Here is an 81,422-nt window from a genome sequence, read left to right as displayed (position 1 = left end):
GCGGCGGCGGCCGCGGCGCGGACGGCGCCCAGGGAGGCGGGGTCCACGGCGCCGGCCAGGGGCGGGGGCGCGCTGCGCCGGGCGAGGAGGTCGCCGGTGGCGGGGGCGGGCCGCACCGGCGGCGGCGTCCACCAGTTCTCCCCCGGATCCCCCTCCGGGCCGGTCCTCTCGTGCGGGGCGGCGGTCAGGGCGCGCAGGACGGCCCCGGCGCTCCCGTCCCCGCTGTCGCCTCCCGCCCTCCACCGGTGCCGTCCGTTTCCGGCGCCGTCCGCCCAGCGCGTCAGGTGCCGCGCCCCCGGCGGAACCTGACGCGGCGTCAGGGCAACGGCCGTCACGGGGTGCTCGTCCCCCTCCCCCGCCGGGTGGTCCAGTCCGGCCGCGGCGGCGAGCAGCGGGCCGGACGCGTCCGGGCAGACGGCCGGGCGCACGGCCGTCCCGGTCTCCCCGAGGGCGCGGGCCGCCAGGGTGAGCGCCGCCGCCGCGTGCCCGGCGTCCAGCAGCAGCAGCGGCCAGGCGCGGTGGCCGTAGTGGGCGGACGTGCGCCGGGGCGTGACGGTCAGGACGGCGACCGCGCCCGGCGGCGCGCCGGCGGGGGCCGGGCCGCGGGCGTGGACGCGGTGGGTCAGGGGGTCGTAGGCGTAGCGGCCGGGCGGCAGCGGGCAGCCGGGGCCGACGAGGAGGTGCGCGGCCACCGGGTGGCGGCCGCCCGCCGAGGGGTGGGGCCGCGCTCCGCCGCTCCGCCCGGTGGCCGCCAGGGAAAGCCGCAGCACCGGCTCCAGGGGGAGTTCGCCGGGGCCGGCCGCGGGGACGGGCAGGGCCGGTCCGGGCCGGGCGGGGACGGGCGGGCCGGGGTCGCGGTCCGGTCCGGGTTCCTCGGGCGAGCGGGCCCGCGCCAGGGCGGCGGCCACCACCGCGTGCGCCCGTGCCGCCCGTGCCGCGGGGGCCGCCGGGCCGGTCCGGGGTGCCGGGGTCACCGGGCCGGTCGGGGTCACCGGGCCGGTCGGGGTCGCCGGGTCGGTCGGGGTCGTCATGGGGTCGTGCCTCACATGTGCGGCGGCGGGGCGAGGGTGAAGTCGTCCGGCGCGCCGGGGGCCTCGGTGCGCCAGCCGCGGGCGAGCGGGGCCTCGGCGAAGCGGGGGCAGCCGTAGTAGGCGAAGGCGGCGGGCGCGTTGGGGACGAGTCCGGAGACCAGGACGCGTGCCACCCGCAGTTCCGTCTCGGCGACGTCCTCGGTGGTCAGGTCGAAGGCGACGACGCGCCGGCCGTCGGCGCGCAGCCGGGCGTCCAGCGCCGCGCGGCTGCCGGGGGCCACCTCGCCGATGCCCCCGGTGCCGTGCGCGGGGTGGGTGAAGCGCCGTGCCAGCGGAGCCGTGCGGTCGTCCAGCCACACCTGGACGTGCGCGCCCAGGTCGCGCACGGCCGCGAAGTGCTCGCCGCAGTCGTCGAGGTAGCGGCGGTCGGCTCGGTGGTCCAGGTACAGGCCGCGGGCGAGCAGTCCGGCCTCGACCGCCCGGAACACCCAGCCGTCGGCGTCGGTGAGGCCGAGGGTGAACACCCAGGTGTGGACGGCCTCCAGGACGGCCTTGCGGGCGGCCTCGGCCGGGTCGAAGCGGCAGGCGAACCCGGCGGCGCGGATGCCGCGCCGCGGGTCGTGGACGAGCGCGGCCATGCAGGGCGCGTACTCCGAGGGCATCTCCACGATCCACGTCTCCAGGCCGGATCCGGCGAGGTCGGCGGTGAGGCCGGGGACGCTGTCGGGGTCGATGCCGCGCGCGGGTCCGCCCAGGTGCCACCACAGCTCCAGCGCGTCGCGTTCGACGACCTCCAGCAGCGCGCGTTCGACGGCGTCGTCCAGTCCCCGCCCGGTGGCGATCCCGGCGTAGTTGAGGTGGTGGGTGCGGGGCAGCGACCGCAGGTCGCCCTGGCGCCAGTTGAGGTGGGTGAGCGACACCGGCGCCCAGCACTCCCGTGTGCCGTCGGCGGTGGTCTCCTCGCCGCGCGTCCACAGGGCGGGGGTGTCCCCGGTGAGGGGGCGGTAGGGGAAGCGGGGGCGGTCGTACTGCCAGGGGGCGTACCGGGGCACGTCGCCGGGCCCGTAGAGCCGCAGCCCCTTCTCCGCCAGTTCCCGCGCGGTGGCGCGGAGGGGCGCGTCCGGGTGGCCGGGCGGGGGCACGCGGTTGCCGCAGTAGCGCTCGACGGCCTCGGCGACGGCGGCGGTCCGCGCTCCGCCGGGGTCGCCGAAGGTGGTGCCGAGCGCGACCCGGTCGGCGGGCCAGGCGCCCAGCCGCCGGGCGTCGGAGACCTCGGCGGTGACGGCGGTGTAGCGGGGCGGGGCGCCGTCGGGGTGGTCGACGGGCGCCACGGCGCGGACGATCCCGCACACGGGGTCGACGAGGGAGTCGAGCGGCAGGGCCGTCGCGGGGCTCATCGGCAGGTCTCCTGGAGGGGGTCGAGGGAGTCGGCGAAGGTGCGGGGCGCGATCGCCGGCAGCAACAGGGCGCTGCCGTCCGGCCGCACCGACCGGCGGGAGGGGCGCGTCCGGGTGGCGGTGACGGGGTCCTCGCCGGTGTGCGGGTTGCGGGCGTGGGCGGGGAAGTGGTGTCCGGCGATCTCCAGCCGCAGCCGGGTGCCGGCGGGCAGCCGGCGGGCCAGCGGGCCGAGGCGGACGCGGATCTCCTCCTCCCGGCCGGGGGCGCCGCCGCGGCGTTCGACGCCCACCGCGAGGAGTTCGCCCGCGCCGCCGGGGGTGAGGGCGACCAGCCGGGCGGCCCAGTCGGCGGACGGGGTGTCGGCGGTGGCGCGCAGCCGCACCCCGGCCTCGCCGAGCAGGTCCAGCGGGCGGGGCAGGGGCGGTGAGACCAGCAGGCAGCGGTCGGGGACGCCGGTGGTGGGGACGGCCAGGTCGTCGGAGCGCACCGGCCGCAGGGGGTCTGCGGTGAACTCCCCTCCGCGCGGCATCCGCAGTCCGGCGCGGTCGCCGAAGCGGTACGGGGCGGGGTGCCGGGCGGAGGCGTCCGGCGGCAGCCACAGCGCGCTGCCGCCCAGGGCCACGGCGCCCGACCGGCCGGGGGCGAGGCGTCCGGTCAGTGCGGCCCGTGCCCAGCGCGTGTACAGCTCCCCCAGGTCCAGCCGGTGTTCGGGGCGGGCGCCGGGGCCGGGGCCGGCGGTCAGGGCGTGGCCCCACGGTCCCATCAGCAGCCGGGCCGGCGCGGCCCAGCGGCGCCACAGGTCCAGGGTGTCGGCGGCGAAGGGGTCGTGGGCGCCGCCGACGGCGAGCAGCGGGACCCGGGCGGTTTCGGCGGGGAGGGGGGTGCGGCGGGCCCGCCACACCCCGGGCCAGGACGGCAGGTCGCGTCCCAGCCGCCGGGGCAGGTCCGTCAGGGGGAGGTGGCCGAGCAGGCCGGGGTCGCGGTCGAGGGCCTGTTCGAGGGCCTTGTCGTCGCTGTCGCGGCGGTCGCCGTGGGCGGCCCACCAGCCGGCGCGGGACAGCAGCCGTTCGCAGCCCGACGGTTCGCGGGCGGTCTCGGCGAGGCCGAGGGCGGGTACGGCGGCGATCACCGCGTCGGCCCGGGCGGCGGGGTCGGGGTGGAGGGCGAGCACCAGGGCGCAGTGCGCGGCGTAGGAGGCGCCGGAGGCGACCAGCCGGCCGTCGCACCAGGGCTGTTCGCGTATCCGGCGCGCGGTGGCCGCGCCGTCGTCCGCCTCCCGGTCGTAGGGCCGCCACCGTCCGGCCGAGCCGTGCCGTCCGCGGACGTCCTGGGCCACCGCGGCGAATCCGCGGCGGGCCCAGCCGCGGAGTTCGGCGTGGTGGCGTTCGCGGCCGTAGGGGGTGCGGATCAGGACGGCGGGGAACGGGCCCGCGCCGTCCGGCAGGCACAGGTCGCCGGCGAGCGCGGCGCCGTCGGGGGCGGTGCACGGGAAGGGGCGTATGAGGGGGGTCATGCCGCGCTCCGGGGACGCGGCAGGGGTGCCGGCGGCGTCGGCAGGGGCGCGACGTCGGGCACCGGGAGGACGGGGTGCTCGGTGACGGTGAGGCCGTTCAGGTCCACGCGGCGCAGCCGCCGCCGGGCGGGCGGGGAGCCGGGGGCCGGGTCCGGGAAGCCGCCGCGGGCCCAGGCGGCGAGGTCGCCGGCGAGGAGGGCGGCGGTCAGCGCGGCGGAGGCGGGGGTGGTGAGGCGGTCGTCGCCGGTGATCCGCTCGCCGTCCCAGTAGGCGGCCAGTTCGCGGTGGGCGGGGGTGGCGGCCAGCCGCCGCAGCCGCACGTGGGCGGAGGTGACGTCGCCGGCGGTGACGGCGGGCGGTTCGATCCACACCTGGCGGCCCTCGCGGTGGCAGCGCAGCCAGGCGGTGCCGAGGGCGGGCAGCCGGTCGGCGTCGTCCCACAGGCCGGGGGGCACCGGGCCGTCCAGGCACCACACGACGGCGGCGGGCCGCCCGGCGCCGGGTCCGCCGCCCCGGACGAGGGCGGCGACCTCCTCCGGCGCGGCCGTGCGGGGCGCCGCCCCGGCGGTGCGCAGGCACTCGGCCAGCGGCGCGGTGAGGACGGCGTCCCCCAGCAGCCAGACCGTGCGCAGCGGGGCGGGCCATCCGGTCCGGGGGCGGTCCCCGCCGGGGCCGGTGCGGGTGTATCCGGCGGAGGCGAACGCGGCGAGCAGCCGGCCGAGGCCGGGCGGGACGTCCTCGGCGCCGTCGGGGTCGCCGTGGCCGCCGGCGTTCCCGGCGCCGGAGAGCCGGTCCAGCAGGAGCCGCTCGGGCACGCCGCCGGTGGCCACCCTCAGGAACTCCCCGTCCGCCGTGCGGACGGCCGGTCCCCGGCCGGGGACGGCGACGACGGCGACACCGGGCGCGAGCCGGGGGTGGGTCACGGTTCCTCCTGGGTGGGTGGTTCGGGTTCGGGGGCGGGCCCGCCCGGCCGGCTGGGAAGGAGGAGCCGGGCGGGCCCTGGGGTCTTACTCCTCGCCGTCGTCGAAGGGGTTCTCGACGAGGGCGTTGGAGTGGGTGGCCGAGGCGTGGGCGAGCTGGCCCGGGTCGGCGATCGGGGTGAAGACCTTCTCCTGCTCCAGGTGCTCCATGGCGGATTCCTCCTGATGGGTCGTCGGGATGACGCGACACCCGTTCGAGTGCCGCACGCACACACTAATGAAAATGATTGTCAGACTCAAGAGGGATCGGGTGGTCCGGGTAGCACACCGGCCAGCCGCCCTCGGGGTCCCGGCCCACCCGGCCCGCCACCCCCAGGACACCGGCGAGCAGCTCCGGGGTGACGACCTCGGCGGGCGGCCCGTCGGCGGCCACCCGCCCGTCGCGCAGGGCCACCAGCCGCTCGGCGAACCGGGCGGCATGGGCGAGGTCGTGGAGCACCATCACCACCGTCAGGCCGCGCTCGGCGCGCAACCGCACGACCGTCCCCAGCACCTCCAGCTGGTGCCGCAGGTCCAGGTAGGTGGTGGGCTCGTCCAGCAGCAGGACGCGGGTGTCCTGGGCCAGCGCCATCGCCAGGCGCACGCGCTGCCGCTCGCCGCCGGAGAGGGAGTCCACCGGGCGGTCGGCCCAGTCGGCGACCCCCGTGTCCGCCAGCGCCCGGCGGCAGACCTCGTCGTCGCCCTCGCGGAGCATCCCCAGCGGGCCGCGGGCGGCGTACCGCCCCTGCCGCACGAGCTGACGCACCGTCATCCCGGGGACGGCGGGCGCGGACTGGTGGAGCAGCGCCACCCGGCGGGCCGCCGCCCGGCGCGAGAGCCGGGCCAGGTCGTCCCCGCCGAGCAGCACCCGCCCGGCGGACGGCCGGAGCAGGCCCGCGGCCAGCCGCAGCAGCGTGGACTTGCCGCAGCCGTTGAGCCCGACCAGGGCCACCAGTTCGCCCGCGCCGATCCGCAGGTCGACGCCGCGCAGCACCGGCCGCCCCGGATAGCCGAAGCGGACGCCCTCGATCGTGATGTCCGTCCCCCCGCCGGGGGCGGACGGCTCCGGGAGGCGCTCCGCGGGACGGAGCACGGGTTCGGTCATGTCGCTTCCTTCAGGAGTCGTGTCCGGGCGAGCGGCGCACCACGAGCAGCAGCAGGGCCGCGCCCGCGCAGGTGGTCAGCGCGCCGACGGGCAGGGCGAGGCGGTCGGCGCCGAGGGCCTGCGCGAGCAGCGGGGAGAGCGTCTGGGCGGCGGCGTCGGCCCCGCAGACGACCGCCGCGCCGGTGAGCGCGGCGCACGGCAGCGTGATCCGCAGGTCGGCTCCGGTCAGGGCGAGCGCCAGGTGCGGCACCAGCAGGCCGACGAAGCCGAGCGCGCCGACGGCCGCCACGGCTCCGGCGGTCAGCGCCACCGCGCACACCAGGGCCGCCGCGCGGGCCCGTCCCGGGGCGAGTCCGGCCGCCGCGGCCTGCTCGTCGCCGCAGCGCAGCAGCGTCAGCGGCCCGGCCAGGAACCACGCGGCCGCCGCCCAGGCCAGGGCCCAGGGCCACAGCAGGTGCCAGTGCTGCCAGACCCGCCCCTCGGTGGTGCCCACCAGCCACTGCACGACGCTGCCCAGCTCCCCCGGCGCGACCAGCAGCACCATCGCGGTGAGCCCGGACAGGACGGCCGAGACCAGCACCCCGTGGACGGCGGTCGCGGCGGGGTCGCCCCGCTCGCGTCCGGCCAGCAGCCACAGCAGCCCCGCCCCGGCGAAGCCGCCGGCGCAGGCGGCGGCCACCACGGCCGCGGGGGACTCCCAGCCCGCCAGGCCCAGCCCGGTCGCGGTGACGGCGCCGAGGACGGCGCCCGGGGTGACGCCGGTGACCTCCGGCCCGGCCAGGGGGTTGCGCAGCGCCGACTGGAGGACGAGTCCGGCCACGCCCAGGCAGGCCCCGGCGGCCAGCGCCACCAGCAGCCGGGGCAGGCGGAGCCGGAGCACCACGTGGCGGGCGGTGGGGTCGCCGCCGCCCAGCAGCACCTCCCACACCTGGGCGGGCGTCAGGGAGCGGCCGGCGATCAGACCGGCGCAGGCCGCGGCGGCCACGAGCGCCAGCAGCAGCGCCAGACGCCGCCCCGGCCGCACGGCCGTGCCGGACGCGGGCGCGCTCACCGTGCCGCCTCCGTCCCGGTCCGCGGCCCCGGCGCGCCCGCCGGGGTCTCCGCCGGCGCGTCCGTCCGCCGCCGCCCGGTGCGCAGCAGGGCCACGCCCGCCGGGACGCCCAGCAGCGCCGTCCAGGCGCCCGCCGGGGTCTCGACCGGGGCCAGGGCCAGCCGTGCCGGAAGGTCGGCGCAGACGACGGCCGCCGCGCCCCAGGCCGCGGACTGCGGGAGCCACCGCACGGCGTCGGCGTCCGGCAGCAGCCGCCGGGCCAGGTGCGGGGCGAGGAACCCGACCCAGGCGACCGGGCCGCACACCGCCACCACCGGGGCGATCAGCACCACGGCGACGCCCAGCGCGGCCAGCCGGGCCCGCCGCGCCCGCACCCCCAGGGCGAGGGCGTCGTCGTCTCCGAGGCGCAGGACGGCGAGCACGGGCGCGCACAGCACCAGCGCGGGGACCGCGATCAGCAGCCACGGCCACAGGCCGGCCACGTCGTCCCAGGTGCGGGCCGACAGACTGCCCAGCAGGTAGCGGTAGATGAGCTGGAGGTCGAGCTGGTCGGCGAGCACCATCAGCACCAGCAGCGCGGCCTGGAGGGCGGCGGCGACCGCGGCCCCGGTGAGCAGGACGGCCGAGGGGCCGCGCCCGAACCCGGCCGCCAGCAGGGTCAGCGCGCCGCCGAGCGCCGCGCCCGCCAGGGCGAGTACCGGCTGGAGGAGCGCCGGCACGGTCAGGCTCAGCACCAGTGGCGCGGCCACGCCCAGGGCGGCCCCGGAGGAGACGCCGAGCATCTCGGGGACGGCCAGGGGGTTGCGCAGCGCCTCCTGGAGGACGAGTCCGGCCGCGCCCAGGCAGGCCCCGGCGAGCAGGCCCAGCACCAGCCGGGGCAGCCGCAGTTCGGTGACGACCACGCCCGCGAGGCCCGCCTCGCCGCCGTCCCCGCCCGTCAGCGCGGCGGGCAGGTCCCACGGCGCCAGGGGCGGGGTGCCCAGGCACAGGGCGCACACGGAGGCCGCCGCCAGCAGCAGGACGAGGACGGCCCACCGGCGGGTCGGCCGGCGGGTCCGCTGACGGGCCGCGCTCACCGCAGCGCGGCCGTGGCCTCGTCGAGGACGAGGCCGAGCGAGCGGGTGCCGCGTCCCTTGGCCCAGACCTCGGAGTCGACCTCGTGCACGTCGCCGTTCTCGACGGCGGGGATCTTCGACCACAGGGGGTTGCCGGCGAGCTTCTCGGAGAGCTTTCCGTCGCTGTCGCCGAAGGAGAGGGTCTCGACGAAGAGCACGTCGACGTCGCGGGCGAGGATCTCCTCCAGGCTGTAGCCGCCCTCCACGCCTCGGGACTCCCACGGGTAGTGGGAGATCTTCGGGAAGAGCCCGGCGGCCACGTCGGTGCCGGGGGTGGCGACGCCGAAGTTCTCGTCGCTGCCGTAGATGATCAGCGCGGTCTTGTCGCTCCGCTTCTTCTCGGCCTTCGCCAGGGCGGCGCGGAAGCGCTTCTCGGCGGCCTCGCCCTGCTCGGTGCGGCCGGTGAGGGCGGCCAGGGCGCGCAGGTAGCCGACGCTGTCCTCCCAGGTCTCGGGCTGGACGGGCCAGAAGACGGTGGCGTCCTTCAGGGCGGGGGCGAGCTTGCCGTGGGTGTCGCCCAGGCCGATCACCAGGTCCGGTTCGTGGGAGAGGATCGCCTCGGTCTCGGGGGCGAGGAAGCCGCCGGGTATGACGGGGATCTTCTCCGCCTTCTCGGGTCCGAGGAAGTCCGGGTGGGCGAGCAGCGCGGAGTTGGTGGCGACGGGCGTCATGCCGAGCTCGGTCAGCATGTCGTCGCACAGGGCCACCAGGCAGACGACGCGGCGGGGTTCGGCGTCGGTGGCGACGGCGGCCCCGTCGGGGCCGGTGACCTTCCGCGCGGGCTCGATGGGTTCGACCGCGAGCTTCGTTCCCGGCCCGGCGCCGGCGCTCTTTCCGGCGGAGGCCGTCCCGTCCCCCGTGCCGCAGCCGGCGAGCAGGGCTCCCAGCAGGGCCAGCGCGGCGGCGGCCCGGAGGCGGCGGGTGGTGTGTGTCGGCGGACGTCTCATCGGCGACTCCCGGTTCTCTCGATTCCCGTACGGCGGACGGGTGTCGGGGCGTGCGCGGACCCCCGGGACACCCGGCACCGGATTCTCACACGATAATCGTTATCAAAACCAATTCGCCGCCGTTCCGGAGGTTCCCCGCCCATGACCACCCCGTCCACGACCGCCCCGCCCGTGCTGGTGGCCGCCGACCACGTCGCCGGTGCCGTCCACCTGCTGGCCCTGCCCGGGGGCAGACCGCTCGCGCACCTGACCGGTCGTCACATGTCCGAGCACGCGGGATTCCTGGCCCTGCCCGGCGACCGGGTGGCGTTCGTGGACGACCGGGCGGGCGAGCTGGTGGTGCTCGCCCCGTTCGAGGCGGCGCGCGGCGGGGACCCGGTCGCCGCCGCGGTCCCGGTGGCCGTCCCCGCCGAGCACCTCGCCGCCGACCCGGCCGGACGGCACCTGGTGGTCACCACCGGCCTGGGGCACGCGGAGGAGCCGTGGAGCGACCTGCTGACCGCCGTGGACCTGGCCGCGCCGGGCGGGCCGCGCGCCACCCCGGTGCGCACCCGGGTGGGCGAGCCGGGCGCGGCCGTCCTGGGAGGCGGCGGCCCGGCGGACGGCCCCCTGGCCGTCGTGCGGCACCGCGAGCCCGGCTCGTGGGACGTCCACCGCCACGCCGACCTGCTCGCGGCCGGGCCCGGCCGCCCCGCCGTCGAGCCGCGCGAGCGCCTGGCGCTGCCCGGGGACGGGCACGGCGACGCCCACGACCCGGTCACCGGGCGGCTGTTCGCCGCCACCGGCTCCGGGGTGCACCGGGCGCGCCGGTCGGGCGGCCGGCTGGTGGCCGAGCCGCCGCTGCCGTGGGCGGCGGACGGCCGCGACGGCGGGCGCGGCTACTTCCTGCGGATCGATCCGCGCCGGCGGCTGCTGTGGTCCTGCCTGCGCGGCGGCCCGGCGGACCCCGCCGACTGGCCCGACTGGACCAACGACGCCTGGTGGCACCACCTGGACACCGGCCGCACCGGCCGGGTGGAGCTGGGCAGGGGGCTGGTGTTCCGGATGGCGGTCGCCGGGCGCCGCGTGGCCTTCGCCCGCTGCCACCCCGACGGCGACGAACTGGTGCTCCTGGCCGCCGGCCCCGCCGGGACGGGGCGTCCGCGGATCGCGGCCCGGGTGCCGCTGCCGCCGATGGAGGGCGCGCCGCGGCGCGGCGGGACGCCCTGGGACGGGGTGCAGCGGCGGGCTCTCGCCGCCTCCCCCGGGGCGCCGTGGGTGGCCGTCTCCCGGGGCGGCCACGGCGAGGTCCACCTGTTCCACGCGGAAAGCCGCGCCGAGCGGGCGCGCCTGACCCTTCCCACCCCGCTGGACGAGGGCGGCCGTCTGGCGCTGCTCGCGCCGGGCGACGGCGCGCACGGCGATCCGGCCGGGCGGTGACGCGCCGACCGGGCCTCCCCCGCATGATCTCGGCGGCCCGTTTATCACACCAACGGCGTCTCAAGATTGTGAAACCGTTCACACTTTGCCCCCGGCGGCGCTACCGTTCGTGCTGAGGTTCGCTCACATCCGGCTCGACGGCGCGCTTGGGGAGGGCAATGTGGCGGAGACCGCCATGTCACGTTCGGTACGGCTGGAGGGCTCGGACGGTGAGGCGGGCGGCGACCCCCTCGGTCTGGCGGTGTGGCGGCTGAGATCGCGCGGGTGCTGGGAGGACGCGGCGGCGCTGCTGGAGCCGCACGTCGGGAGGGAGGACACCTCGGCCGCGCTGCGGCGGGCGGCGCTGCTCGTCGAGCGCTGCATGTTCACCGGGGGCGGCTGGGAGCGCGCCGAGGAGGCGCTGCGCACCGCGGAGGCGCTGGCGGGCACGGACGGGGAACGGGGCGCGGCCGCCTGCGAGCGCGGGCACCTGGCCTACGCCTCCACGGTGCTGGGCGTCCGCGACCGGGCCGACGAGGCCCGCGCCGCGCTGGGCCGGGCCGCCGCGCTGCTGCCGCCCGCCTCCCCCCGGCGGGCGCTGCTGGACTTCCGGCGCGGGCTGATGACCGAGCACTTCGGCGATAACCCCCAGTCGGCGCGGGCGGCGTACCACCGCGCGCACGCGGCGGCGGTCTCCAACGGCGACCTGCTGCTGTGCTCCTTCACCTGGCGGCACCTGGCCGGACTCGCCCTGCGCGGGGGCGACACGGCCGAGGCCCGGCACGGTTTCGCCGAGTCGCTGCGGCTCCGGGAGGAGCTGGGCTACCTGGTGGGCATGGCCCCGGCGCTGGTCTCCCTGGCCGAGGTCCAGCCGGGGCCGGAGGCGGAGCGGCTGCGGGCCGAGGCGCGGCGGCTCTTCCGCCTGCTGGGCGGAGTGCCGGCCTGGCTGGCCGACCGGCTGGAACCGCCCGGGCCCGCGGCCTGACCGGCCGGGAACCGGCTGGGCCGCCTGCGTCCGCCCGGGTCCGCCGCCCGCCCGGGACGCCCGGGAGGCGGCGGGCTCCGGCGGAGACGGCGTGAAGCCTCCGGTGTGACGCGCGCCACTCCGGCCGCAGGAGGCGTGATCACTCCGGGGTCGACTACGGTAAGGTAAGCCTTACCTGTTAACGACCTGGATCCGGTGGTACCCGCATGGCCATGTGCACTCTCGCCCCGGCGCCCAAGACGTCCGCCGCGTCGCCCTTCGCCGCCGCCTACTCCCGGCTGGCCGAGGTCCTGCCGAGCCTGCGGGTCACCGAGACCGGCCGCGGGAACCGGCCGCCGCGCGGCGGGGGCTGGGTGGGGGCCGCGGAGCTGGCCGAGGGCGGTGCCGCCCTGGACGCCTTCCTGGCCTGGGACGACGAGCAGGTGCGGCGCGACTACGGGGAGCGGGCCCGCCCCGACGTGGTCGCCAGCTTCGGGCTGCACCGCTACGCGTGGTCCGCCTGCCTGCTGGTCACCGTCCCCTGGTTCCTCCACCGCCGGGTGCCGCGGGTCCCGGTGGACGCGGTGTCCTACGACCGCGCGTCGGGCCGGATGTCCGTGCGGATCGACGAGTTCTCCTGCCTGCCCGGCGACCCGGCCCGCCGGCTGCCCGGCGCCCGCGTCCTGCCGGACGAGGAGGCGCTGCGCGCGGCCGTGCGCGAGTCCGTCGCCGAGCACCTGGGCCCGGTCCTGGACGCCTTCCGGCCGCGCATGCGCCGCGGGCCGCGCGCGCTGTGGGGCATGGCGACGGACGAGATCACCGAGGGCCTGTGGTACGTCGGCCACCTGCTGGGCGAGGAACGGCGCGCGATGGCCGAGGCGGAGCTGCTGCTGCCGGGCTCCGTCGCCCCCTACCCGCAGGGCGCGGGCTTCCGGGAGCTGTCCGGGCCGGACGGCGAGACGTTCCCCACCCGGGACCGGGCGAGCTGCTGCCTGTTCTACACGCTGCGCCCGCAGGACACCTGCGTCACCTGCCCGCGCACGTGCGATGCCGACCGCGTCAAGCGACTGAGCGGGTCGGCCGCCGCCTGACCGTTCCCGACCGCTTCCATAACCTGTCGGTTTCGATCTCCTGACCGAATATCGTCAGTGGGTTCGGCTCGCTACACTCCTGTTCGCGCGTTCTGGCCACCGATGGCGGTTTCTTGGGCTCAACGGCCTGCCACACAATCTGTTTTCCGCCAGGATGCTGCGCGTCAACGAAGCCAATGCGAGCACGGCGGGGCCGGTCCACACGGCATGCCGCCAGGCAAGGGACACCCCCGGATGATGACGGACATATCGATGAACTGGGTGCTGCCGGGCGCCGTACTGCTCCTCGGCGCCCTGGTGGCGGTCTTCCTGATGGGCCGTGGCAACGGCCGCCACCGCAACGAGGACGAGAACGCCGACTCCTGGGAGCGCATGGAGGAGCGCCGCCGCCGCAAGGAGAGCGTCTACGCCGTCGCCTCCTACGTCCTCCTCTTCTGCTGCGCGGGAGTCGCCGCCGCCCTCTCCTTCCGCGGTCTGGTCGGCTTCGGCCGGGAGAACCTGGGGCTCTCCGGCGGCTGGGAGTACCTGGTGCCCTTCGGACTGGACGGCGCGGCGATGTTCTCCGCCGTCATCGCGGTCCGCGAGGCAAGCAACGGCGACGCCTCCCTCGGCTCCCGGCTGCTGGTGTGGCTGTTCGCGGGCGCCGCGGCGTGGTTCAACTGGGTCCACGCCCCGCGCGGCGACGAGCACGCCGGCGCCCCGCAGTTCTTCGCGGGCATGTCGATCGCCTCGGCGATCCTCTTCGACCGCGCCCTGAAGCAGACCCGCCGCTCCGCCCTGCGCGAGCAGGGACTGGTGCCGCGTCCGCTGCCGCAGATCCGCGTCGTGCGGTGGCTGCGGGCTCCCCGCGAGACCTACGCCGCCTGGTCGCTGATGCTGCTGGAGGGCGTGCGGACGCTGGACGAGGCGGTCGACGAGGTCCGCGAGGAGCGGCGCCGCAAGGAGCAGGAGCGGGCCCGCGCCCGTGAGCAGAAGAAGCTGGAGCGGGCCCGGCTGCGGGCGATCAGCCGCGGCCGGCTGCCGCACCCCGGCGACGACGGGCACCAGGTGGAGCTGGAGCGCGACGCGGGCGGCGCGCAGCCGGGCCGGCCGCGCGCCGCGCTCGGGGCCGCGGACGAGTCCGGTGGCGGCACCGGCGCGGACGGGCTGCGCAAGGTCGACCCGCCCCGTCCGGGCGGCTCGTTCGACGCGGACGACAGTCTGACCAGTCCGCGGCTGGACTCGCTGGAGGCCAAACTCGCGGCGATCGAGAAGCAGTTCGGCTGACACGAGCCCGCCCGCCGCACTCCGGCCGGCCGCCCCCGCCCCGGTCCGCGCCCCGCGGACCGGGGCGGAGTGCGTCCGGGGGCGGGACGCGTCCGGACCCGCCGCGGCGGGTCCGGGCCGGCGCGAGGGTCCGGGTCGGCGCGAGGGTCCGGGCCGGTGCGGCCGCGGGTCAGTGCTCCCAGACCGCGGCGGCCGTGCGGTCCCCGGAGTGGCCCTCGGCCCTCAGCTGCGCGTCGGCCAGGAAAGCGGCCAGCCCGGGGGGCTCCTGGCCGGCCCAGCGCTCGGCCAGCCGGTCGGCGAAGGCCCGCTCGTCCCGCATCGGCCCGGCTAGGCCCGCGCTGCACAGCAGCAGGGTGTCCCCGGGGCGGGCGAGGGACGTCCGGAAGCGGAACGGCCCGGGCATCGCGGGAGCGGGCCCGGGGTCGGGGACGAGGCCGCCGTCCCCCGGCTCCCCGGGGCGGGCCGCGTCCCCCGGGCCCGTCCCCTCCTCGCCGGAGCCGCTTCCTCCGCGTCCGCCGGGCTCGATGTCCTGCCACATCCCGTCCCGCAGCCGGAACAGTCCGCCGCCGCCCACCCCGAAGAACACCCGGATCCGGCACTCGGGATCGGCGGACAGCAGCAGGCAGCGCAGGTCGGCGGTGTACTCCCCGGCCTCCAGGCCCAGTTCGGCCGCGCGGGCGCGCAGCCGTCCGTAGCCCCGGCCGGTCAGCCGGTGCAGCCCCGACTTCAGGTCGCCCCGGCGGGCCGCGCGGATGTCCTCGGCCAGCCGGGCGTGGCTGTGCCCGACGGCCGACCCCACCCACCGGCATATCTCCCGCGCCGCCCGGTGGGCCTCGATGGAGGTGCGGGGGCCGGTGGCGACGGCGACCAGCAGCAGCGCGTCCTCGCCGCTGCCGAAACGGGCGGTGAGCAGGGCGTCGCGGCGCGGCTCGCCCCGGTAGCGGGACGCGTCGCCGCGCAGGGAGGCGGCGCGCAGGGTGAAGGACCCGTACCGCGCCCCCTCCAGCACGGTGTCGGGCGTCAGGCCGTCCAGTCCGCCGGGGTCGGCGGCGGGCAGGGCGGTGGGCTCGGGCTCGTAGGCGGGGGGACGGTCGCCCACGAAGTCCGGGACGGGAGCGGGCGCGGCGGGGGCGGGCGAGGCGGCCCCGGGAGGCCCGGAAGTCCCGGCGTCCTGCGGCGGCCGGGAGTTATCGGGTGTTCCGGGGTTCTCGGGTGTTCCGGGACGCGCGGATTCCCCGGGGGCTTCGGGGGTTCCGGGCTCGTCGGGAGTCCCGCCGGGCCCGGCCGCCTCACCCGGCTCCGGGGTCCGGGACCGGGCCACACCGACCGTGCCGGCGGCGGAGTCGAAGCGCTCGTCGACGCTGTCGCCCGCCGGCGCGCGGCCGGTGTCCGGCGCGTCCTCGTCGTAGAGCCGGCCCCACCAGTCGGACCGCTCCGCGTTCTCCCCCTGTCGGCTCATGCCCCCGATTGTCCATGCCGGCGGCGGGCGGGTCACCCGGCCAAGTCCCGCGTGTCGGTGGCGCGTCGGGGCGGGGGACCGGAGGAGCCCCCGGACCGGAGCACCCCTTCGAGGGCGAGCAGCCGCCGCTTGCGGTCCAGCCCGCCCGCGTACCCGGTCAGCGAGCCGTTCGCGCCGATGACGCGGTGACAGGGCCGCACCACCAGCAGGGGGTTGGAACCGACCGCTCCGCCGACGGCCCGCACCGACCGCGGTTCCAGGCCGGCCATGGCCGTCAGCTCCCCGTAGGTGACGGTGGCTCCGTAGGGGATGCTCTCCAGGGCAGCCCAGACCCGCTCGCGGAACTCCGAGCCGCGGGCGGCCAGGGTGAGCCCGAACTCCTTCAGCTCCCCGGCGAAGTAGGCGTCGAACTGCCGGACCGCGTCGGCGAAGGCGGCGTCGTCGCGCCGCCAGTCGGGCAGCACCCGGGCACCGCCCTTCTGGCCGGGCACGGTGACCGAGGCCAGCACGCCGGGTTCGGGTCCGGCGATCAGCAGTTCGCCCAGCGGGCTGGGGTGGACGGTGTAGAGGGTGCTCATCGTGTCTCCGTGGTCGCGGTGTTCCGGGGGATCGCGGACACCGGGTTCGGGGGTGCCGGGAACGAGGAGGCCCGGGGGCGCCGGGCCTCCTCGTTCCACAGGTGGTGGAGGGCGTAGGAGCGCCAGGGACGCCAGTTCCCGGTGTGCTCGGCCGTCGCCCCGATCCGCGCCAGTCCGCGGCGGACGCCCTCGTCGCTGGGGAGGAGGACGTCCGGATCGCACAGGGCGCGCATCCGTATGAGGGCGGCCGTCCGCGGGCCGACGCCGCGCAGCGCGAGCAGGGTCCGCTCGGCCTCGTCCCGGTCGGCGCCGGGGTCGAGGACGACGGCGCCGTCGGCGAGGGCCGCGGCGACCGAGCGGACCGCCTCGCGCCGGCTGCCGGACATGCCCGGTTCGGTCAGGGGGGCGTCCGCCAGGACGCCGGGGTCGGGGAAGAGGTGGGTGAGGGAGCCGTCGGGCGCGGGCAGCGGCTTGCCGTACGCCGCGACGAGGGCGCCCGTCAGGGCGCGGGCCGCGTCCGCGGCGAGCCGCCGGCCGAGCACGGCGCGCACCGCCAGTTCGTGCGGGTCGGCCGCGCCCGGCGAGCGCAGCCCGGGCAGCCGCCGCACCAGGGGGCCCAGCAGCGGGTCGGCGCCCAGGCGCTCGGCGACGGCGTAGGGGTCGGCGTCGAGGTCGAACAGCCGCCGCACCCGCTGGACGGCGGTGGTCAGGTCCCGCAGGTCGGTCAGGTGGAGGCGGCACGGCAGCCAGCCCCCGCCGCCCGCTTCCCCGACCTCCGCTATCCCGTGCCCGTACGGCAGGGCCAGGGTGCGGCGATAGGTGCGGGCCCCCGGCTCGCCGGTGACCTCCTCGACACCGGGGACGGCCCCCCGCTGGAGGAAGTCGAACACCGCCCCGGTGGCGTACGGCCCCCGGTGGGCGAGCCGCAGCGCCACTCCCCCGCCCTCGGCGGCCGGGCGGCCGCGGCCGGCCGCGCGCAGTTCGCGCGGTGTGCGGGCGTGGATCTCGCGGATGGTGTCGTTGAACTGCCGCACGCTGGCGAAGCCGGACGCGAAGGCGATCTCGGTGACCGGCAGGGCCGTCGTCTGGAGCAGCACCCGCGCGGTGTGCGCCCGCTGCACGCGGGCCAGGGCCACGGGCCCGGCGCCGAGTTCGGCGGTGAGCTGGCGGCGGACCTGGCGGACGCTGTAGCCCAGGCGGCGGGCCAGTCCTTCGACGCCCTCGCGGTCCACGACCCCGTCGGCGATCATCCGCATCGCGCGGCCGGTGAGGTCGGCCCGCACGTTCCACTCCGCCGAGCCGGGCACGGCGTCCGGGCGGCAGCGGCGGCAGGCCCGCAGCCCGGCCCGCTGGGCGGCGGCGGCCGAGGGGAAGAAGCGGACGTTCTCCCGTTTGGGGGTCACCGCCGGGCAGCTGGGACGGCAGTAGATGCCGGTGGTGAGCACACCGGTGAAGAACACGCCGTCGAACCGCCCGTCCCGGCTGCGGACCGCTTCGTACCTGCTGTCGTCGTCCATCACGCGATCCAGTGTGCGCCGCCGGACGCCTCGTCACTGGCGGAAATCGGACACGGCACCGGCCCCCGCGCCGGGCGCGGGGGACGGGCCGGACGGCCGCCGTACGCCGCCGGATCGGCTGGACGCTGGTCGAGGCCGGCCTGTGCCTGGTCCACTCCGGCCGCGGCGCGGCGGCTCCGTGACCGCGGGCCCGTCGCGCGGGATGGGCGTCAGCGCCCCGGAAGCCGCTGGAGCAGCCCCCAGGTGAACTCCGCGATCACCTCGTGGCGTCCGCCCTCCCGGTCCGGGGCGGTGAAGGCCAGCCGCCAGCGGGAGGGGGCCGAGCCCTCCATCGGCCGGGCGGGCGCGAAGGCGCGGGCGACCTCGTCCACCGTGCAGCTCCACGGCCGCAGGTCCTCGACCGTGCGCAGGTCGGGGCCGGCCGCGCCGGGGGCGCGGACCAGCCACTCGTTCCACACCGCCCCGCCCGGCGCGGTCAGCACCTCCAGGCGCAGGTCGGGCCAGAGCGGCACCGGCCAGCGCAGCGCCCGGCAGTCCAGGTCCCCCACGCGGCGCGGCTCCACCGCCTCGGGCTCGCCGAGCACCGACCGGTAGCGGGCCACCGCGCCCCGGCCGTACGGGGAGCGGCCGCCCGCCGACTGCCACGCCTGCCAGCGGCGGTTGGCCTCGCGCATCTCGGTCCGGCCGGCGTCCAGCTCGCGCAGCGCGTCCAGGACGAGACCGGGCTGGAAGTCGGCCATCCGGCGCAGCAGGACGAGCTGGAACTGCCGGGGGCCGAAGGGTTCGGCGGGGGTGTCGGGCCTCACCGGCCCCACGGTAGCCGCCCCGGCCGGTTCCGGCCGGGGCGGCGGCGGACGGTCACCGCCGGGGGCCGCGCTTGCGTTCCACCATGTGGCGGCCGAGAGCCTGCTTCAGCTTCCAGTCGCGCCGCAGCTCGGCGCGGAGCCGGGCGTCGGTGCGGGCCGCGAGGTACTGGTTCTCCCTCAGCAGCTTGCGGTAGCTGTCCAGACGGCGTTCGGGCAGGTCGCCGTCCTCGACGGCGGCGAGGACGGCGCAGCCCGGCTCGGTGGTGTGCGCGCAGTCGTGGAAGCGGCAGTCGCGCGCCAGTTCCTCGACGTCCGCGAAGGTCCGGCCGAGGCCGTCCTCGGCGTCCCACAGCCCGACGCCGCGCAGTCCCGGGGTGTCGATGAGGACACCGCCGCCGGGCAGGGGGAACAGTTCGCGGGCGGTCGTGGTGTGCCGGCCCTTGCCGTCGCGCTCGCGGGTCTCCGCCACGGCCGAGACCTCCCGCCCGGCCAGCGCGTTGACCAGGGTGGACTTGCCCGCGCCGGACTGTCCGAGCAGGACGGCGGTGCCGTCGGCGAGCACGGCGGCCAGCACGTCCAGCCCCTCCCCCGTGACCGCGCTGACCGGCAGCACCGTCACACCCGGCGCCACCGCCCCGGCGTCGGCGACGGCGTGGTCGGCGTCCGGGGCCAGGTCGGCCTTGGTGAGGACGACCAGCGGCCGGGCGCCGCTCTCCCAGGCGAGGGCGAGGAACCTCTCCAGCCTGCCGAGGTCCAGGGGAACGGCGAGCGAGACGGCGATCACCGCGTGGTCGACGTTGGCCGCCAGCACCTGGCCCTCGGAGCGCTTGGAGGAGGTGGAGCGTACGAAGGCGGTGCGCCGGGGCAGTACGGCGCGCACCTCGGGGAGCCCGCCGGGGCCGGGGCCGAGGGCGGCCCAGTCGCCGGTGCACAGGGCGTGCGTCGGGTCCGGGCCGGCGACGGGCGCGGTGTCGGCCCGGACGGTGCCGTCGGCGGTGACCGCCTCGCACCGGGCGCGGTCCACGCGGACCACGCGGGCGGGGGTCAGGCCCTGCCGCAGGTGGGGGGCGAAGGCCTCGGCGGTGTGCTCGTCCCAGCCGTAGCGGGCGAGCGGATGCGCGAAAGCGCGGGTGGCGTCGGAAACGCTCACGGTGGATGACCCTTCGGGGAAGGGCGGTCCCGGCGCGCGGGTGCGCGGGGCTGCCTGCGTCGGCAGCGGTGGTCAGCCGGGGACCGCGGAGGTGGAACGGACTGGCCGGTGCTCGTGGGCGGAGCCCACGGCGGCGACGGTGACGGCGACTGCCATGTCCCTCACCTCCCGTTCCTTCCTCGTCCGGCCCTTGTCCGCGCCGGTGCGGCGACCGGTGCGGGCCTGTGCGCGGAGCCGGGGTTCGTGCCCCGTCTCCGCCTTCCCGGTGTTCTCCGCCGCCGACCCTAGGGCGGCGCCCTCCCCCTCGCCACTCTTTTTCCGGACCGTCCACGCCTCCGGCCGTCCGCGGCGGCTCCTTTGCGTGGCCCGCCGGGGAGACACAAGAGGCCGAATAGGTGAAAATTGGGGTGGAAGGGAGTAAATCTCTAAGGAGGTGGCTCCAGATGGCCACACCCACGTCACGCATCGAAGAACACCCCGACTTGGTGGAGATGCGTGCGCGCTACGCTCAGGCGGCGGCGACCCCCACCGCCCGGGGGCTGGAGGCCCTGACCGTGCTGTCCGGCCTGTACCTGGCCATCTCACCGTGGATCGTGGGCTTCGACGGGTTCACCAGGCTGGCCGTCAACAACCTCGTCTGCGGTATGACGCTCGCGCTGCTGGGCCTGGCCTTCGCCACGGCCTACGAGCGCACCTACGGCATGAGCTGGGTCCCGGCCGCCATCGGCGCGTGGCTGATCGTCTCCCCCTGGGTCGTGGCGGGGGAGGTGGACACCACCCGCACCGTCGTCAACAACGTGATCGTCGGTGCCCTGGCCATCCTTCTCAGCCTGGCGCTGCTGGCCATCGGCCGGCGCGGCGGGCACAGGACCGCCCAGGGCGGCGGTGGCCGCAGGAGGAGGTGACCGGAAGTCCGGGCGGCCCTCCGGCCCGGGGCGCGCGCCGCGCCCCGGGCCGCGCCGCGCCCCGGGCCGGACGCGTCCCGGGTCAGCGGCGGCGGGAGCGCAGCCGGGAGCGCACGTCGGCCGGCGGCAGGAACTTCGTCCAGCGTTCGGGGAACTCCGCGGGCGGCTCGCCCGTCCCCCCGTCCCCCTCGTCGTCCCCGTCCTCCCCGTCGTCCGGGCCGTCCCCGCCGTCGCCGCCCTCGGCGTCCCGCATCGCACGCCGCGCGGCCGCGGCGGCGACGACCTCGGCGGCGGCCTGCTCCCGGGCGCGCTCGGTGGCGCGGCGGGCGGCGGCGGTGGAGACCGACGGCCACACGTGGTCGATGGCGGCGTTGACGGCCGCCCCGACCAGGACGGCGAACGCCGAGATGCCGATCCACAGCAGGACGGCCACGGGCGCGGCCAGCGACCCGTACAGCGTCGGCCCCTCCACCGTGCGGGTGAGGTAGAGGCGCAGCAGGAAGCTGCCCAGGATCCACATCAGCAGGGCGACCAGCGAGCCGGGGACGTCCTCCACCCACGGCGAGCGGACGGGCACCGAGACGTGGTACAGGGTGGTGAGGAAGGCGATGGAGACCAGCACCACCACGGGCCAGTAGAAGACCGGCACCGCCGGCTCCAGCGCGGGGACCCACGTCACCAGCGCGTCCGGGCCGACGATCAGCAGCGGCAGGGCGACCGCGCCCAGGGGCAGCGCGACCAGGTAGAGCCCGAAGGCCAGCAGCCGGGTGGCGACGATGCCGCGGTGTCCGTCGAGCCCGTACATGACGGTGATGGTGTCGATGAAGACGTTCACCGCGCGCGACCCCGACCACAGCGCGAGCGCGAAGCCGACGGAGATCACGTCCGGCCGCCCGCCCTCGATCACGTCGTCGATCAGCGGCGCCGCGATGTCGCTGACGCCTTTCTCGGACAGGACGGCGCCCGAGGCCTCCAGGAAGTTGGCGCGGACGCTGTCGATGGTGTCGGTGCCGATCCAGGCGTCGAAGTAGCCGAGCAGGCCGATCAGGCCCAGCATCAGCGGGGGCAGCGACAGCAGGGTGAAGAAGGCGGCCTCCGCGGCCAGCCCCAGGACCCGGTACTCCACGCAGGAGTTGACCGTGTCCTTCAGCAGCAGCCAGGCGAGCCTCCGTTTGGGGACGTTGCGGTACAGGGCGCGGGCCCTGCGCAGGGTGCCCGGGGACTGCTTCGGAGGTGACGGGGCTGGTTCCACGTCCCTAACGTATCCGGCATGCCTCGCACGACTCACACCCCGGGCGGCGGACCCGCGCCCCTGACCGGCCACGACGTCTTCTCCTCCGACCGGGCCCTGGCCGAGGGCGTCGCCCGCCACGCCGCCGGGGAGCGGGCCGGGGAGCTCCGCGCCGGGCTGGCCGCGCTGGGGCGCGCCGCCGGGTCGGCGGAGGTGCTGGAGTGGGGCGCGCGGGCGGCCGCGCGTCCGCCGGAGCCCTGGGACGGCGGGGCGGGAGCGGACCCGTCCTGGCACCGGCTGCTGGACCGGGCCGCGGCGGCCGGGCTGACGGGCGCCCCGCCGGGGCCCGCCGCGCGGCTGCGGCGGACGGCGGCCCTGCTGGTGTGGGCGCAGGTCGGGACCGGGCAGTGCCCGGCCCTGTCGGCGGCGCACGCGGCCGCCGCGGGGGTGCGCGCCGACCCGGACCGGAACGCCGACCCGGAGCACGCCGCCGTCCGGGAGCCGGCGGCCGGGTACGGCGGCGGCCCCCGGCTGCCGGCCGGGACGGTGGTGCCGGAGGGGCCGGACGGAGTCCGCGCCGAGCCCGGGTCCGGCGGGCCGGAGGGCGCCGGGTACGTCCTCGCCGGGCGCGGACGGCTCCGCCCGGCGGCCCCGGCGGACGTCCTCCTGGTCCGGGCCGGGACGGCGGGCGGGGAGTCCTGGTTCCTGATGCCGTGGACGCTGCCGGACGGCGCCCGCAACGGCCTGCGCGTACGGCGGCCGGCCGACGGGGCCGGCGGCCCGGACCCGTCGGCCGCGGTGGTGGAGTTCGACGGCACGGCCCGGGCCTGGCGGATCGCCGCGGAGACGACCGGGGCGCTGCGGGCGGACCGTGTGGCCTGCTCGGCGGCGGTGCTGCGGCAGGCGGTGGTCCGGGCCGTCCACCACGCCGCGCACCACGGGGGGCCGCCCGGCGGAGAGGCCCTGACGCGGAACGTGCTGGCCGATCTGGCGGTGGAGTCGGAGGCGGCGACCGCGCTCGCGCTGCGGCTGGCCGCCGCGCACGACGCCGGCGCCGACCGGGATCGCGCCCTGCTGCGGACGGCGGTGCCGGCGGCCGCGTACTGGCTGGCCGGGCGGTGCGCGCCGGCGGCGGCCGAGGCGTGGGACCTGCTGGGCGGCGACGGCTGCGCCGGGGGGCCGGGGATCCCCCCGCTGCCGCGCGAGGCGCCGGACCCGGCCGGGGAGAGCGGCGGTGCCCTGGCCCTGGAGGTGCTGCGGGTGGTGCGCGGGGACCCGGAGGCGCTGACGGCCTTCCTCACCGAGATCGGGCGGGCCCGGGGCGCCGACCACCGGCTGGACGGCGCGATCCGCGAGCTGCTGGGGGAACTGGCCGAGCTGGAGGGGATCGAGGCGCGGGCCCGGCGGCTGGCCGAGCGGATGGTGCTGGTGCTCCAGGGGGCGCTGCTGGTGCGGCACGCGCCTCCGGAGGTCGCCGACGCCTTCTGCGCGTCCCGGCTGGGCGGCGAGCGGGGCACGGCCTTCGGCACCCTGCCGCCCGCCCTGGACCTGGCCGCGATCGTGGAGCGGGCCCGTCCGGCGGCCGGGTGAGGCGCGGGCCCGCGCGGGACTCACACCGCGTACAGGCCGTGCGCGGTGAAGATCCCGCGGGCCGCGGCCACCTGCTCCGGTGTGGGCGCGGGGGCGCCGGCCAGGGGGAAGACGCGGCCGACGGCCTCCCGCTTGGCGGTGCCCAGCTTGTGGAGCGGCAGGACGTCGACGCGGGAGACGTTGCCGAGCAAGGCCGTGAAGGCGGCGGCGCCCTCGACGTCGGCGGGGGCGTCGGTGAGTCCGGGGACCAGGACGAACCGCGCCCACACCTCCTTGCCGAGGCCGGCCGGGCGGCCGGCCGCGCCGGCGGGGTGCGGCCGAGCGCGTCGGGGGTGACGGTGTCGGTGAGTGAGCTGCCGTCCTCGGCGTCGTCGTAGTCCGGGATCACCTCCGGGCGGGGGCCTCGGTGACTCCATCGCACGCTCCCGCAGCCCTCCGGCGCAGTCGCCGAAGGGGTCCCCGTCCGCGGGCCGTCGGTCCCGTCCGCCGCGGGGTCGGGGGCCGGAGGTCCCGGCGCCGCTCAGTCGTCGCGGGGCCCGTTCGTCCGGTGCGCCCACGGCGGGTCGGCGCCCCGGACCGCGCACGTCGCGGCGGCGACGTCGGCCCCGGTGGCGAGGGCGTCGCGCAGGAGGCCGGGGGTCAGTCCGTCCAGGCGTCCGCCGAGGGCCCCGCCGGTGTGGAGGGCGTGCAGGAGCCCGGCCATGAAGGCGTCGCCCGCGCCGACGGTGTCGACCACGGCGGTGGGCCGCGCGGGCACCCGCAGCCGCACCCTGCCCTCCGCCGCGTCGAGGGAGGCAAGGGCCCCCTCGCCGCCGAGGGTGACCACCACCAGGCTGACCCCGTGTCCGTGGAAGGCGTCGGCGGCCTCCTCGGGTCCGGTGCCCGGCAGGAGGTGGCCGAGGTCGTCGTCGGACAGGCGCAGGATGTCGGCCGCCGCGCACCAGCGCGCCAGCCGCGCCCGGTAGACGGCCGGGTCCACCAGCGGCGGACGGACGTTGGGGTCGATCGAGACGGTGGCCCGCTCCCGCATCCGTTCCAGGAGCCGCTCCACCGCCTCGCCGCCCGGGGGCCGCACCAGGGCCAGCGATCCGGTGTGGAGGCAGGAGGCGGGGCCCGCCGCGGCCGTCGCCAGTTCCGCGTCCGTCCACTGCCAGTCGGCGGTGCCCTCGGCGTGGAAGGAGTACTCGGCGCGACCCTCGGCGTCGAGGTCGGCGACGGCCAGGGTGCTGGGTTCACGCGCCTCGACCGCCGCTGCGAGGTCCACTCCGGAGGCGGTCAGGTGCGCGCGGAAGAGACGGCCGAAGACGTCTCCCGACAGCCTGCCGAGGAAACGGGTGGGGGTGCCGAGCCGGGCGAGGGCCACGGCGGTGTTGGCGGGGCCGCCGCCGGGCAGGACCTCCAGGCCGAGCGAGGGGACGGACCGCTCCGGGGCGCCGGCGGGCGGCGGGGCGGTGAAGGCGTCGGCGACGCACTCGCCGAGGACGGCGACGGGGGCGGCGGGCCCGGCGGGTCCGGGGCCGTCGGGCGGGGAACTGCTGGTCGGGGACATGGGGGCCATTGTCGCGGGGTTCGCCGTGGGGTGCGTCACGTGCCGGGCGGGCGGGAGGGCGGTCCGCCGTGCAGGTGTGTTTCACTTCCCGCATGAGCGGCACCGTCACCGTCACCACGTGGTCCCTGGAGCAGACCTCGCCCGGGGACCTGTCGCCGGCCCGTGTCCCGGACGCCGGTTCCGGTCTGCGGATCGAGCGGGCGGAGGTCCCCAGCCCGGAGTTCAGCCGCTTCCTCTACACCGCCGTCGGCGGGGACGTCACCTGGACGGACCGGCTGGGCTGGACGTACGCGCGGTGGCGGGAGTTCCTGGAGCGGCCCGGCGTGGAGACGTGGGTGGCGTACGACCGCGGCACCCCGGCCGGGTACGTCGAACTGGAGCCGCAGCCAGAGGGCGTGGTGGAGATCGTCTACTTCGGTCTGGTCCCGGCCTTCCGCGGCCGGGGGATCGGCGGGCACCTGCTGTCGTACGGGACCGCGCGCGCCTGGGACCTGGCGGAGCGCTGGCCGGGCCGGGAGCCCACCCGGCGGGTGTGGCTGCACACCTGCAGCAAGGACGGGCCGTACGCGCTGGCCAACTACGAGAAGCGGGGCTTCCGCGTGTTCGACGTCGCGGTCGGACAGGAACCGTTCGTTCCCGCGCCGGGGCCGTGGCCGGGGGCGCGCGCCGCGGTGTGACCGGGAACACACATCCCACGAAGCGAGACAACCTTGTCCGCACTGCGGACATCGGTGGACTGGCCCCAGAAGCGCATGCCACGCTTCTGCCATGTCTCGAGCTGGAATTGCCTTGGTGAGTCGGCGGCACGTCGACCTCGGCCGCATGTCCAGCGCCATCTGTCCGGCGGGCTGACAGTCCCAGCACCGCCGCGCCCCGCCGCCCCGCCACCGCGGGCGGGCGAACCCTCCGTCTCACGTCCGTACCCGGATCCGCGCACGTCCGCGCGGTTCGCACGGGTCCGGGCCGCTCCCGTGCAGCCGAGTCCAGCCGAAGGACAAGAACACCGTCATGGCCGACACCGCCAAGCCAGCCAGCGCCGCCCCGTCCCGCCGCAAGGCCGGCCGCCACCGCGGCGAGGGACAGTGGGCCGCCGGGCACTTCACTCCGCTCAACGGCAACGAGCAGTTCAAGAAGGACGATGACGGTCTCAATGTGCGGACACGCATTGAGACGATCTACTCCCGCACCGGCTTCGCCTCCATCGACCCCAACGACCTGCGCGGGCGGATGCGCTGGTGGGGCCTGTACACCCAGCGCCGCCCCGGCATCGACGGCGGCAGGACGGCCGTCCTGGAGCCGGAGGAGCTGGAGGACGAGTACTTCATGATGCGCGTCCGCGTCGACGGCGGACGGCTGACCACCGAGCAGCTGCGCGTCATAGGCGAGATCTCCCAGGAGTTCGCCCGCGGCACCGCCGACATCACGGACCGGCAGAACATCCAGTACCACTGGATCCGGATCGAGGACGTCCCGGAGATCTGGCGCCGCCTGGAGGCCGTGGGCCTGTCCACGACCGAGGCGTGCGGCGACACCCCGCGCGCCTTCCTCGGCTCGCCGGTGGCCGGGATCGCCGCCGACGAGATCATCGACGGCACCGCCGCGCTGGAGGAGACCAAGCGCCGCGTCGTCGGCAACCCGGCCTACTCGAACCTGCCGCGCAAGTTCAAGACGGCGATCTCCGGCTCCCCGCTGCTGGACGTGGCCCACGAGATCAACGACGTGTCCTTCGTGGGCGTCCGCCACCCCGAGCTGGGCCCCGGCTTCGACGTGTGGGTGGGCGGCGGCCTGTCCACCAACCCCAAGTTCGGCGTCAGGCTGGGCGCCTGGGTGCCCGAGGAGGACGTGCCCGACGTCCACGAGGGCATCGTGTCGATCTTCCGCGACTACGGCTACCGCCGGCTGCGCAACCGCGCCCGGCTGAAGTTCCTCGTCGCCGACTGGGGCCCGGAGAAGTTCCGCCGGGTGCTGGAGGACGAGTACCTGAAGCGCAAGCTGGCCGACGGCCCCGCGCCCGAGTTCCCCACCCAGCGCTGGCGCGACCACATCGGCGTCCACGCCCAGAAGGACGGCCGCTTCTACGTCGGCTTCGCCCCGCGGGTCGGCCGCGTCGACGGCGCCACCCTCACCAAGATCGCGGACCTGGCGGAGGCCCACGGCTCGGGTCGCGTGCGGACCACCCCCGAGCAGAAGATGATCATCCTCGACGTGGCCGAGGACCGGGTGGACTCCCTGGTGGAGGGCCTGGAGGCGCTGGACCTGACCACGAGGCCGTCCGTCTTCCGGCGCGGCACCATGGCCTGCACCGGCATCGAGTTCTGCAAGCTGGCCATCGTCGAGACCAAGGGCCGCGCGTCCTCGCTCATCGACGAACTGGAGCGCCGCCTGCCGGACTTCGGCGAGCCGGTCACCATCAACCTCAACGGCTGCCCCAACTCCTGCGCCCGCATCCAGACCGCGGACATCGGGCTCAAGGGCCAGCTCGTCACCGACGCCGACGGCAACCAGGTCGAGGGCTACCAGGTGCACCTGGGCGGCTCCCTGGGCCTGGACCCGGCCTTCGGCCGCAAGGTCCGCGGCCTGAAGGTCACCGCCGCCGAGCTGCCCGACTACATCGAGCGCCTCCTCACCCGCTACCACCAGGAGCGGCAGGACGGCGAGCGCTTCGCCCAGTGGGCGGCGCGCGCCGACGAGGGGGCCCTGAAGTGAGCGAGCGCGCCGCGCCGTTCTACTGCCCGTACTGCGGCGACGAGGATCTGCGGCCGTCCGGCAGCGGCCACGGCGCGTGGGAGTGCGCGTCCTGCAACCGGGCCTTCAGGCTCTCGTTCCTCGGACTGCTGGCCAAGGGGCTGAGCCGGTCCGACTCCGACGGAGGGGAGACCTCACGATGACCGCCGTGGACCACCGGGATGCCCCCCGCCCCGGCGCCGGGGAACTGCGTCGGCTCGCCGAGGAGGCGGGCCGCGAGCTGGAGGACGCCTCCGCCCTGGAGATCCTGCGCTGGGCCGCCGAGACCTTCGGGCCGCGGTTCTGCGTGACCTCCTCCATGGAGGACGCCGTCGTCGCGCACCTCGCCTCGCGCGTGATGCCCGGCGTCGACGTGGTCTTCCTGGACACCGGCTACCACTTCCCGGAGACCATCGGCACCCGGGACGCGGTGGCCGCGGTGATGGACGTCAACGTCATCACGCTCACCCCCCGCCAGAGCGTCGCCGAGCAGGACGCCGAGTACGGTCCGCGGCTCCACGACCGCGACCCGGACCTGTGCTGCGCGCTGCGCAAGGTCAAGCCGCTGGAGGAGGGCCTGCGGGCGTACGACGCCTGGGCCACGGGCCTGCGCCGCGACGAGTCCCCGACCCGGGCGAACACGCCGGTCGTCGGCTGGGACGAGCGGCGGGGCAAGGTCAAGGTCTCGCCCATCGCCCGCTGGACGCAGGAGGACGTGGACGCCTACGTCGCCGAGCACGGCGTGCTGACCAACCCGCTGCTGACGGACGGTTACGCGTCCATCGGCTGCGCCCCCTGCACCCGGCGGGTGCTGGCGGGCGAGGACGCCAGGGCCGGCCGCTGGGCCGGGCGCGGCAAGACCGAGTGCGGGCTGCACGGCTGATGACGAACCCCGAGACCGGACATCCGACAGGTGAGGAGCGGCAGATGAGCGGGGCCACCGCCCCCGGCGCGGACACGGGAGCCACGGTCTGGCTCACCGGCCTGCCCAGCGCGGGCAAGACCACGATCGCCCACGAGCTGGCCGGCCGGCTGCGCGCCGAGGGGCACCGCGTGGAGGTGCTGGACGGCGACGAGATCCGGGAGTTCCTCTCCGCCGGCCTGGGCTTCTCCCGGGAGGACCGCCACACCAACGTGCAGCGGATCGGCTTCGTCGCCGAACTGCTCGCCTCCAACGGCGTGAAGGTCCTGGTCCCGGTGATCGCGCCGTACGCCGACAGCCGCGAGGCGGTCCGCAAGCGCCATCAGGCGGAGGGCACGGCGTACCTGGAGGTGCACGTGGCCACGCCGGTCGAGGTGTGCTCCGAGCGCGATGTGAAGGGGCTGTACGCCCGGCAGGCCGCCGGGGAGATCTCCGGGCTGACCGGCGTGGACGACCCGTACGAGGCCCCGGCCGACCCGGACCTGCGGATCGAGGCCCACACCGAGACGGTCCGGGAGTCCGCGGACCGTCTCCACACGCTGCTCTCCGCAAGGGGCCTGGCGTGAGCGGGGTCCGCGGGAGCGCACGCACAAGCGACACACAGACCACCGCACACAGGCGCGAAAGGGGCATAGCATGACGGCCGTTGCCGAGGTCGCCGGAAGCACCGACACCGCCGGCCCGTACGCACTGACCCACCTGGACGTGCTGGAGTCCGAGGCGGTGCACATCTTCCGCGAGGTGGCGGGCGAGTTCGAGCGGCCGGTGATCCTGTTCTCCGGCGGCAAGGACTCCATCGTCATGCTGCACCTGGCGCTGAAGGCGTTCGCCCCCGCCCCGGTGCCCTTCGCGCTGCTGCACGTGGACACCGGCCACAACTTCCCCGAGGTCATCGCCTACCGCGACCGGGTCGTGGCCGAGCACCGGCTGCGGCTGCACGTGGCGTCCGTGCAGGAGTTCATCGACCGCGGCGAGCTGCGCGAGCGCCCCGACGGCACCCGCAACCCCCTGCAGACGGTGCCGCTGCTCCACGCGATCGAGTCCAACCGGTTCGACGCGGTCTTCGGCGGCGGACGCCGGGACGAGGAGAAGGCCCGCGCCAAGGAGCGGGTGTTCTCCCTGCGGGACGAGTTCGGCGGCTGGGACCCGCGCCGCCAGCGCCCGGAGCTGTGGCAGCTCTACAACGGCCGCCACGCGCCCGGCGAGCACGTCCGCGTCTTCCCGCTGTCGAACTGGACCGAGCTGGACGTGTGGCAGTACATCGCCCGCGAGAAGATCGAGCTCCCCTCCATCTACTACGCCCACGAGCGGGAGGTGTTCCACCGCAACGGCATGTGGCTGGCGCCCGGCGAGTGGGGCGGCCCGAAGGAGGGCGAGACGGTGGAGCGGCGGATGGTGCGCTACCGCACCGTCGGCGACATGTCCTGCACCGGCGCGGTCGACTCCGACGCCACCACCATCGAGCAGGTGATCGCCGAGATCGCCGCCTCCCGGCTGACCGAGCGCGGCGCCACCCGGGCCGACGACAAGCTGTCGGAGGCCGCCATGGAGGACCGCAAGCGCGAAGGGTACTTCTGATTCCGATGACCACCGGCACCACTGACACCGCCGCCGCCGGCGCGGCCGCCGAGCGGCTGGCGGACACCTCCCTGCTGCGGTTCGCCACCGCCGGAAGCGTGGACGACGGCAAGTCCACCCTGGTCGGACGCCTGCTGCACGACTCCAAGTCCGTCCTGGCCGACCAGTTGGAGGCCGTCGAGCACGCCTCCCGCAGCCGCGGCGCCGACGGCCCCGACCTGGCGCTGCTCACCGACGGGCTGCGCGCCGAGCGCGAGCAGGGCATCACCATCGACGTGGCGTACCGCTACTTCGCCACGCCCCGCAGACGGTTCATCCTGGCCGACACCCCCGGCCACGTGCAGTACACCCGCAACATGGTCACCGGCGCCTCCACCGCCGAGCTGGCCATCATCCTGGTGGACGCCCGCAACGGCGTGGTCGAGCAGACCCGCCGCCACGCCGCGGTGGCCGCCCTGCTGCGGGTGCCGCACGTGGTGCTGGCGGTCAACAAGATGGACCTGGTGGGCTACGAGGAGTCCGTCTTCTCCGCCATCGCCGGCGAGTTCGCCTCCTACGCCGCCTCGCTGGGGGTGCCGGAGGTCACCGCCATCCCCATCTCGGCGCTGGCCGGCGACAACGTGGTGGAGCCCAGCGCCCGCATGGACTGGTACAGCGGCCCGACCGTCCTGGAGCACCTGGAGACGGTCCCGGTCAGCCACGACCTGGCGGCCTGCCCGGCCCGCTTCCCCGTCCAGTACGTCATCCGCCCGCAGACGCCCGAGCACCCCGACTACCGGGGCTACGCCGGGCAGATCGCCTCCGGCGTGCTGAGCGTCGGCCAGAGCGTGACCGTGCTGCCCTCGGGCCGCACCTCCACCATCACCGGCATCGACCTGCTCGGCCAGTCCGTGCGGACCGCCTGGGCGCCGCAGTCGGTCACCGTCCAGCTCGCCGACGACCTCGACATCTCCCGCGGCGACCTGATCGCCCCCGCCGACGTCGCCCCGGACACCACCCAGGACGTCGCCGCCACGGTCTGCCACCTCAACGACAGTCCGCTGAGGGTGGGTCAGCGGGTGCTGCTGAAGCACACCACCCGCACCGTCAAGGCCATCGTGAAGGAGATCCCCTCCCGGCTGGCCCTGGACGACCTCTCCCTCCACCCCGAGCCCGGGGAGCTGGCCGCCAACGACATCGGACGGGTGCGGCTGCGCACCGCCGAGCCGCTGCCGCTGGACGCCTACGCCCTCTCCCGCCGCACCGGATCGTTCCTGCTGATCGACCCCGCCGACGGCGCCACCCTCACCGCCGGCATGGCCGGCGACGCGTTCGCCGAGGCCGCCCGGGCCACCAGGGACGCCGCCGGCGCCGCGGAGGACGACGGATGGGACTTCTGACCGCGGCGGGCGGCGGGCCGGCGGGGTGCCGCCGGTGACGCCCGTCCCGCCGCCGCGCGTCCGGAGCACCCGGCACGTCCCGCACCTCCCCGCCGCGCACGCCGGCGCCCCCCAGCCGTAGCCGCCCCACCGGGTGGCGAACCACGAGAGGACTCCGCTGTGTCCACCGAACTCGCCACCCCCGCCCCGGCGTCCTCCGTCACCGGCGCCGGTGACGGGCAGGACCACCCGTACGCGGTGCGGCTCGAGCACGTCTCGAAGTCCTTCGGCTCGCCCGGCGCCCGTCAGCAGGTGCTGGACGACATCGGGCTGACGGTCGCCCCCGGGGAGTTCGTCTGCCTGCTGGGCGCGTCCGGCTGCGGGAAGTCCACGCTGCTCAACCTGGTCGCCGGGCTCGACCGGCCGACCTCCGGCGAGGTGCGGGTGCCGCACGGGCGCCCGGCGCTGATGTTCCAGGACCACGCGCTCTTCCCGTGGCTGAGCGCCGGCCGCAACATCGAGCTGGCCCTCAAGCTCGCCGGGGTGCCCCGCGCGGAGCGGCGCGGGCGCGCCGAGGAGCTGCTGCGGCTGGTCCACCTGCCGGACGCCTACGGCAAGCGCGTCCACCAGCTCTCCGGCGGGATGCGGCAGCGCGTCGCGCTGGCGCGCTCGCTGGCGCAGGGCAGCCGGGTGCTGCTGATGGACGAGCCCTTCGCCGCGCTGGACGCCATCACCCGCGATCTGCTCCACGACGAGCTCGCCCGCGTCTGGAGGGAGCGGAAGCTGACCGTCCTGTTCGTCACGCACAACGTGCGCGAGGCGGTACGGCTCGGCCAGCGGGTCGTCCTGCTGTCCTCCCGGCCGGGGCGCGTGGCGCGCGAGTGGCGGGTGGACATCCCCCACCCCCGCCGCATCGAGGACCACGAGGTCACCTCCCTCGCCCGGGAGATCACCGGCCATCTGCACGAGGAGATCGTCCGCCATGCCCGCCACTGACACCGAGGACTCCCGCCGGGCCCCCGGGCCGGAGCCCCGGCGGGAGGGGGGCGTGGCCGACGGCTCCGACGAGGTGGCGTCCGGCCTGGACGCCCTGGAGTCCCCGGTCTCCTCCACCGGGGCCGCCTCCCGCCGGGTACTGGCCAAGCTCGCGCCCCCGCTGGCGGCCCTCGTCCTGGTGCTGGCGCTGTGGCAGATCGCGTACGTGCTGGGCTGGTCGGCGACCCTGCCGTCCCCCGCCGCCGTCTGGGGCGAGCTGGCCGCCGCCTGGTCGGACGGCACCCTCCTGCCCTCTCTCGGCCACAGCCTGCTGCGCTGCCTGGCCGGTTTCACCGCCTCCGCCGCCATCGGCGTCCCCCTGGGACTGGTGCTGACCAGGCTGGCGCCGCTCCGCGCGGTGCTGGGCCCGGTCCTGTCCGCCGTGCAGTCCCTGCCGGCCGCCGCGCTGGTGCCGGTCGCGGTGATCGGGCTGGGCAACTCCGAGAGCGCGGTGTACACCGTGGTGCTGCTCGGCGCCGTCCCCTCGATCGCCATGGGGGTCGCCGCCGCCGTCGACCAGGTGCCGCCACTGCTGCTGCGGGCGGGCCGGTCGATGGGCGCGGGCGGGCTGCGCGGCGCCCTGCACGTCCTGGTGCCCGCCGCCCTGCCCGGCTTCGTGGCGGCGCTGCGGCAGGGCTGGACGTTCGGCTGGCGCGCCCTGATGACGGCCGAGCTGATCACGGCCACTCCCCTGCCCGGCATCGGCCGGATGCTGGACGCGGGCCGGCAGAGCGGCGCGATGAGCCTGGTGCTGGCCTCGGTGGTGCTGATCCTGGCCGTCGGCGTGGCCGTCGAATCGCTGCTGTTCTCCCCGGTGGAGCGCCGCGTCCTGCGCAGCCGCGGACTGGCCGCGGACGGAAGGTGAACCCGGAAGTGGACGAAACCGTGCGGACCCTCCCCCTCGGCTCCGGCCGTCCCGCCCTGCTCGTCGTCGCCCACGGCAGCCGCGACCCGCGCCACGCGGCGACCGTGGCGGCCCTGTGCGGGCGGCTGCGGGCGCTCCGTCCCGAGGTGCGGGTCGAGGTCGGGCACCTGGACTTCAACGCGCCGTCCGTCCCCCAGGCGCTCACCCGGCTCCACGCCGAGGGGGTGCGCCGGGTGGTGGCCCTGCCGCTGCTGCTCACCCGCGCCTTCCACGCCAAGGCCGACATCCCGGCGGTGCTGGCCGAGACCGTCGCCCGGCTGCCGCGGCTGTCGGTCCACCAGGCCGCGGTGCTGGGCCCGGACCGGCTGCTGACCGCCGCCCTGGAGCGGCGGCTGTACGAGGCCGGGCTGCGGCCCGGCGACGAACGCTCGACCGGGGTCGTACTGGCCTCGGCGGGCTCCAGTGACCCGGAGGCGATCGCGGTGATCGCAGATATCGCGCGGGAGTGGCGGCGCACCGCCGGTTGGTGCGCCGTGCGACCCGCGTTCGCCTCCGCATCCCTTCCCCGCACCGCGGACGCCGTCCGCGGGCTGCGCGCGGAGGGCGTCCGGCGGGTGGCCGTCGCCCCGTACGTCATCGCGCCCGGCTTCCTGCCCGACCGCATCGCCGCGGGAGCCCGCGAGGCCGGCGCGGACCTGCTGGCCCCGGTGCTGGGCGACGCCCCGGAGCTGGCCCGGCTGCTGGCGCGCCGCTACGACGAGGCGCTGGCCCAGTGGTCGGCGGCAGGGCGCGCCCCCGTCAGCGCGTAGCCGTCTCCGGCGGCCCGGTGGCCGTGCGCCGGTCGCGGCCCGTCGCCGCGCGGCGGCGCCGCGTACCGTCCCGGCTCCTCCTGCCGCCCCGTCCCGCCGGCGATCCGGCGGTGGGGTGCGGCAGGGGGTGCGGGGCGCTCAGGGCAGTTCCGCCTCGATCAGGTCGGCGGCGCGGCGGGTGCCGCCCTCGGCCGCCATCTCCTCGCGGATCGCGCGCAGCCGCTCGGCGACGGCGGGGTCGTCCACCAGTTCCAGGACGGCGGCGCGCAGCGCGGCGGCGTCGGCCTTCTCCTTGGGCAGGTGGCGGGCCACGCCCAGGTTCTGGAGCGTCTCGGCGTTGCCGAACTGGTCCGCCGCCTGGGGCACGGCCACCATCGGCACCCCGCAGGCCAGTCCCTCCTGGCTGCCTCCGGCGCCGGCGTGGGTGACGAACGCGTCGGCCTGCTTGAGGATCGCGAGCTGCGGCACCCAGGAGTGGACCTCGATGTTCGCCGGCAGGCCGTGTCCGCGGGGGTCGAGTTCGGCCGGGTCGACGTGCTTGCCGATCTGGAGGACGACGTGCCAGCCGGGCAGGTCGCCGAAGGCCGCGACGCACTCCCGGTAGAAGGCCGGCTCCTTGGTGAAGGACGATCCGAGGGAGACCAGCAGCACCTTCTCCGCCCCGGCGGGCCGGTGCCATTCCCCCTGGTGGGCGCGGTCGCCCTGGCATGCGCCGACGAAGGTGTAGACGTCCTCGTCCACCCGGTCGGCGTGGGGCTGGAGCGCGCGGGGGATCAGCACCAGGCAGCGGTCGGGCCGCCCGGTGAAGCGGTCGGGGTCGAGGGGGACGCCGTGGTCGGCCAGCCAGCGCTCGAAGCGCTCGTAGTAGGCGATCCCGCGCGGGCTGCGCTTCAGCTCGGCGAACATCGGCCCGGCCACTTCTTCCTCGTAGCCCTGCCAGGCGACCATGGCCGGGGAGAGCTGGACGTGGGGCACGCCCCAGCGGTGGGCCAGGACGCGGGCGGGGTAGGCGGCGATGTCGGCCAGGACGAGGTCGGGTTCGTTCCCCTCGAACGCCTTCGCGAGCTGGGGCAGCGCCTGGATCGCGTCGTCCAGGAACGGCTCGATGTTGTCGATCAGCTCCGTGCCCCAGGCGTCCGGGTCGTCGTCGGTCGGCAGGGTGGAGGTGTAGGTCCTCGGCTCGGCGCCGGTGTCCGCCACCACCTCGGCGAAGGCTTCGGGGATGGCGTAATCGACCCGGTGTCCGCGCCGCACGAGCTCGCGGATCACCTCCAGCGAGGGGTGCACATGGCCGGCCGCGGCGATGCTGAACATGGCGATGCGGGCGGGGCGGGGAGTGGTCATGACCCGACTCTAGGCCGGGCGGTGCGCCGCCCGCACCGCGTTTCCGGGGCCGCCGGTCAGGAGACCGGGCGGGAGTCCGTCCACATCGACTCGAACTCCTCGCGGTAGAGGTGGAACAGCCCGTGCTCGCCGCCCTCCCCCGCGGGGCCGCCGTGGGCGCCGCCGTGGAGGATGTCCCGGCCGCCCCCGCGCAGCACGTAGACCGGGGTCTCCATGCCGCGGACCCGGCGCAGGTACGACTGGACCACCGCGATGCCGTCCGGGCCGTCGCCGTCGACGAGGTAGGCGGTGAAGCGGGGGGTCTCGTCGAAGACGTGGATCTCGAACGCCCCGGCGTCGCGCACCCGGGAGCGGACCCGGCGCATGTGGAGGATGTTCATCTCCACCGAGCGGCTCAACTCGCCCTTCTTCAGCCCCAGTTCCCTCTCCCGACGCCGCACTGTGCTGCTGGCCGGGTTGAGGAAGAGCAGCCGCACCCGGCAGCCGGAGTCGGCCAGCCGCACCAGGCGGCGCCCCGAGTAGTTCTGGACCAGGAGGTTGAGGCCTATGCCGATGGCGTCCAGGCGGCGCGCTCCGCCGAACAGGTCCTCGGCGGGGAGCTGCCGCTGGAGGCGCACCCGGTCCGGGTGGACGCCGACGACGTCGGCGAAGCGGTCGCCGACCAGCTCCTCCACCGCGTCCACCGGCAGCCGGTGGGCCGAGGGGACCTCCCGGCCCGCGCCCAGCAGGTCCAGCAGCCGGGCCGAGATCCGCTCGGCCTGGGCGAGGACGGCCGGGGACAGCGCGCGGTTGCGCGCCACCGCGTTGCGGGCCACCTCCAGCTCGTCCAGGGCCAGTTCCAGTTCGCGCCGCGTGTCGAAGTACGGCTCGAAGCAGGGCCAGTGCTGGACCATCAGCTCGCGCAGCTGGGGCAGCGTCAGGAAGGACAGCAGGTTGTCGTCGGCCGGGTCGAGGAGGTAGCCCTTGCGGCGGCTGACCTCGCGGACGGCCACCGCCCGCTGGACCCACTCCTGTCCGGCCGGGCCGGCCGCCGCCACGACCCACTCCTCGCCGTGCACCGGCTCGTAGACCGGCCGCAGCACCGCCGCGACCACCGCGCGCAGCCGCTGCTCCACGAGGTTGAGCCAGATGTACGCCCGCCCCGCGCGCTGTGCGCGCCGGCGCACCTCGGCCCAGTCCGCGGCGTCCCAGCGGAGGTCGGCGCCGATCTCCATGGGACGCGCCAGGGACACCGTGCCGGGCGGCACCCCGGGCGGATCGGCGGCACCGCCCTCGCCCCCGTCACCTGGGGGGAGCTCAAGCCCTCCCGAGCTCAACCTGTGCACCGCCTTCCGGACCCGCTGTTCGATCAAGGAGCCTACTGCGCCCCCCGGAGGGACCGCAGCAGTATCCCCCCACCGAGTTCCTTTGTTCGTACGCTCGACCGGGGGAAGATAAATGTTGCGCGCGCCGGGCACGCCGGTACTGCGCGAGGATGCAGCGACGGACGGGTGCAAGAGACCGCGACAGGACGCGACAGGAAGAGTCGACATGCAGGTCTGGCCGGGACGGGCCTATCCCCTGGGGGCCACGTACGACGGCGCGGGGACGAACTTCGCCGTGTTCTCCGAGGCGGCGGAGCGCGTCGAGCTGTGTCTGCTGCACGACGACGGGTCGGAGACCGCCGTCGAGCTGCGGGAGTCCGACGCGTTCGTGCGGCACGCCTACCTGCCGGGCGTGATGCCCGGCCAGCGGTACGGCTTCCGCGTGCACGGGCCGTACGAGCCGGAGAAGGGCCACCGCTGCAACAGCGCCAAGCTGCTGCTGGACCCCTACGCCAGGGCGATGAGCGGGACGATCGACTGGGACGAGGCGGTCTACGGCTACCACTTCGGCGCCCCCGAACGGCGCAACGACCTGGACTCGGCCCCCCACACGATGGCGTCCGTCGTGGTGAACCCGTACTTCGACTGGGGCGACGACCGGCCGCCGCGCACCGACTACCACAAGACGGTGATCTACGAGGCCCATGTGAAGGGCCTGACCATGCTCCACCCGGAGCTGCCAGAGGACCTGCGCGGCACCTACGCGGCGCTCGGCCACCCGGCGATCATCGAGCACCTCACCAGGCTCGGCGTCACCGCGCTGGAACTGATGCCGGTGCACCAGTTCGTCACCGACCACCGGCTGGCCGACGCCGGGCTGGCAAATTACTGGGGCTACAACACCATCGGGTTCTTCGCCCCGCACAACGCGTACGCCTCCTGGGGCGACCGGGGCCAGCAGGTGCTGGAGTTCAAGCAGGCGGTCAAGGCGCTCCACCAGGCCGGGATCGAGGTGATCCTCGACGTGGTCTACAACCACACCGCCGAGGGCAACCATCTGGGGCCCACGCTGTCCTTCCGGGGTCTGGACAACGCCTCCTACTACCGGCTGGCGGACGACCCCCGCTACTACATGGACACCACCGGCACCGGCAACTCGCTGCTGATGCGCTCCCCGCACGTCCTCCAGCTCATCATGGACTCGCTGCGCTACTGGGTCACCGAGATGCACGTGGACGGCTTCCGCTTCGACCTGGCGGCCACCCTGGCGCGGCAGTTCCACGAGGTGGACCGGCTGTCGTCGTTCTTCGACCTGGTGCAGCAGGACCCGGTGGTCAGCCAGGTGAAGCTGATCGCCGAGCCGTGGGACGTCGGCGAGGGCGGCTACCAGGTGGGGAACTTCCCCCCGCTGTGGACCGAGTGGAACGGCCGCTACCGGGACACCGTGCGGGACCTGTGGCGGGGCGAGCCGCGCACCCTGGCGGAGTTCGCCTCCCGGCTGACGGGCTCCTCCGACCTGTACCAGGACGACGGGCGGCGTCCGCTCGCCTCGATCAACTTCGTCACCTGTCACGACGGCTTCACCCTCCACGACCTGGTGTCGTACAACGAGAAGCACAACGAGGCCAACGGCGAGGACAACCGGGACGGCGAGAGCCACAACCGCTCCTGGAACTGCGGGGTGGAGGGCGGCACCGACGACGAGGACGTGCTCGCCCTGCGCGGCCGGCAGATGCGCAACTTCATCGCCACGCTGCTGCTCTCCCAGGGCGTGCCGATGCTCAGCCACGGCGACGAGTTCGCCCGCACCCAGAAGGGCAACAACAACGCCTACTGCCAGGACAGCGAACTGTCGTGGGTGCACTGGCCCGAGCCGGGCGAGAAGCATCCCCTGTTCGAGTTCGTGCAGGCCATGGTGGGGCTGCGGCGCGACCACCCGGCGTTCCGGCGGCGGCGCTTCTTCCACGGGCGGCCGGTGGAGGGCACCCACGACGAGCTGTCGGACATCGCCTGGTTCACGCCCGAGGGCCAGGAGATGACCCAGCGGGACTGGCAGGAGGCCCAGGCCAGGGCGCTGACGGTGTTCCTCAACGGCAACGCGATCTCCGAGCCCGGCGAGCGCGGCGAGCGGATCACCGACGACTCCTTCCTGCTGATGTTCAACGCGCAGGACACCCCCCGCGCGTTCACGGTGCCGGTCGGCCACGGCAGCCAGTGGCAGGTGGTCGTGGACACCGCGCGGGAGGACGGGGTGCCGCCGGGCACCGGCCCGATGGTGAAGGCGGGGGCCCGGATCACGCTGGTCGACCGCAGCCTGACCGTCCTCCAGCGCCCGGCCTGACCGTCCTCCGGCGCCCGGCCCGGCCCTCCTTTGGCGCACGCCTGGACGCCCTCCGGCCCCCGCCGTCCGCTCTTCTCCCGCCCACCCGCCCGCCGTCCGTCCGGCGGGCGGGCGGTCACCCGCGCGGCCCCCGGTAGGTTCGCGCGCCGCGGGCCGGGAACATGCCGTACATGGCCTCCCCACCGTCCCCGCCGGCCGGGCGGTCCCCCCGGCCCGTTCCGACCGCCACCTACCGGCTCCAGCTCCAGCCGGAGTTCCCGTTCGCCGCCGCCGCGGCGGCGGTGCCCCACATCGCCTCGCTCGGGGTGTCGCACCTGCACCTGTCCCCGGTGCTGGAGGCGGTGCCCGGCTCCGCCCACGGCTACGACGTGACCGGGCACGCCCGGGTGCGCGAGGAGCTGGGCGGCGAGGAGGGCCTGCGGGCGCTGGCGCGCACCGCCCGGGAGCACGGCCTGGGCGTCGTGCTGGACATCGTCCCCAACCACATGGGCGTCCCCGCCCCCGAACGGCTCAACGAGCCGCTGTGGGAGGTGCTGCGCGAGGGCCCCGCGTCCCCTTTCGCCCGCTGGTTCGACATCGACTGGGAGGCCGGCGGCGGCCGTGTGCTGCTGCCGGTGCTCGGCGGGCGGCTGGGCGACGAGATGGCGGCGATGTCGGTGCGGAACGGCGTCCTGGCGTACCACGACCACCGCTTCCCGCTGCGCGAGGGCACCGAGCACCTGCCGCTGCCCGAGCTGCTGGACGCCCAGCACTACCGGCTCGCCTGGTGGCGGCTGGCCCGCACCGAGCTGAACTACCGGCGGTTCTTCACCATCTCCGACCTGATCGGCGTCCGCGTGGAGGACCCGGAGGTGTTCGCCGCGACCCACGCGTGCGTGCTGCGGCTGGTGCGCGAGGGCGTCGTGGACGGGCTGCGGGTCGACCACCCGGACGGGCTGGCCGATCCCGGGGGCTACCTGATGCGGCTCCACGAGGAGACCGGCGGGGCCTGGACGGTGGTGGAGAAGATCCTCGCCCGCGACGAGCGGCTGCCGGTGTCCTGGCCCGTCGCCGGGACCACCGGCTACGACGCGCTGCACCGGATCGACGGGCTCTTCACCGACCCGGAGGGCCTGGCGGAACTGACCGCCCTCCACCGGGAGTTCACCGGCGCCGCGGCCGACCTCGGCGGCGAGTGGGGGGCGACCGCGCGGCGGGCCGCGCGGGAGGTCGTCACCCACGACCTGGCCGCCGAGGTGGAACGGCTCACCCGTACGGCCGCGGCGGTGTGCGAGGCCGCGCCGGAGTCGGCGCTGCGCGACCACGCGCCCTGGGCGCTGCGCACCGCGATCCGGGAGGTGCTGGCGCGCGTCCCGGTGTACCGGCCGTACGTCGCCGCGGGCGGGCCGGTGGGCGCGGAGGACCGGGCGATGCTGGAGGAGGCGGCCGAGGGCGCGCGGGAGGCGTTCGCCGTGCCCGAGGAGGCCGCCTCGGTGGACGTGGTGCGGGACCTGGCGCTGGGGCAGTTGGGCGACGGCCCGGCGCAACGGGACTTCTGCACGCGGTTCGCCCAGGTCAGCGCGGCACTGCGGGCCAAGTCGGAGGAGGACCGGGCCTTCTACCGCTACACGCCGCTGCTGTCGGCGACCGAGGTCGGCGGGAGTCCCGGGCGGCCGCAGGTGGCGCCGGAGGAGTTCCACGCGTACTGCGCGCGGATCCAGCGCGACTGGCCGGCGACCGGCACGGTGCTGTCCACGCACGACACCAAGCGGAGCGCGGACGTGCGGGCGGCGATCGCGGTGCTGAGCGAGTGCCCGCGGCGGTGGGCGGACCTGCTGGAACGCGTGACGGAGGAGACCCGCCGCCTCGGCGGGGCGGAGGCGCCCGACCCCCATGTGGCGTGGACGGCGTGGCAGACGGCGTACGGGCTGGGCCTGCGCGCCCCGGAGCGGCTGGTGCCCGCGCTGCTGAAGGCCGTCCGGGAGGCGGGGCTGCGCACGAGCTGGACCGAGCAGGACCGGGAGTACGAGGCGGCCGTCGAGCGTTTCGTCACGGCCGGTCCGGGCGGGCCCCCGCTGGAGTCGGTCACCGCCTTCGCGGAGGAGCTGAGGGAGCCGGTGCGGGCCAATGTGCTCGGCGCGGCCCTGCTGCACCTGACCATGCCGGGCGTGCCGGACCTCTACATGGGCACCGAGGGCCTCTACGCCGCCCTGGTGGACCCCGACAACCGGCGGGTGCCCGAGTTCCCCGGCGTCCGCCCCGCCGGGGCGGAGGACGCCCTCGGGGGGGACGGGGAGGCGTCCGGCCGGCCCGCGGAGGCGCTGTCGCGCGAGAAGCGGCGGCTGACCGTGACGGCCCTGCGGCTGCGGCGCGAGCACCCCGAGTGGTTCGGCGCGTCGGCCTCGTACGAGCCGCTGCGCGCCGAGGGGCCGGCGGCCGGGCACTGCGTGGCGTTCACCCGCTCCGGTTCGGTCGCCGTGGTGGTCACCCGGCTCTCGCTGCGGCTGGCGGAGGCCGGCGGCTGGCGGGACACCTCGCTGGAGCTGCCGCCGGGGCGGTGGCGCGATCCGCTGGGCGGGCGGAAGGCGGAGGGGCGCTGCGCACTGGCGGAGCTGCTGGCCGGCTCCCCGGTGGCCCTGCTGGTCCGCGACTGACGGACCGGGGCCTCTCCGCCGGGGCCGTTCCGCCGGGCGTCCGGGTGAGGGCGGGTCAGCGGCCGGTCAGCCGGAAGCTGACCCGCCCGAACCGCACGTGGTCCCCCGGACGCACGCTCACCGATCCGGTCACCCGGCGGCCGTTGACCCAGGTGCCGTTGGACGACCCCAGATCGCGCAGCACCCAGCCCCGCGCCGAACTGTGCAGCTGGGCGTGCGTCCGGGACACCGTCTCGTCGTTGAGGCGCAGCATCGAGCCGGGCGCACGGCCGATGCTCATCGGGTACGGGCCGGGCGGGGGCAGCAGCAGCTCCGGCAGCCGCGCCGTCTGCCAGGCCCTCCGCAGCCGCCCGGGGAGCGCGGAGACCGTGCCGACCGCCCGGATGACCAGGGGTTCCCGCGGCTGCGGCCGCAAGTCGTGGACGGCGGCCTCGAGTTCGTCGGAGCGGCGGGCCGTCAGGATCAGTTCCATCCGGCGCTCGAAGGTGTGGTGCGACACCCGGCCGTGGGCCGCGCCGTCGCGCAGCAGCTCCATGGCACGCTCCCGGTCCTCGTCCGACGGGCGCGGCGGGCCCGCCCTGAACTCAAGAGATGCCATGACGGTTCATTCTCCGGACGCGGAGCGGGGCTGTCCAGCCTGCGCCCTCCCGCCCGGAGGGCGGGGACGGAACCGCGGCGCGGCGGCGCTCCGGGCCCCCGGAAGACCGCGGCAGCCCCGGAAGAAGCCCCGGGAAGACCCGGGAAGCCCCGGGAAGGGAGGGCAGGGAAAGAGGTGGACGCCCGCCGCCGTGTCCGGCTAGGTTTCCTGTCACGCCCCTGGACCGGAAAGGGAGGTGAGAGCCGTGCACGTCGTCCGCACACCTGCCGTCACGCGCTCCCGCCCCGTCCGCCGGGCGTCCCTTCGCTGATCGGGAGCGCGGCGACGTCCGCGTCCTCCGAAGGATTCCCCATGGCTTCTCCGGCCTCCACGGTCGTCCGCGCGCTCGCCGAGGGCGAGGCCCGCGCGCTGTTCACCTCCCTCCCCGACCCCACCTCCGCCCTGGTCGGCCGCTCCCTGCTGGGCCGGTCGTACGCCACCGTCGCCGAGGGCGGCGAGTACCGCCCCGAGTGGACGTGGGTGGCCCTCCGCGACGGTGAGGTCGTCGCGCGGGCCGCCTTCTGGGGCGGGCCCGACGACACCGAGCCGGTCGTGCTCGACTGGTTCGACTTCACCGACCGGGACGCCGCGGTGGAGCTGCTGCGCCGCGTCCCCTTCCGCGCCGAGTACGAGCTGATGCTGCCGCCGGACTGGCGCGGGCTGGACGCGGTGCGCGCCGCGGCCGAGGCCCGGATCGAGGCGGCCCGGGCGGCCGGTCTCGCGTTCCTGGTGGAGCGCTACCGCTATCTGTGGACTCCGGAGTGCGGGCTGCCGGAGCGGCCGGGGCGGCTGGAGTTCCGTTCCGTGCCGGACGGCGAGGAGGGCGACGGGTTCCTCCTGGAGGTGCTGCGCCGGATCCACTCCGTCACCCTGGACGCGCACGCCCGCCGCGCGATCGCCGTCGGCGGCGTCGAGCAGGCGGCGCGGGAGGAGCTGGAGTTCTTCCGCTGGTGCCCGTCGCCGCGCGCCTGGTGGCGGCTGGCGTACACGCCCGGAGGCGAGCTGGTGGGCCTCCAGATCCCGGCGCGCAACCCGTCCGGCCCCTGCGTCGGCTTCATCGGCGTGGTGCCCGGGCAGCGCGGCCACGGCTACGCCTACGACCTGCTGGTGGAGTGCACCCACCAGCTCGTCGCCGAGGGCGCGGAGAGGATCGCGGCGGCCACCGACGTGGCCAACACCCCGATGGCCGCGCACTTCGCCCGCGCCGGGTACCCGGTGGTTCAGCACCGCGTCTGCCTGGGGTGAGAGCCGGCGGTCATGGGGCGCCTCCCTCGACCTGCACGACGGACCTGCCGGGGCCGGCGCACTGAGCCGGCGCTTCCGGCGCCCGTACCGGCCGGCCGCGCACCGCTGCGGCGACGGGCCCTCCGCGTCGTCCGGCTCACCGGCTCACGGCGCCCGGCACCGCGCGGCGCCGTGTGATGCCGCGGTGAACCGGCCCGGAGCGGGCATGCTGGGTGACTGACGCGCCGTCGGCCGAAGGAGACGCCAGTGCTGTTCGAGGTGTGGGCACCCACCGCGCGCCGGGTCGCGCTGCACGTGGAGGGCGAGGAGCTCCCCATGGAGCGCGACCCGGGACGCGAGGGGTGGTGGCGGGCCGAGGCGTCCGCCGGGCACGGGACCCGCTACGGCTTCTCCCTCGACGGCGGGCCCGTGCGCCCCGATCCCCGCGCCCGGCGGCTGCCGGACGGCCCCGGGGGCCTCGCCGCGGTGGTCGACCAGGACGCGTACTCCTGGCGGCACGAGTGGGCCGGGCGGGACCTGGCGGGCGCGGTGCTGTACGAGCTGCACGTCGGCACCTTCACCGAGGCGGGCACCTTCGAGGCGGCGGCCGGGCGGCTGGGCCACCTGGCCGACCTGGGGGTCACCCATGTGGAGCTGATGCCGGTCGCCCCGTTCCCGGGCGTCCACGGCTGGGGCTACGACGGGGTGGCGCCCTGGGCGGTGCACGAGCCGTACGGCGGGCCGGACGGCCTCAAGCGCTTCGTCGACACCGCGCACGCCCACGGGCTGGGCGTGGTCCTGGACGTGGTTCACAACCACCTGGGGCCGTCCGGCAACTTCCTGCCGGAGTTCGGCCCGTACTTCACCGACCGCCACCACACCCCGTGGGGGGCGGCCGTCAACCTCGACGCGCCCGGCTCGGACGAGGTGCGGGCGTACTTCATCGGCAGCGCGCTGGCCTTCCTGCGCGACTACCGGCTGGACGGGCTGCGCCTGGACGCGGTGCACGCGCTGGTGGACGAGCGGGCCGAGCACTTCCTGGCCGAGCTGTCGGCGGCCGTGGACGCGCTCGCCGCCGAGCTGGGCCGTCCGCTGTTCCTGGTCGCCGAGTCGGACCGGAACGACCCGCGCACCACCGCGCCGCTCCACGCCAACGGCCTGGGGATGGACGCCCAGTGGGACGACGACGTCCACCACGCCCTCCACACCGCGCTGACCGGCGAGGCGCAGGGCTACTACGCCGACTTCGCCCGCGCCCCGCTGGCGGCTCTGGCCAAGACGCTGACCGGCGCGTTCTTCCACGACGGCGCCTACTCCTCCTTCCGGGGCCGCCGCCACGGCCGCCCGGTGGACCGCGGGGCCACCGAGGCGCGCCGCTTCCTCGCCTACGCCCAGACCCACGACCAGATCGGCAACCGGGCCCGGGGCGACCGGCTGGCCTCCCACCTCTCCCCCGGCCTGGCGGCCTGCGCGGCGGCGCTGGTGCTGTGCGGCCCGTACACGCCGATGCTGTTCATGGGCGAGGAGTGGGGGGCGCGCACCCCCTGGCAGTACTTCACGGACCACCCGGACCCCGAGCTGGCGGAGGCCGTGCGGCAGGGGCGGCGGCGGGAGTTCGCCGCGCACGGCTGGGCGGCCGAGGACGTCCCCGACCCGCAGGATCCTGCGACCCGGCTGCGTTCCTGCCTGGACTGGGAGGAGCCGCGCCGCGAGCCGCACGCCGCCCTGCTGGCCTGGTGCCGGGCGCTGATCGCGCTGCGCCGCGCCCATGTGTCGCCCCTGGTGAGGCTGTCGGACGTGCACGTGGACTTCGACGAGGAGCGGCGCTGGCTGTACCTGCGCCACGGCGGGCTCCACGTCGCGGTGCACCTGGCCGCCGAGGGCACCGCGGAGATCCCGCTGTCGGTGCACACGGCCGCCGAGCTGGCCTCGTGGGGGGTGTGCGAGCCGCCGGAGGGCGACGGGCTGCTGCGGCTGGGCCCGCACGCGGCGGCGGTGCTGCGCTGAGCACGGGCGGCGCGGCGCCGCCGGGGCCGGGCGGGCCGGGTGCGGCGCCCCTCACGCGGCTCCGGGACCGCCGCGCGGTGTGCGCGGCGGTCCCGGAGCCGTAAGGGTTGTACGGGGGCGTACCGGACCGGGCGGGGCCGGTTCAGTCCGTCCCGGACTCGATCGCCGCGTGGTCGAGCGCCTCGGACTCCACCGTCACGGCCTCCGCGTCGGCGTCGCCCGCGGCGATGGCCTCCGCGCCGCCCGGGGCCAGTTCGCCGATGATCCCGCCCCACTCGCCGAGCCGGCCGTGGGCGGCGTACTGCTCCAGCTTGTTCCGCGAGTCGGCGATGTCCAGGTTGCGCATGGTCAGCTGGCCGATGCGGTCGTCCGGGACGAACGCCGGGTCGTGGCTGCGCTCCATGGACAGCTTCTCGGGGTGGTAGCTGAGGTTCGGTCCCCGGGTGTCGAGCACGGAGTAGTCCTGGCCGCGGCGGAGCCGCACGGTGACGCTGCCGGTGACCGGGTGGCCGACCCAGCGCTGGAGGCCGTCGCGGAGCATGAGCGCCTGCGGGTCGAACCACCGGCCCTCGTAGAGCAGCCGCCCGAGCCGGCGCCCCTCGACGTGGTACATCGCGATGGTGTCCTCGTTGTGGATGGCGTTGAGCAGCCGCTCGTAGCAGACGTGCAGCAGCGCCATGCCGGGGGCCTCGTACACGCCGCGGCTCTTGGCCTCGATGATGCGGTTCTCGATCTGGTCCGACATCCCCAGTCCGTGGCGGCCGCCGATGGCGTTGGCCTCCCGCACCAGTTCCACCGCGTCGGCGAACTCGCGCCCGTTGATCCGCACGGGCCGGCCGTGCTCGAACTCCACGGTGACGTCCTCGGCCGGGACGTCGACCTCGGGGTCCCAGAAGCGGACGCCCATGATCGGCTCCACGATCTCCAGGGAGGCGTCGAGGTACTCCAGGCGCTTGGCCTCGTGCGTGGCGCCCCAGATGTTGGCGTCGGTGGAGTACGCCTTCTCCGCGGAGGCGCGGTAGGGCAGGCCGCGTTCGGCGAGCCACGCGGACATCTCGTGCCGGCCGCCGAGCTCCGCCACGAACGCCTGGTCGAGCCAGGGCTTGTAGATCCGCAGGTTGGGGTTGGCGAGCAGGCCGTAGCGGTAGAACCGCTCGATGTCGTTGCCCTTGTAGGTGGACCCGTCGCCCCAGACGGAGACGCCGTCCTCCTGCATCGCCCGCACCAGGAGGGTGCCCACCACGGCACGGCCGAGCGGGGTGGTGTTGAAGTACGTCTGCCCGGCCGACCGGATGTGGAAGGCGCCGCACGCCAGCGCGGCCAGGCCCTCCTCGACCAGTGCGGCGCAGCAGTCGACGAGGCGTGCCTGCTCGGCCCCGTAGGTGCGGCCGCGCTCCGGCACGGCGGCCAGGTCCGGCTCGTCGTACTGGCCGACGTCGGCCGTGTACGCGTAGGGGATCGCGCCGCGTTCACGCATCCACGCCACCGCGACCGCGGTGTCCAATCCTCCGGAGAACGCGATACCGACCCGTTCGCCGACCGGCAGCTTCTTCAAGACCTTCGACATGCGCGCACCCTAGACCCGCGTTGCGCGGGTTCCCTGTTCCGTGATGTGTGAGCGGCTCGGGAACAGCACCCGAGAACGACAACATGACATATTGTTGCACCGAAGCGCAAGACTATGCAAAGAGTTCCGCTCAAGGGGCCGGACGGCGCACGGCGTGTGCCGCCCGGCCCCGCCTCCCGGTGGGCGCGACCGGGTCCGGCGGGGACACGGCCCCGGCGGGGCTCAGCCCTCCTCGGGGACCAGCCGCAGGGAGACGGAGTTGATGCAGTAGCGCTCGTCCGTCGGGGTCGGGTAGCCCTCGCCGCGGAAGACGTGGCCCAGGTGGGAGCCGCAGCGCGCGCAGCGGACCTCGGTGCGGACCATGCCGTGGGAGCGGTCCTCCCGCAGTTCGACGGCCGAGGAGTCGGCCGGGTCGTAGAAGCTGGGCCAGCCGCAGTGGGACTCGAACTTGGTGTCCGAGCGGAACAGCTCCGCCCCGCAGGCCCGGCACTGGTAGACGCCGGTGGTCCTGGTGTCGGTGTACTCGCCCGTGAAGGGGGGTTCGGTGCCCGCCTCGCGCAGTACGTGGTACTCGAACGGGTCGAGCTCCCGCTTCCACTGCTCCTCGGTCTTGTCGACCTCGTACGCCATGGGGTGTCTCCTCTACTTCGCCAGACGGTCGAGGACGGTCGCGCCGAGTTCGGTGACGTCGCCCGCCCCCATGGTGAGAACGAGATCGCCGGGTCCGGCCATTCCGGCGATCAGCGCCGCGGCCTTCTCCTTGTCGTGCTCGGCCCGGGCGTCGGCCCCGGCGGCGAGGGCGGCGTCGACGACGACGGCGCTGGTGACGCCCGGGATCGGGTCCTCGCGGGCGGGGTAGACGTCCAGGACGACCGAGGCGTCTGCCAGGGCCAGGGCGCGGCCCATCTCGGCGCCCAGCTCGCGGGTGCGGCTGAACAGGTGGGGCTGGAAGATCACCAGCACCCGTCCGTCTCCGGCGGCGCCCCGGATGGCCTCCAGGTCGGCGGTCATCTCGGTGGGGTGGTGGGCGTAGGAGTCGATGACCCGCACGCCGCGCGCCTCGCCCTTGGGCTGGAGGCGGCGGTTGACGCCGGTGTACGAGCCGAGGGCGGCGGCCAGTTCCGCGGCCGGCAGGCCCAGGGCCGCGCCGGCGGCGAGCGCGGCGACGGCGTTGTGGGCGTAGTGGCGGCCGGGGACGGAGACGGCGAAGGTGTGCTGCACGCCGTCCAGGACGACGGTGACCTCGCTGGTCAGGCCCCGCGGGACGACCTTGAGGACCCGCACGTCGGCGTCGTCGGCCTCGCCGTAGGTGACGATCCGCAGGTCGCCGGAGCCCGCGGCGGCGCGGACGCGGGCGGTCAGCTCGCGGGCGCCGTCGTGGTCGGCGGAGACCACCAGGGTGCCGCCGGGGCGGATGCGTCCGGCGAAGGTCTCGAACGACTCGTGGATCTCCTCCATCGAGGCGTAGTTGGCGTGGTGGTCCAGCTCGACGTTGAGGACGATCGCCACCTCGGGGGCGTACTTGTGGAAGCTGCGGTCGCTCTCGTCGGCCTCGGCGACGAAGATCTCGCCGGCGCCGTGGCGGGCGTTGGTGCCGGGGCCGTCGAGGTCGCCGCCGATGGCGTAGGACGGGTCGAGGCCCATCGTGCCCAGGGCGACCGCGAGCATCGAGGTGGTGGTGGTCTTGCCGTGCGTGCCGGCGACGGCGATGGGGCGGGTGCCCTCCATGAGGGCGGCCAGGGCGTCGGAGCGGTGGACGACCGGCACGCCGCGCTCGCGGGCGGCGGCCAGCTCGGGGTTGTCCTCGCGGATGGCGCTGGAGACGACGACGGCGGTGGCGTCGGCGGCCAGGTGGGCGGCGGCGTGGCCGATGTGGACGGTGGCGCCCAGGGCGCGCAGCGCCTCGGCGGTGGCGGACTCCCTGGCGTCGCTGCCGGCGACCGTCGCGCCGCGCTGGGCGAGGATCTTCGCGATGCCGGACATTCCGGCGCCGCCGATCCCGATGAAGTGCGGTCGTTCCATCGCGGGCGGCAGGCCGGGCGCCATGCGGTGTCCTTTCGGGTGGGCCGGCCGGGTCGCGCTCTCGTGGTGAGCCCGCCCGCCGGAGCGTGCTGGTCGGACGTCTGTCGCGGGGGCGGGGTGTCCGGGCCGTGTGCCCGGCCGTCCCGCCGTGCCGCGCCGGGCGCGGTGCGCGCCGGACGCCGCCCAAGCCTATGCGAGCGCGTCCGCCGGCCGCAGTCGGCATGCGCCGCACGCCCGCGCCGCGCACGCCGGCCGCCGGCTACTGCTCCCCGTGGGCGAACAGCTTGAGCACCGGGACGCCGACCTTGTGGCGGGCCCGGGAGGCCCAGTCCCGGTGGAAGAACTCCTCGACCAGGTGCGGCGCGGTCAGCACGATCACCTCGTCCGCGCCGGTCTCCCGGACGACGGAGGCGAGCAGCTCCAGCGGGCGGTCCTGGACGATCTGCCCGACGGCCTCCGCGCCCGCGGCGCGGAGCGCCTCCAGCGAGTGCTCCAGGGACCGCTCCGCCGGGGAGACCGGGCTGTCCTCCTCCCTGTCCTCGGAGAGTTCGCGCACGGCGTCGTCCAGTTCGCCGAGCGCCACGTCGTCCAGGGCCCGCAGGAGCCGGTCCTGGTCCCCGCGCGGCTGCATCAGCACCACGAAGGACACGGGCTCGTCGCCGTGGAGGGTGGTGACGAGCTCCACGTCGGCGGGCACCAGCGGCTTCTCGATCATCAACACGGTGGTGAACACGTCAGGTGCCCTTCCTCCAGGCGGGCCTCCCGGCCCTGCGGAACCGTCACGCCCCTGACCGGGGCCGCACATTTCACTCTGCGTATCTCATACTGCGCACGTCACAGGTACCCCGGCGCACACACATCACCGCGCGCCCGGCACCGCGCCGATCCGCCGGTAGCGCGTGAAGAGGAAACCGCTCTCCTCCAGCACCGAGCGCAGCTCGTACTCCGTCGGCGCCTCGATGCCGGGGCCGTCGGTGATCCGCGAGGCGTCTCCCCCGGTGATCCGGGGGGAGACGGTCAGGCACAGCTCGTCCAGCACGCCCGCCGCAGCGAACCGGCCCAGCAGCCGGGGACCGCCCTCGGTGAGCAGCCGGGTGTGGCCGTGCTCGGCCAGCACGGCCGGCACCCGCGCCGGATCCACCGCGGCGCCCTCGCCCGCGTGCACCACCACCGCGCCGGCCTCGCGGGCCGCCGCCTGGCGGTCGGCCGGGGCCGCCGCGCCCGTGACCAGCAGCGTGGGCACCAGCGGCTCGGTGAACAGCGGCAGGGAGAAGTCCAGGTCCAGGCTCGCGCTGACGACCGCGATGGCCGGGGCCGGATGCTGTCCGGCCGCCGCGCGGCGGGCGGCGAACGCCTCGCGGCGGCGGGCGGGCCGGTACCCCTCCCGGCGTACCGTTTCCGCGCCGACGACCACGGCGTCGGCCAGGGCCCGCAGGACACCGAAGATCCGCATGTCGGCGTCCCCCGACAGCGGCTGCGAACGGCCCTGGTGGTGGGCGGCCCCGTCGAGCGAGGCGACCATGTTGCCGCGCAGCCAGGGCGTGCCGGGGGCGAGGACGGGATAGGCGTACGCGTCGGCGATCTCCTCCAGGCTCCACTGCCGGCCGTCCGGGCCGTCCGGTGGCGCCGGGGAGTCCGCCCCCTCCCGGGGTATGGGGGCCGCGGAGGACGTGGGTGAGGGGAGCAGGCGTCGCATACCGGGCAGTGTGGCACGGGCCACGGGCACGTTCCGCCCCCCGCCACGCCCCGTAGAGTGAGAAGGGTGTCGTCCTCCACTGCCCCCAGGCGTCCGATAGCCGACGAGAGCGCCCCGCTGTCCCTGTGCTCCCGCGAGCCCCACGTCCCCGCCGACCGGCTGGTGGCGGAGCTGGTTCCGCCGCCGCGGTTCGACTCGGTGCGCTTCGACAACTACATCCCCGACCCCGCGCAGCCCAGCCAGGCCGAGGCCGTGAAGGTGCTGGGCGAGTTCGCCGCCGGGCTCGGCGGTCCCCCGGCGGACGGCGGGGACGGGGGCGGCCTCCGGCGCTGGTTCCGCCGCGGCGGCCGGGGCGGTTCCCGGAGCGGAGGAGCGGCGTCCGGCGGGCCGCGCGGGGTCTACCTCGACGGGGGCTACGGCGTCGGCAAGACGCACCTGCTGGCCTCCCTGTGGCACGCCACCGACGCCCCGCCCGAGCGCAAGGCGTTCGGCACGTTCGTGGAGCTGACCAATCTCGTGGGCGCCCTCGGCTTCCAGCAGACGGTGGCCACGCTCGGCGGCCACCGGCTGCTGTGCATCGACGAGTTCGAGCTGGACGACCCGGGCGACACCGTCCTGGTCTCCACCCTGCTGGGCCGCCTGGTGGAGTCGGGCGTGGCGCTGGCCGCGACCTCCAACACCCTGCCCGGCAAGCTCGGCGAGGGCCGTTTCGCCGCCGCGGACTTCCTGCGGGAGATCCAGGGGCTGTCCGCGCACTTCCGCACGCTGCGCATCGACGGCGAGGACTACCGGCACCGCGGTCTGCCCGAGGCGCCGCCGCCCTTCGACGAGGCGGTGGTGACCGCCGCCGCGCACCGCACGCCCGGCGCCTCCCTGGACCACTTCCCCTCCCTCCTGGACCACCTCTCCCGCGTCCACCCCAGCCGCTACGGGGCCCTGTGCGACGGCGTGGAGATGGTCTGCCTGACGGACGTCCGGCCGGTGCCGGACCAGTCCACCGCGCTGCGCCTGGTCGTCCTCGCCGACCGGCTCTACGACCGCGAGGTGCCGGTGCTCGCCTCCGGGGTGCCGTTCGACCGCCTCTTCAGCGAGGACATGCTCAGGGGCGGCTACCGCAAGAAGTACTTCCGGGCGATCTCCCGGCTCACCGCGCTCGCCCGCGACGCGCGGCGGCCCGCCGAGCAGGCCGGGGCGGCGAAGGGCTGACGGGATCGGCGGGGGCCGGTGGGGCGCGGGGGCGGCCGGCGGGGCGCGTACGCCGGGCGGGTCGCGCGGGGTTCCCCGGGCCGCGCCTGGTTCCCGCTGAGCGGACGCCGTGGTAGACCAGCCGGGACATCGTCCTGTCCGCCAGCAGGGAGTCGCCCATGTCTGCAACGCGACGCCAAGTCCTGGGAAGCGCCGGTGCCATGGGAGCGGGCATCGTCTTCGCGGGTGCCGTCTCCGAACTGTTCGCCGGTACCGATCCCGCCCACGCCACCGGTGGCAGGGGCGGGTACGGTCCCCTGGTCCCCGATCCGAACGGTCTCCTCGACCTGCCGAAAGGTTTCCGCTACCGGGTGCTCTCCCGCGAGGGCGACCCCATGCGCTCGGGCGAGGGCCCGGTGCCCAGCAACCACGACGGCATGACCGCCCTGGCCGGCCCGGGTGCCGGCCGCGTCTGGCTGGTCCGCAACCACGAGAACAAGCCCAGCGGCGGCACGCACCGCGTCCCGGCCGTCAAGGGGCTGACGTACGACCCGGAGGGCCGGGGCGGCTGCACCCTGCTGGAGCTGGACCGGCACGACGAGGTGCTCACCGAGCGGGTCGGCATCGCGGGCACCGCCGTGAACTGCGCGGGCGGCCCCACTCCCTGGGGCACCTGGCTGACCTGCGAGGAGACCGAGGACAAGGCCGGCACCAACGGCTACGCCAAGGACCACGGCTTCGTCTTCGAGGTCGGCTTCCGGCCCGGCCACCGGACCGTCCCCGAGCCCCTCACCGCACTGGGCCGCTTCCAGCACGAGGCCGTCGCCGTCGACCCGCGCACCGGCGTCGTCTACGAGACCGAGGACGCCTTCGACCACCCCTTCGGCCTCTTCTACCGCTTCCTGCCCGACCGGCCCCGGGGCGGCTTCGACTCGCTGCGCGCGGGCGGCAGGCTGGAGGCCATGCGCGTGCCCGGCGTGCCGGACCTCTCGGCCGTCCCCGAACCCGGCACCGCCTTCGAGGACGTCGAGTGGGTGCCGGTGCCCGACCCGCTGGCGAAGCAGACCCCCATCCGCTTCCAGGACTTCGGCCGCGGCGGGATCACGCACGCGCAGAAGCTGGAGGGCTGCTACTGGGGACGGGACTCGGTGTACTTCGTCTCCAGCTACGCCCGCAGCTCCGAGGGGTCGGCCGCCGACCACTACGGCCAGGTGTGGCGGTACGAGCCGCGCCGCCGCAGGCTGACGCTGGTGGTCGTCTTCGGCCCGGACACCGCCGTGGAGCTGCCGGGCGACTCGCCGGACAACATCTGCCTGGCCCCCAGCGGCGGCCTGATGGTCTGTGAGGACGGCGGCGGCGCCCAGCACGTCTTCGGGGTGACCCGGGACGGCGAGGTCTACGCCCTGGCGCGCAACGCCCGCAACATCGGCACCCCCGAGGAGCCGGAGTACGGCGAGTTCGCGGGCGTCGCCTTCTCGCCCGACGGGCGCACCATGTACGTCAACTGCTACGAGCCGGGGACGACGTTCGCCGTCACCGGGCCGTGGCGGCACTGACGGCGGCCCGGGCGGCGCCCTGAGGGGCCGTCACCCGGACCGGGGGGTGGCGGCTGGTCCGACAAGAGCAGTACGCCGCGCGGCCGTGCCGGATCGTCGTTACGTTCCGATCATGACCGTCTCCGTGTGCCGTACCGCCGTACCCCTGACCGCCCTCGCCCTGGTCACCGCCGCGGTGGCGGGCTGCGCCGGCCCGGGTGACGACACCACCCGGGCCGGCGCCTCCCCGGCGGCGTCCTCCCCGGCGTCCTCTCCGGCCGCGTCGGCCGCCTCCGGCTCACCGGGCCCCGGCGGCACCGCCTCCGCCTCGCCCTCCCCGGCGTCCTCGCCCACCGGGTGGGCCGCCCTGCCCGCCTCCGCCAGCGGCCGCGTCCCCCTCTTCCGGCACGGACCGCGCGCGGTGGAGGAGGTCGAGGAGGCGGAGGACGACCGCCGGGAGGACCGCGAACGCGGGGAGGACCGCGAGCGCGGGGAGGCCGGGGACGGCGCGGGCGGCACCGACGACCCGGAGATCGGGGAGAAGAGCGAGGAGGAGAAGGTGGTCGCCCTGACCTTCGACGCCGCCCTCTCCCCCGAGGACGCGAAGCGCGCGGAGGACGGCGAGCGCCACGACAATCCGGCGCTGCTCGCCGCCCTGCGCCGGGAGAAGGCCCCCGCGACGTTCTTCCTGTCCGGCCTGTGGGCGGAGGCCCACCCCGGCCAGACGCGCGCCATCGGCCGCGACCGGCTCTTCGAGGTCGGCAGCCTCTCCCACTCCCACCGCGCCTTCACCCCCGACTGCGAGGGCCTGGAACCGCTCGACCCCGACCTGCGGCTCGCGGACGTGCGCCGGGGCCAGGAGGTGATCCGCGAGGCCGGGGTGGAGAACCCCACGCCGTACTTCCGCTTCCCCGGCGGCTGCGTCGACGACGGGGCCAGGAAGGCCATTGCCCCGGCCGGGGTGACGGCGGTGGCGGGGGACGTGGACGCGCGGGACGCCGGCGCCTCCGATCCGGAGGAGGTCGCCGAGCGGGTGCTGGAGGAGGTCAGGCCGGGGTCGGTGGTGATCCTGCGCTGCGACCGCGACAGGGCGCGGGCCACCGCGGAGGCGGTCCGCCGCCTCGTTCCCGAACTCCGCGAGCGCGGCTACCGCCTCGTCCGCGTCTCGGAGATGATCGGGCGGGCCCTGGGCCGCGACTGACCGCCCGGCCGGGCCTCCTGCCCGTCCGGGGCGGTGGCCGGTGCGCGGCCGGGGACGAGCCGGGCGGGGCGGCTGCGGCGTCCGGGTCCGCCGGTCAGGTGCAGGAGCAGGCGACGCGCTCGGCCTCCTGCCACTCGCACACCGGGCACAGCGTCGCGCCGGGCGTGCTCGCCGGGTGCTCCGTCGGCTCGCTGCACCGCACGCAGAACGCGCGCTCCTCCTGCTCGGCGGCCCCGGGCCGGGCGTCCTGCCCGTCCGGGGCGGCGGCCGGGGCACCGGCCGGGGCGGCCGGGGTTCCGCTCGGGGCTGTCACGGTCCTCATACGGCCGAGGGTACTCCCGGCCCCCGCCGTCCCTCCCGCCCGCCGCCGGCGGCCCGGCTGGCAGACTGAAAGGCGTGAACACGTCCGACAGCACCGCTCCCACCAGCCCCTTCGCGGACGCGGCGGCGCCCCGCGACACCGCCCCGCAGTACGTCCTGCCGCTCGTCGTCCGGATCGAGCGCGCCACTCCCCCGGCCCGCACCGACGCCCTCGAGACGGCGGCGCGCGCGGTGCTGACCCTGCTGTCGGACGAGCGGGTGACGGAGCCCGACGGCCCCTGGCACCGGGCGGTGCGCGACTGGGAGGACGCGCGCATCCGCAAGGTGGTGCGCCGGGCCCGGGGCGCGGAGTGGCGGCGGGCGGAGGCCCTGCCCGGCATCACCGTGACCGGCGGCGGCGAGCACCCGGCCGAGGTGCGGGTGTTCCCGCCCGTCCCGCTGGACGGCTGGCCCAAGGATCTGGCGCGCCTCCAGGTGTCCGGCACCGAACTGGCCGACCCCGGGCCGCCCGCCGGGCCCGCCCCGGGCACGCCCGTGCTGTGGCTCAACCCGAGGCTGGAGATGTCCGCGGGCAAGGCGATGGCCCAGGCCGGGCACGGTGCCCAGCTCGCCTGGTGGGAGCTGGACGACGAGGCCCGCACGGCCTGGCGGGAGGCCGGTTTCCCGCTCGCGGCCCGCACCGCCGAACCCGGCCGCTGGGAGTCCCTGGCGGACGGCGGCCTTCCGGTGGTGCGCGACGCCGGCTTCACCGAGATCGCCCCGGGTTCGGCCACGGTCGTGGCCGAGCATCCGGCGCTGCGCCGCGCGGGGGCGGACCGGGGCTGACGGCCCGGAAGCTCAGATGTACCTCTGAACCGGACGTACCGCGGTTGGCCGCACTCCCGTTCGGAGATGAAATCCCCACGGGGGAGTGAGCCGGAAGGGGGCGGCATGACGCGGCTGGGTACGGGGATCGGCTGGCGGCCGGAGATCGCCGCCGAGATCGACGCGCTGCCGGGCGTCGACTGGGTCGAGGTGGTCGCGGAGAACGTCTGCCCGGGCCACCTGCCGCCGGAGCTGGTGCGGCTGCGCGAGCGCGGCGCCACCGTGGTGCCGCACGGGGTCGGGCTGGGCCTGGGGGGCGCGGACCGGCCCGACCCCGGGCGGCTGGCGGCGCTGGCCCGGCGGGCCGAGGCGCTGGGTTCGCCGCTGGTCACCGAGCACATCGCCTTCGTGCGGGCCGGGGGGCCGCTGACGGGCACGCCGCTGCTGGAGGCCGGTCACCTGCTGCCGGTCCCCCGCACCCGCGACGCGCTGGACGTGCTCTGCGAGAACGTGGCGATCGCCCAGGACGCGCTGCCGGTGCCGCTGGCGCTGGAGAACGTCGCGGCCATCGTCCGCTGGCCGGACGAGGAGATGACGGAGGCCGAGTTCCTCACCGAGCTGGTGGAGCGCACCGGGGTCGGCCTGCTGATCGACGTCGCCAACCTCCACACCAACCACGTCAACCGCGGCGAGGACCCGGTCGCCGTCCTGGCCGGCCTGCCGCTGGAGGCGCTGGCGTACGTGCACGTGGCGGGCGGCGTCGAGCGGGACGGGGTGTGGCACGACAGCCACGCCCACCCGGTGCCCGAGCCGGTGCTGGCGATCCTGGCCGAGCTGTGCGCGCGCACCGACCCGCCCGGGGTGCTGCTGGAGCGCGACGACGCCTTCCCGCCCGCCGGCGAGCTGGCGGCGGAACTGGCCTCGATCCGGTCCGTCTTCGAGGGAGCGGCACATGCCTGACACCGGCACCGGCCCCCGCACCGGAACCGTCCCCGGCACCACCCCGTCCCCCTCCGGCACCGACGCGGCGCGGCGGCGGCTCGCGCACGCCCAGGCCGCCCTGCTGGAGGCGCTGGTGGCCGGCGCCCCCGCACCCGAGGGGTTCGACCGCGACCGGCTGCGCGTCCAGGCGCGGGCGCTGGCCGCCAAGCGCGCCTCCGTCGTCGCCAAGGTGGCCCCCGAGCTGCCGGAGATCCTGGGCGACGGCTACCGCGCCGCGTTCCTCTCCTACGCCCGGGGGCGCCCGATGACCGGCGGCTACCGCCTGGACGCCCTGCTCTTCGCCGAGCATCTGCTGGAGTCCGGCGCCCCGCTCCCCGAGGGCGTACGGCGGCGGCTGCGCCGCTGGCACCGGGACCGCTCCGGCCCGGTGCCGCCGCTCCGGCTGCGCCTGCGGCTGTGGCTGGGGCGGCTGCGGCGGACCGCGCCGTAGGAAGCCCGGCGGAGAGGAGGAGCGATGTCCCTGCCCGAGTTGTTCGAGCCGTCCCTGCTGCCCGAGCTGTCCGTGCTGTCGCTGTACGCGGTCCTCGCCGTCTCCTTCGCCCACCTGCTCGTCCGGCGTTCCCTGGCGCACCGGCGGCTGCCGCGTCCGCCCGCCGGGCAGCCGCCGGGTCTGTACGAGACGGCCTTCCTCGCGGGCGGTCCGGGCCGGGTGGCCGACACCGCGATCTGCGCGATGCACGCGGACGGCCGCCTCGGGCTGGACGACCACGCCCGGGTGTACGTGACGCGGGCCGAGGCGCACGATCCGGTGGAGGAGGAGCTGCTCGCCCTGTGCGGTCCCGGCGAGGGGGTGCGGGTGCGGCGGCTGCGCCCGGAGCTGGCGGCTTCCGCGTCCGTGCGGGCGTGCGGCGAGGCGCTCGTGCGGCGCGGTCTGCTGTACCGGCCGGAGGACCACCGGCGGTGGCGCCGTGCGGGCCGGATCCACCTCGCCGTCTGCGCCGCCGTCCTCGCCGCCGCCGCCGTTCCGCTGCTCGTGCCGGACGGCGGCGGGGTCCGGGCCCGGGCGGGATACGCGCTGGTGGCGGCCCTTGTGGCGGCGGTCGCCGTCCGCTTCCTCCGCCCCGGCGGGGGCCGGGCCGCTCCGGCGGGCCGCGCCCTCCTGCGCGAGCACTCGGCGCGGTGGCGGGAGAGCGGCCGGGCGGGGGCGGTGGCCGTCATGGGGACGCGGGCGATGACGGGCTCGGAGCAGTTCGCGCTGCGGAACGAGCTCCGCTGGGCGGCGGGGGCCGTCGCCTTCGGGCCCGGTTCGCCGGACGGCGGCTCCGGCTCCCCGGGGTACGGCTGCGGGTGCGGCTGGGACGGCTCCTCGGACGGCGGATCCGGGTCCGGCGGGGGTGGTTGCGGAGGCGGGGGCGGCTGCGGGGGCGGCGGCGGCAACTGACGACGCCCGCATGTCGAACCCCGCGCCGCGCCCCGTATCGGATATCGAAATCCCTATGGCGCTTCACCCGCACGGCCGGATAAGAACCACCCATGCGGGTGCTCTTCCTCCTCGCCGCCTGGGTCGTGGCCCTGGCCTCGTGCGTCCGGCTGTGCCGGGCCGTGCTGACGGCCGACGCGCCCGCGCCGCCCGCGAACGCCGCTGGTGACCTGACGCTCTACGAGACGGCGTTCCTCGCCGGCGGCCCCCGCCGGGTGGTGGACCTCGCCCTGGTCTCCATGGCCCGACGCCGCCTGCTGCTGCTCGCCCACACCGGCTGGGCGACCGTGGTCGATCCGCGCGGCGGCGACGACATCGAGCGCTCGGTCGTCACCGCCATCGGACCCGGCGGCCAGTCGCCGGTGCCGGCCGTCCGCGCCGCCGTGACCGCCGCGGAGGCCGTCCGCGTCCTCGGCGAGCGGCTGGTCGCGGCAGGGCTGGCGGTGCCGTCCGCGACGCGGGCGGCCGTCGCCGCCGCCGTGCGCCAGACACGGCTCGCGGCCGTCCTGGTGGCGGCGGTGGCCCTGGTGGCGGTGGCCCTGCTGCCGGGGGACGCGGACACGGGCGCGGCGGTCGCCTGGTTCGCGCTGCCGACTGCGCTGACCGTGGGCTGCCTGGCCATAGCGCGGTTCGAGGTGGGCCGGCGTGCTCCGTGGGCCTCCCCGGCCGGGGAGGCCCGGCTGCGCGCAGCGGCGGAGACCGCTGTGGAGGCCGCTGTGGAGGTCTCCGGTGCTCCCGGCCCGTACGAGGGCCTGGGCGACCGCGCCCTGCTGACCGTCCTGGCGCTGCGCGGCCCGTCCGCCCTGGCCGACCCGTCCCTGCGCGCGGCGCTGCGCGCCCGCTGAGCGGTCCCGGCCTCGTCGGCGAGTTCGGACGAACGGCTCGGGCGGCTTACCCGGCCGCGTGCGCCACGAACGCCGCCCACTCGTCCCGGCCGACCCGCAGCACCGGCCCGTCGCCCGCGGCCTTGGAGTCCCGCACGTACACGGCGTCGCGCCCGGCGGCCACCTCCACGCAGTCGCCGCCGTCCGATCCGCTGTGGCTGCTCTTGAACCAGTGCAGCCCGTCCACGTATCAGCCCCCTACCTCACGTGCGCCACGAACGCCGCCCACTCGTCCCGGCCGACCCGCAGCACCGGCCCGTCGCCCGCGGCCTTGGAGTCCCGCACGTACACGGTGTCGCGCCCGGCGGCCACCTCCACACAGTCGCCGCCGCCCGATCCGCTGTGGCTGCTCTTGAACCAGTGCAGCCCGTCCACGTCCTTGGTCACCCGCTCCACGCTCATGCCTCTCCCAGCAACCGTTTGATGAGCCGCGCAGACTCCACGCCGTTCAGGGCCTGCGATCGCAGCTTGCCATAACGCAACCCGAAGGCGCTGACCTCTGCCGAATCAGAGACGACGCATCCGACCTCCTGGGACTCGATGTACCCGAGCTGTCGGTGCTCCCTCGACTCCACCACCACGAACGGCCCGTTCAGTCCGGCGTGGAACCCAGGCCCGGCAGGCATCACCTGTACTTCCACGTTCCGCAGTTCGCCAACCTCCAGCAGGTGTTGCCACTGCCCGCGCATCACCTCCGCGTCGCCCACCGGGTTGCGCAGCGCCTCCTCGCTGATGATGAACGACAGCTCCGCGAGCGGCACCCGACTCAGCAGCTTCTGTCGGCTCAGCCTCGCCTCAGTGTGCTGGTCGATGATCTCCTCGTTCAGCGGCGGGCAGTGCCCGGCGAACACGGCCCGTGCGTAGCCTTCCGTCTGCAACAGTCCCGGGATCAGCAGCGGATCGTAGGAGAAGCGGCTGACGACCTCCGCTTCGATGAGGGCGAAGTTGCGGAAGAAGCGGGGCAGTTTGGCCCGGTCCACCTCGTCCTGGAGGACTTCCAGGGCTCCCCGCGCCTCCAGCACCCGGTCCGCCGCCGTCGTGAACGCGGCCTTCGCCGGCCGCCGCCCCTGTTCGACCGAGGCGACCTGCTCCATGGAGTAGCCGATGGCCTCTCCGAGCCGCTGCTGGCTCAACCCGGCCTGCCTGCGCAGGTGTTGGAGCAGCCTGCCGTAGGCCGACCACACACCCGGCAGCTCGCAGCCCTCCTCCTTCTCCTTCGTCCGCACCGCGCGACCGCTCCCCGTGTCCCGCACCGCCCTCACGTCCTTTCGTCCCCGAACGCACCCGCCCGTCCACTCCCCGGCGGCTCCCGTCGTCCGTCACCGCCGGGGTCATGCACAACGCGGCCTGCGAGGGCCGGGGCACGGCCCGGGACCCGTACAACGCCCGTACAGGGTCCCGTTGCAAGGCGCGCACCCCGGCCCAAGGGCCTCCCGGCCCGCCCATGCCCTGTCGCCCGTCGATCGTGAAGCTCAAATCCGGCCCAAGCGAAGCGACTTCCCTGCGCCGTCGTCCGGCTCCCTCGCCTTCCTGCACGCGACATCGGGGGAAGGGAAATGGCACTCCCGCCCGAGCCCTCACCCCATCGGGCGTCTCGGAACACGACCGCCCGGCCCGCCGGCGCTCTTGGCCCGGGCAGCAACGGCACGGCCCGATCGTGGCCGGAAAACGTCCGCTTCGTCCGCTCCGCCCCAGGAAAGGATGCGCTCGTCACTCAAGGCGACAAGGGGGTTGCGTGGGGTTCGGGCAGAAGTGGAAACAGTCCTTCGAGGAGAAGCTCGACGCCTGCGACGGAAAGCTCGACGGCATCGGCCAGGAAGTCGCGGCGGTCCGTGCGGCGCTCACCGAGGCGGCCGGCAAGCCGCCGCCGCAGCCGTTGGACCAGGAGCTCTACAAACTCCGGGAGGCGGTCTCCACCGGAACCATGGTCCTGCGGGAGGAGAACCGGGAACTGCGCCGACAGCAGGGGAAAATGCTCGGCGATCTGAAGGACCTGCGCCTGGAGGTCACCGGTGGCCGGGCCGGGGCGCACCCGCCGCCCACCCCGGCACCCCTCGAAGCCGACGAGGCCGAAAGCGAAACGGGGGAGGCGGCGGTGGACCCGCCGTCGGACCCGTCGAACGAATCCCCCGAGCCACAGGACGACCACCGACAGGAGCAGTACGTGGAGCAGCGGCAGGACGGCGACCGGCGGGAGCCCGAGGACGATGCCCCGGAACCCCCGGGCGGAGCGGGTCTTCACGGCGAGACCGCGGAGGCGCCGGACGAAGAGCGCGTGAGAGCGGCGAAGGAGGCCGCCGAGCGGGCTCTCCGACACCACTCCCCCACCCACGGCGCCGACCACGCCACGGCGCCCTCGGGAGGGAACGGCCCTCGGCCCTCCGACGCCCACGCGGCCGGAGACGGAGGCGAGCGGCAGCCGGAGCATGGTCGTCAGGCGCCCCGGGACCCACTGGTAGAGCACGCGGAGCTACTGCTGGCCGCCGCCGGGGTGTCACGCGCCGAGCTGATCTGCCACCGCGACACCTGGGAGTTCCTGCTCGTACAGGTCGCCCGGCACCCGCGCTTCCGCGTCCCGGACTCGGTCGAGAGCCTGGAAGGGGGAAGGGTGCGGACCCACCTGTCCGGACCGTCCCTCATCGCGGCCCTGATCAGTCTGTGGGAGACCCGCGACGCACCGAGCCCGACGGTGGACGCGGACTGGGCGCTGGCCGTCAGGTTCTACGACCGCATCCGGGACCGGCTGTCCGAGGCCGGACCCGGTGACGGCCGCCGCGCCGTCCGCATCGTCCTGGACGACGGAACCGAACCGGAGGAAGCCGAGGCGTCCGGCGAGGCCCCCGAGAGCTCCGTAGACGAACCGGACACGGAGTAACCCCGTCCGCCCGTGCTGCCCGGGTCCGGATGCCGTCCGGGCGGGGCAGCGCGGGAGCGGGTTCAGTACCGCGTCACGAGCGCCACGAACGCCGCCCACTCCTCCCGGCCGACCCGCAGCACCGGCCCGTCGCCCGCGGCCTTGGAGTCCCGCACGTACACGGCGTCGCGGCCGGCGGCCACCTCCACGCAGTCCCCGCCGTTGGGGCCGCTGTGGCTGCTCTTGAACCAGGACAGATCACCGGGCGCGCCGCCCTGCCGTTCGATGCTCATCTCTCCCCTGCCGCCCGCTCGATGAGGTCAGCCGAATCCTCGGCGTTGAGGGCCTGTGAGCGCAGCATCCCATACTGAAGCCAGAACTCGCTGACCTCGTGGCAGTCGGACCGGACGCTCACCACACCCTGCGATTCGATCACCACGAACCTCCGGCGCTGGGCCGTCTCCAGCAGGACCATCGGACCGCTGAGCCCGCTGTGGGCGGCCCTGCTGTTCGGCATCACCTGGATGTCCACGTGCCGCATGCGGCAGCACTCCAGCAGGTGGGCCAGTTGGGCCCGCATCACCCGCGTCCCGCCCACCATCCGGTGCAGCGCCACTTCCTCGATGATGAACGCGAAGACCGGGCAGGGTGCCGTGCGCGTCAGGAGGGACTGCCGCGCGAGACGTGCCGCGACGCGTTGCTCGACGATCTCGTCGTCGAGCGGCGGGAAGTGGGTGCGGATCAGGGCGCGGGCGTAGTCCTCCGTCTGGAGAAGCCCCGGGATCACAAGCTGGTCGTAGGCGAAGCGGCTCACCGCGTCCTGTTCCAGCGCCGCCACGTCCTGGAAGAAGGCGGGCAGTTGCGCGCGGTCCACGTCGTCCTGCAAGGCCCGCAGCGCCCCGTCGGCCTCCAGCACCCGTTCCGCCGCGTCGGTGAACGCCGCCTTGGCGGGCCGCCGTCCCTGCTCCACCGAGGCCACCTGCTCGATGGAGTAGCCGATCGCGTCCGCCAACGCCTGCTGGGTCAGACCCGCCCGCTCCCGGAAGAGGCGGACGAGTTTGCCGTAGGCGCTCCACGCCCCGGGACGGTTGCCGTTGCCGTCCCCGCCCGGCCTCACACGGTCGTTGTTCCGGCCCATCACTCCCCCTGGCCCGTCGCGGTGCACCTCCATGGCCAACCGCGACGGTGTCGGCCGGGTCACGGCCACCACCCGTACAAGCCGCGTACAAGGGCCCTGTACGGGGCCTGGTACGGTCCTCCGGCCTGGTCTTTTCCCTCCGCGCGACGACACGGTTGCCGTATGGAACCGCAGACCTCCACCGCCGAACAGCCCGCCCACGCCGCGCACTTCGCCGTCCGTCTCAGCAGCACCGCGCGGGGCGTCCGGCTGGCGCGCCGCTTCGCCGTCCAGCAGTTCACCGAGTGGACCGGTCTGCCGCACGACTGCGACACCGCGCACGCCGTCGCCCTCGTCACGGACGAGCTGGCGGCCAACGCCGTCGCCCACGGCAGCCTTCCCGGCCGGGACTTCCGGCTGACGCTGCTCCTGCCGCCGTCCGAGCCCGGCGTCGTGCGGATCGAGGTGACGGACACCCGTCCGGAACGCCTCCCCCGCCACCCCGCCGCCGGATCGGCACCGCCTGACGCGGTGTCGGGGCGGGGGCTGCTCCTGGTCGCGGTGTACGCCCGGCGCTGGGGGTGCGAGGTACACGACGCGTGCACCAAGACCGTCTGGGCGGAGGTTCCTCTCCAGCCGCCGAACGCCTCGCCGCCGTCCCGTACGGATCACGCGTCGGCGGAGGCCGTCGGCCGCTCGCACACGGTGTGACGAGTCGGCCGGCGGGCCGCTACCCGGAAGTCTCCTGCGGCGTGGGCGAGGCCGTCACCGCCCACCTCGGACACGGTTCAGCCGGTGATGACCTGGCTCAACGCCATGGTGGTCGACAACCACCCCAGCACCACCCGACTGAAGGCAACCCTCCGCCGTTGCCGTCCCACGAAGCCCGACCCGGCACTCACGCGGGCCAGTATCGTCACCAACAGCCCGCCGACGGTGAAGCCGCCCGTAAAGACCGCACCGACCAGGGCGGCAAGGAATCCCAAGGCGAAGAGGGCTCCGGCAGTCAGTTCCGTTGTGCAGATCACGCGGTTGGGATCACTACTGCGATTCCCGGCACGGGAATCGTGGCCTCGGGACTCTGGCATGGGAGCTGCTTCAGGGCTCGTGTCCACAGGCCGCCGGGCTGATGGATCACGGCCGGCGCATCGTCATGAACTCACCGGTCGCGGGTGCAAGTCGCCGGCCCCGCTGCTACCGCGAGCCGGAACCGGCCGTCTGCGCGGCTGCCACGGACAGGCTCCGCCATCTCCCGGTCTCAGGCACACTGCCGCCACCGACCGGGAAAGGGGGGAACCGCGGATGGGAGGAATCGGATGTTCAGGCCCTCGGCCGATCCTGCGAGGGACTGACCACCGAAGTCCGTCCCGCCTGCGACGGTCTCACGGTCGGCCCCTGGCCATCCCGGCCGCGGGCAAGGCCTGCTCGTCCTGCGGCTTCCGCTTCTGCCCGCGCCGATACGGAATCGCCCACACCGCCTTGGAGAACACCCCTTGGAGGGACAAGTTGTGCGGAGGCGATTCGCGCGCACTCCGCGGCGACCGGTGGTGCGCTTCGGTCACTGCTTCGAGTACCTGGTGAACTCCCGGAAGCACCCGGCGCTCCTCGCACGGCCGTCCCACGGTGGCGCTCGTCACAGCGCGCTGTGCCACCGTACGGACTGTCAGTGTCCGAACGTAATCTTGAATGAGCGTCACGCAGACGAGCCGTCGGACGACACCGGGGGAACGGGATGGAACTCGTCGAGGAGATAGCCGCGGTACGTGCCGGGCGGGGGAATCCGCGCACGCTGGTGGGCGAGTTCCGCCGCACGCCGCTGCTGGTGCCGTTGGTGGACGGCGGGCTGATGACGGGGGTGTTCGGCGGAGTCCGGTGGGTCTACGGGTTCACCGACGAGGCCGCCCTGGCCCGCTTCGCCCGGACACGAGACGTCCCGCCCGGCCGGGAGTGGGAGTACGTGTCGCTGCTGGGGGCGCGGCTGACCGACTCCGTCATCCCGTCCATGGACGGTCCGGGCGGGGTGGCGGTGAACGTGGCGGACGAGGACGGCTCGATGCTGTTCCCGCCTGCGAGGGGCATCGTCCCGGACGCGGTGGCGGTGGACGCCGGGCACACGGGCGAGGGGGAGGAGTCGCGGTGAGCGGCGACGGGGATCTGCAGTTCTCCAAGCAGGCGGCGGACCTCATCACCAAGGGGCTCAACGACGCGATCGGCGAGCTGAAATCGGTGAGCGGCTCGGCCACGGGCTCCCTTCAGGGCGCGGGTTTCGGCGAGATGTCGCTGACGAACATGGAGGCCGGGCACTCCGGACTGGCCAAGGACTTCGAGGACTTCTGCGAGCGCTGGGAGTGGGGCGTGCGCGCCCTGGTCCAGGACGCCAACGGGCTGGCGGCGCGGCTGGGGCTGGCCGCGGGGATGCTCCACTCCGAGGAGCAGTACTGGGAGGGCACCTTCAAGATCGCGGCCAACTCCCTGGCGGGCAACCCCCACCTGTCCGAGGACGAGGTGACCGGCAAGGAGTGGGGCGAGCTGATCTCCCTGGAGAACTACAAGCCCGACTACAGCGCCGAGTCACTCCTGCGGTCCCGGGAGGAGATGCTCCAGACGTGGAGGGACACCGGGCGGAGCCTGGCGACCGAGGGCGTCGGCGGATTCCAGGCGAGCCTGATGAACCAGGCCGCGGGCATCGACGACCAGGCGTTCGAGCGGGGTCTGGACGAGGCGTTCGGCCCCTCGCCGGAGGAACGCGCCCAACAGCCGAACCAGCAGAACGACGCCCGGCGGAACGGCGGGGGTGAGGGCTGATGGGCCTGGGGGACTTCGTACCCGACGTCATCGAGGACAAGGTCGAGCAGGGGGTCGAGAAGCTCGGCGACGGCGTCGAGTGGCTCGGCGACAAGACCGCGGACGGACTGCAAAAGGTCGGCTGGGAGAGCGGGGCGGACTGGGTGCGGGACAAGTCCCGCACCACGGCCAACGCCCTGGGCGCCGAGGTGGACGAGCTCCAGCTCGGCGAGACCGAGGACCCCAAGAAGCTGATCTACGGCAGCGCGGACAAGCTGCGGTCCACCGCGAGCCATCTGAAGGACTTCGCGAAGGCCTTCGACAACGTCGGGCGGGGCATCAAGGGCCTGGACTCCTCGGAGCTGAAGGGCGAGGCCGCCGACACGTTCCGCGCCAAGGCGGCCAAGGAGCCGCCCAGGTGGTTCAAGGCCGCGGACGCCTGCGAGAAGGCGGCCGGGGCGCTGGAGGACTTCGCCTCGACGGTCGAGTGGGCCCAGGGCCAGGCCAAGGAGGCCGTCGCCAAGTACAAGGCGGCCGTCAAGGCGTCGGAGGACGCGCGGACGGAGCACAACAAAAAGGTCGACGCGTACAACAAGGCGGCCGACGCCTACAACGCCAAGGTGAAAGCCGGGCAGGACCCGGGGACGCCGCCGGTGTGCCCGGCCGACTTCAAGGACCCGGGACCGGCGATGGCCGACAAGGCCGAGGAGATCCTGTCCGACGCCCGCAAGCGGCGCAACGAGGCCGCGGAGAAGGCGCGTTCGGCGGTACGGGCCGCACGGGACGCCGCGCCGGACAAGCCGTCCTACGGCGAGCAGCTCAAGGACGGCCTGGTCGGGATGCACCTGGACGCCTCGCACCTGCTGGGCGGCGTGGTCAAGGGCTCGGCCGGCATCGTCTCCTTCGTCCGCAGCGTCAACCCCACCGACCCCTACAACCTCACCCACCCGGCCGAGTACGCCACCACGCTCAACAGCACGGTCGCCGGGCTGGTGCAGGTCGCCAACAACCCGTGGGGCGCGGGCAAGCAGATGCTCGACCAGTTCATGAAGGACCCGGCCGAGGGGCTGGGCCGGCTGGCTCCCGACGCGCTGCTGACCGTGGCGACCGGCGGCGCCGGGGCGGGCGTCAAGGGCGTCCGGCTCGCGGCGGAGGCCGCGGACCTGGCCAAGGGCGCCAACCGGGCCGACAACCTGTCCGACACCCCCGGCCGCGACACCATCGGCAAGGACGGCGCGGACCAGCACGACAGCAAACCGGGGGACAAGAACTCCAAGGGCAGCGACCCCGTCGACCTCGCCACGGGGAAGATGTTCCTGCCGCAGACCGACCTCTCCCTGCCCGGGGCCATGCCGCTGGTCTTCACCCGGTACGTGGAATCCGGCTACACCGCGGGGCGCTGGTTCGGGCGGTCGTGGACCTCCACCGTCGATCAAAGACTGGAGGTCGACGCCGAGGGCGTGGTCTTCATCGCCGAGGACGGGCGGCTGCTGGACTACCCGCATCCCGCACCCGGCGTGCCGACTCTGCCGTCGGCCGGATCGGCGCGGATGCCGCTGGAGAAGACCCCGGACGGCGGCTACACCCTCACCGACCCGGAAACCGGCTGGGTGCGGCACTTCGCCCCGCCCGCCGACGGGGTGAACGGGATCGCCCCGATCGAGCAGATCACCGACCGGGCCGGGCACCAGATCGACTTCGTCTACGACGAGGCCACCGGCGCCCCGGTCCGCATCGAGCACAGCGGCGGCTACACCCTGCGCTTCACCGTCGAAGGCGGCCGGGTCACCGCCCTGTACCTGGGCGACCAGGTGGTCAAGCGCTACGGCTACACCGACGGCCACCTCACCGAGGTGGCCGACTCCCGTGGGCGTCCGCTGCGGTTCGAGTACGACGACGAGGCCCGGGTGGTCGCCTGGATCGACTCCAACGACCGGCGCTACGACTACGTCTACGACAACCTGCACCGGTGCATCGCCGAGGGCGGCACCGAGGGTCACATGCAGGTCCGCATCACCTACGACGACATCGACCCGGCCACCGGATACAAGGTCACCACGTTGACCACCGCCGCCGGGCACGCCACCCGCCACCTGATCGACAACCACTACCGCACGGTGGCCACCACCGACCCGCTGGGCCACACCACACGCTTCCGGCACGACGACCACGGCAGTCCGCTGGAGGTCACCGACCCGCTGGGCCGCACCACACACTTCGCCTACGACGAGGCCGGCCGCCTCGTCTCCGTGACCCGCCCGGACGGGCGGGAGATCACCGTCACCCGCAACGACCTCGGCCTGCCCACCGAGGTCCGGGAGGCGGACGGGTCGGTGTGGCGCCACGCGTACGACGAACACGGCAACCGGGTGTCGACGACCGACCCGGCGGGCCACACCACCCACTACACCTACGACGGGCGCGGCCACCTGGCCGCGGTCACCAACGCCCTGGGCGAGACCACCTCCGTCCGCTGCGACGCCGCAGGGTTGCCCGTCGAGATCACCGACCCCCTCGGAGCAGTCACCCGCTACACCCGCGACGCCTTCGGCCGCCCGACCGCCATCACCGACCCGCTCGGCGCGGTCACCCGCCTGGAGTGGACGGTGGAGGGCAAACTGGCCCGCCGCGTGAACCCCGACGGCGCCGAGGAGCGGTGGGAGTACGACGGGGAGGGCAACTGCGTCCGCCACACCGACGCGAACGGCGGCGTCACCACGTTCGAGTACACCCACTTCGACCTGCTCGCCGCGAAAACCGGCCCGGACGGGGTGCGCTACACCTTCGAGCACGACACCGAACTACGCCTGACTCAGGTCACCAACCCCCAGGGCTTGACCTGGGACTACGCCTACGACCCGGCCGGCCGTCTGATATCCGAAACCGACTTCGACGACCGTACCGTCACCTACACCCACGACCCGGCCGGACAACTGACCGCCCGCACCACCCCGCTCGGCCAGACCATCGCCTACGCCTACGACGAGCTGGGGCATCTGATCCGCAAGGACGCCGATGGCGCCGTCACCACGTACGAACGCGACCTCGCCGGCCGCCCGATCCGCATAGCGAGCCCCGACGCGGAACTGATCTACCACCGCGACCGACTGGGCCGGATCAAGACCGAACTGGCGGACGGCCGTGCCCTGTCCTTCTCCTACGACGCCCTGGGCCGCCGTACCCGCCGCACCACCCCCACCGGCGCGGTGTCCTCCTTCACCTACGACGCGGCGGGCAACCGCACCACCCTCACCACCTGCGGGCGCACGCTGGACTTCACCCACGACACCGCCGGACGCGAGACACAGCGCCGCATCGGAGAGGTCTCCCTGGCTCAGGTGTGGGATCCGGCCGGGCGGCTGATCGGCCAGACCCTCACCGGCCCGGACGCCGCCACACCCATCCAGCAGCGCACCTACCACTACCGCCCGGACGGCTACCTCACCGGCGTCGACGACCTGCTGAACGGCACCCGCACCTTCGACCTGGACGCGGTCGGCCGAGTCACCACCGTCCGCGCCCAGAACTGGACCGAGTCCTACGCCTACGACGCGGCCGGCAACCAGACCACCGCCGCCTGGCCCACCACCCATGCCGCCGCCGACGCCACCGGCGAGCGCACCTACACCGGCACCCGCCTCACCCAGGCCGGCCGCATCCGCTACGAGTACGACGCGGCCGGCCGCACCGTGCTGCGGCAGAAGACCCGGTTGTCGAAGAAGCCGGACACCTGGCGCTACACCTGGGACGCCGAAGACCGCCTGGTCTCGGTAACCACTCCGGACGGCACCGTCTGGCGCTACCTCTACGATCCGCTGGGCCGCCGCACCGCCAAACAACGCCTCACCGACACCGGCGAGGTCGCCGAACAGGTCGACTTCACCTGGGACGGCCCGGTCCTCATCGAGCAGACCACCACCGCCCCCGACCTGCCCCACCCGGTCACCCTCACCTGGGACCACACCGGCTTCCAGCCGGTCGCCCAGACCGAGCGTCTGGTCGATGAGGCCACCCAAGCCGAGGTCGACCGCCGCTTCTTCGCCATCGTCACCGACCTGGTCGGCGCTCCCACCGAGCTGGTCGACGACACCGGCGCCATCGCCTGGCGCACCCGCACCACGCTGTGGGGTACCACCACCTGGAACCGCGACGCCACCGCCTACACCCCGCTGCGCTTCCCCGGCCAGTACGCCGACCCCGAGACCGGCCTGCACTACAACCTGCACCGCTACTACGACCCCACCACCGCCCGCTACACCACCCCCGACCCCCTCGGCCTGGCGCCGGCGCCCAACCCGGCCACCTACGTCCACAACCCCCACACCTGGACCGACCCCCTCGGACTAGCACCGACGGAATACTTGCGCAGCAAGGACTACCCTGAGGTTGACGACATCTCCAGGAACATCGCCAACCACGCTATCGAATCGGCGCAACGCCCCGACGGAAAGGGGAGTCATTATGTGCGTGGCGTCAATGAACGGGCTCTCCCTTACTATGTTGACGGTGTGATCAACGGCGACGTTCCAGGGGTCGAAGTAAGGTACGACCTCCGAAATGGACGAGTCGGCTACTGGGACCCCGACAAGGAAGCGGTTGTCATCGAGGACGGCACCGGCGGGACTGTCTTCACACCCAAAGACGGAAAGAACTGGTTCGATCATGATCTCGAATGATCAAAGTACGCGAGAAAACAACACACCGGGTCGCTCGATCACTCTGGAAATTGATCAATTTGGCGCACTCTTTCAAGTTACTTATCAAGTGTCCGAGTTCCCGGAATCTCGCCTTTTGAATACTGGGTGCACTGCCGATGATCTGCGATCTCTGATCACCACGCTGCGTAGCGTGAGGGCCAAACTGGAGGATGCGTCGCTGGTGCGTCTGTCGCTGGTCTCCGAGGGGGCGGGAGACGTCGACCGCTCAGCTTCCGTCAAAGAATCTGGAGTGGGCGACGAGTCAGTCCGTGAGGTCGGAGCAGCTGTTCCTTTGCGGATCGCCGAACGGTGGCACGACCTCGCGCGAATTGCCGTGGACGGGTTGGGGCCACGTGAAGTATTCCTTCGGACCGGGTACCGGCCGGATGAAGTCGATTCCATGATGGCTGTACTCAAATCCATCTCCCCCCGATGATTCGCCCTCAGGAGCTCAAAACATGCTGCCACCGACTTTGAGCTTCCCGTCCGCACTCCCAGGTAATTTATTTGACAGGCGTTCAAGAGAATGGAGCGGCTGCTTTCAATCCGTAGGGGAAGGTTGCGATACAGGTGGCGGAGTCCGGAGCAGAACCAGTCGGCGGGTCAAGAGCGGATCCGACCGGCTTCACCTCGGGCGGCTCGATGCCGCGGGTTTTCTCTCCGTCCCTGCGGTATACGTGCGCAGTTCGGCGTAAATCAGAGCCCGGTGAACTCGGGTGCCCAGGCGAGTCGGATGCCAGGACTCTCGGCAAGCATGGCCCACTGGGCGCCGGTGGGCCGCTTCTCCAGCACCAGCACCGGACGCACACGGCGGCCGGAGTGCGCGGCCCGGAGCTGGTGGGCACAGTCGAGGACCCGGCCGATGCCCAGACGGGATCTGCCGGTCCTCACTCACACCACTCAGGCTCTTGACCTCGGCGATGAAGACCTCTGCGCCGGACGACCAGCCGGCGTCGAATCTCGGAGCGTTCCGCGCGTGCGTGTGCACGTCGATCCCGCGGCCGCGCCCAGGTGCGCGATGAGCGCGCCCACCGTCGACTCATGGGCCTCCGTGGCCTTGTCGAGGTGGTCGAGGTCCATGGTCAGGGCCTTGGGCGCGTGCCGGCCGATCCGCCGTACCCGGAGGGGCCCGCCGAGGATGCCGTCCCCGGCAGCACTCCTGCTCGGCGCCCAGGGGGTGCTGCCGTAGGCCCGGCGGGAAGTCGGTCACGACCTTGCCGGCGAGGTCGTTGTTGGGGCAGCCCGGTCCTCATCGAGCAGACCACCACCAACCCCGACCTGCCCCACCCGGTCACCCTCACCTGGGACCACGACGGCCTGAAGCCGCTCGCCCAGACCGAACGCCTCACTGATCAGGCGACTCAGGCCGAGATCGACGCCCGGTTCTTCGCCATCGTCACCGACCTGGTCGGCACCCCCACCGAGCTGGTCGACGAGACGGGCGCCATCGCCTGGCGCACCCGCACCACGCTGTGGGGTACCACCACCTGGAACCGCGACGCCACCGCCCACACCCCGCTGCGCTTCCCCGGCCAGTACCACGACCCCGAGACCGGCCTCCACTACAACCTGCACCGCTACTACGACCCCACCACCGCCCGCTACACCACCCCCGACCCCCTCGGCCTGGCCCCCGCCCCCAACCCCGCCACCTACCCCCACAACCCCCACACCTGGACCGACCCCCTCGGCCTCGCACCCGAGTATCCCAAGGGAGAGAAAGGGAATCCTTTCGAGCGGAGGGAGGACGCGGAGAAGGCAGCCTTCGACGCGGCCGGCGTACCGTACGACCAGACACCGGACGCCGAATGGGTCGTGATGGGTGACAAGCGGTACAAGAACGTTCCCGGTTACGTCTACTCGCCAGAGCCAACGCACTGGGGCAACTTCCGTCAATTTGAAACCGAGAGCGGATCCCGGGTTGTTGTTGAGCACACGCACGATCCCGCAGGGAAACACTTCCATGCTGGAGTGCCGAAGCATGACGAAACCCGTAACCTTGTGAACTTCGGCTGGGACAACTCGGTCGAGGGGTACGCCAGCATGGAGAGGTACGGGAAGATCAACAAGCCTGGCGGCGGCCACCATTTCTTTTACAAGGAGTGATTGACAGATGCCAGAAATCAGCAACGAGAGATTGCGCAAGATTTCCTCTAGTGGTCTCGTGGTGCGCGACACCCCTCCTCCTTCTGGCGTTCCCGCAGCATCCGAAGCCTGGCGAAAGGTCGCGAATATCGAGACGGAGCCCGTGATCAAGGTAAGCCAGTCGCTCCCGGACGCCATGAGCGAAGTGGACCGGCAATGGCTCGCTCAGGCAAAGAAAGAATCACTCTTCGCTGAAGACGGCTCTTTCCTTATCAGTGTGGCGGGGCCGGGTGCTTCCGAAGAAGGATGGGTGTGTGTACAATGGCCGGGGAGCGCCAGTATGGCTTCCACGCTCTTTCAGGCCGAGAGATCACCAGAATTCGTCGCCATGTCGATGGACGGTCGTGTGCTGTGTGCGGTGACCACAGAGGAGTATGACTTCTGGATCGTGGTTCACGAATTTAAGTGATCTTCGTTCGCGCTTGACGGGTCTCGGTGTGGCGTGGCGCTGTTGGGCGTGCACGACGAGGGCGGTGGCCCGGTATCCGCAGAGGCCTTGGAACGCATCCGAAGCGAGATGTGGTGGCCTCGGAGTGTGATGTCGGGGTTGCACGGGTGCGAGTTCCGCATGGGGCCTCCCCCGCCGAGGGCGCGAGGCAGATCCACCTCCATGCGCCGGGCGGAACGGTTCACGCGGTACCGACGACGGTCCCCCGGTGCCGGGCGGCACGGTGCCCTTGTTGAACACCACGTCCGCGCAGGTGGGAGCGGGTGCCCCGCAGAATGCGACTGCTGGTGCGTCCGGGCACGGTACTGCGGTGGCACCGCGACCTGGTCGGCACCCCCACCGAACTCATCGACGAGGCCAGCGAGATCGCCTGGCACACCCGCAGCACCCTGTGGGGCACCACCACCTGGAACCAGAATGCCACCGCCTACACCCCGCTGCGGTTTCCGGGTCAGTACGCCGATCCCGAGACCGGTCTCCACTGCAACCTGCACCGCTACTACGACCCGGCCACCGCCCGCTACACCACCCCCGACCCCCTCGGCCTGGCCCCCGCCCCCAACCCCGCCACCTACCCCCACAACCCCCACACCTGGACCGACCCCCTCGGCCTTAGCCCGTATGAGAACAAGTTGCCGAAGCAGCTTGAGGAAGAGCTCTCGCAGGCTGAGCGTCTGGGCGTTACACCTGTAAGGCCAGGGAGCCCCGAGTTCGATAGCATAATCGGGGAGGGACCGATTAAGTGGGCCGTTGACGAATCCGGGAACCTCGCGGTTGTTCCTAAGTTCATCCAAGGACAAGAGATATATCATCCGGTTATTACCAGAGGTCGCCCCGTGCTCGCCGCAGGCGAGGCAGACATCGCCGGCTGGAACGGGAGCTATTGGGGAGTACGACTCACCAACGCAAGCGGACACTTCACGCCTTCGGATGCCAGTCTGGAAGTGGGAAGGGCGGCATTTGAAAGGGCAGGGATCATTTTTGACCCTGCCTCGGTGAGGTACTGGTGGCAGGACGAATGACGACAGAAGAGGAAAGACATGGAGAATTCCATTCCGCAGCCAACCTCTCTCTCTGATGTAAAGGCAAGACTGCCAGCCAAATCACCTGGATCTACCGACCCGAGGTCCTGGGAAACTCTTCGCGAGTTCTGCGTAGTATCAATGCAGCGACACGATCTCCTCGCCACAGAAAGGCTAGAATTCGCAAAAGCAGCCCTTGAAGCCATCTCCAAAAAGCGGCAAGCACAAGGCTTGAAACCCATTGAGTACGTTGCCGAAGAATCCTGGGTTCGCGCTTACGCGATCTCCGAGTTTGGCCCTGATCCGAGCGACCCCGTACGAGATCCGAAAACTGCGGCAAATGCTATACTGTCAAATATCGGAGAAGACTTTCAAGAGATTAGCGAACTATCCGAAAGATGGTACGAGAAAGGAATCGATACCATACGCAGACTCCGTCGTGTCAAAAATTTCGTCAAACCTCTCGAACCGGTGATTCCCCACCTCGCTGTCGGCACCAGAGAAAGAGCTGACGCCGAGGATTGGCTCTCTCTCTGGCCTCGCCTTCCCTGAGGACCGCACTTGCTGGGGGTGCGCCGAGAACTGGCGATTAAAGCGCCACTCACCAGAAAAACACCCTGAACTCTGCGATGGATATGACTTCGACACCCGTGCCCTTGCAGGTCCAAGGCTTCGGCGTAGCCGGTCCTCGTCCCTTTTGATCACGTGAGGACAAGAAGGTCGAGGGTGCGGGTTTGGCCCCGGGCTGCCCCGCGGAGGCCGGCGGCGATATTGCGGACGCCGGCCAGACGAAGGGCTCCGATCGCGAGGTTTCTGCAGGTAGCCATCGCCCGGGGCGCGTTGCCTGTCCGCAACTGTGAGGCGTCCTCGGTGAAGGCCCGTCTCTCACGTGGTGCAGGGCCTCGATGTGCCAGTGGCCGCGGACCAGTTGGGCGAGCCGGGCGGGTGGGGCCTGTTCCGCGGTGAGGCTGGTGACCGCGTAGACGGTCTTGAGACTGACCTTCCCGGTCTTGCGGTGGACGCGGCGACGAACGACCTGGACGACCTGGCAGGCACCGGGAAAGAGCAGATTGTTCACCGTGCAGACCTTCAGCCTGCGGATCCCCGCGCGTCCGTGACCGGTTGTACGGGTCTTGTCCTGGAGCGGAATCTGCTTCCAGAGCAGGGACTTCAACTGCCTGCGAAGGTTCCTCGTGTCGCCCTTCACGATCACGATGCAGTGGGCGCCCCGCCCGCGTAGACGGGTGGCATGGCCGTGCTGGGTGTGCAGAGCATCGCTGGTCACGACGGTGCTGGACAGGTCGGGCAGCGTGTCCAGGAGGGGCTGGAAACGCGTGATCTCACTCGTCTTCTCCTCGACATCCATCTGCGCCAGGACCAGACCGCCGGCGTGATCACAGGCGGCCAGGAGATGGATCTTCCGGCCCTTCGCGCGGGCGGCGCCCCGCAGGAACTTCCCGTCGACGGCCAGTGCCCGCAAACCGCCGGCGTCCGCCTGTCGGTCGGCGAGCCATGCCCCGACCGCCCGGTCCAGGGCGTCCGCGTCGATCCTGGCCAGGAGTCTGCGGACCGTCGATTCCGCAGGCCAGGAGCGCTCGGGAAGAGGGGATCGACACGGATGCCAAGCTGTTCCAGGATTTCCGCCGGGGCGCCGGCCACCCATTCACCCACGGCCAGCAACGACCTCGCCCCGGCCAGGACGGCGCAAGCCGTCAGGGCCAGCACCGCGACGAGCGGATGTCACTCCGCGTGGATCACGCGGGTCGGAGACCTGCGCAAGACGTTCCATGAGGCCGGGAACCTCACCACTCACGGCCTCCGGATGGGAGCCGAGTTGGTCAAGAGCAGGAGAGATCGGAGATGATGCGTCGGCAGGCACGGGCTTCCCAGGATCACAGAGCGTAGAGAAATCCATGATCACGGATGTCCGTGCCTGTACTGCATCGGACCCCGTCCAGCCTGGCCATCCCGTCAGGAACCGGACGTCAATCGACTACACCGAAGCCCTGGCCAAGGGAGCGTGTCTCAGTCGTCCTGTCTCTGGCTGTCGTCATCGCCGGCGATGACGAACGTGCCCTTCGTGCCCAGTGTGTAGACCAGCCCGCGTTCGCGCAGCTCGCGGACGGCTCGGCGCGCGGTGTTGATGCCCACGCCGTGGACCTCGCCCATTTCCCGCTCGGCGGGGAGGCGCGCGCCTCTGGGGAGCTTGCCCGACTCGTTCCCGGCCTGGATCCGGTCGGCGAGCTTCACGTACTCGAACTTCGGCAGTTCAGCCATGGCCCGAGCATCACGCCACTGTTTGCAGGGCGCATCACACGGTGGCAACCATTTGCAACGGGTGGCAGTGGGTTGCAGACGGTTGTAGTGCTGCCGCGAAAGAACCCCCGCGACGGGTGGAGCCGTCCGGGGGTGGCGGCCCACACGAACAGGAGCGTGCAGGCATGGTGAGGATACTCGCCGCCCTTTTGGCATGACTGATGCCTGGTACCGGTTGCCATCGCAGGACCGCGCCCGTCCCCCGGTCCCGTCCGGTCGCCCGTGCACGCACAGGGCCGACCCGTCGGAGGCTCATCCGAACGGCCAGGGTCGTGCTGCCGATCATCGACGGCGACGCATCGCCTCTCGTCCGGCCGTACCTGGTCCGCCACGAGCAGGAGCAGCGGCGGCGGGTGCTCGAACTGGCGCTGGACGGCATCGACGCCGGACCGGACCGGAAGTCATCCACGGCATGAGGGTGGGTGAGGCGGCATGAGGACCGTTCGGGCGTCGTGCTGCGAGCACGGTGACGGTCGTCCGGCGAGCGTCGAGGTCGGCTGCGTCGCCCAGAACTCCGGCCCCGGTGTCTCGGTAGTGGCGTGCGAGGAGTGCGCCGGGCCGGTGCCGGACGCGGGCGGGGGCGAGGGCGCGGAAGAGGGCCGAGGATGAGGCCGCCCACGGCGGAGGAGTACTACAGCGCGGACTGCCGCTTCGGCGGGTGCGGGGACTGCACTGAGGGGGAGCCGCCCACGCGGGTGGTGGAGGAGCTGGTCTACCTCGTCTGTGCGTGCGGCTGCCATGCGAGCCTCGAACAGCGGGAGGCGGCGATGAGGACAGCCGGACAGCAGCGGCGGGAGTAACCGCCCCGTGGTGCGGTGGGCGGCGGATGTGGTGGGGTGGGCGCATGACGGATACGGGGGAGCTGCTGGTGCGGCGGCTGCGGGAGGCCGGGTACGAGGTCGCGGGTGTGGCGGCGGACGGCGGGGTCGTGGCCCTCGCCGGGCTCGCGGAACTGCGGGACGGGGGGCGGGTCCGGTTCTAGCTGCGCACCCGCACGGTGAGAAGACGTGGACGAGGGAACGGCCATAGGCCGATGGATGAGCTCCACGACTCAGGATGCTTGATGACGCCGGAAGTCCACCGCGGACCGATGCGGAAACGGTGTGCCGGTCGGTGGCGGGTGGCCGAGTCGCCCACCTGTATACGCGCTCTGTGGGTTCGGCAGACCGAGTCGGCGCGTTGTAATAATCTCTGTCATACAATGGGGGAGTGAAGACGAACCGAGCCGGGACGACCGAGAACATCTCCGTGTCCATGCCTGCGGACGTGGTCGGCGCGCTGCGTGAGCGCGCCGGTCGGCGCGGGGTGTCCGCCTACATCACCGAAGCGGTTCGACACCAGCTCGCCATGGACGGGTTGGCCGAGATCGTCGCCGCGCACGAGGCCGAGCACGGCGCTCTGACCGAGCAGGAGATCGAGGCCGCACACCGGGAGCTGTTCGGGGATGAGCCCCGGTCCGGTGACGCCGGGCGCGACGCGGCGTGAAGGAACCGCTTGCCCGGTCCCTGGTGCTGGACTGTCAGGCGCTCTCCCTGCTGCTGCGCAACGACCGGGGTATGGCCGCCCGTATCGAAGCGGCCCGCAGGGCCGGGGTGCCGGTGCTCGTGTCCGTTCTCACCGTGGTCGAGGCCGCCCACGGCAAGACGGACATCGCCCGGCTGAACTGGGTGCTCTCCCGGCTCCGCGTCGAGCCCGTCGGCCAGGAGGACTCCATGACGGCTGTGCGCCTGCTGCGGGACGCGGGCGGTCTGCACGGCCACAAGTACGCCATCGACGCCCTCGTCGCCGCGATGGCCCTCCGCTCCCCGGCCCCCGTACTCGTTCTCACTTCCGACCGCGACGACTGGTCGAAGCTGTGCGGGGACCGTGTCGTGATCCGGGACCTCTGACGGCGCGGAGACCGTCGGCCGCCCACCGAGCCACGGCCCGTGGTGTGGCGGGCAGCGGGGATATGGCCCTCGCCGGGCCGGTGGAGATGCGGGACGGGGGCAGGTCTTCGCGAAGGCCCTCGTCCGCGGCCTCGCCTTCGCCCAGCTCTGGGACCCGGTCGGCCGCCTCACCGGCCCGGACACCGCCACACCCATCCAGCAGCGCACCTACCACTACCGCCCGGACGGCTACCTCACCACCGTCGACGACCTGCTTTCCGGTTCCCGCACCTTCGACCTGGACGCGGCCGGCAACCAGACCACCGCCGTCTGGCCCACCACCCATGCCGCCGCCGACGCCACCGGCGAGCGCACCTACACCGGCACCCGCCTCACTCGAGCCGGGTCGATCCGCTACGAGTATGACGCGGCCGGCCGTACCGTCCTGCGCCAGAAGACCCGGCTGTCCCGCAAGCCGGACACCTGGCGCTACGAGTGGGACGCCGAAGACCGCCTGGTCTCGGTCACCACCCCGGACGGCACCCTCTGGCGCTACCGCTACGACCCACTCGGCCGCCGCACCGCCAAACAGCGCTTGGCCCCGGACGGTGAGACCGTGGTGGAACAGGTGGACTTCACCTGGGACGGCCCGGTCCTCATCGAGCAGACCACCACCGCCCCCGACCTGCCCCACCCGGTCACCCTCACCTGGGACCACACCGGCTTCCAGCCGGTCGCCCAGACCGAGCGTCTGGTCGATGAGGCCACCCAAGCCGAGGTCGACCGCCGCTTCTTCGCCATCGTCACCGACCTGGTCGGCACCCCCACCGAGCTGGTCGACGACACCGGCGCCATCGCCTGGCGCACCCGCACCACCCTGTGGGGCACCACCACCTGGAACCGCGACGCCACCGCCTACACCCCGCTGCGCTTCCCCGGCCAGTACGCCGACCCCGAGACCGGCCTCCACTACAACCTGCACCGCTACTACGACCCCACCACCGCCCGCTACACCACCCCCGACCCCCTCGGCCTGGAACCCGCCCCCAACCCGGCCACCTACCCCCACAACCCCCACACTTGGACCGACCCCCTCGGCCTCGCACCCGAGGAGGGTTGTGAGAAGAAGTCGGAGGGGATAGACCTATCAACCGCGACACCGCATAGCGGAAGGTTCCCCAAGACTGCTGGCCCGGATGAAGTTCTTGTTCGCCGCAAGGATGACGGAACTGTGACGGCTTACGCCGTATACGATTCTGATGGGCTACCAGTGAAGAGGGTTGACGTGGACCCCAATTCTGCCCCCCCATGCAGGTGTGCCAGCTCCACACGTCCTGGAAGCGCGAAAGAACGTGAATCCGGAAAATGGGAAGGTGTACTTGACATGGGAAAGGATACCGAGACCAGCTCGCCCGGACGAGCTTCCACAGTGAGGCAACAAGAATGGATCCCATGATTCACCCAGAGATCAAAGAATGGGTAGAAGGATTCCAAGGGGGAGTAGACTACATTGACTTCGTTTCATCTCGAGTCAATTTGGCCGACTGGGTTGCGATTTCCCGAGTATTCCATCCCTCTTTCATTGAAGTCGAGGACTGCATCCTATGGGACCGAGTCTATGACCCCGAAAATTTTCGCGCTTGGAAGCGGGAACTGAACGGGGATGCGACATCCATTGAGCTGGTCTTGAATCAACTAAGGCTATGGCAGGTTATCGATTTCCCCGAAGACGAGCTCTCGCAAAAAATCTCAATGGAAGTGGCCAAGGAAATCTCTTTCTTCTGGAGGTCTTCCCTCGAAAGAGGGTATCCCGACAGGAATTTTGACGTGAGTGTCGCATCAACGGAAGACGGCCCCGTCGTGCGATTTGTCACTCTGCGCTGACTCGGCGGTACCAGGCACCGAGATCGACGCCCGGTTCTTCGCCATCGTCACCGACCTAGTGGGCACCCCTGCCGAACTCGTCGACGACACCGGTCGAATCGCCTGGCACACCCGCAGCACCCCGTAGGGCACCACCACCTGGAACCGGAATGCCACCGCCTACACCCCGCTGCGGTTCCCGGGCCAGTATCACGCGGCCTCCACTACAACCTGCACCGCTACTACGACCCGGCTACCGGTCGCTACGCCGCCCCCGACCCCCTCGGTCTGGTGCCGGCACCCAACCCGGCCGCCTACGTCCACAACCCCCACACCTGGACCGACCCCCTCGGCCTCGCACCCGAGTGTCCGGGCACCTCCGAGTTGACACGGGCATCCGAAGCCGCCTATCGCGCGGCGGACAATATTGCTAACTGGACTCCCAAGAATATCCACCTCAGCGATTTCCCTGAAATAGCCGCCAGGAAGGCAAAGTTTGACACCTCGCTGGTAGATCCACGTCAAGTGGTAGCCGAAGCGCTACGGTCCCCCAACGCGAACTTCCTTCCCAATCACCTTGAGGGAACTTACAAGGTAAATGTTGAGATGGGATACACAGTTAGAACAAGGGGACAGACAGGAGTGCGCGTCATCTTCAGTGACGACGACCGCGTCATCAACGCCTTCCCCGTCAACGTAAACTAACACCATGCTGAAGTTCTCCTTCGCCAACTTGCACATTGACCCAGACACCACACCACACCACGAACTGGAAACACCAATCGGCCAGGTGGCAAACTTCTTCGCCGACTTCCGTGTCACTGCGGGCGGCACGGAAATCTACGCGGACGATTCCTTCCCTATCGTAGAGTTCGCAAGCCAACTCGCGCGGTGGCTCAGAGACAAGATCGAAAGAGGGGATGAATTTTCGTTCGAATCGATGTTCTTCGAAGAACCCGGAGAGTTTTCCATCGCCCTCCGAACGGGACACTGGAAGGCGTCTTCCAAAATTCACCCGTCACCGACCGGAGAATTCTCCACAGGAGAACTGAAGGACTCTGCTTGCACTTTCCTCGATAAACTGAGGGAACGATGCAAGGATGACTTCAATGTTGAACTTGTAGCATTCTGAGGAGCTTCGGCAACAAACCCGAATCCGGTAAACTCCAACAGTGAACGCTTCTCATCCTGTGGTTCGCGGGTGAGGAGGGCGTCTGGTGGTCGGGGGCCGTAACGCGGCAGGGCCCCTGGTCGTTTCGGCTGGTGA

Annotated in this window: 76 protein-coding genes and 6 pseudogenes; 47 read left to right on the top strand and 35 right to left on the bottom strand. The window is 74.0% G+C overall.

From position 1 onward, the window contains the following. The 9 genes from ABD358_RS24280 to ABD358_RS24240 all read right to left on the bottom strand — a co-directional run. Positions 1-1,031 (bottom strand): nitroreductase family protein (locus tag ABD358_RS24280; protein ID WP_486388655.1); only part of this gene is annotated, 1,031 nt, incomplete at its 3' end. Positions 1,032-1,042: 11 nt separating this feature from the next. Next, positions 1,043-2,428, bottom strand: coding sequence for a YcaO-like family protein (locus tag ABD358_RS24275; protein WP_344633257.1), 1,386 nt, complete (start codon positions 2,426-2,428; stop codon positions 1,043-1,045). Then, positions 2,425-3,942, bottom strand: coding sequence for a CocE/NonD family hydrolase (locus tag ABD358_RS24270; RefSeq protein WP_344633256.1), 1,518 nt, complete (start codon positions 3,940-3,942; stop codon positions 2,425-2,427). Before ABD358_RS24270 ends, ABD358_RS24275 begins: the two co-directional genes overlap by 4 nt. Continuing rightward, positions 3,939-4,865: a hypothetical protein gene (locus ABD358_RS24265; protein WP_344633255.1), complete on the bottom strand. Its 927-nt coding sequence runs from the start codon at positions 4,863-4,865 to the stop codon at positions 3,939-3,941. The genes ABD358_RS24270 and ABD358_RS24265 overlap by 4 nt, the downstream gene beginning before the upstream one ends. A gap of 84 nt (positions 4,866-4,949) precedes the next feature. After that, positions 4,950-5,063: a streptamidine family RiPP gene (gene amiA, locus ABD358_RS24260; protein WP_344633263.1), complete on the bottom strand. Its 114-nt coding sequence runs from the start codon at positions 5,061-5,063 to the stop codon at positions 4,950-4,952. 73 nt (positions 5,064-5,136) lie between these two features. After that, on the bottom strand, positions 5,137-6,006 hold the full coding sequence (locus ABD358_RS24255) for an ABC transporter ATP-binding protein (RefSeq protein ID WP_344633254.1): 870 nt from the start codon (positions 6,004-6,006) through the stop codon (positions 5,137-5,139). Between the two features lie 10 nt (positions 6,007-6,016). Next, complete coding sequence (locus ABD358_RS24250) at positions 6,017-7,030, bottom strand: FecCD family ABC transporter permease (protein WP_425576409.1); 1,014 nt, start codon at positions 7,028-7,030, stop codon at positions 6,017-6,019. A gap of 23 nt (positions 7,031-7,053) precedes the next feature. After that, on the bottom strand, positions 7,054-8,070 hold the full coding sequence (locus ABD358_RS24245) for a FecCD family ABC transporter permease (RefSeq protein WP_425576408.1): 1,017 nt from the start codon (positions 8,068-8,070) through the stop codon (positions 7,054-7,056). A gap of 59 nt (positions 8,071-8,129) precedes the next feature. Beyond that, complete coding sequence (locus ABD358_RS24240) at positions 8,130-9,119, bottom strand: ABC transporter substrate-binding protein (protein ID WP_344633252.1); 990 nt, start codon at positions 9,117-9,119, stop codon at positions 8,130-8,132. A 141-nt stretch (positions 9,120-9,260) separates the two neighbouring features. Between ABD358_RS24240 and ABD358_RS24235 the strand changes: the two genes are divergently transcribed. From ABD358_RS24235 to ABD358_RS24220, 4 genes are all read left to right on the top strand, one after another. Further along, positions 9,261-10,538, top strand: coding sequence for a hypothetical protein (locus ABD358_RS24235; protein WP_344633251.1), 1,278 nt, complete (start codon positions 9,261-9,263; stop codon positions 10,536-10,538). Positions 10,539-10,713: 175 nt separating this feature from the next. Further along, entirely contained in the window at positions 10,714-11,502 is a 789-nt protein-coding gene (locus tag ABD358_RS24230; RefSeq protein ID WP_344633250.1) for a hypothetical protein, read from the top strand. Between the two features lie 206 nt (positions 11,503-11,708). After that, positions 11,709-12,572, top strand: coding sequence for a (2Fe-2S)-binding protein (locus ABD358_RS24225; RefSeq protein WP_344633249.1), 864 nt, complete (start codon positions 11,709-11,711; stop codon positions 12,570-12,572). Between the two features lie 237 nt (positions 12,573-12,809). After that, positions 12,810-13,838 carry a DUF2637 domain-containing protein gene (locus tag ABD358_RS24220; protein ID WP_344633261.1) on the top strand — a complete coding sequence of 343 codons (1,029 nt, stop codon included), beginning with the start codon at positions 12,810-12,812 and terminating at the stop codon, positions 13,836-13,838. A gap of 169 nt (positions 13,839-14,007) precedes the next feature. Here the strand turns inward: ABD358_RS24220 and ABD358_RS24215 are convergent, their stop codons facing one another. The 5 genes from ABD358_RS24215 to rsgA all read right to left on the bottom strand — a co-directional run bounded on the left by ABD358_RS24215 (position 14,008) and on the right by rsgA (position 19,348). Beyond that, entirely contained in the window at positions 14,008-15,297 is a 1,290-nt protein-coding gene (locus tag ABD358_RS24215) for a protein phosphatase 2C domain-containing protein (RefSeq protein ID WP_344633248.1), read from the bottom strand. A gap of 32 nt (positions 15,298-15,329) precedes the next feature. Continuing rightward, positions 15,330-15,875 carry a methylated-DNA--[protein]-cysteine S-methyltransferase gene (locus ABD358_RS24210; RefSeq protein ID WP_344633247.1) on the bottom strand — a complete coding sequence of 182 codons (546 nt, stop codon included), beginning with the start codon at positions 15,873-15,875 and terminating at the stop codon, positions 15,330-15,332. Next, positions 15,872-17,392 (bottom strand): AlkA N-terminal domain-containing protein, encoded by a 1,521-nt coding sequence (locus tag ABD358_RS24205; protein WP_344633260.1) that lies wholly within the window; start codon positions 17,390-17,392, stop codon positions 15,872-15,874. Before ABD358_RS24205 ends, ABD358_RS24210 begins: the two co-directional genes overlap by 4 nt. Before the next feature lie 209 nt (positions 17,393-17,601). Then, entirely contained in the window at positions 17,602-18,207 is a 606-nt protein-coding gene (locus tag ABD358_RS24200) for a hypothetical protein (protein ID WP_425576407.1), read from the bottom strand. A 43-nt stretch (positions 18,208-18,250) separates the two neighbouring features. Beyond that, the gene (rsgA, locus tag ABD358_RS24195) at positions 18,251-19,348 is read right to left on the bottom strand and encodes a ribosome small subunit-dependent GTPase A (protein ID WP_344633245.1); all 1,098 of its coding nucleotides are present in this window, start codon (positions 19,346-19,348) and stop codon (positions 18,251-18,253) included. Between the two features lie 443 nt (positions 19,349-19,791). Here rsgA and ABD358_RS24190 point away from each other — a divergent pair, with 443 nt between their 5' ends. Beyond that, entirely contained in the window at positions 19,792-20,253 is a 462-nt protein-coding gene (locus tag ABD358_RS24190) for an SPW repeat protein (RefSeq protein WP_344633244.1), read from the top strand. A gap of 82 nt (positions 20,254-20,335) precedes the next feature. On the opposite strand, the gene ABD358_RS24185 is transcribed toward ABD358_RS24190, so the two are convergent. Further along, positions 20,336-21,505: a YihY/virulence factor BrkB family protein gene (locus ABD358_RS24185; protein ID WP_344633243.1), complete on the bottom strand. Its 1,170-nt coding sequence runs from the start codon at positions 21,503-21,505 to the stop codon at positions 20,336-20,338. 18 nt (positions 21,506-21,523) lie between these two features. Here ABD358_RS24185 and ABD358_RS24180 point away from each other — a divergent pair, with 18 nt between their 5' ends. Further along, positions 21,524-23,074, top strand: coding sequence for an acyl-CoA dehydrogenase family protein (locus ABD358_RS24180; protein ID WP_344633242.1), 1,551 nt, complete (start codon positions 21,524-21,526; stop codon positions 23,072-23,074). Positions 23,075-23,094: 20 nt separating this feature from the next. Here the strand turns inward: ABD358_RS24180 and ABD358_RS24175 are convergent, their stop codons facing one another. Beyond that, positions 23,095-23,343 carry a hypothetical protein gene (locus tag ABD358_RS24175; protein WP_344633241.1) on the bottom strand — a complete coding sequence of 83 codons (249 nt, stop codon included), beginning with the start codon at positions 23,341-23,343 and terminating at the stop codon, positions 23,095-23,097. Between the two features lie 251 nt (positions 23,344-23,594). Then, the gene (locus tag ABD358_RS24170) at positions 23,595-24,623 is read right to left on the bottom strand and encodes a carbohydrate kinase family protein (RefSeq protein WP_344633240.1); all 1,029 of its coding nucleotides are present in this window, start codon (positions 24,621-24,623) and stop codon (positions 23,595-23,597) included. Between the two features lie 92 nt (positions 24,624-24,715). On the opposite strand from ABD358_RS24170, the gene ABD358_RS24165 reads away from it, so the two are divergent. From ABD358_RS24165 to ABD358_RS24120, 11 genes are all read left to right on the top strand, one after another. After that, positions 24,716-25,300, top strand: coding sequence for a GNAT family N-acetyltransferase (locus ABD358_RS24165; RefSeq protein WP_344633239.1), 585 nt, complete (start codon positions 24,716-24,718; stop codon positions 25,298-25,300). A gap of 91 nt (positions 25,301-25,391) precedes the next feature. Beyond that, on the top strand, positions 25,392-25,475 hold the full coding sequence (locus ABD358_RS28505) for a putative leader peptide (RefSeq protein WP_309471194.1): 84 nt from the start codon (positions 25,392-25,394) through the stop codon (positions 25,473-25,475). Between the two features lie 156 nt (positions 25,476-25,631). After that, entirely contained in the window at positions 25,632-27,329 is a 1,698-nt protein-coding gene (locus ABD358_RS24160) for a nitrite/sulfite reductase (RefSeq protein WP_344633238.1), read from the top strand. After that, positions 27,326-27,511 carry a hypothetical protein gene (locus tag ABD358_RS24155; RefSeq protein WP_344633237.1) on the top strand — a complete coding sequence of 62 codons (186 nt, stop codon included), beginning with the start codon at positions 27,326-27,328 and terminating at the stop codon, positions 27,509-27,511. The genes ABD358_RS24160 and ABD358_RS24155 overlap by 4 nt, the downstream gene beginning before the upstream one ends. Continuing rightward, positions 27,508-28,230, top strand: coding sequence for a phosphoadenylyl-sulfate reductase (locus tag ABD358_RS24150; protein WP_344633236.1), 723 nt, complete (start codon positions 27,508-27,510; stop codon positions 28,228-28,230). Before ABD358_RS24155 ends, ABD358_RS24150 begins: the two co-directional genes overlap by 4 nt. A 44-nt stretch (positions 28,231-28,274) precedes the next feature. Further along, complete coding sequence (gene cysC / locus ABD358_RS24145) at positions 28,275-28,835, top strand: adenylyl-sulfate kinase (protein ID WP_344633235.1); 561 nt, start codon at positions 28,275-28,277, stop codon at positions 28,833-28,835. 70 nt (positions 28,836-28,905) lie between these two features. Continuing rightward, the gene (gene cysD, locus ABD358_RS24140) at positions 28,906-29,847 is read left to right on the top strand and encodes a sulfate adenylyltransferase subunit CysD (protein ID WP_344633234.1); all 942 of its coding nucleotides are present in this window, start codon (positions 28,906-28,908) and stop codon (positions 29,845-29,847) included. Between the two features lie 5 nt (positions 29,848-29,852). After that, positions 29,853-31,226, top strand: coding sequence for a sulfate adenylyltransferase subunit 1 (locus ABD358_RS24135; protein ID WP_344633233.1), 1,374 nt, complete (start codon positions 29,853-29,855; stop codon positions 31,224-31,226). Between the two features lie 159 nt (positions 31,227-31,385). After that, positions 31,386-32,201: an ABC transporter ATP-binding protein gene (locus ABD358_RS24130; protein WP_425576406.1), complete on the top strand. Its 816-nt coding sequence runs from the start codon at positions 31,386-31,388 to the stop codon at positions 32,199-32,201. Beyond that, the gene (locus tag ABD358_RS24125) at positions 32,188-33,105 is read left to right on the top strand and encodes an ABC transporter permease (RefSeq protein ID WP_344633232.1); all 918 of its coding nucleotides are present in this window, start codon (positions 32,188-32,190) and stop codon (positions 33,103-33,105) included. The genes ABD358_RS24130 and ABD358_RS24125 overlap by 14 nt, the downstream gene beginning before the upstream one ends. 8 nt (positions 33,106-33,113) lie before the next feature. Further along, positions 33,114-33,914 carry a sirohydrochlorin chelatase gene (locus ABD358_RS24120; RefSeq protein ID WP_344633231.1) on the top strand — a complete coding sequence of 267 codons (801 nt, stop codon included), beginning with the start codon at positions 33,114-33,116 and terminating at the stop codon, positions 33,912-33,914. Between the two features lie 138 nt (positions 33,915-34,052). Here the strand turns inward: ABD358_RS24120 and mgt are convergent, their stop codons facing one another. Continuing rightward, the gene (gene mgt, locus ABD358_RS24115; protein WP_344633230.1) at positions 34,053-35,258 is read right to left on the bottom strand and encodes a macrolide-inactivating glycosyltransferase; all 1,206 of its coding nucleotides are present in this window, start codon (positions 35,256-35,258) and stop codon (positions 34,053-34,055) included. A gap of 56 nt (positions 35,259-35,314) precedes the next feature. Then, positions 35,315-36,574, bottom strand: coding sequence for an SAV2148 family HEPN domain-containing protein (locus ABD358_RS24110; protein WP_344633229.1), 1,260 nt, complete (start codon positions 36,572-36,574; stop codon positions 35,315-35,317). A gap of 214 nt (positions 36,575-36,788) precedes the next feature. Between ABD358_RS24110 and glgX the strand changes: the two genes are divergently transcribed. Both glgX and treY read left to right on the top strand, forming a co-directional pair. After that, positions 36,789-38,903 (top strand): glycogen debranching protein GlgX, encoded by a 2,115-nt coding sequence (gene glgX, locus ABD358_RS24105; protein WP_344633228.1) that lies wholly within the window; start codon positions 36,789-36,791, stop codon positions 38,901-38,903. Positions 38,904-39,073: 170 nt separating this feature from the next. Continuing rightward, entirely contained in the window at positions 39,074-41,536 is a 2,463-nt protein-coding gene (treY, locus tag ABD358_RS24100) for a malto-oligosyltrehalose synthase (RefSeq protein WP_344633227.1), read from the top strand. 55 nt (positions 41,537-41,591) lie between these two features. Here the strand turns inward: treY and ABD358_RS24095 are convergent, their stop codons facing one another. Then, positions 41,592-42,134, bottom strand: coding sequence for an FHA domain-containing protein (locus tag ABD358_RS24095; RefSeq protein ID WP_344633226.1), 543 nt, complete (start codon positions 42,132-42,134; stop codon positions 41,592-41,594). 351 nt (positions 42,135-42,485) lie between these two features. Between ABD358_RS24095 and ABD358_RS24090 the strand changes: the two genes are divergently transcribed. Beyond that, a complete protein-coding gene (locus tag ABD358_RS24090; protein ID WP_344633225.1) occupies positions 42,486-43,418 on the top strand; it encodes a GNAT family N-acetyltransferase in 933 nt (310 codons plus the stop codon). A 246-nt stretch (positions 43,419-43,664) separates the two neighbouring features. Beyond that, a complete protein-coding gene (treZ, locus tag ABD358_RS24085; protein WP_344633224.1) occupies positions 43,665-45,404 on the top strand; it encodes a malto-oligosyltrehalose trehalohydrolase in 1,740 nt (579 codons plus the stop codon). 142 nt (positions 45,405-45,546) lie between these two features. Here treZ and argG read toward each other — a convergent pair whose 3' ends face one another. The 5 genes from argG to ABD358_RS24060 all read right to left on the bottom strand — a co-directional run bounded on the left by argG (position 45,547) and on the right by ABD358_RS24060 (position 50,689). Continuing rightward, on the bottom strand, positions 45,547-46,971 hold the full coding sequence (gene argG / locus ABD358_RS24080; RefSeq protein WP_344633223.1) for an argininosuccinate synthase: 1,425 nt from the start codon (positions 46,969-46,971) through the stop codon (positions 45,547-45,549). Positions 46,972-47,193: 222 nt separating this feature from the next. Next, complete coding sequence (gene msrB / locus ABD358_RS24075) at positions 47,194-47,601, bottom strand: peptide-methionine (R)-S-oxide reductase MsrB (RefSeq protein WP_344633222.1); 408 nt, start codon at positions 47,599-47,601, stop codon at positions 47,194-47,196. 12 nt (positions 47,602-47,613) lie between these two features. After that, entirely contained in the window at positions 47,614-49,017 is a 1,404-nt protein-coding gene (gene murC / locus ABD358_RS24070; protein WP_344633221.1) for a UDP-N-acetylmuramate--L-alanine ligase, read from the bottom strand. A gap of 235 nt (positions 49,018-49,252) precedes the next feature. Beyond that, positions 49,253-49,726, bottom strand: coding sequence for an indole-3-glycerol phosphate synthase (locus tag ABD358_RS24065; protein ID WP_344633220.1), 474 nt, complete (start codon positions 49,724-49,726; stop codon positions 49,253-49,255). Positions 49,727-49,852: 126 nt separating this feature from the next. Continuing rightward, entirely contained in the window at positions 49,853-50,689 is an 837-nt protein-coding gene (locus tag ABD358_RS24060; RefSeq protein WP_344633219.1) for a pyrimidine reductase family protein, read from the bottom strand. Between the two features lie 66 nt (positions 50,690-50,755). Here ABD358_RS24060 and zapE point away from each other — a divergent pair, with 66 nt between their 5' ends. The 3 genes from zapE to ABD358_RS24045 all read left to right on the top strand — a co-directional run bounded on the left by zapE (position 50,756) and on the right by ABD358_RS24045 (position 54,610). After that, on the top strand, positions 50,756-51,895 hold the full coding sequence (gene zapE / locus ABD358_RS24055) for a cell division protein ZapE (RefSeq protein ID WP_344633218.1): 1,140 nt from the start codon (positions 50,756-50,758) through the stop codon (positions 51,893-51,895). A 158-nt stretch (positions 51,896-52,053) separates the two neighbouring features. Next, positions 52,054-53,430 carry an alkaline phosphatase PhoX gene (locus tag ABD358_RS24050; protein WP_344633217.1) on the top strand — a complete coding sequence of 459 codons (1,377 nt, stop codon included), beginning with the start codon at positions 52,054-52,056 and terminating at the stop codon, positions 53,428-53,430. 112 nt (positions 53,431-53,542) lie between these two features. After that, on the top strand, positions 53,543-54,610 hold the full coding sequence (locus tag ABD358_RS24045; protein ID WP_344633216.1) for a polysaccharide deacetylase family protein: 1,068 nt from the start codon (positions 53,543-53,545) through the stop codon (positions 54,608-54,610). 94 nt (positions 54,611-54,704) lie between these two features. Here ABD358_RS24045 and ABD358_RS24040 read toward each other — a convergent pair whose 3' ends face one another. After that, positions 54,705-54,932, bottom strand: a complete 228-nt coding sequence (locus ABD358_RS24040; protein ID WP_344633215.1) for a hypothetical protein — start codon at positions 54,930-54,932, stop codon at positions 54,705-54,707. 74 nt (positions 54,933-55,006) lie between these two features. On the opposite strand from ABD358_RS24040, the gene ABD358_RS24035 reads away from it, so the two are divergent. From ABD358_RS24035 to ABD358_RS24020, 4 genes and pseudogenes are all read left to right on the top strand, one after another. Beyond that, complete coding sequence (locus tag ABD358_RS24035) at positions 55,007-55,756, top strand: peptidyl-tRNA hydrolase (protein WP_344633214.1); 750 nt, start codon at positions 55,007-55,009, stop codon at positions 55,754-55,756. 105 nt (positions 55,757-55,861) lie between these two features. Further along, positions 55,862-57,167, top strand: a pseudogene (locus ABD358_RS24030) (MbnB/TglH/ChrH family RiPP precursor modification enzyme). A gap of 24 nt (positions 57,168-57,191) precedes the next feature. Beyond that, complete coding sequence (locus tag ABD358_RS24025; protein ID WP_344633213.1) at positions 57,192-58,118, top strand: TIGR04222 domain-containing membrane protein; 927 nt, start codon at positions 57,192-57,194, stop codon at positions 58,116-58,118. Between the two features lie 92 nt (positions 58,119-58,210). Further along, positions 58,211-59,002, top strand: a complete 792-nt coding sequence (locus tag ABD358_RS24020) for a TIGR04222 domain-containing membrane protein (protein ID WP_344633212.1) — start codon at positions 58,211-58,213, stop codon at positions 59,000-59,002. 46 nt (positions 59,003-59,048) lie between these two features. Here ABD358_RS24020 and ABD358_RS24015 read toward each other — a convergent pair whose 3' ends face one another. Genes ABD358_RS24015 through ABD358_RS24005 form a run of 3 tightly spaced genes read right to left on the bottom strand, consistent with a single transcriptional unit; the run spans position 59,049 to position 60,267 of the window. Beyond that, positions 59,049-59,228: a DUF397 domain-containing protein gene (locus ABD358_RS24015; protein WP_344633211.1), complete on the bottom strand. Its 180-nt coding sequence runs from the start codon at positions 59,226-59,228 to the stop codon at positions 59,049-59,051. A gap of 11 nt (positions 59,229-59,239) precedes the next feature. Next, positions 59,240-59,443, bottom strand: a complete 204-nt coding sequence (locus ABD358_RS24010) for a DUF397 domain-containing protein (protein ID WP_344633210.1) — start codon at positions 59,441-59,443, stop codon at positions 59,240-59,242. After that, entirely contained in the window at positions 59,440-60,267 is an 828-nt protein-coding gene (locus ABD358_RS24005; protein ID WP_344633209.1) for a helix-turn-helix domain-containing protein, read from the bottom strand. Before ABD358_RS24005 ends, ABD358_RS24010 begins: the two co-directional genes overlap by 4 nt. Positions 60,268-60,776: 509 nt before the next feature. Here ABD358_RS24005 and ABD358_RS24000 point away from each other — a divergent pair. Continuing rightward, positions 60,777-61,916 carry a hypothetical protein gene (locus tag ABD358_RS24000; RefSeq protein WP_344633208.1) on the top strand — a complete coding sequence of 380 codons (1,140 nt, stop codon included), beginning with the start codon at positions 60,777-60,779 and terminating at the stop codon, positions 61,914-61,916. Positions 61,917-61,978: 62 nt separating this feature from the next. Here ABD358_RS24000 and ABD358_RS23995 read toward each other — a convergent pair whose 3' ends face one another. Both ABD358_RS23995 and ABD358_RS23990 read right to left on the bottom strand, forming a co-directional pair. Next, a complete protein-coding gene (locus ABD358_RS23995) occupies positions 61,979-62,188 on the bottom strand; it encodes a DUF397 domain-containing protein (RefSeq protein WP_344633207.1) in 210 nt (69 codons plus the stop codon). Beyond that, complete coding sequence (locus tag ABD358_RS23990) at positions 62,185-63,033, bottom strand: helix-turn-helix domain-containing protein (RefSeq protein ID WP_344633206.1); 849 nt, start codon at positions 63,031-63,033, stop codon at positions 62,185-62,187. Before ABD358_RS23990 ends, ABD358_RS23995 begins: the two co-directional genes overlap by 4 nt. Positions 63,034-63,195: 162 nt before the next feature. On the opposite strand from ABD358_RS23990, the gene ABD358_RS23985 reads away from it, so the two are divergent. Beyond that, positions 63,196-63,723, top strand: a complete 528-nt coding sequence (locus ABD358_RS23985; RefSeq protein WP_344633205.1) for an ATP-binding protein — start codon at positions 63,196-63,198, stop codon at positions 63,721-63,723. 77 nt (positions 63,724-63,800) lie between these two features. Here the strand turns inward: ABD358_RS23985 and ABD358_RS23980 are convergent, their stop codons facing one another. Beyond that, the gene (locus ABD358_RS23980; RefSeq protein ID WP_344633204.1) at positions 63,801-64,040 is read right to left on the bottom strand and encodes a hypothetical protein; all 240 of its coding nucleotides are present in this window, start codon (positions 64,038-64,040) and stop codon (positions 63,801-63,803) included. A 704-nt stretch (positions 64,041-64,744) separates the two neighbouring features. Here ABD358_RS23980 and ABD358_RS23975 point away from each other — a divergent pair. The 4 genes from ABD358_RS23975 to ABD358_RS23960 are packed head-to-tail and all read left to right on the top strand — an operon-like array spanning position 64,745 to position 70,929. Continuing rightward, positions 64,745-65,152 carry a hypothetical protein gene (locus tag ABD358_RS23975; protein WP_344633203.1) on the top strand — a complete coding sequence of 136 codons (408 nt, stop codon included), beginning with the start codon at positions 64,745-64,747 and terminating at the stop codon, positions 65,150-65,152. After that, positions 65,149-65,817: a hypothetical protein gene (locus tag ABD358_RS23970; RefSeq protein ID WP_344633202.1), complete on the top strand. Its 669-nt coding sequence runs from the start codon at positions 65,149-65,151 to the stop codon at positions 65,815-65,817. The genes ABD358_RS23975 and ABD358_RS23970 overlap by 4 nt, the downstream gene beginning before the upstream one ends. Further along, on the top strand, positions 65,817-70,472 hold the full coding sequence (locus ABD358_RS23965; RefSeq protein ID WP_344633201.1) for a putative T7SS-secreted protein: 4,656 nt from the start codon (positions 65,817-65,819) through the stop codon (positions 70,470-70,472). Before ABD358_RS23970 ends, ABD358_RS23965 begins: the two co-directional genes overlap by 1 nt. Then, positions 70,459-70,929 carry a hypothetical protein gene (locus tag ABD358_RS23960; RefSeq protein ID WP_344633200.1) on the top strand — a complete coding sequence of 157 codons (471 nt, stop codon included), beginning with the start codon at positions 70,459-70,461 and terminating at the stop codon, positions 70,927-70,929. The genes ABD358_RS23965 and ABD358_RS23960 overlap by 14 nt, the downstream gene beginning before the upstream one ends. Before the next feature lie 260 nt (positions 70,930-71,189). Here ABD358_RS23960 and ABD358_RS23955 read toward each other — a convergent pair whose 3' ends face one another. Continuing rightward, positions 71,190-71,384, bottom strand: coding sequence for a hypothetical protein (locus ABD358_RS23955; protein ID WP_344633199.1), 195 nt, complete (start codon positions 71,382-71,384; stop codon positions 71,190-71,192). A gap of 357 nt (positions 71,385-71,741) precedes the next feature. Between ABD358_RS23955 and ABD358_RS23950 the strand changes: the two are divergent. The 4 genes and pseudogenes from ABD358_RS23950 to ABD358_RS23935 all read left to right on the top strand — a co-directional run. After that, a pseudogene (locus tag ABD358_RS23950) lies at positions 71,742-72,599 on the top strand (RHS repeat-associated core domain-containing protein); the annotation flags it as partial. 7 nt (positions 72,600-72,606) lie between these two features. Beyond that, positions 72,607-73,047, top strand: a complete 441-nt coding sequence (locus tag ABD358_RS23945) for a hypothetical protein (RefSeq protein ID WP_344633198.1) — start codon at positions 72,607-72,609, stop codon at positions 73,045-73,047. A gap of 359 nt (positions 73,048-73,406) precedes the next feature. Then, a pseudogene (locus ABD358_RS23940) lies at positions 73,407-73,709 on the top strand (RHS repeat-associated core domain-containing protein); the annotation flags it as partial. 417 nt (positions 73,710-74,126) lie between these two features. Then, entirely contained in the window at positions 74,127-74,660 is a 534-nt protein-coding gene (locus ABD358_RS23935; RefSeq protein WP_344633197.1) for a hypothetical protein, read from the top strand. Positions 74,661-75,048: 388 nt separating this feature from the next. Here the strand turns inward: ABD358_RS23935 and ABD358_RS23930 are convergent. Together ABD358_RS23930 and ABD358_RS23925 are read right to left on the bottom strand one after the other, a co-directional pair. Further along, positions 75,049-75,771 (bottom strand): annotated as a pseudogene (locus ABD358_RS23930) (ISAs1 family transposase); the annotation flags it as partial. Positions 75,772-76,133: 362 nt separating this feature from the next. Continuing rightward, complete coding sequence (locus ABD358_RS23925; protein WP_344633195.1) at positions 76,134-76,385, bottom strand: winged helix-turn-helix domain-containing protein; 252 nt, start codon at positions 76,383-76,385, stop codon at positions 76,134-76,136. Between the two features lie 311 nt (positions 76,386-76,696). Here ABD358_RS23925 and ABD358_RS23920 point away from each other — a divergent pair, with 311 nt between their 5' ends. From ABD358_RS23920 to ABD358_RS23875, 9 genes and pseudogenes are all read left to right on the top strand, one after another. Further along, positions 76,697-76,840: a hypothetical protein gene (locus ABD358_RS23920; protein WP_344633194.1), complete on the top strand. Its 144-nt coding sequence runs from the start codon at positions 76,697-76,699 to the stop codon at positions 76,838-76,840. A 189-nt stretch (positions 76,841-77,029) separates the two neighbouring features. After that, positions 77,030-77,224, top strand: a complete 195-nt coding sequence (locus tag ABD358_RS23915; RefSeq protein ID WP_344633193.1) for a hypothetical protein — start codon at positions 77,030-77,032, stop codon at positions 77,222-77,224. Positions 77,225-77,268: 44 nt separating this feature from the next. Next, positions 77,269-77,406 carry a hypothetical protein gene (locus ABD358_RS23910; protein WP_344633192.1) on the top strand — a complete coding sequence of 46 codons (138 nt, stop codon included), beginning with the start codon at positions 77,269-77,271 and terminating at the stop codon, positions 77,404-77,406. Positions 77,407-77,633: 227 nt separating this feature from the next. After that, positions 77,634-77,909 (top strand): hypothetical protein, encoded by a 276-nt coding sequence (locus ABD358_RS23905; RefSeq protein WP_344633191.1) that lies wholly within the window; start codon positions 77,634-77,636, stop codon positions 77,907-77,909. Next, the gene (locus ABD358_RS23900; RefSeq protein ID WP_344633190.1) at positions 77,906-78,313 is read left to right on the top strand and encodes a PIN domain-containing protein; all 408 of its coding nucleotides are present in this window, start codon (positions 77,906-77,908) and stop codon (positions 78,311-78,313) included. The genes ABD358_RS23905 and ABD358_RS23900 overlap by 4 nt, the downstream gene beginning before the upstream one ends. A 97-nt stretch (positions 78,314-78,410) precedes the next feature. After that, positions 78,411-79,400, top strand: a pseudogene (locus tag ABD358_RS23895) (RHS repeat-associated core domain-containing protein); the annotation flags it as partial. Positions 79,401-79,744: 344 nt separating this feature from the next. Further along, positions 79,745-80,176, top strand: coding sequence for a hypothetical protein (locus ABD358_RS23885; RefSeq protein WP_344633189.1), 432 nt, complete (start codon positions 79,745-79,747; stop codon positions 80,174-80,176). 19 nt (positions 80,177-80,195) lie between these two features. Continuing rightward, positions 80,196-80,518: pseudogene (locus tag ABD358_RS23880) on the top strand (RHS repeat-associated core domain-containing protein); the annotation flags it as partial. 346 nt (positions 80,519-80,864) lie between these two features. After that, positions 80,865-81,287 carry a DUF7878 domain-containing protein gene (locus ABD358_RS23875; RefSeq protein ID WP_344633188.1) on the top strand — a complete coding sequence of 141 codons (423 nt, stop codon included), beginning with the start codon at positions 80,865-80,867 and terminating at the stop codon, positions 81,285-81,287. Positions 81,288-81,422: the final 135 nt, after the last annotated feature.

Source organism: Streptomyces glaucosporus (assembly GCF_039533345.1).
In the GTDB taxonomy this organism is placed as follows: Bacteria; Actinomycetota; Actinomycetes; order Streptomycetales; family Streptomycetaceae; genus Streptomyces; species Streptomyces glaucosporus.
The sequence above is the reverse complement of the archived record's forward strand: the minus strand, read 5'-3'. Positions and strand labels throughout refer to the sequence as shown.

What these genes read in the sequence shown, in the direction of transcription:
- ABD358_RS24275 (WP_344633257.1), bottom strand. Translation starts at nt 2,428, where the DNA reads ATGAGCCCCGCGACGGCCCTGCCGCTCGACTCCCTCGTCGACCCCGTG.
- ABD358_RS24270 (WP_344633256.1), bottom strand. Translation starts at nt 3,942, where the DNA reads ATGACCCCCCTCATACGCCCCTTCCCGTGCACCGCCCCCGACGGCGCC.
- ABD358_RS24255 (WP_344633254.1), bottom strand. Translation starts at nt 6,006, where the DNA reads ATGACCGAACCCGTGCTCCGTCCCGCGGAGCGCCTCCCGGAGCCGTCC.
- ABD358_RS24240 (WP_344633252.1), bottom strand. Translation starts at nt 9,119, where the DNA reads ATGAGACGTCCGCCGACACACACCACCCGCCGCCTCCGGGCCGCCGCC.
- ABD358_RS24235 (WP_344633251.1), top strand. Translation starts at nt 9,261, where the DNA reads ATGACCACCCCGTCCACGACCGCCCCGCCCGTGCTGGTGGCCGCCGAC.
- ABD358_RS24230 (WP_344633250.1), top strand. Translation starts at nt 10,714, where the DNA reads ATGTCACGTTCGGTACGGCTGGAGGGCTCGGACGGTGAGGCGGGCGGC.
- ABD358_RS24225 (WP_344633249.1), top strand. Translation starts at nt 11,709, where the DNA reads ATGGCCATGTGCACTCTCGCCCCGGCGCCCAAGACGTCCGCCGCGTCG.
- ABD358_RS24220 (WP_344633261.1), top strand. Translation starts at nt 12,810, where the DNA reads ATGACGGACATATCGATGAACTGGGTGCTGCCGGGCGCCGTACTGCTC.
- ABD358_RS24215 (WP_344633248.1), bottom strand. Translation starts at nt 15,297, where the DNA reads ATGAGCCGACAGGGGGAGAACGCGGAGCGGTCCGACTGGTGGGGCCGG.
- ABD358_RS24210 (WP_344633247.1), bottom strand. Translation starts at nt 15,875, where the DNA reads ATGAGCACCCTCTACACCGTCCACCCCAGCCCGCTGGGCGAACTGCTG.
- ABD358_RS24205 (WP_344633260.1), bottom strand. Translation starts at nt 17,392, where the DNA reads ATGGACGACGACAGCAGGTACGAAGCGGTCCGCAGCCGGGACGGGCGG.
- ABD358_RS24190 (WP_344633244.1), top strand. Translation starts at nt 19,792, where the DNA reads ATGGCCACACCCACGTCACGCATCGAAGAACACCCCGACTTGGTGGAG.
- ABD358_RS24180 (WP_344633242.1), top strand. Translation starts at nt 21,524, where the DNA reads ATGCCTCGCACGACTCACACCCCGGGCGGCGGACCCGCGCCCCTGACC.
- ABD358_RS24170 (WP_344633240.1), bottom strand. Translation starts at nt 24,623, where the DNA reads ATGTCCCCGACCAGCAGTTCCCCGCCCGACGGCCCCGGACCCGCCGGG.
- ABD358_RS24165 (WP_344633239.1), top strand. Translation starts at nt 24,716, where the DNA reads ATGAGCGGCACCGTCACCGTCACCACGTGGTCCCTGGAGCAGACCTCG.
- ABD358_RS28505 (WP_309471194.1), top strand. Translation starts at nt 25,392, where the DNA reads ATGTCTCGAGCTGGAATTGCCTTGGTGAGTCGGCGGCACGTCGACCTC.
- ABD358_RS24160 (WP_344633238.1), top strand. Translation starts at nt 25,632, where the DNA reads ATGGCCGACACCGCCAAGCCAGCCAGCGCCGCCCCGTCCCGCCGCAAG.
- ABD358_RS24150 (WP_344633236.1), top strand. Translation starts at nt 27,508, where the DNA reads ATGACCGCCGTGGACCACCGGGATGCCCCCCGCCCCGGCGCCGGGGAA.
- cysC (WP_344633235.1), top strand. Translation starts at nt 28,275, where the DNA reads ATGAGCGGGGCCACCGCCCCCGGCGCGGACACGGGAGCCACGGTCTGG.
- cysD (WP_344633234.1), top strand. Translation starts at nt 28,906, where the DNA reads ATGACGGCCGTTGCCGAGGTCGCCGGAAGCACCGACACCGCCGGCCCG.
- ABD358_RS24135 (WP_344633233.1), top strand. Translation starts at nt 29,853, where the DNA reads ATGACCACCGGCACCACTGACACCGCCGCCGCCGGCGCGGCCGCCGAG.
- ABD358_RS24125 (WP_344633232.1), top strand. Translation starts at nt 32,188, where the DNA reads ATGCCCGCCACTGACACCGAGGACTCCCGCCGGGCCCCCGGGCCGGAG.
- mgt (WP_344633230.1), bottom strand. Translation starts at nt 35,258, where the DNA reads ATGACCACTCCCCGCCCCGCCCGCATCGCCATGTTCAGCATCGCCGCG.
- glgX (WP_344633228.1), top strand. Translation starts at nt 36,789, where the DNA reads ATGCAGGTCTGGCCGGGACGGGCCTATCCCCTGGGGGCCACGTACGAC.
- treY (WP_344633227.1), top strand. Translation starts at nt 39,074, where the DNA reads ATGGCCTCCCCACCGTCCCCGCCGGCCGGGCGGTCCCCCCGGCCCGTT.
- ABD358_RS24095 (WP_344633226.1), bottom strand. Translation starts at nt 42,134, where the DNA reads ATGGCATCTCTTGAGTTCAGGGCGGGCCCGCCGCGCCCGTCGGACGAG.
- ABD358_RS24090 (WP_344633225.1), top strand. Translation starts at nt 42,486, where the DNA reads ATGGCTTCTCCGGCCTCCACGGTCGTCCGCGCGCTCGCCGAGGGCGAG.
- argG (WP_344633223.1), bottom strand. Translation starts at nt 46,971, where the DNA reads ATGTCGAAGGTCTTGAAGAAGCTGCCGGTCGGCGAACGGGTCGGTATC.
- msrB (WP_344633222.1), bottom strand. Translation starts at nt 47,601, where the DNA reads ATGGCGTACGAGGTCGACAAGACCGAGGAGCAGTGGAAGCGGGAGCTC.
- murC (WP_344633221.1), bottom strand. Translation starts at nt 49,017, where the DNA reads ATGGCGCCCGGCCTGCCGCCCGCGATGGAACGACCGCACTTCATCGGG.
- ABD358_RS24060 (WP_344633219.1), bottom strand. Translation starts at nt 50,689, where the DNA reads ATGCGACGCCTGCTCCCCTCACCCACGTCCTCCGCGGCCCCCATACCC.
- ABD358_RS24050 (WP_344633217.1), top strand. Translation starts at nt 52,054, where the DNA reads ATGTCTGCAACGCGACGCCAAGTCCTGGGAAGCGCCGGTGCCATGGGA.
- ABD358_RS24045 (WP_344633216.1), top strand. Translation starts at nt 53,543, where the DNA reads ATGACCGTCTCCGTGTGCCGTACCGCCGTACCCCTGACCGCCCTCGCC.
- ABD358_RS24040 (WP_344633215.1), bottom strand. Translation starts at nt 54,932, where the DNA reads ATGAGGACCGTGACAGCCCCGAGCGGAACCCCGGCCGCCCCGGCCGGT.
- ABD358_RS24025 (WP_344633213.1), top strand. Translation starts at nt 57,192, where the DNA reads ATGTCCCTGCCCGAGTTGTTCGAGCCGTCCCTGCTGCCCGAGCTGTCC.
- ABD358_RS24020 (WP_344633212.1), top strand. Translation starts at nt 58,211, where the DNA reads ATGCGGGTGCTCTTCCTCCTCGCCGCCTGGGTCGTGGCCCTGGCCTCG.
- ABD358_RS24010 (WP_344633210.1), bottom strand. Translation starts at nt 59,443, where the DNA reads ATGAGCGTGGAGCGGGTGACCAAGGACGTGGACGGGCTGCACTGGTTC.
- ABD358_RS23995 (WP_344633207.1), bottom strand. Translation starts at nt 62,188, where the DNA reads ATGAGCATCGAACGGCAGGGCGGCGCGCCCGGTGATCTGTCCTGGTTC.
- ABD358_RS23990 (WP_344633206.1), bottom strand. Translation starts at nt 63,033, where the DNA reads ATGGGCCGGAACAACGACCGTGTGAGGCCGGGCGGGGACGGCAACGGC.
- ABD358_RS23985 (WP_344633205.1), top strand. Translation starts at nt 63,196, where the DNA reads ATGGAACCGCAGACCTCCACCGCCGAACAGCCCGCCCACGCCGCGCAC.
- ABD358_RS23975 (WP_344633203.1), top strand. Translation starts at nt 64,745, where the DNA reads ATGGAACTCGTCGAGGAGATAGCCGCGGTACGTGCCGGGCGGGGGAAT.
- ABD358_RS23965 (WP_344633201.1), top strand. Translation starts at nt 65,817, where the DNA reads ATGGGCCTGGGGGACTTCGTACCCGACGTCATCGAGGACAAGGTCGAG.
- ABD358_RS23960 (WP_344633200.1), top strand. Translation starts at nt 70,459, where the DNA reads ATGATCTCGAATGATCAAAGTACGCGAGAAAACAACACACCGGGTCGC.
- ABD358_RS23945 (WP_344633198.1), top strand. Translation starts at nt 72,607, where the DNA reads ATGCCAGAAATCAGCAACGAGAGATTGCGCAAGATTTCCTCTAGTGGT.
- ABD358_RS23935 (WP_344633197.1), top strand. Translation starts at nt 74,127, where the DNA reads ATGGAGAATTCCATTCCGCAGCCAACCTCTCTCTCTGATGTAAAGGCA.
- ABD358_RS23925 (WP_344633195.1), bottom strand. Translation starts at nt 76,385, where the DNA reads ATGGCTGAACTGCCGAAGTTCGAGTACGTGAAGCTCGCCGACCGGATC.
- ABD358_RS23915 (WP_344633193.1), top strand. Translation starts at nt 77,030, where the DNA reads ATGAGGCCGCCCACGGCGGAGGAGTACTACAGCGCGGACTGCCGCTTC.
- ABD358_RS23910 (WP_344633192.1), top strand. Translation starts at nt 77,269, where the DNA reads ATGACGGATACGGGGGAGCTGCTGGTGCGGCGGCTGCGGGAGGCCGGG.
- ABD358_RS23885 (WP_344633189.1), top strand. Translation starts at nt 79,745, where the DNA reads ATGATTCACCCAGAGATCAAAGAATGGGTAGAAGGATTCCAAGGGGGA.
- ABD358_RS23875 (WP_344633188.1), top strand. Translation starts at nt 80,865, where the DNA reads ATGCTGAAGTTCTCCTTCGCCAACTTGCACATTGACCCAGACACCACA.